This window comes from Streptomyces sp. NPDC029138 (assembly GCF_055564375.1).
The window spans coordinates 1-115343 of the sequence record NZ_JBVHWM010000009.1; the positions used below are offsets into that span (position 1 = coordinate 1).

Below are 115343 nucleotides of genomic sequence, written 5' to 3' on the forward strand. Positions count from 1 at the left end.
ACGGCATGGTTTGTGTGGTGGGAGGGAGGCCCCCCCCCCCCCCCCCCCCCTCCCCTCCCCCCCCCCCCCCCCCCCCCCCCCCCCCCCCCCCCCCCCCCCGCTCCCAGGTGGCGCCCGCGTCCGTCGAGCGGTAGACCGCGTTGTCCTTGTCGGCGACCCCGACGTAGATCGTCTTCGTCGCGCTCCCGGACGTCCCCGTCGACTCGTCGAAGGTGACCCAGACGATGCCCTGGTTGTCGCTCGCGTACCCGCTCGTGTCGCTCGGGTCCTGCTGGTACGTGCCGGGGTTCGGGAAGTTCGTCACCTGCGACCAGGTCGCCCCCGAGTCCGTCGACCGCCACAGGCCCTTGCCGCTGGGCGCGCCCAGGTACAGCACGCTGTTCCTGTGCGGGTCGATCGCCAGCCGCTCGCCCATGCCCCGGCCGGGCATGTTGCCGCCCAGCTTGAACGGCAGGTCGGCCTTCCGCCAGCTCGCGCCCCGGTCGGCGGAGCGCAGCACCGCGCCGTTCGTCGGGTCCCAGCCGTTGGTGTACGTCCCGACGGCCGCGTACACCTTGTCCGGGTCGACCGGGTCGGAGGCCAGGCTCACCACGCCGGTGTGGCCCCATTCGTTCCAGCCGACCGAGTCCAGCAAGGGGGTCCAGGTCTTCGTCGGCTCCTGCCAGCGGTAGGCGCCGCCGATGTCGGTGCGTGCGTAGACCAGGTTCTTCTCGGAGCGGTTGAAGACGATCCCGGGGACGAAGCCGCCGCCGTCGATCCGGGCGTTCTTCCAGGCGTAACTGTCCGTGGCGACGGTCACCTCCGGGGCGGAGGCGGCCAGTGCGGGCGGGGTGCCGGACAGCAGGCCGGCGGCCAGGGCCAGCACGGCGGTGAGGATGCGGGTTCTTCGCATGGGGTCCTCTCATGACAGGGGGCGGCCCCCAGTGCGGGTGGGGGCCGCCGGGGAAGAGGTTCCGGTCTATTCCAGGAGCTCCGCGTACGAGCCCATGGCGAGGGCGATGTCCGCCTGGGCCCAGAAGCGGTGGTACGTGAAGACGGGCGCGGCGCCGCCCTTGAGGTAGGCCTCGATCTTCGACCAGTTCGGGTCGCTCTTGTAGAAGGACCGGAGCGAGGCGAAGGTGGACGAGGAGTTGATCGCGTCGCCGTTCGGCATGGTGCCGGTCCAGCCGCTCGGCACGTACACGCTGTCGTTGAACCGGCTGTAGTCGGTGCGGGTCTCGGGGACGGCGATGCCGAGGCTGTCCTGGTAGTTGTTCCACATGCCGTCCAGCAGGGCCTTCGCCGTGGACTTGGCGGTGGCGTCACCGGACTTGGCGGCGTAGTACGTCAGCGTCTTGGCGTAGGCGGCGGCCACGCCGACGTCGTCCGTGTAGTCGGCGACGGTGACGTGCAGTCCGCTGTTGCCGCCGGGACTCGACGCGTTCCAGGTGTCGGGCTGGCCCGACCACTGGAGGGTGGAGGGGATGCGGTAGGTGCCGTCCGGGTTGACCGTGGTCTTGGACAGCGCCCACTTCACCCACTTGTCGAGGATCGCCTTCGCCGTGGCGTTCCCGGTCTGCTGGTAGTACTCGGCGACCCGCTCCATCGACCACGCCTGGAACCCGAACCACTGGTTGGACGGCGGGTCGTGGTAGACGGGCTGCCAGTCGTAGTACATGCCGTAGAAGGTGGACGCGCCGGCCGGCGGGGTGGCGTACCGGCCCTGCCAGCTGTTGGTCGCGCCGCCCGCGATGGCGCCCTCGGACGACTGGAGCCACTGGTAGAACTCCAGCTGCCGCTGGAGGGACTTGCCCCAGTCCGTCGCGCCCGTCGCCGACTTGGGCTTCAGATCGGCGACAGAGCTGAGCGCGTAGGCGGCGAGGGGGTTCTGGTAGCCGCCGTGGACATGGCTGGAGCCGATCCGCCAGGCCCAGCCGGCGGAGGTGTCGGTGGCACCGCCCCAGGCGTAGTACCAGGAGAGCAGGTAGTGCGAGGCGTCCTTGCCGGTGCCGGCCGGGCAGGACGGGCTCGTGCAGTTGCCGATCTTCTTGAAGTACTTGTCGTACATCGCGTACCGCAGGTAGTCGCCCATCTTGGCGGCCTTGGCGACCGTCGCGGACACGTCGCTTCCCTTGCCCTGCGCCTTCGCCCACACATCCGCCCAGTACGCGGCCTGCACGGCGCGGGAGTCCGCGTCCGGGGCGTTGGTGAACTTCCACTGCTTGGCGTAGGAGGAGTCGCCGGTGAACAGGTCCAGATAGCCGTTCCTGCCGCCGTACTTGAAGGCGTCGCAGGTCGGCTGCGGGACCGTCTCCCACACGGACTCCTGCGAGCCGCGCTGGAAGGTGTTGATGTACGACGGCCCGGTGGCCGTCGGACCGGCCTCGCACTTGCCGGGCTCGTTGCCGTAGCCGTAGACGTTGTCCACGTCCTGGATCCAGTGCATGCCGTAGACGTCGTCCGTGCCGTAGGCCGACTTCAGCTCACCGGCGATCGGGTCCGGGCCCACCGACACCGACGAGTCCAGTTTCGCCGGGTACTCGTTCGGGGTGTCCAGCTCGGGCGCGTACGTGGCCGGCTTGGAGGCGTTGTAGAAGGAGTTCGTCGGCTGGTCGGCGTGGGTGGGGATCATGTACTTCTCCATGATGTCCCACGCGCCGTTGAACTTCGACCAGTCGCCGGTCACCTTGCCGTACATCGCCTGGAGCCAGAGCAGATAGCTGTACGCCTCCGACGTGGTCTCGTGGCCCTGGTCCGGGGCCTCGACGATCAGCGTCTCCACCGAGTGGTACGGGATGCCCTCGGGGGAGAAGTAGCCGTTCGACGGGTTGGTGATCTTCCCGTACAGGTCCAGGAAGCGGGCGTCGTACGCCTTCGACGCGGGCAGCTCCGTGACCGTGACCGTCGCCTTGGTGTGGCCGGTGGCCGACGCGGTGAAGGTCGCGCTGCCGGTGCCGGAGGAGTCCGCCGTGACGGTCACGGTCTGCGCGGTGTTCCAGTTCGACGGGGTGAAGGTCAGCGAGGAGCCACCCGTCACGGACAGGCCGGTGTTGCCGCTCGTGCGGCTCGTGCTCACCGTCACGTTCGCGCTCGGCTGCGTCGACAGCTTCACCGAGAACGTGCCCGACTTTCCTTGCTGCAGGCCCAGTTGGGACGGCGAGGCCACCACGGCGGGCCCGGCGGCGACCGTGATGCCGACCGGGGTGGAGGCGGCGGACGCGCCGAGGCTGTCGTACGCCTTCGCCACCAGGGAATGACTGCCCACGGTCAAACTGGTGGCCGAGAGCGAGTACGGCGCGCTCGTGTCCGTGCCCAGCAGCGTGGTGTCGTCGTAGAACTCCACCTTGCCGATGGTCGCGTTGTCGGCCGCCGCCGCGGTCGCCGCGAGGGGCACCGCCTCGCCCTGCGAGTAGACCGCGCCCGCGCTCGGGCTGGTCAGCACGGTCACCGGCGGCTGGTGGGCGCCGGCGCAGGTGGTGCCGTTGACGGCGAACGAGGTGGGGGCGGCGTTGGCGCCGCTGTAGGTGAACTGCCCGCCGGTGGAGACGGCGGCGCCCGCCGCGATGGTGCCGTTGTACGAGGCGTTCTTCACGGTGACCGTCTGGCCGGACTGGGACCAGGTGCCGTTCCAGCCGCTGGTCAGCTTCTGGTTGCCCGTGTAGGCGTACGTCAGCGTCCAGCCGTCGATGGCGTCCGTACCGCGGTTGGTGAGGGTGAGGTCGGCGGTGAAGCCCGAGCCCCAGTCGTTGGTCTTGTAGTCGACGCTGCACTGCACGGTCGCCGCGTGCGCGGCCGGCACGCCGGTGGCGAGCATCGTCAGGGGCAGGGCGAACGCGGCGGCCACCGCCGTCCACAGCCGACGCACAGCTCTGCTCTTACGTCCAGGATCCATGTGCTGGTTCCTCCTTGCGGGCGTGCGGCTCGGGAGAAGTCAAGGCTTGAACCAGTGGGAGCGCTCCCATAGTGGAGACGAGCCCTGGAGCGGTCAAGGTGCTTGAAGAGTCGAAAAGATTCGACGGATCCGGTGGAGGAAAAGTCAGGCAACTCCTCTGGGCAGACCGCCCACTTGGCGCTACCTTCACTCGCACCAGTGGGAGCGGTTCCGTTCAGTCGACGCGTCCGTCACGGCGCGCCAAGCTGCAAGGAGTCGCTCATGCGACACCCCCCGCGTTCAGCACTTTTAGCCGCCGCCGGCGCGGTCGCGCTCCTCGGGAGCGTGGTCGTGCCGGCGGTCTCGGCCCAGGGAGCCACGCCCGCCTGCACGGTGGAGTACGCCGTCACCGGGCAGTGGGACAGCGGCTTCCAGGGCTCGGTGAAGGTCACCAACAACCAGTCCGCGCTGAGCGGTTGGAAGCTCACCTTCGACTTCGCCGACGGGCAGAAGGTCAGCCAGGGCTGGAACGCCGAGTGGTCCCAGTCCGGCACCACCGTGACCGCGGCCAACGAGGGCTGGAACGGCGCGCTCGGCACCGGTGCGAGCGTCAGCGCCGGCTTCCTCGCCTCCTGGTCGGGGCGCAACACCGCCCCGGTCGTGTTCAAGGTCAACGGCACGACCTGCAACGTCGACTCGGAGCCGACCACCCCGCCGCCCACGACCCCGCCGCCGTCCGGCGGTACCCCGCCCGCGCTGCGGGTCCTGGGCAACAAGCTCGTCGACGCCGACGGCACCACCCGCCGCCTGCTCGGCGTCAACCGGTCCGGCGGCGAGTTCATGTGTGTGCAGGGCTACGGCATCTGGGACGGCCCCGTCGACGACGCGGCCGTCAAGGCGATCGCCGACTGGAAGGCCAACGCTGTCCGCATCCCGCTCAACGAGGAGTGCTGGCTGGGCCTCTCGAACATCAAGCCCGAGTACGGCGGTGCCAACTACATCGCCGCCGTCAAGGAGCTGGTGGCCCGCGTCGAGGCGCACGGCATGACCCCGGTCCTCGAACTGCACTGGTCCTACGGCCAGTACACGGGGAACTCGGCCGGCTGCTCCGACGTGCACGCCACCTGCCAGAAGCCGATGCCCGACATGCGGTACTCCCCGTCGTTCTGGTCGTCGGTCGCGAGCACCTTCAAGGACGACAAGGCGGCCGTGTTCGACCTGTTCAACGAGCCGTATCCGGACCGGGCGGCCTCCAGTGCCACGGACGCCTGGACGTGCTGGCGGGACGGGGGCACCTGCCCCGGGATCTCCTACGAGGTCGCCGGCATGCAGGACCTCGTGGACAGCGTCCGGGCCACCGGCGCCAAGAACGTCATCATGGCCGGCGGCCTGGCGTACTCGAACGACCTCAGTCAGTGGACCGCGTACAAGCCCACCGACCCGGCCGGCAATCTCGCCGCCGCGTACCACGTCTACAACTTCAACTCCTGCGCGAGCGAGAGCTGCTGGAACTCCACCCTCGCCCCGGTCGCCGCCCAAGTTCCCCTGGTGGCCGGTGAGATCGGCGAGAACAGCTGCTCGCACGGCTTCACCGACCAGGTCATGAAGTGGTTCGACGACCACAACCTGTCCTACCTCGGCTGGACCTGGAACACCTGGGACTGCTCCTCCGGGCCGTCCCTCATCTCCGCCTACGACGGCACTCCCACCGCGTACGGCATCGGGCTGCGTGACCATCTGCGCGCCCTCAACCCGTAGATCCCACGGAACACCGAAGGAACCCGCACTCATGAGTCGTACCAAGACAACACTGCTGGTGGCCCTGGGGCTTCTCGCCGGAGCCTCCGGAACGGCGTTCGCGGCCCTGCCGAGCGGCTCGGGCGCCGCCGTCGCGGCCGTGCCCTGCGCCGTCGACTACAAGATCCAGAGCCAGTGGGACACCGGCTTCACCGCCGCCGTGACCATCACCAACAACGGCGCAGCGAAGTCGAGTTGGTCGCTGAAGTGGTCGTACGGCGGCACCCAGAAGGTCACGAGCGGCTGGAGCGCGAAGATCAGCCAGAGCGGCACCGCGGTGACCGCGGCCAACGAGAGCTACAACGGCGCCCTTTCGACGGGCGGCACGGTCAGCTTCGGCTTCAACGGCACCTTCAGCGGCACCAACTCCGTCCCCGCCACCTTCACGCTCGACGGCGTCACCTGCAACGTGGACGACGGCAGCGGCGGCAGCGGCGGCGGCACGGGTGGAGACACCGGCGGCGGCACGGGCGGCGGAGACGGCGGTGGCGGCACCGGCAGCCGCGTCGACAACCCCTACGCCGGGGCCAAGGGTTACGTGAACCCGGAGTGGTCGGCGCACGCCGCCGCCGAACCGGGCGGCAGCCGCATCGCCAACCAGCCCACCGCGGTGTGGCTCGACCGGATCGCCGCCATCAACGGCGTGAACGGCGGGATGGGCCTGCGCGCTCACCTGGACGAGGCACTGAAGCAGAAGGGCTCGGGCGAACTCGTCGTCCAGTTGGTCATCTACGACCTGCCCGGCCGCGACTGCTCCGCCCTCGCCTCCAACGGCGAACTCGGGCCGAACGACATCGACAAGTACAAGACCCAGTACATCGATCCGATCGCGTCGATCCTGGCCGACGCCAAGTACGCGGGCCTGCGCATCGCCACCGTCATCGAACCCGACTCCCTGCCCAACCTGGTCACCAACGCGGGCGGCACCGCCGGCAGCACCGACGCCTGCGCGACCATGAAGGCCAACGGCAACTACGAGAAGGGCGTCAGCTACGCCCTCGACAAGCTGGGCGCCATCCCGAACGTCTACAACTACATCGACGCCGGCCACCACGCCTGGCTCGGCTGGGACTCGAACCTCGACCCCACCGTCCAGGAGTTCCACAAGGTCGCCACCACCAACGGCGCGAGCGTGAACGACGTGACGGGCTTCATCGTCAACACCGCCAACTACGGCGCCACCAAGGAGCCGTACTTCAAGGTCACCGACAGCGTCAACGGGCAGACCGTGCGTCAGTCGAAGTGGGTCGACTGGAACCAGTACGTGGACGAGCAGTCCTTCGCCCAGGCGCTGCGCGACAAGCTCGTCGCGGCCGGGTTCAACAGCAACCTCGGCATGCTGATCGACACCTCCCGCAACGGCTGGGGCGGCTCCGCCCGGCCGACCAAGTCCGGCCCGCTGACCTCCGTCGACGACTACGTCAACGGCAGCCGCATCGACCGGCGCATCCACGCCGGCAACTGGTGCAACCAGAGCGGTGCCGGCCTCGGTGAACGGCCCACCGTCGCCCCGGCGGCCGGGATCGACGCCTACGTGTGGGTCAAGCCCCCGGGGGAGTCGGACGGAGCCAGCTCCGCCATCGACAACGACGAGGGCAAGGGCTTCGACCGGATGTGCGACCCGACCTACGGCGGCAACGCCCGCAACGGCAACAACCCCACGGGAGCGTTGCCGAACTCGCCGCTGGCCGGGCACTGGTTCTCCGCCCAGTTCCAGCAGCTGATGCAGAACGCCTACCCGCCGCTGCCGTAGCGGGGTGAGCATCCGCCGGGGCCGGACCGCGACCGGTTCGGATCCCACCGGTTCGGACCGGGCCGGTTCAGACCGGTCCGGTTCAGACCGGTCCGGTCAGGCCCCGGCGGATCGCGCGCTCGACCGGTGAGTACGCCCCGTCCGGCCGGTCCAGCTCGTACGGCACCGCCGGGTGCAGCGGGGGCTGCGCCAGGAAGCGGGGCCGGGTGCCGTGGTGCGGCTGGGCAGCGTGCACCAGGAACGGGTGACAGAGGTACACGTCACCGGGGCGGCCCGTGGCGTGGGCGAGGGAGCGGTGGGCCGAGGCCTTTGCCACCTGGGGGCCCAGCTCCAGGAAGGACGCCCCCGCCTCGCCGTACGGCCGGAGCACCGCGGGCACGTCCAGATGCGAGCCGACCCGGATCCGGGTCGGGGCGTCGGCCTCTGTGACCTCGCTGAACAGGAAGAGCATCAGCAGCGCGCGGTCCCGGGAGCGCAGGTTGGTGTGGTAGTGCGCCTGCCCTTCGGGGAGGTAGCTGCCTTCGATGTGCCATCCCGCGTCGTCCGGCTCCTCGGCGTGCGGGAAGCGCAGCGGGAAGGTGCCCAGCGAGTAGCGCGGCTCCCAGCGTCCCGGGCCCACCAGCGCGTCGAACGCATCGTGCAGCACCGGGGAGTTGGCCGCCGCCGCGAACGGTCCCTGGGCCATGCCGCCCACCCACACCACCGGGTCCTTCCAGGTGGCCCGGTCCTCCGGGTCGTACCCCGTCTCCCGCCACAGCAGCCGCGCGCAGTCCTCGGCGACCCGTGGCGGGACGGCTCCCTCGATCTTCACGAACCCGTCTTCCACGAAGCGCTCCACCAGATTGCCATCCATGGGCCCATCGTCGCCGGTGACCTTGCCGGAACGCATCCCGTTTTTGCCGCATCCGCAACACCGCTGGCCTCCGTCCGGCGTGCCGTAGCACCCTGGCCGCATATCCGGAAGAGAGGCTGACCACCATGGCGCACCACCACCATGACACCGAGCACCGGCAGGGCCACGGGCACGGACATGGGCACGGGCACGGCACGGACATCGACTGGAACGAGATGGGCCCCCTGCTGGAGTCGCAGGCGGAGCTGTTCACGCCGGTGTACGAGCGGGCCATGGCGTGGCTCGCGCGGGAGGTGACCGAGCCGGGGCTGATCGTGGACGCGGGCAGCGGGCCCGGCGTGGTCTCCTGCCTGTTCGCGGAGGCGTTCCCCGGGGCCCGGGTCGTCGCCGTCGACGCCACCGCGCCCCTGCTGGAGCGCGCCCGCTCCCGGGCCGCCCGCCAGCGCGTCGCCGACCGCTTCGACACCGTCACCGGTGAACTGCCCGAGGTACTCGACGAGTTGGAGTACCCGGCCGACCTGCTGTGGGCCAGCCGCAGCCTGCACCACCTCGGCGACCAGCGGGCGGCGCTCGCCGCGTTCGCCGAGCGGCTCGCCCTCGGTGGCACCCTGGCCCTCCAGGAAGGCGGTCTGCCCTCCCGCTTCCTGCCCCGGGACATCGGCATCGGCCGTCCGGGACTCCAGGCACGGCTGGACGCCCTGGAGGAGGAGTGGTTCACCCGGATGCGCGCCGACCTGCCGGGTTCCGTCGCCGAGACCGAGGACTGGCCCGCCCTGCTCTCCGCCGCCGGCCTCGAGTACGCCCGTACCCGCACCTTCCTGCTCGACCTGCCCGCTCCCGTCACCGACCGGGCCCGCGCCTACGTCGTGGCGCACCTGTCCCGGCTGCGCGAGGGCATCGGCGACGCGCTGGACGCCGACGACCGCGCCACCCTCGACCGGCTGCTCGACCCGTCCGACCCGGCGAGCGTGCACGGACGGCCGGACGTGTTCGTGCTGGGTGCGTACACCGTGCACACGGCGGTCCGTCGAGGCTGAGCCGCCCCGGTCGACGGGGCTTGACTTCGAGTGGTCTCCAAGTGATGGAGTCCGGGCGTCTTCGACACCGCGAGACACACCACACAGGGGGACCTCATGAACGACGCACCGGTCGCGCTCATCACGGGCGGCGGAAGCGGTATCGGCGCCGCTGTGGCGCGGCAGCTGCTGGATGCCGGACACCGGGTCACCGTCACCGGGCGCGGAGAGCGGCGGCTGCGGGATTTCGCCGAGAGCCTGGGACATCCCGAGGGACTGCTGACGGTCGCCGGTGACGCGTCGGCGTTCGACGACGTACAGAACGCGGTCGACCGCACGCTCAAGGCGTACGGCCGACTGGACACCGTCGTCGCCAACGCCGGCTTCGCCACCCATGACAGCGTGGCGGACGGCGACCCGTCCGGCTGGACCGAGATGGTCCTCACCAACGTCCTCGGTCCCGCACTCCTCGTCCGCGCCTCCGTCGACGCGCTGAAGGAGACCCGCGGCCGGATCGTCCTCGTCGGCAGCGTGGCCGGGTTCGTGAACACCCCGGGCAACCTCTACGGCGCCACCAAGTGGGCGGTGACCGGTCTCGCCGAGAACACCCGGCGCCAGGTCACGGAGTTCGGCATCGGCGTCACGCTGGTCGCCCCCGGCCGGGTGGAGACCCCCTTCTGGGACGGCTACGGCAGCCTTCCCCCGGGGCACCTCCTCACCGCCGGCCAGATCGCCGACTCGGTCGTCTGGGCGATCCGGCAGCCGGCCGGGGTCGATGTCAACACCGTCGTCATCCGCCCGCTGGGCCAGCCCAACTGAACTGCGGCCGACCTCAGTTGCTGGCGATGAACTGCTTGGCCAGCTGGTCCCCGAGGGAGACCGCCGCGCTGTGGCTCTCGATGGGGGAGACCTTGGAGTTCTTGAACAGGATGTAGGTCACGCCCGAGTCGGCGCCGCCGGTGGCCGGGTCCGGGTCGATGCCGAGCGCCTTGGCGGTGGCGTACGACGCCTCGCCGATGATCTGCGTGGGACCGGTGTCGCCGACGACGGCGTACTCGACCTTGTTGTTGTAGATGACGGCGACCACACCGCCGCCCTTGATGCCGGCGCCCGAGTAGTTCCAGATGCCGCTGGTGCTGGGCACGACGACGTACGGCAGGGTCTCCGCCTTGAGCGGCTTTCCGTCGGACTGGTGGAAGGCGGTGTCGTCCTGGTACCAGGGGTCGCGGTCCTCGTTGCAGTTGGTGGTGCGCTGGCCGTCGCAGTCGATGTCCATGTCGGCCTTCCAGAACACCGCGCCGTTCTTGCCGCACACCGGGACCGTGGCCGACGTCTCCTCGTCCGTCCGGTACTTGCCGTTGGAGATCTGCGAACAGGACGTCACCTTGGCGAGCAGGTCGGCGGCGCTGACCGTGCCCTCCTGCGCGGACCTGGGCGAGGCGGCGGCGGAGGCGTGCGCGGGCAGGAGGCCGGCGGCGAGCAGGGCGGTGCCGGAGGCCGCGGCGAGGGTGAGGGTTCGGAAACGCATGTGGGGGACCCTTCTGTTAGGAAAGTTTCCTTACCGGGTGCCGTACACCGTGGCCCTGTCGGCATGCCCCCGTCAACCCTGCGGTTGCGAACGGCCGAAACCTGTGCGTATTGCGGTGAGTTCCGTCGGAGGTAAGACTGGACCAGACGGATATGTCATGTTCTGTCCGGTGCTGTCGAAGGTCCCCCTTCCCCCGGAGGTGAGGCTCATGTTCGTCCGTGCGGTGTACGCGACCGGTGATCCCGCACTGCTCGACACGGCCATCCGGTCGGTGAACAGTGAGGGGCGGGACCTGCTGGAGGAACGCCCCGGGTACCGTGGCGCGGGTGTGTTCGCGGACCGGGAACTCGGCAAACTCCTCACGGTGAGCTGGTGGGAGACCGAGGAGGCGCGGCGGAACAGCGACGAGGTGATGCGCGAGCGGCGCGGGGCACTCCTGGAGCCGTTCGCCGGAACCGTGTCGGTCGCCGCCTACGAGGCTGCGGTGCTCCATGAGGTCAGGCACCCGCGGCAGGGCGGCGGACTGCGCGTCACCAGAATGGAGTTCGACCCGCGGGACGCCGATCTGGTGATCGACACCTTCCGGGTCACGGTGGTGCCGAGGTCCGAGTCGCTGCCCGGACTCGCCGAGACGACCCTGCTGATCGACCGGGAGCGGGGACGGGCCATGACCGGCTCCCTGTTCGTCGACCGGGCTTCCCTGGCCGCCTCGCGCGCGGCTGTCGCGGGCCTGCGTCACGCGGCGTCGGCCAAGGCGCACGCGGACGTCGTGGGTCTGGAGGAGTTCGAGGTGCTGCACGCGGACGTGCGCTTCGACTGAGCGGCGCGTTGTCGCGTGGTGCCGGGCGGCACACGGCCGTGCGTCCCGCTGTGGTGCGGGGCGCACGGCCGTGTCGGGTGGTGCGGGGGGTCCGTCGGGTCGGGCTGTCAGCCCATGTCGAAGGTGGCGGGGTCCGGACCCAGGCGTCGGTCCTCGTTGAGCGCGCTGATCGCCGCGAGGTCCTCGTCGTCCAGGCTGAAGTCGAACACCTCGATGTTCTCCTTGATCCGGGACGGCGTCACGGACTTCGGGATCACGACGTTGCCGAGCTGGACGTGCCAGCGCAGCACGACCTGGGCCGGGGTGCGGTTGTGCTTCTGCGCGATGGCGACGACCGCCGGCACCTCCAGCAGGCCCTTGCCCTGGCCGAGCGGCGACCAGGCCTCGGTGGCGATGCCCTGCTCCGCGTGGAACTCGCGCGCCTCGCGCTGCTGAAGGTGCGGGTGCAGCTCGATCTGGTTGACCGCCGGGATGACCGAGGTCTCCTCGATCAGCCGCCGCAGGTGCTCGGGAAGGAAGTTGGAGACGCCGATGGCGCGGACGCGGCCGTCGGAGTGCAGCTTCTCGAACGCCTTGTAGGTGTCGATGTACGTGCCCCGGGACGGCAGCGGCCAGTGGATCAGGTACAGGTCGACGTAGTCGAGCCCCAGCTTCTCCAGCGACGTGTCGAAGGCGCGCAGCGTGGAGTCGTAACCGTGGTCGCTGTTCCAGAGCTTGGTGGTGACGAAGATGTCCTCACGGGGCAGGCCGGAGGCGGCGATGGCCTTGCCGGTGCCCTCTTCGTTGCCGTAGATCGCAGCGGTGTCGATGCTGCGGTACCCGGCCTCCAGCGCCGTGGCGACCGCCTGCTCGGCCTCGTCGTCCGGCACCTGCCAGACGCCGAAGCCCAGCTGGGGCATCTCGACGCCGTTGTTGAGGATGATCGGGGGGACCTTGCTGCTCACGAGCCTCTTGATCCTTCGGTTGTCGACAGGGTGGTACTCCCATCGTCAACGATCACGGCCCGCTTCGCATTCCTGACCGCGGAATCCACCGCAACTGACCGGCGAGTCAGCGTTCTGGGCGGAGAATGGCCGGAAATGCATCCGACGTTCTCGGTCCGGAGCATTGACCGGCGACCGTAGTGCCGCGACTCTGTATCGCGCCACCGGCCGTATCGCTGAACCGTGTGCATGCATGTGAACCGGCCCTGACCAGGTCCGCTGTCCCCCTTCTGGGATCCCCCACCCTCAGGAAAGCGGGTACACCCACATGAACAAGAGCCCCTCCGTGTCGCCCCGACCCGACCACTCCAGCGCGCAGACATCGGATGAAAAGGTCTGGCAAAGCCCTGGTCCTCAGGGCGTGGAGACCGCGCTGGAGGTGACCGCGTGCGCGCTCGCCGACCTCCGTCCGCCCATGCTCGCCGACCACCGCCGGCCCGTGTCCGCCCCGGCCGCATGACCGCGAGGAGCCCCATGAGACGCCGACGCCTGCGGGCGGCGCTGACGGCCGGCGCGCTCGCCACCGCCACCCTGGCCACGCTCCCCGCCGTCGTCCCCCCGGCCACCGCGGCTCCCGCCCCGGCCGCCACGGCCCGGGCCGCCGGGCACCGCCCCGCCGCCGCTCCCGACCGGTCCACGGCCGTGGTCGACTCCACCATGGCGCGCTACACCCCGGACACCATCGGCGGCTGGTCGTACCCGGTGGGCCTGTACCTCTACGGCCAGTACCTCGTGTACCGGCGCACCCACGACCCGAGCTATCTGTCGTACATCAAGGCCTACGTCGACCGGTTCGTGCGCGCCGACGGCACGATCGGTCAGTCGTTCAACAGCCTCGACAGCATGCAGGCGGGCCGGCTGCTGGTGATCCTGCACCACGAGACGGGCCAGGACCGCTACCGAAAGGCCGCGCGAAAGATCCGCGACCGACTGAACAGCTACCCGCGCACCGCCGACGGCGGCTTCTGGCACGCCGACACCAGTAGCCGCGCCCATCAACTCTGGGCGGACGGTGTCTACATGGTGAACCCGTTCCTGGTCGAGTACGGCAAGGAGTTCGGCGACAGCGGCTACGCGAACGACGAGGCGGCCCGGCAGCTCGCGGTGTACGGCGGCCATCTCCAAGCGGCGAACGGCCTGTTGAAGCACGCCTACGACGAGTCGAAGTCGGCGAGCTGGGCCGATCCGGGCACGGGACTCGCCCCCGAGCGCTGGTGCCGGGCCGTCGGCTGGTACGCGATGGCCCTCGTCGACGTCCTGGACGCGATCCCCGCCGACCAGCCGCGCCGACCGCGACTCCTGGGCATTCTGCGGAAGCTGGCCGCGGGCCTGGAGACGTACCAGGACCCGGCGACCGGCCGTTGGTTCCAGGTGATGGACCAGGGCGACCGGTCCGGCAACTGGACCGAGACGTCCTGCTCCAGCATGTTCGCCTACGCCCTCGCCCGTGGTGTCCGGCAGGGCTACCTCGACCCGCGCTACACGGCCGTCGCCCGGCGCGCCTACCAGGGCGTGCTCGCCCGGCTGTCGGTGGGCGCGGACGGCCGTACCGAGCTCGCCGGTATCTCCGTCGGCACGAACGTCGGCGACTACGCGTACTACGTCGGCCGGACCCGGGCCACCAACGACTTCCACGGCCTCGGCGCCTTTCTGATCATGAACGAACAACTGCGAGACGACGGAGTGTCATGAACACGTCTAGAAGAGCGGTGCTCGGTGCGGCGCTCGGCGGCGCCGCGGCCGCGATCGTCCCCGCGACCGGCGCCCGCGCCGCGTCCTGGCAGCTGAAGTGGTCGCCGTCGGCGCGCTCCGACGGGCTCGGCGCCTTCGAGACCATCGAGGACGACCGCGCGGACTCCCACCCGGCCGGACACCCGCACATCCGCGCCACGGGCGACAACTGGCGCTTCGACATGCACAAGGTCGACCGGGACACCTCGGACGACCGCCAGCGGCAGGAGGTCACCGGGCTGCGCACGAGCAGCAGTAGCTATCTGAAGTGGACCGAGGGCCAGAGCTGGCGGATCACCTACTCGATGTACATCCCCAGCAGCCTGAAGGCGACCACCACCTTCACGCACATCATGCAGATGAAACAGCCCGGCGCCGGCTCCTCGCCGATCGTCGTGCAGTCCCTGCGCCGGGTGGACGGCAAGCAGACCATCGAGCTGAAGATCGTCGACGGCGACGTCCTCGTCGGCCGCACGGACCTGGAGCCGCTGCACGACAAGTGGACCGACGTGGACTTCCAGATCAAGATCGGCAACGGCTCGGCCGGTTCCGTCCGCTGGATCCTCAAGAGCGGCTCCACCACGGTCCTCGACAAGTCGAAGACCGGCGACACCTTCCTGGCCGACCGGGTCCGCCCCAAGTGGGGCATCTACCGCTCTCTCGGCGACACCTCCGGCTCGCTCCAGGACACCTACCTGCTCCTCACCAACCTCCGCGGCTACCAACTCGTCTGAGGGGTCGTCATGCATTCGCCGAATCGTCAGGCGCGCCTCGCGAGCGCGCGCAGAAGGCCGGCGGCGGCCGTCGTGCTCTGCGTCCTCGCCGTCGTCCTCGGACTCGCCCACCCGTCGGCCCTCGCGGCCCCGCAGCGGCAGACCGCCGCCGCCTACAACGTGCGCGACTACGGCGCCAAGGGCGACGGTTCCACCAACGACACCCCCGCCGTCGACAAGGCCATCAAGGCGGCCAACGCGGCCGGCGGCGGCACCGTCCGCTTCCCGGCCGGCACCTACAAGTCCAAGAACACCATCCACATGAAGAGCAACGTGACGCTCCAGCTCGACAAGGGCGCCACCCTCCAGGGCTCTTCGGCGGACACCTACGACGCCCCCGAACCCAACGCCAACGACGCCTACCAGGACTACGGCCACAGCCACTTCCACAACGCGATGATCTACGGCGACCGGCTGACGAACATCGGCTTCACCGGCGACGGTGTCATCGACGGCGCCGGCAACCTGATCACCGGCAACCCCAAGTCCGGTGAGGCCGACAAGATCCTGTCCCTGACCCGGTGCGACGGACTGCGGCTCGGCGACGGCCTCACCCTGCGCCGCGGCGGCCACTTCGCCGCCCTGATCAACGGCTGCAAGAACGTCGTCTCCGACCGTCTGACCATCGACACCGCGAGCGACCGCGACGGCTGGAACATCATCTCCACCACCGACGTCACGGTCACCAACGCGCACATCGAGGCCAACGACGACGCCCTGGTCTTCAAGAGCGACTACGCCCTCGGCGCCAAGCTCCCCAACGGCCACGTCCGGGTCAGCGACTCCTACCTGTCCGCGCGCTGCTGCAACGCCCTGATGTTCGGCTCCGAGACCTGCGGCGACTTCTCCGACTACCAGTTCGAGAAGATCCGTATCGAGGGCGCCGACAAGTCCGGGCTCGGCATGGTCTCCATGGACGGCGCGAAGATCTCCGACGTCCACTACCGCGACATCACCATGACGGACGTCCACTCGCCGATCATGCAGAAGATCGGCACCCGGAAACGGTGCGGGAACAGTCCCGGCGTCGGCTCGATCAGCGACATCACCTACGACCACATCACGGCCACCGGCAACAGCCCGTCCTTCAGCCCGACCCTGTGGGGCGAGAGCGGCCACCGGATCAGCGACGTGCGGTTCAACGACGTGGACATCACCGTGCCCGGCGGCAACGGCACCATGTCCACCGGTGTGCCCGACAACAACCCCACCGACTACAACCCGAAGAGCATCGGGACCCGGCCGGCGTACGGCTGGTACCTGCACAACACCGACGACGTCCAGTTCACCGACAGCAGGGTGCGCCTCGCCGCCGACGACGGCCGCCCCGCCGTCATCGCCAACGCGGCGAGCGGTCTGCGCTTCACCCGGTTCACCGCCCAGAAGGGCAGCGGCTCCCCGCACGACATCGGCTTCCAGGACGTCACCGGCTACTGCCTGACCGACAGCCACACCACCTCCGGCGGCACCCTGCGGGTCTCGGCGAGCGGCTCCAGCCAGGACTGCGCCGCGCCGGTGCGCCCGCGGGCGGCGGGCAACCCCCGCGAGGCCTTCCTCCGCGACTCCGTCGGCGGCCTCTTCCTGCACTGGGGCCTGCGCACCGCGCCCGCCCACACCAGCTGCACCGCCTGGGAGAAGGACGTCACCAGCGGCGGCTGGACGCCGGACTACTGGGTGAACGAGGCCAGGAAACTACACACGCAGTACCTCGTCCTGGCGACGTTCCACAGCCGGCTGGGCTACGCCCGCCCCTGGCCGTCCAAGATCCCCGGCTCCTGCTCCACCCAGCGGGACTTCCTCGGCGAGCTGATCACCGCCGCCAAGGCCAAGGGCATGAAGGTCATCCTCTACATGACCGACGACCCCCAGTGGCACGCCGAGGGCGGACATGAATGGCTCGACTCCGCCGCCTACTCCGCCTACAAGGACGAGGACGTCGACCTGACCACCCGCGACGGCTTCGGCCGGTTCTCCTACGACAACTTCTTCGAGGTCATGGACCGTTACCCGGACCTCGGCGGCTTCTGGATCGACAACGACAACGCCTACTGGGAGAGCCACCACCTCTACGAGCAGATCCGCGAGAAGCGCCCCGCCTACACGCTCAGCAACAACAACGAGGACACGCCGATCATGGACATGATCAGCAATGAGCAGAAGACGGGGATGACGCCCGCGTACGACTACCCGCAGGCCGTGTACACCGCCCAGCCGCGCCTGACCGAGGCCGACTTCAAACTGCCGTCGACCGGCGCCTGGTGGTACGACGGATCCGATCCCGCCGTCGACCGCAAGCTCACCCTCGGCCGGCTGATCACCAACGCCGGCTCCTCGGTGAAGGCCCTGATGGCCGAGACCGCCCAAGTCAACGGCAAGTTCCCGGCCAGTCAGGCGGCCTTCAACACCTTCGCGGACAGCTACCTCGACCCCGTCTGGGAGTCCCTGCACGGCACCGAGGGCGGCGGCTACATGTACGGCGGCCTCAAGCCCGGCTTCTGGAACGACGGCGCCCACGGCGTGACCACCATCGCCAAGAACGACCCGGACCGGCAGTACGTCCACGTCCTGACCCCGCCCAGCACCAGCACCCTGCGCATCCGCGACAACGGCTACCGCGTCGCGTCCGTGACCGACCTCCGTACCGGCAAGGCGGTCTCCTGGTCGCAGTCCGGCGGTGTGCTCACGCTCACCGGGCTCGGCGCCTGGGACCCGTACGACACCGTCTTCAAGGTGACCACGGCCGGCCGCCAGGGCATCCTGTCCGGCGTCACCGTGACCGCGAGCGCCTCGGCGAGCGGCCACCCCGGCTCCGCCGCCGGCGACGGCGACCACCTCACCTACTGGGACAACGGCAAGACGCTGCCCGTCACCCTCACCTTCGACCTCGGCAAGGCGAAGAGCGTGCGGTACCTCGGGCTCAACCAGCGCGAGGACTCCGTCGCCTACGCCCGCTCCGACACCGAGCAGTCGGCCCGGATCAAGGCCTACAAGGTGTTCCTCAGCGACGACGGCACGCACTGGGGCAGTGCCGTGAAGACGGGCCAGCTCCCCAGCGCGCGCGGCATCCAGGGCATCGACCTGACCGCCGCCACCGCCCGCTACGTCCGCCTGGAGGTCGACTCCACCTGGGCCGCCGCCACCGACACCAGCCGCTACCAGCGGCTGCGCATCGACGAGGCCTGGGTCGGCACGTCGTACGCCACCCCGGCGACCGCCGTGCGCACCCGCTCCGACAACGGGCAGGCCCTGCGTCCCGCCATGGGCTGGAGCAGCTGGAGCTTCGTGCGACGGCAGCCGACCGAGGCGAAGATCAGGGCACAGGCCGACGCGCTGGTCGCGGGCGGCCTGAAGGACCACGGCTTCGTCCAGGTCAACCTGGACGACTTCTGGCAGAAGTGCGACGACAACGGCTTCACCGTCGACTCCTACGGCCGCTGGGCCGTCGACACGGCGAAGTTCCCGTCCGGCATCAAGGCCCTCGCCGACCACGTCCACGCCAAGGGCCTGAAGTTCGGCTTCTACGTCACCCCGGGCATCGCCAAGAACGCGGTCCTGAAGAACACGCCGATCGAGGGGACGCCGTACCACGCGAAGGACATCGCGGACACCTCGAAGACCGAGAAGAACTACAACTGCAAGAACATGTACTACATCGACTACTCCAAGCCGGGCGCCCAGGAGTTCGTCGACTCCTGGGCGCGGCAGTTCGCCTCCTGGGGAGTCGACTACCTGAAGATCGACGGCGTGGGCAGTCAGGACATCCCCGACGTCCAGGCCTGGGACAAGGCGCTGCGCGCCACCGGCCGGCCGATCACCTTCGCGCTGTCCAACAACCTCCCGATCGACCACGCCACCACCTGGCGGCAGCTCGCCAACAGCTGGCGCACCCAGGGCGACGTGGAGTGCTACTGCGGGCCCGGCGACCATGGCAGCGGCTATCCGCTCACCGACTGGTCGCACGTCTCGGCGCGCTTCACCTCGGCCGCGGCCTGGCAGCCGTACGCCGGACCGGGCGGCTGGAACGACCTGGACTCGCTGGAGATCGGCAACGGCGACCAGGTGGGTCTCACCGCCGACCAGCGCCGCTCGCACTTCACCCTGTGGGCGATGGCGGCGGCACCGCTGCTGCTCGGCACGGACCTCACCCGTCTCGACCCGGTCGACAAGGCGATGCTGACCAACGACCGGCTGATCGGCGTCGACCAGGACGGGGTGGCCGCGAAGCGGGTGGTGAACAGTGGTGTGAAGCAGGTCTGGAGCAAACGCGAGAACAGCGGCGCGTACGTGGTCGCGCTGTTCAACACCGGTACGTCCGGCAACGCGACGGTCTCCGTGAACTGGTCGCAGGTGGGTTTCACCGGCTCCGGTGACGTCACCGACCTCTGGTCCGGCTCCCACAAGGGCGTGATCGCCGATACGTACAGCGCGACGCTGCGGCCGGGCGAAACACGGCTGATCCGTGTGAACCCGGTCAACAGCCAGTCCGGGGGACAATCATGAAACGCGACAGAACTCTCGCCTGCGCCGTCGCGCTGGCCCTGGCCGTGCCGCTCGTCGCGCTGAGCCAGGGCACCGCGAGCGCGGCCACCGACTACCAGGCCGAGGACGCCCGTATCTCCCAGGGCACCGTGGCCACCAACCACACCGGGTACACGGGCAGCGGCTTCGTCGACTACACCAACGTCAAGGGCTCCTTCGTGGAGTTCACGGTCGACGCGGCCTCCGCCGGCACCGCGTCCGTCACCCTCCGGTACGCCAACGGCACCGCCACCGACCGGCCGATGGACCTCTCCGTCAACGGCGCCGTCGCCGCGTCCGCCGTCTCCCTCCCGGCCACCGCCGACTGGAACACCTGGGCCACCAAGGCCGTGAACGTCACCCTCAAGGCGGGCACGAACACCCTCCGCGCCACGGCCACCACGGACAACGGCGGCCCCAACCTCGACCGCGTCAGCCTCGGCCCCCCGACCGACACCCAGGCCCCGACCCGCCCCGGCCGGCCCTCCTGCCCGGACATCGGCGAGGACCACCTGACCCTCGCCTGGGGCGCCGCCACGGACGACACGGGCGTCACGGCGTACGACCTCTACGAGCACGGCAACAAGCTCGGCGAGGCGCCCGGCACCGCCACCGCCACGACGCTGACCGGGCTCACCCCGAACACCACGTACGACCTCACGGTGATCGCCCGGGACGCGGCCGGGAACACCTCACCGGCCAGCCCGGTCGTCGACTGCACCACCAGGCCCAGTTCCGACAGCACACCGCCGACGGCACCCGGCACCCTGCACGCGCAGAACGTCACCTCGAACACCGCCGACCTCAGCTGGGGCGCCTCGACCGACGACCGGGCCGTGGTCGCCTACGACGTGCGCAGTGGCACCAGCGTCTACAAGACGGTCACCACCGGTACGTCGACCACGCTGACCGGCCTCGCCTGCGACAGCCCGTACCGCCTGGACGTCGTCGCCCGGGACGCGGCCGGCAACGTCTCCGCGCCCAGCGACACCGTCACGTTCACCACCAAGGCCTGCGCCACCGACGGCGGGGTCCCGTCCTCCATCAGCACGCTGTCGAGCGGCTGGACCATCCCCTGGGGCACCTCCTGGCTGCCCGACGGCCAGTCCGCGCTGGTCACCGAGCGGGACGACTTCCGGGTGTGGAAGCTGACCAGGAGCGGCACCCGGACCCAGGTGGGCACGGTCCCGAACGCCGTCACCACCAACGGCGAGGGCGGACTGCTCGGGGTGGCCGTCGACCCCGAGTGGGAGACGAACCACCACGTCTACTTCATGCACACCGCCGCCGAGGGCAACCGGGTCGTCCGCATGACCTACGACGGCAGCACGCTCGGCGACTACAAGGTCCTGCTCCAGGGCATCAGGAAGAACCGCTACCACAACGGCGGACGCCTGCTCTTCGGACCCGACGGCCTGCTGTACGTCTCCACCGGCGAGGCCCAGCAGCCCGACCTCGCGCAGGACAGGAACTCCCTCAACGGCAAGATCCTGCGCATGACCACGGACGGCAAGCCGGCCCCCGGCAACCCGTTCGGAAACCACGTCTACAGCCTCGGCCACCGCAATCCGCAGGGCCTCGCCTTCGACCGCTCCGGGCGGCTGTGGGAGGCGGAGTTCGGCAACAGCTCCAAGGACGAACTGAACCTCATCAAGCCGGGAGGCAACTACGGCTGGCCGACCTGCGAGGGCAACTGCTCCGTCGCCGGCATGACCAGTCCCAAGGCCACCTGGAACGTCTCCGAGGCCTCGCCCAGCGGCATCGCCATCGTCCGCAACGTCGTCTACATGGCGTCCCTGCGCGGCGAACGGCTGTGGCGCATCCCGATCGACGGCGACACCGAGAAGGTGGGCACCCCGACCGCGTACTACGTCGGCACCTACGGCCGGCTGCGCACGGTCACCAAGGTCCCGGGCGCCGACCAGCTGTGGCTGTCCACCACCAACTGCGACAACAACGGAGGCGCGGCGGACGGGTCCGACAAGATCTTCCGGGTGACGATCAGCTGAGGAGAGGGGAGTCGACGGTGAGTCAGCTCCGGTAGAGGGCCTCGACCTCGCTCGCGTACGCCTTCTCGATCGCCTTCCGCTTCAGCTTCAGCGACGGTGTCAGCAGACCGTGCTCCTCGGTGAACGGCTGGGCCAGGATGCGGAAGGTGCGGATCGACTCGGCCTGGGAGACGAGGGTGTTGGCGGCGACCACCGCCCGCCGCACCTCCGTCTCCAGGTCCGGGTCGTGCACCAGCTCGGCCGGTCTCATCCTCGGCTTGCCGCGCATCTGGAGCCAGTGTTCGACCGCCTCCTGGTCGAGGGTGACCAGGGCCGCGATGTACGGGCGGTCGTTGCCGACGACGATGCACTGGTTGACCAGCGGGTGCTCGCGGACCCGTTCCTCCAGCACGCCCGGGGAGACGCTCTTGCCGCCGGAGGTCACCAGGATCTCCTTCTTGCGGCCCGTGATGGTCAGATAGCCGTCCTCGTCGAGGGAACCGAGGTCGCCGGTGGCGAGCCAGCCGTCGTGCAGGGTCTGGTCGGTGGCCTTCGGGTTGTTGAGGTACCCCTGGAAGACGTTGCCGCCGTGCAGCCAGATCTCCCCGTCGTCGGCGATGTGCACGGTCACGCCCGGGATGGCCTGGCCCACGGTGCCGTAGCGGGTGCGCTCGGGCGGGTTGGCGGTCGCCGCGGCCGTGGACTCGGTCAGGCCGTAGCCCTCGTAGATCTGCACGCCCGCTCCCGCGAAGAACAGCCCCAGCCGGCGGTCCATCGCCGAGCCGCCGGACATCGCGTTCCGGATCCGGCCGCCCATCGCGGCGCGGACCTTCGCGTACACCAGCTTGTCGAACAGCTGGTGCTGCATGCGCAGCCCCGCCGACGGTCCGGGCCCGGTGCCCCACGCCTTCGCCTCCGCCGCCTCCGCGTACCTGACAGCGATGTCGACGGCTTTCTCGAACGGCCCCGCCTTGCCCTCCTTCTCGGCCTTGCGGCGGGCCGCGTTGAACACCTTCTCGAAGATGTACGGCACCGCGAGGATGAACGTCGGCCTGAAAGCGGCCAGGTCGGGCAGCAGGGCGGCGGCGTTCAGCTGCGGCTGGTGCCCGAAGCGGACCCGGCCGCGGATCGCGGCGATCTCCACCATCCGCCCGAAGACGTGCGCCAGCGGCAGGAACAGCAGCGTCGACGCCTCGTCGCCCTTCTTCGAGTGGAACACCGGCTCCCACCGCTCGATCACGGTGTCCGCCTCGAACATGAAGTTGCCGTGGGAGATCACACAGCCCTTGGGACGGCCGGTGGTGCCGGAGGTGTAGATGACGGTGGCCACCGAGTCCGGCGTGACCGCCTCCCGGTGCCGGTGCACCACCTCGTCGTCCAGGTGCGCCCCGGCGTCGTACAGCTCCTGCACACAGCCCGCGTCCAGCTGCCACAGCTGGCGCAGCCGCGGCAGCCGGTCGATGACGGTGGCGATGGTCATCGCGTGGTCCTCGTGCTCCACGATCGCCGCGGACACCTCGGCGTCGTAGAGCATCCAGAAGCACTGCTCGGCCGAGGAGGTGGGGTAGACGGGCACCACCTGGGCGCCGATGGTCCACAGGGCGAAGTCGAACAGGGTCCACTCGTAGCGGGTGCGGGACATGATCGCGACCCGGTCGCCGAAGCGGATGCCACGGGCCAGCAGCCCCTTGGCGAGGGCCATGATCTCGTCGCGGAACTCGGCGGAGGTGACGTCCCGCCACTGTCCCGAGGCGTCCTTGCGGCCGAGCGCGATGTGCAGCGGGTCGGTCCGGGCATGGTCGAAGACGACGTCTGCCAGACCGCCCACCGGCGGCGGCGACGCCAACGGAGGGTTGGTGAACTCGCGCAACCTCGCTCCCCGTGTCTCGCGCCTCAGTGACGTTGGTCCACGCACCGCACAGCGCCGTGAAAGCTACCCCACCTGGTCGGCATGCGGGAGGGGTGCGGAAACCGAGCAAAACTCACGTTCTGCCTGGACGGTGACCCTGAAATGCCCGCACATGGGGAAGGGCCGGACACAACTACTGACGGGTCAGTAAGTTTCGGTGCCGTAATCTCCACCGAATCTGTACGCCCCGATTACGGCACCACGCGCGCGGGGCGGCCCCGGAGTCCCGCTCCGTGACCGCCCCGCGTACATGGCGTGCCGGTCCGCCGCTCAGCCCCGGGACGCCACCGCCTCCTCCGGCACCGCGCCCGAGGCCTTCGGGGGCGCCGTCCGGCCCGCCCGGACGAGCACCAGCACCAGGGCGCCCGCCACCGTCCCGGCCAGCCCGGCCACCACCAGCGCGCCGTTCAGGCCCGAGGCGAACGCGGCCCGCAGCGTGTGCTCGGGGAAGGCGCCGCGCAGCGCCCCGGCACCGCCGCCGGCCAGCGCGTGGGCCGCGCCGTCCGGGAGCCGCCCGTGCATCCGCGAGGTGAGCACGGTGCCGAAGACGGCCACCCCGAGCGCGTACCCCAGCTGCCGGACCGTGTTCACCGCGCCGCCCGCCATCCCGGACCGCTCCATGGGTACCGCCGCCAGCGCCGCCCCGGCCACCGTCGGCGCGACGAATCCGGTGCCGACCCCGACCAGTACGAACCCGGGCACCAGCGCCGTCCAGTCCGAACCGGCGTCCAGCACCGCCTGGCACAGCGTGCCGGAGGCGATCAGCAGCAGCCCGCCGCCGACCGTCAGCCAGGCCGGCACCCCGTGCAGCAAGCGCCCGACCAGCACCGCCACCACCATCGCCACCGCCGTCATCGGCAGCAGCGTCAGCCCGGCGCGCACCGGCGACATGCCGAGCAGCGTCTGCATCCAGATCGACAGGTAAGCGATCCCGCCGAACGCCACCCCGTTGAACGCGAATGAGCCCAGCATCACCCCGACGAACGCCGGCCGGCGCAGCAGCGACAGATCCAGCAGCGGATGCGCCATCCGCCGCTCCACCAGCACGAACGCCACCAGGGCCAGCGCGGCCACCGCGAACGCGGTCAGTGTGGCGGGCGCCGTCCAGCCGTCCTCACCGGCGCGCACGACGGCGTACGTCGCACCGCCCGCGAACACCGCGAAGGCCGCCGTACCCGCCCAGTCGACGCTCAGCCCGCGCGGGCCCCGGGACTCGGGAACCGCCCGCAGCGTCAGCCACACCGCCACCACGCTCACCGGCACGTTCACGAAGAAGATCCACCGCCAGCCCGGTCCCTGTGTGATCAGCCCGCCCAGCACCGGCCCGACCGCCGCGGCCCCGCCGCTGACCGCGCCCCACACCCCGAGGACGGCGGAGCGCTGCCGGCCCTGGTAGGCAGAGGCCAGCAGGGGCAGCGTCGTCGCGAACATCGCCGCCCCGCCGACGCCCTGGAGCGCCCGCGCCGCCACCAGCGTCCCCGGCCCGGACGCCAGCCCGCACAGCAGACTGGCCGCCGCGAACAGCACCACGCCCGCCACATGCACCCGGCGCCGCCCCAGGACGTCGGCCGCGGCACCCGCCCCGAGCAGCAGCGCGGCCAGCGCCAGCGCGTACCCGTCCACCACCCACTGAAGATCCCCCAGCGACGCGTGCAGCGAGCCCGCCATGTCCGGCAGCGCCACCACCACGATGGTCACATCCAGCAGCAGCATGAACGTGCCCAGGCACACGGCCGTGAGCGTCCCCCAGCTCCGCATGTCCTCAACTCCCCTGTTCGAACGGACTGCGTATCGCTGCGTACGATGACCGCACGACGGCCGATCGGACGTCCCGGAAACCCGAACGCGACGGAATCCGACGGGGGAGAGCATGCTGCGGATGGAATCCGACACCTTCGATCTGCTGGACCTCCAGCTGCTCTCCGCGCTGGAGGTCGACGGCAGGGCCCCCTTCAGCCGGATCGCCGCCGTCCTCGGCGTCTCCGACCGGACCATCGCCCGCCGCTACCACCGGCTGTGCGCCGAGGGCGGCCTGCGCGTCGTCGTCCTGCGCGACGCCGTACGCCTCGGCCAGGACCAGTGGATGCTGCGGCTGCGCTGCGCGCCCGACGGCGCCACCGTCATCGCCGACGCGCTCGCCCGGCGCCCCGACACCTACTGGATAGGGCTGGCCTCCGGCGGCACCGAGATCGCCTGCCTCACCCGGCCGCGCAGCCCCGACGAGCACGACGACCTCCTGCTCGGCAAACTGCCCCGCACCCCGAGCGTCGTGGAGATCCGCGCCCTCCAACTCCTGCACCGCTTCTACGGCGGCCCGGTCGGCTGGCTGCCCAAGTTCCGGGCGCTCAGCGACGAGCAGATCGCCGCCCTGCGCCCCGACCTGCCCGAGCCCGGCCCGGCCCGCCTGGAGCCCGGCGACGCCCCGCTGCTCGCCGTCCTCGAACGCGACGGCCGCGCCACCTACCCCGAACTCCAGCGCGCCACCGGCCGCTCCGAGTCCGCGATCAAACGCCGCCTGTCCGCCCTGATCGCCTCCGGCGCGGTGTACGTCGACATCGAGTACGACTCCGCGATCCTCGGCCATCCCAAGGCGGCCATCCTGTGGATCACCACCGCCCCCGGCGCGCTGGACTCCGTCGGCCGGGCCCTCGCCACCCACGACGAGATCGCGTTCGCGTCCGCCACCGCGGGCCCGTCCCACATCGTCGTCACCGCCGTCGTCCGCGACACCGCCGCCCTGTACGCCTACCTGAGCGGCCCCCTGGGCCACCTGGACGGGGTCCAGCACGTGGAGGCGACGCCCTTCCTGCGCCGGGTGAAGCAGCTGACCTACCGCCCGGCTCGGTGACGGGCCCTCGGCGCGGGGCCGCCCATGTCAGCCGCTTCTGCGCCGCAGCCGCTCGCCACCCGCCAGGACCGCCGCCGCCAGCGCGTTCGCCGCGCCCTCGGCCGGGCCCCGACGGTGGCCGTGGACGAGGACGAAGTCGACCTTGCCCAGCTCGGGCAGGCCGGCGCGGTCGGGCAGCCGCAACAGGCCCGGCGGGATCAGCCGCCGGGAGTGGGCCATCACCCCGAGGCCGGCGCGGGCCGCGGCGATCAGCCCGTTGAGGCTGCCGCTCGTGCACACGATCCGCCAGTCACGGCCCTGCCGCTCCAGCACTTCCAGCGCACGGGCCCGGGTGATGCCCGGCGCCGGGTACACGATCAGCGGAACGGGCCGGTCGGGTTCCAGACGCAGCCGCTCGGCGCCGATCCACACCAGGTCGTCCCGCCAGACCAGCTCGCCGCGCGGATCCTCCGGGAGCCGCTTGGCCAGCACCAGGTCGAGCTTCCCGGCGGCCAGCTGCTCGTGCAGGGTGCCGGACAGCTCCACCGTCAGCTCCAGGTCGACCTCCGGATGGTCGTAGCGGAAGCCCTCCAGGATCTCCGGCAGACGGGTCAGGACGAAGTCCTCCGAGGCGCCGAAGCGCAGCCGGCCACGCACGCGCGTACCCGTGAAGAACGCCGTCGCCTGCTCGTGCACCTCCAGAATCCGGCGGGCGAACCCCAGCATCGCCTCGCCGTCCTCGGTCAGCTCCACCGAATGGGTGTCCCGGGAGAACAGCTGCCGGCCGGCCGCGTCCTCCAGCCTCCGCACATGCTGGCTGACCGTGGACTGGCGCAGCCCCAGCCGCCGGGCGGCCTGCGTGAAGCTCAGCGTCTGGGCGACCGCCAGGAAGGTGCGCAGCTGCGTCGGTTCGTACACGACACCGAGCCTAGCGCGTCCATCGCGGAACATGATGACAGTCAGAGTGGTATGCGGGATTCCCGATCAACGACCGGAGGAGGACAATCGAGAGGGGCCCCACGGGCCCGGGACCGCACGTCACCCACAGCAATCGGAGCACCGTGAAACGCCTGCGCTGGCCGAGTTGGATGCCGATCGACCCGTACATCCTGCTGCTGCTCGGTACGGTCGGTCTCGCCGCGCTCCTCCCGGCCCGGGGCACCGCCGCCGACGTGACCTCCGGCGCCTCCACGGCCGCGATCGCGTTCCTCTTCTTCCTCTACGGCGCCCGGCTGTCCACCCGCGAGGCGCTCGACGGACTCAAGCACTGGCGGCTCCACGTCACCGTGCTGACCTGCACCTTCGTCGTCTTCCCGGTGTTCGGGCTCGCCGCGCGCGGGCTGGTGCCGGTGCTGCTGACCCAGCCCCTCTACCAGGGCCTGCTCTTCCTGACGCTGGTGCCGTCCACCATCCAGTCGTCCATCGCGTTCACCTCGATCGCCCGGGGCAACGTGCCCGCCGCGATCTGCGCCGGGTCCTTCTCCTCCCTCGCCGGCATCGTCCTCACCCCGCTGCTCGCGGCGGGGCTGCTCGGCGGTGAGGCGGTCGGGTTCTCCGCCGACTCGGTGGTGAAGATCGTGCTCCAGCTGTTGGTGCCGTTCCTCGCCGGGCAGCTGCTGCGGCGCTGGATCGGCGGGTTCGTCACCCGGCACAAGAAGGTCCTGGGACTGGTCGACCGGGGTTCGATCCTGCTGGTCGTCTACACCGCGTTCAGCGAGGGCATGAACCAGGGCATCTGGCACCAGGCCAGCCCCGTACGGCTGGCCGGACTGCTCGCCGTCGAAGCCGTCCTGCTGGCCGTGATGCTGGTGCTGACCTGGTACGGCGCCAAGGCGCTCGGCTTCGGCCGGGAGGACCGGATCGCCATCCAGTTCGCCGGGTCGAAGAAGTCCCTCGCCTCCGGGCTGCCGATGGCGAGCGTCCTGTTCGGCAGCCACGCCTCGCTGGCCGTCCTGCCGCTGATGCTCTTCCACCAGATGCAGCTGATGGTGTGCGCGGTCATCGCCAAGCGGCGCGCCCGTGACCCGGAGGCGACCACGGACGCGCCCGGGGCGTCAGCCGCGCACACGGTTCAGGGGCAGCCACAGCACCGTGTCCTGCGGTGACCGCAGCACCTCCGGATCGGCCGGCTCGGCGTCGGTGAGCGCCCGGTCCCACACACGCACCTCGTCCAGCGCGCCGGTGAAGAAGGCACGGCTGTCCATGCGCTGACCGAGGTGCACACCGAAGGGGGAGTTGCGGCTGACGGAGCCCGCTACGTCGGCGACGGAGGACAGCGCACCGTCGACGGACAGCGACAGCCGGCCCCCGCCGCGCCGGAGTACGGCATGGTGCCACTGGCCGTCGTTGTACGCGGTGTCCGTGCGCACGTACGCGGTCTGCGGCGGGGCGGCCCCGTTCCGCACGGTGATCAGCCCCTGCACCCGGTTGTTCGCCGGCTCTCCGCGCAGCCACACCTGCGGCTGGCTGGTGCCGATCCCGCCCATCCACAGCAACGGCTGCTCCCCGGCCGTCGCCGTGTACCGGAACCACAGCGACACCGTGAAGTCCTTCGTGCCCAGGGGGAGCCCGGTGCGGTACGGCAGGCGTACGGCGTCGTCGGTGCCGTTGAACTCCAGGGCGCTCCCGGACACCCCGTCCGTCTCCTCCGGGTGGCCGAGCACGGCCGCCGGGCGGGCGCGCGGGGCGAGGTCGGCGGTGACCGGATCGGGGCCGCGGCGCGGCGCCGGCCAGTCCTCGCTGAAGCGGGCGAAGCGGATCTCGTCGCGGGCGTCCACCGCGCCGCCCTCGTACATCAGGCCGACCGTGCCGGAGCCGGCGCGCACCAGGTCGGAGTAGCCGGACCAGTCCGTGGTGACGACCGTGCCGCGGTCGACGCTGTCCCAGGTCCGGCCGCCGTCGTAGGAGGAGCGGATCATCATCGTGCGGCGCCGGTCGGGGTCGCCGGGGCAGGCGAGCAGGAGGCGGTCGCCCAGGCGCAGCAGCGACCCCTGCACCTGCGGGGTGTACAGATCCGGCAGGTCGCGGAAGGGCGCGGTGAAGCTGCCGCCGCCGTCGCGGCTGACGGCCTGGGTGCGGTGGCCGAGGTCGGTGCCGTCCTGCTCCCGGCCGCTGACCAGGACCGAGCCGTCGCCGCGCTCGGCGAGGGTGAGTTCGGAGGGCTTCTGCCGGAAGGTGCCGTCGGAGGCGATGGGCCAGGTGTCGGTGGCGCCGATCCGCCAGTGCCCGCCGTGGTCGTCGCTGACGATCAGGGCCGCGTGGTTGGCGGTGACCCTGCCGCCGTCCCAGGTCTCGGTGTTGACCCCGAACACCAGGCGCCCGGCGTACCGGCCGCGGGTGAGCTGGATGCCGTGCACGGGCCCGGTGGCGTACCAGGAGTTCCAGTGGGCGGGCAGGATCTCGGGGCTGAGATCGCGCGGTGTGGACCAGGTCCGGCCGTCGTCGTCGCTGTACTGAAGATGCGGGGTGCGGTCGCACGGGACCGGGCAACTGCCGCTGTCCGTACGGCCCGTGTTGTACGTCTCCGCCAGCCAGACCCGGCCGGTGTCGCGGTCCACGACCGGGGCCGGGTTGCCGTGGGTGTCGCCCGCGCCCTCGTTGACCACCTGCAACGGGCCCCAGGTGCGCCCACCGTCGGTGGAGCGCTTGAGCACGATGTCGATGTCGGCCGCGTCCCCGCAGTTGCGGACCCGGCCCTCGGCGAACGCCAGCAGGGTGCCGCCGGCCGTTGCGACGACCGCCGGGATGCGGAAGCACGCGTATCCCGGGTCCTGGGCGGCCTTGAACAGCACCTGCTGCTCGAACGCCGGGGAGCCGCCCGCCGGTTGGGCGTGCGCCGGATGAGCGGGCAGGAACGGCAGGAGCAGGCCGGCCGCGGTGAGGGCGGCGGTGGCGAGTGCGGATGCGAGACGGGCGCGAAGACCTGACGGCACGGTGTGACCTGCCCTTCGTCGGCCGGAGTCTGGACATCCGGACATCCCACGTCCAACGTGCGTCCCATGAACGGTAGTTGGGAGTGGCGCGTGTCACAAGAAGCGTGCGCGGGCGGTTACGGGCGCAGCACGACCTTGCCGAGGTTGGCCCGGCTCGTGATCACCTCGTGCGCCGCCGCCGCGTCCTCCAGGGCGAACTCCCCGTGCACGGCGGGCTTCAGGGCGCCCTCGGCGAAGAGCCGCCACAGTTCCTGCCGCCACCGCTCGTACAGCTCCGGCCGGCCACGGGCGATCAGCGCCATCTGGAAGCCGATCACCGACTTGGCCCCCACCAGCAGGTCGTACGCCTGGACGGTGCCGCCGCCGGAGCTGTAGGCGACCAGGCGGCCGTGCGGGGCGAGCGCGGCGAGGGCCGGGGTGAGCAGGTCGCCGCCGACGGCGTCCAGGACGCAGTCGACCGGATCTCCCCAGCTGTCGTCGTCGTACCGTACGCAGTCGTCCGCACCGAGCGTGCGCACGAAGTCCGCCTTCGCCCGACCGGACACGACCTCGGCCTTCTCGGGGCCGGACAGGGCCTCCGCCCTCCCCGGGCCGGACACGGCCCCCAGTACCCGCCCCGCGCCCCGTGCCCGCGCCAGCTGTACCGCGAGATGCCCGACGCCGCTCGCCGCCGCCGTGACGAGGACCGACTCTCCCGGTGCGAGGCGGGCCGCCTCCAGTGCCCCCGACGCCACCAGGCCGCCGCGCACCAGCGCCACCGCGGTCACGGCGTCGGCGCCGTCCGGCACCGGTGAGGCCATGGCCTCGTGCAGTACGGCGTACTCGGCGTACCCGTGCCCGAAACACAGCCCGGTGACCCGGTCGCCGGCGCGGAAGCGGGTCACGCCCTCGCCGGCCGCCACCACCTCGCCCGCGATCTCACCGCCCAGCGGCACCGGCTCCGCGGCCTCGGTCACCTTGCGGACCACCGGCAGGGTGACGCCGACGGCCGCGCAGCGCACCAGCAGCTCGCCGGGGCCGGGCGCGGGGACGGGCACCTCCTCCACGAACAGGGGGCCGCCGGTGGACTCGTACCGGACGCGACGCATCGCAACCTCCAGGGGCCGGGCGCACCCAGCGGGAGAAGTCGTTGGGGACACCGATGAAATCGTTGGGACCCCCAACGGTAGAGGCAGATCCGTTGGGAAGTCCAATGATTCTTCGGCTAGGCTGCCGTCATGGCCGAAGCACCCCTGCCCGCGATCCGCTCCCTGCCCAGCTGGCTGCTCGGCCGGGCCGCCGCGCGGGGCCGCGCCCTGGTCGCCGCCGCCCTCGCGGCGGAAGGGCTGAAGATGTGGCACCACGTCGTCCTCTCCGCCGTCCGCGACCTCGCCCCGGTCGCCCAGGCGGACCTCGGCCGCAGCGTGCGCCTCGACCCCAAGGACGTGGTCGGCATCCTGAACGACCTCCAGTCCGCCGGCCTGGTCGAGCGCGCCCCCGACCCCCGCGACCGGCGCAAGAACGCCGTCTCCCTCACCGAGGACGGCGCCCGTCTCCTCGTACGCTGCGAGAAGGCCGCCCGTGAGGCCAACGACGAACTGCTCGCCCCGCTGTCGGCCGCCGAACGCGATCAGTTCATGGGCCTGTTGATCCGGATTTCCGGCACGGACGGCTGACGACGGCTAACGTTCCGTCATGACCGCAGCTCCCGTCCTCGATCCGCAGCGCACCGCCCTCATCCTCGTCGACCTGATGGACCGCATCGTCGCGCTGCCCCTTGAACCCCGCAAAGGCACCGAAGTGCTCGCGGCCGCCGAGGAGTTGGCGGCCGTCTTCCGCCGCGCCGGTGCCCTCGTCGTCCTCGTGCGGGTCGAGCGCGCCGCCGTCGCCGAACAGCCGCCCGGCAGCGGGCTGGTGTCCGGCCTGCGCCACGACGGCGACGTGGAGGTGGTCAAGCGGACACTGGGCGCCTTCCAGGGCACCGGCCTGGACGAGCGGCTGCGCGAACGGGGCATCACCACCCTGGTGCTCGGCGGCATCGCCACCAACCTCGGCGTCGAGTCCACCGCCCGCGCCGCCGCCGACCTCGGCTACGACCTCGTCTTCACCGAGGACGCCATGGCCGCGTTCACAGCGGCCGAGCACGAGGCGTCCGTACGCCTCGACTTCCCGAGACTGGGCACGGTGACCAGGTCGACGGAAATCAGCTTCGCCTGAACAGCCCCCGACGAACGGCAAGGGCCCACCAACTCCCGCTGTCCTTACGCGTCGGCCGCGAAGAGAGCCGCAGGGGGCTGGGGCGCCCCCCGGAGGCGAACGAAGCAAGACCAGCGGGACCCCGCGGGCGCAGGGGGCGCTCCCCGCCGGGCGGGGTCCCGCCGCCGTGCCGCGGGGGGCCGGTCAGCCCTGGGCGGCCGCCTCCCGCAGGGCGATCCGGTCCTGGCCCGCGTACACGTTCATCGAGCTGCCCCGGAGGAAGCCCACCAGGGTCAGCCCCGTCTCGGCGGCCAGGTCCACCGCCAGCGACGACGGCGCCGACACGGCCGCGAGCACCGGGATGCCCGCCATCACCGCCTTCTGCGCCAGCTCGAAGGAGGCCCGGCCGGAGACCATGAGGATCGTCCGGGACAGCGGCAGGGCGTCGTTCTGGAGCGCCCGGCCGACCAGCTTGTCGACCGCGTTGTGCCGGCCCACGTCCTCCCGGGTGTCCAGCAGCTCCCCGTCCTCGCTGAACAGGGCCGCGGCGTGCAGGCCCCCGGTCCGGTCGAACACCCGCTGGGCCGCCCGCAGTCGGTCGGGGAGGCTCGCGAGCAGCTCGGGGGTGATCCGGAGCGGGGGAGTGTCGGCGATCGGCCAGCGCGCGGTCGTACGGACGGCGTCCAGGCTGGCCTTGCCGCACAGCCCGCAGGACGAGGAGGTGTAGACGTTCCGCTCCAGGGTGAAGTCCGGGAGCGTGACGCCCGGCGCGGTCTTCACGTCGACGACGTTGTACGTGTTCGAACCGTCCACCGTGGCCCCGGCGCAGTAGACGATGTTCTGGAGGTCGGACGCCGTGGCCAGCACGCCCTCGCTCACCAGGAAGCCCGCCGCCAGCGCGAAGTCGTCGCCGGGGGTGCGCATGGTGATCGCGAGCGGCTTGCCGTTCAGCCGGATCTCCAGAGGTTCCTCGGCGACGAGCGTGTCCGGCCGGGTGGAGACCGCCCCGTCCCGGATCCGGAGGACCTTGCGTCGTTCCGTGACTCGTCCCATGGTCTGATCAGCCCCGGTTCTGTACGTGCTGGTAGCCGAAACGGCCCTTGATGCAGAGGTTGCCGTGGGTCACCGGGTTGTCGTGCGGTGAGGTGACCTTCACGATCTCATTGTCCTGCACGTGGAGGGTGAGCGTGCAGCCCACCCCGCAGTACGCGCACACCGTGGTCGTCTCCGTCTGGCGTGACTCGTCCCAGTCGCCGGCCGCCCGCAGGTCGAACTCCCGCTTGGCGGACAGGGCCCCGGTCGGGCACACCTCGACGCAGTTGCCGCAGAACACGCAGGCCGAGTCGGTCAGCGGCGCGTCGTGCTCGACGGCGATCCGCGCGTCGAAACCGCGCCCGACGACCGAGATCGCGAAGGTGTTCTGCCACTGGTCGCCACAGGCGTCGACGCACTTGTAGCAGAGGATGCACTTGGCGTAGTCGCGCACGTACAGCTCGTTGTCGATCTTCGGCTCGTCGTTCAGGCGGGCCGCGTCGGGGCCGAAACGGTCCGGCTTCGCCTCGTACTCCTTGATCCACTCGGCGGCCCGGGGCGTGGTCGACAGGTCGGCCGAGGAGGCGAGCAGCTCCAGGACGATCTTCCGGCTGTGCCGGACGCGCTCGGTGTCCGTGCGCACCTCCATGCCGGGCTCGGCCCGGCGCGAGCAGGCCGGCACCAGCGTCCGCGACCCCTCGACCTCCACCACGCACACCCGGCAGGCGTTCTTCGGGCGCAGTGTGTCGCCCTGGCACAGCGTCGGCACGTCCTTGCCCGCGGCCCGGCAGGCGTCGAGGACGGTGCCGCCCTCGGGAACCCGGGCCTCCTGCCCGTCGAGCGTGAACTCGACCAGCCGGCGCGGCACCCCGATCGGTATCGCGGTCATGTGTAGGCCCCCAGACGGTCGATGGCGGATTCCACGGCGTTCCACGCGGTCTGTCCCAGACCGCAGATCGAGGCGTCCCGCATCGCCCGGCCGACCTCCCGCAGCAGGGCGATGTCGTCGGCGGCACCGGCTCCGGTGCGGTCCGCGATCCGGTGCAGCGCCTCCTCCTGGCGCACGGTGCCGACCCGGCAGGGCACGCACTGGCCGCAGGACTCCTCCCGGAAGAACCGCGCGATGCGCAGCAGCAGCCGGGGGAGCGGCACGGTGTCGTCGAAGGCCATCACCACCCCCGAGCCCAGCGTGGTGCCCGCCTCCCGGGTGCCTTCGAAGGTGAGCGGCAGATCCAGCTCGTCGGGCCGTACGAACCCGCCGGCCGCCCCGCCGAGGAGGACCGCCCGCAGCCCCGAGCGCACCCCGGCCAGGCTCAGCAGCTCGCCCAGCGTCGCGCCGAACGGCAGCTCGTAGACCCCGGGCCGGTCCACACTGCCGGAGACGCAGAACAGCTTCGGCCCGGTGGAGCGCGCCGTGCCGATCGCCGCGTACGCCGGGGCGCCCATGGTCAGGATCGGCAGGACGTTGACCAGCGTCTCCACGTTGTTCTCGGCGGTGGGCTTACCGAACAGGCCCTTCTCCACGGGGAAGGGCGGTTTGCTGCGGGGCTCGCCGCGGTGGCCCTCGATGGAGTTGAACAGGGCCGTCTCCTCGCCGCAGATGTAGGCGCCGGCGCCGCGCCGGATCTCGATGTCCAGGCGGTAGCCCTGGCCGAGGATGTCGTCGCCGAGCAGACCGCGGGCGCGGGCCTGGTCGATCGCGTTCTGGACCCGGCGGACCGCGCGCGGGTACTCACCGCGGATGTAGACGAAGGCCCGGTGCGCGGAGATCGCGTACGACGCGATGGTGATCGCCTCCACGAGCGCGAACGGATCGCCCTCCATCAGCACCCGGTCCTTGAAGGTCCCGGGCTCCGACTCGTCGGCGTTGCACACCAGATAGTGCGGGTGGTCCGGCTGGGACGCCGTGGCCTGCCACTTGCGGCCGGTGGGGAAGGCGGCGCCGCCGCGTCCGACCAGGCCCGAGTCGGTCACCTCCCGGATCACCCCGGCCGGGCCGAGCGCGAAGGCCCGGCGCAGGGCCGTGTATCCGCCGTGCGCCCGGTAGTCGTCCAGCGAGGACGGGTCGACGACGCCGACCCGGCGCAGCAGCGTCAGCGAGGGGTCTCCCGCCTGCGGCACCGCCGCCACGGCCCGCGGTTCCTCGGGCGCCGCGTCCGGCGCGCTCGCCGCGTCGACGGCCTCCGCGACGGACGCGGGCGCCGACACCGCCGTACGCACCGGGTCGCCCGCCCGGATCGCGAGCGCGGCCGGGGCGCGTTCGCACAGGCCGAGGCAGGGGCCGCGCTCGACGGTCACCCCGCTGCCGGGGCCGAGCCGCGCCTCGATCCCGGCGCACACCTCCTCGGCACCGGCGGCCATGCAGGCCAGGTCGGTGCAGACGTGCAGGACCGTCGCGGGGCGCGGCCGGACGGAGAACATGGCGTAGAAGGTGGCCACCCCGTACGCCTCGGCCGGTGGCACGGTCAGCCTGCGGCACAGATAGCCGAGGCCGCCCTCGCTGATCCAGCCGACGCGGTCGTTGAGGGCGTGCAGCCCCGGCAGCAGCAGATCGCGCCGGTCGCGGGCCGCCCGGCCGCCGCGCGCCCACCGCAGGTCGGCGTCGGTGCGGTCGGCGCCCTCCCAGGCGGATTCCGGGGGGCCCAACAGCGCGTCCACGGCGGCGCGTTCCTCGTCCGTCGGTTTGCTGTCGCCGAAGTGCAGGTCCACGGGTGGGTCACCTCACATAGGTCACTGCGGGCAGCTTCTCGATCCGGATCGCCGACGCCTTGAACTCGGCCGTCCCGGCGATCGGGCAGTTCGCCTCGATGGTCAGCTGGTTGGTGTCGACCTCGTCGGGAAAGTGCATGGTCATGAAGGCGAGGCCGGGGCGCAGGGCCGTGTCGATCCAGACGGGGGCCACGACCGAACCCCGCCGTGAGGACACCCGCACCTCCTCGCCGACGACGACCCCGTACCGCTCGGCGTCCTCCGGGCACAGCTCGACGTACTCGCCGCGCCGCAGCGGGGAGGCGAAACCACCGCTCTGCACACCGGTGTTGTAGGAGTCCAGCCGCCGGCCGGTGGTGAGCCGGATCGGGTACTCCTCGTCGGTGAGGTCCACCGGCGGATCGTGCTGCACCAGCCCGAACGGCGCCGGCCTGCCCCGGTTTCCGGGGTCCGGCTCCCACAGCCTGCCGTGCAGGAAGGGAGGTTCGAGCTGTTCGGTGCTCGGGCAGGGCCACTGGATGCCCTGGTGCTCCTCCAGCCGGCGGTACGTCATCCCGTAGTGGTCCGGGGACACCGACCGCAGCTCGTTCCACACGGCCTCCGCGTCGGCGTACTTCCAGTCGTGGCCCAGCCGGGCGGCGAGTTCGCAGATGATGTCGATGTCCTCGCGGGCCTCACCGGGCGGGGTGACGGCCCGTCGCACCCGCTGCACGCGCCGCTCGCTGTTGGTGGTGGTGCCCTCGGTCTCCGCCCAGCCGGCGGTGGCGGGCAGGACGACGTCCGCCAGCTCGGCGGTCTTCGTGAGGAAGATGTCCTGGACGACGAGGAAGTCCAGTGCCCTCAGGCGGCGTACGGCCTGCTCGCTGTCGGCCTCCGACTGGGCCGGGTTCTCCCCGACGCAGTACACCGCGCGCAGCCTGCCGTCCTCCATCGCCTCGAACATCTCCGTCAGGTTCAGCCCGTAGTGCGGCTGGATGACGGTGTGCCAGGCCGACTCGAACTTCAGCCGGACGTCCGCGTCGAGGATGTCCTGGAAGCCGGGCAGCCGGTTGGGGATGGCACCCATGTCGCCGCCGCCCTGCACGTTGTTCTGCCCGCGCAGCGGCTGGAGCCCGGAGCCGTAGCGGCCGACATGGCCGGTGAGCAGGGAGAGGTTGATCAGCGCGCGGACGTTGTCGGTGCCGTTGTGGTGCTCGGTGATGCCGAGGGTCCAGCACAGCTGGGCGCGCTCGGCGCGGGCGTAGGCGTGCGCCAGTTCCCGGACGGCGCGGGCCGGTACGCCGGTCACCTTCTCGGCGAGGGAGAGCGTCCACGGCTCGACCAGCTTGCGGTACTCCTCGAAGCCGGTGGTCGCCCGCTCGACGAACGCCTCGTTCACCAGCCCGGCGTGGATGATCTCCCGGCCGATCGCGTGCGCCATCGGGATGTCGGTGCCGACGTTCAGCCCGAGCCAGCTCTCCGCCCACTCGGCGGTGGAGGTCCGGCGCGGGTCGACGGCGTACATCCGGGCGCCGTTCCGGATGCCCTTCAGCACGTGCTGGAAGAAGATCGGGTGCGCGAAGCGGGCGTTGGAGCCCCACATCACGATGACGTCGGTGTGCTCGATCTCCTCGTACGACGAGGTGCCGCCGCCCGAGCCGAACGCGGCCGAAAGCCCCGCGACACTGGGCGCGTGACACGTCCGGTTGCAGGAGTCGACGTTGTTGGTGCCCATCACGACCCGCGCGAACTTCTGCGCCACGTAGTTCATCTCGTTCGTGGCCCGGGCGCAGGAGAACATCCCGAACGCGTCCCGGTTGCGCTCCAGGCCCCGGGCGGCGCGGTCCAGCGCCTCCTCCCAACTCGCCTCCCGGAACGGCTCGTCACGACAGTCGCGCACCAGGGGGCGCGTCAGCCGGGTGTAGGTCTTCGGTTGCCGGTTCCTCATGCGGCACTCCTCAGCGCGAGCAGGTCGGAGATGGCGTGCACGGTGCGCAGGGTGGGCACCTCCACGCCGGTGATCTCCGCGAGTTCGACCACGGCGGCGAGCAGCACGTCCAGCTCCAGCGGCTTGCCGCGTTCCAGGTCCTGGAGGGTGGAGGTGCGGTGGTCGCCGACGCGTTCGGCACCGGCGAGCCGGCGCTCGATGGAGACGCCCACCTCGCAGCCGAGGGCCTCGGCGACGGAGAGCGTCTCGCGCATCATCGTCTCGATGACCCGGCGGGTGCCGCCGTGCCGGCACATCTGCCGCATGGTGGCCCGGGCCAGGGCGCTGATCGGGTTGAAGGAGATGTTCCCGAGCAGCTTGAGCCAGATGTCGTTGCGCAGATCCGGCTCCACCGGGCACTTCAGCCCGCCGGCCTGCATCGCCCCGCTCAGTTCCAGGCAGCGCGCCGAGATGCTGCGGTCGGGCTCGCCGAGGGAGAACCTGGTGCCCTCCACGTGGCGCACCAGGCCGGGTGCCTGGAGTTCCGTCGCCGCGTAGACGACGCAGCCGACGGCCCGTTCGGGGGCGAGGACGGCGCTGACGGCGCCGCCCGGGTCGACGCTCTCCAGGCGGTGGCCGTCGTGGGGGCCGCCGTGCCGGTGGAAGTACCACCAGGGGATGCCGTTCTGCGCGGCCACCACCGTGGTGCGTTCGTGCAGCAGGGGTGCGATCAGCGGCCCGCACGCCGCGTACGCGGTGGCCTTCAGGCCCAGGAAGACATGGTCGACCGGGCCGACCTCGGCCGGGTCGTCGGTGGCATGGGGGTGCGCGGTGAAGTCGCCGCGCGGGCTGACCACCCGGACGCCGTGCCGCCTCATGGCCGCGAGATGCGGTCCACGGGCGATGAGGTGCACGTCGGCACCGGCGCGGTGGAGCGCGGCACCGACGTAGGCGCCGATGGCACCGGCGCCGAGAACTGCGACTTTCACAAGGACGCTCCGTTCGGTTTGAGGGATACCGCGGAGGTGAGGACAGAAGCCGGCGGACACGTCGGCTGAATCCTGTCGACGAAATATTGTCTACAGTATGGAGTTGGCGTCAGCAAGGGTTCGCGCGGCGACCGTTGAGCGCAGCCCGCATACCGTTCACCGCATACGGTCGACGGCCGCCTTCTCAACTCCCCTGACCGGCCCTACCGTCCGGCGTCATGAGCAGCCCCCCTGTCGCACCCCCGGGCTGGAGCCGCTGGCTCGTCCCGCCCGCCGCCCTCTCCGTCCACCTCTCCATCGGCCAGGCCTACGCCTGGAGCGTCTTCAAGCCGCCGCTCGAATCCGCGCTGGGCCTCGACGGCACCCAGAGCGCGCTGCCCTTCCAGCTGGCGATCGTGATGCTCGGGCTGTCGGCCGCCTTCGGCGGCACTCTCGTCGAGCGCAACGGGCCGCGCTGGGCGATGACCGTGGCCCTCGTCTGCTTCTCCTCCGGCTTCCTGATCTCCGCGCTCGGCGCGGGGACGAAGCAGTACTGGCTGATCGTCCTCGGCTACGGCTTCGTCGGCGGGATCGGCCTCGGCATCGGCTACATCTCGCCCGTCTCCACCCTGATCAAGTGGTTCCCGGACCGGCCGGGCATGGCCACCGGCATCGCCATCATGGGCTTCGGCGGCGGCGCGCTGATCGCCTCGCCGTGGTCGGCCCAGATGCTCGAATCCTTCGGTTCCGACAACGACGGCATCGCCCTCGCCTTCCTGGTGCACGGGCTGTCGTACGCCGCCTTCATGACCCTCGGTGTCCTCCTGGTCCGGGTGCCGCGCACCGAGAAGCCGGTCGAGGGCGGGCCGAGCGCCGTCGAGGGCGTCCAGGTCTCCGCCCGCAGCGCCGTGCGCACCCCGCAGTTCTGGTGCCTGTGGGTCGTGCTGTGCATGAACGTGACCGCCGGCATCGGCATCCTGGAGAAGGCCGCGCCGATGATCACGGACTTCTTCGCCGACAGCTCCACCCCCGTGTCGGCCTCGGCGGCGGCCGGCTTCGTCGCGCTGCTGTCGGCCGCCAACATGGCCGGCCGCATCGGCTGGTCCTCCACCTCCGACAGAGTCGGCCGCAAGAACATCTACCGCGTCTACCTCGGCGTCGGCGCGCTGATGTACCTGCTGATCGCGCTGTTCGGGGACACGTCGAAACCGCTGTTCGTGCTGTGCGCGCTGGTGATCCTCTCCTTCTACGGCGGCGGCTTCGCGACGATCCCCGCCTATCTGAAGGACCTCTTCGGCACCTACCAGGTCGGTGCCATCCACGGCCGGCTGCTGACCGCCTGGTCCACGGCCGGCGTGCTCGGGCCGCTGATCGTCAACTGGATCGCCGACCGGCAGGAGGCGGCCGGCAAGCACGGCTCCTCGCTGTACGGACTGTCGTTCGGCATCATGATCGGCCTGCTCGTCGTCGGCTTCGTCGCGGGCGAACTGGTCCGTCCCGTCCACCCCCGCCACCACGTCCCCGCCCCGAAGGAGGCCGCAGATGCCCAGCGACAGCAGCCCGCCTAGCCGAAGGGGCCTGATCGCCTTCGCCTGGCTGTGGGTGGGAACACCCCTCGCCTACGGCCTGTACGAGCTGGTGCGGAAGGCGACACAGCTGTTCACCGGGTGAAAGGTCGGGCGTCCGAGGGCCTGAGGGAAGCCGACAACCCGGGCGCCCGATTCCTGTGACTTCACCTGCCGTCGTACTCGCGAGTCACTGATCAGACTGGTGGATCCCGCTACCCACGGCACGAGGGGATACCCCGGCATGAACGGCTCGCGCATCGCCGCCATCGGTCACTACCAGCCCGCCAAGGTGCTCACCAACGACGACCTGGCGGGCATGGTCGACACCAGTGACGCGTGGATCCGCAGCCGGGTGGGCATCCGGACCCGGCACATCGCCGGCCCCGACGAGCCGGTCGACGAGCTGGCCGCGCACGCCGCCGCCAAGGCCCTCGCCGCGGCCGGACTCGCCCCCCACGACATCGACCTGGTGCTGGTGGCCACGTCCACCGCGATCGACCGCTCCCCGAACACCGCCGCCCGGGTGGCCGCCCGCCTCGGCATCCCGCGGCCGGCCGCTATGGACGTCAACGTCGTCTGCGCCGGCTTCACCCACGCCCTCGCCACCGCCGACCACACCGTCCGGGCGGGCGCCGCGGCCCGGGCGCTCGTCATCGGCGCCGACAAGATGTCCGACGTCACCGACTGGACCGACCGCAGCACCTGCGTCCTCGTCGGCGACGGCGCCGGGGCGGCCGTGGTGGAGGCGTGCGGGTCCGGCCGGGAGCCCGGGATCGGGCCGGTGCTGTGGGGATCGGTGCCCGAGATGGGGCACGCCGTGCGGATCGAGGGCACGCCGCCGCGGTTCGCGCAGGAGGGGCAGAGCGTCTACCGCTGGGCCACCACCCAGCTGCCGGCCATCGCCCGCCAGGCCTGCGAGAAGGCCGGGGTGGCCCCCGAGGAGCTGGCCGGGGTGGTGCTGCACCAGGCCAACCTGCGGATCATCGAGCCGCTGGCCGAGAAGCTCGGGGCCGTCAACGCGGTGGTCGCCCGCGACGTCACTGAGTCCGGCAACACCTCGGCCGCCAGCATTCCGCTCGCCTTCTCCAAGCTGGCCGAACGGGGGGCGCTCAGCACGGGCGATCCGGTGCTGCTGTTCGGTTTCGGCGGCAATCTGTCGTACGCCGGGCAGGTCGTGCGGTGCCCATAGGAGCCGTAAGGGGCTCAGTTGCGTACTCGGCCGGATTCCTGCGTGCTTCCGTACGCCTGGTGATGAATACTGTGCACCGTACACTGTAGACGAAAGACAATTGATACTGAGCTGACAGTGAGTGTCCAGCGCCCACGCGTCTGACCTGCCCAGGAGGGGACCGCGATGTTGTCGACCGGACTGCCCCAGGGGGCGGTGCCCAAGCTGGAACGGCCCGGCCCGCTGCGTGAGCGCGTCTACGAGGCGCTGCTGGAACTGATCACCACCCGTGCTCTGCAACCCGGCCAGCACCTGGTGGAGAGCGAACTCGCCGGGCATCTCGGCGTCTCCCGGCAGCCCGTGCGCGAGGCGCTCCAGCGGCTGAACACCGAGGGATGGGTCGATCTGCGGCCCGCCCAGGGCGCGTTCGTGCACGAGCCGACCGAGGAGGAGGCCGACCAGCTGCTCACGGTTCGCACCCTGCTGGAGGCGGAGGCAGCCCGGCTGGCCGCCGCGCACGCGGACAGCGCGGGCATCGCCGTGCTGGAGGAGCTGTGCGCCGAGGGCGAGAAGGCGGTGGCGGCCGAGGACGTGGACCGCGCGGTCGCCCTCAACGCGGCCTTCCACGCCAAGGTGATGGAGCTGGCCGGCAACACCGTCCTCGCCGGACTCGCCGCCCAGGTCGACCGACGGGTCCGCTGGTACTACACGCCGGTGGCCCGGCAGCGCGGCCGGCAGTCGTGGCGCGAGCACCGCGAACTGATCACCGCGATCGCCGCCCGTGACGAGCAGCGCGCCACCCAGCTGATGCGCGAACACACCGAGCACACCCGGCGTTCGTACCACGAGCGGAACGCGACCTGACCGACGCCTCCGCGGAGGGCCGGCCGTGCTCGTGCCCGGGGGGAGGCGCCCTGGTCGACGGCCTCCGGACAGCCGGCCGCACGGGGTGTCCGCGAGCCGCGTCGCAGCCGCCACGCGGTGAGGGTGCGACCGGCCCGGGCCGGACGGGGGCGCGGTGAGCCGGCACCACCCTCACGGGGAACACCCGGGCCGACGCGAAGGACCCCCTCCCCGACCGACGAGCGGGTCGGGGAGGGGGAACACCGGTTGCGCCGTGCGGAGCGGGAGCGGGCGGTCAGGTGGCCGGGTGCGGCTTCGCGGCCGGTACGGCCTCGTCACCGCCGGTGCGGCCCGGCTGGCGCAGCAGCAGCGCGAGCGCCGCCGCCACCATCGAGACGCCGCCGGCCAGCGCGTAGGCGCCGTTGTAGCCCCAGGCGCCGACCACCATGGAGCCGAGGCCGCCGCCGAACAGGCCACTGACCAGCTTGCCGCTGTACACCAGGCCGTAGTTCGTGGCGTTGTAGTTCTCGCCGAAGTAGTCCGGGGTCAGCGCGGCGAACATCGGGTAGAAGGCGCCGCCGCCGAAGCCGGAGAGGAAGGCGAAGAACAGGAACAGCCACTCGCTCCTGACGTCACCGGCCCAGATCACACCGAACTGGGCGAGCCCGAGGACGACGATGACGAAGACGAGGGTCGCCTTGCGCCCCCAGTGGTCCGACAGCCAGCCCACGACACCGCGGCCGATGCCGTTGATGACCGCCATCACGCCCATCGAGGACGCCGCGACCAGCGGGCCGAAGCCCACCTCCTTGGCGAAGTCGACCTGGAAGGAGATCCCGAAGATCGACACGCCGGCGGTCATCACGACGGAGATCCACATCAGGGGCAGCATCCCGGTGCGGATGGCCTCCTTGGGCGTGAACTGCCGTACCGCCGGCGGGTTCTTGGCGAGCGAGCGGGCGTTCTTGCTGTCGCCGGAGAAGGAGAGCGGGTCGATGTCCGCCGGCCACCAGTTCTTCGGCGGGTCCTTGAAGAAGAACGCCGAGGCGAACACGACGATCATCACGTAGACGCCGATGAGGTCCAGGACCCGGTGGTAGTTCTCCGTGTCGAAGGCGTAGTTGAAGATGAAGATGAACGGCAGCGAGCCGTACGCGAAGCCGCCGTTGACGAAGCCCGTGCGGGCGCCGCGCCGTTCGGGGAACCATTTGCCGACCATGTTGATGCACGTCGCGTACACCAGCCCGGCGCCGACGCCGCCGATCACGCCGAAGCCGATGATCGCCAGCCACACGTCGTCCAGATGCGACAGGGCCAGGAATCCGACCAGGCACAGGCCCGATCCGGTGTACATCGCACGGCGGGCGGTCAGGATGCCCTTCTCGCGCAGCCAGCCCGCCGGGAAGGCGATGCCGGCCTGGAAGAACACCCAGACGCTGAGGATCCAGAAGGTGTTGGACTGGGTCCAGCCGTGCGCGTGCGAGAGGGTGTCCTCCGCGGAGCCGTACGCGTACTCGAAGACGCTGATCGCCATCATGGCGAGCCACGGCAGGTAGACCATGAGCTTGCGGGAGTGGCCGAGGATGTCCCGGTCGGTCTCGCCCATGCGGTAGACGCGGCCGTGCGAGTCGGTCACCTCGCGATAGGGACGTGGTGCGGCGTGCAGGTCGGCCGAGAGTGGATCTGCCGTCATGCTTATGCCATCTCCTCACCGAGGGGGTGCGGGTTGGGGACGATGCGCCGGGCCTTCGGCCTGCCCGGAGCCTTCAGGAAGAGCGCCAGCACCGCGGAGGCCAGCCCGACGGAGCCCGCCAGGACGAACGCGCCGTGGTAGTCCCAGGCGTCGACGACGACCGCGCCCAGGCCCGAACCGACGAGCCCGGAGACGAGCTTCGAGCTGTAGACCATCCCGTAGTTGGAGGCGTTGTTGTTCTCGCCGAAGTAGTCCGCCGTCATGGCCGCGAACAGCGGGAAGATCGCCCCGCCGCCGAAACCGGAGACCATGGAGCACAGCAGGAAGAACGGCATGCTGCCCATCTGGCCCGACACCAGCACACCGAACTGCGCGGAGCCGAGCACGAGGCACACGATGATCAGCGTGTTGCGGCGCCCGTAGCGGTCGGATATCCAGCCGATGACACCGCGCCCGGTGCCGTTGACGATGGCCTTCAGGGACATCGCCGTCGCCACGATCCCGCCCGCGAAGCCCATGTCCTTGCCGAACGGCACCTGGAAGGCGATGCCGAAGATATTGATCCCGGCCGTGCACAGCAGACAGAACCACATCATCCACAGAACAGGGGTACGCGCCGCCTCCTTCGGGGTGTACTGCTTCACCGCCGGCGGGTTCTTCTCCAGCGCCCGGCGGATCTTCGGGTCGTGGGTCACCATGAGCGGGTCGACGTGCGCGGGCCACCAGTTCTTCGGCGGGTCCCTGAAGAACCAGCCGGCGGACGCCACCACCAGGCACAGTCCGATGCCGACCGCGACCAGCACGCCGCGGTAGTTGCTCAGGTCCATGTACGACGTGAACAGGAACACGAACGGCACCGAGCCGTAGGCGAACCCGCCGTTGACGAAGCCGGTCTTGCCGCCCTTGCGTTCCGGATACCACTTGCCGACCATGTTCACGCAGGTCGCGTAGACCAGACCGGCGCCGATACCGCTGCACATGCCGAAGCCGAGGTAGGCGACGGCGACATGCGGCGCGTACGCCAGTGACAGATAGCCCAGCAGCGTGCCGACCGCGCCGAGCAGCATCGCCGTACGGGCGGGCAGCCGGCCGCTCTCCCGCAGCTGCCCCGCCGGGAAGGCCACGGCCGCCTGGAAGAACACCCAGACGCCCATCAGCCAGAAGATGTGCCCGCTGCTCCACAGATGCGCCTCGTGGAGCGTGTCCTCCGCGGACGTGAACGCGTACTCGGCGGAGCTGATGCCCATCATGCCCACCCAGGGCAGGATGACCATCCAGGTGCGCCTGCGGCCCATGATGTCGATGTCGGACTCGCCGACCCGGTACACGCGTCCGTTCCGGTCCGTCACTTCCCGGTACGGCACGGACGTCGAGTAATCGGTCGTTCTCATCGCTCACCCCTTGCGTCGAAAGTTCTGGCCAGCGCCCCCTGTCCCATGCCTTTCGTGCGCAGACGGGTCCGGGGGCCGGCCGGCGCGCACCGCCGGCCGGCTCCGTTCCGCTCAGCTCATGAACCGCCCCCCAACACACCGGCGGCCCGCGCCCACCGGTACTTCGCGCCGAGCACCGCCACCGGCTTCTCGGTCGTGTACGGATACGCCACGACCCCCCGCTCGAACAGGTACTGGCAGGCCTCCTCCACCTCGACGTCACCGGCCAGCGACGCCACGACCGGCTTCTCGACGCCCCGCTCGCGGAACTCGGCGACCACGCGCGCGGTGAGTTCCGCGAACACCATCGGCGGGGTGACGATCGTGTGCCAGTAGCCGAGCACGAGCGCGTGGATGCGCGGGTCCTGAAGGCCCAGCCGGATCGTCGCCTCGTACGTCGACGGCGGCTCGCCCCCGGTGATGTCGACCGGGTTGCCGGCCGCGCCGAACGGCGGGATGAACCGGCGGAACGCCTCGTCCAGGTCGGGCGGGATCTCCATCAGGGTCAGCCCGTTGTCCGTCACCGCGTCCGACAGCAGCACACCGCTGCCGCCCGCGCCGGTGATGATCACGACGTTGTCCCCCTGCGGGGTGGGCAGCACCGGCAACGCGCGCGCGTACTCCAGCATGTCGTTCAGGCCCGGCGCCCGGATGACCCCGGCCTGCCGGAGGATGTCGTCGTACACCGCGTCGTCGCCCGCGAGCGCGCCGGTGTGCGAACCGGCCGCCTTGGCGCCCGCCGCCGTACGGCCCGCCTTCAGCACCACGACCGGCTTCTTCGGCACGGTCGCGCGGGCCGCCTCCACGAACGCCCGCCCGTCCTTGAGGTCTTCGAGGTGCATCGCGATGCACTCGGTGTGCGGGTCCTCGCCGAACCAGGTCAGCAGGTCGTCCTCGTCCAGGTCCGACTTGTTGCCGAGGCCGACGATCGCCGACACGCCCGTCTTCGTGGTGCGGGCGAAGCCCAGGATGGCCATGCCGATGCCACCGGACTGCGAGGTCAGCGCCACCCCGCCCTTGACGTCGTACGGCGTGCAGAACGTGGCGCACAGGTCCTGCCAGGTGGAGTAGTAGCCGTAGATGTTCGGGCCGAGCAGGCGGATGCCGTGCCGCTCGGCGATCGCCACGATCTCCGCCTGGAGCGCGTGCTCGCCGGTCTCCGCGAACCCGGACGGGATCAGGACGGCGTTCGGGATGCCCTTGCGGCCCACCTCCTCCAGGGCCGCGGCCACGAACCGGGCGGGGATGGCGAAGACGGCCACGTCCACCTCGCCGGGCACGTCCGTGACGCTCTTGTACGCCTTGCGGCCGAGGATGTCGTCGGCCTTGGGGTTCACCGGGTGGATGTCGCCGGCGAAGCCGCCGTCGACCAGGTTGCGCATCACCGAGTTGCCGATCTTGCCGGGCTCGTTGGAGGCGCCGATCACGGCGACGGAGGCGGGCTGCATCAGCCGCCGCATGGACGCGAGGATCTCCTCGCGCGTGTACGTCCTCCTCGGTACCGGCTGCCGCTCGGCGAGGATGATCCGGATGTCGGCGGCGACCGCGCCCCGCGCCGTCGCGATCACCGGATTGAGGTCCACCTCCGCGATCTGGGGGAAGTCCGCGACGAGTTGGGACACGCGACGGATCTGCTCGGCCACCGCCCACCGGTCCACACCGGCCTGCCCGCGGACCCCGCGCAGGATCTCCGCCGACCGGACGGAGTCGAGCATCGACAGGGCCTCGTCGGCGGAGACCGGCGCGAGGCGGAACGTCACGTCCTTCAGCACCTCGACCAGCACCCCGCCGAGCCCGAACGCCACCACCTTCCCGAACGTCGGGTCGGTGACCGCGCCGACGATGACCTCCTGGCCCGCCGGCAGCAACTCCTGCACCAGCACGCCCTCGATACGGGCCTGCGCGTCGTAGGCGCGCGCGTTCTTCACGATCCGGTGGAACGCGGCCCGTACGTCGGCCGCGCCCTCCACCCCCACGACGACCCCGCCGGCCTCGGTCTTGTGCAGGATGTCCGGCGAGACGATCTTCAGCACCACCGGCCCGCCGAGACGTGCCGCCGCGGCCACCGCCTCGTCCACGTCCGCCGCCAGCTCCTCGCCCGGTACGGCGATCCCGTACGCCTCGGCGACCACCCTGCCCTCGGGCGCGGTCAGCGCCGTACGGCCCTGGGCCCGCACCGACTCCAGCAGGGACCGCACCCGCAGTACCCGGTCCTCGGCCATCACGTCAGATCACTCCGTTCGACTTCAGCAGGCGCAGCTCCTCGTCACCGAGGCCCAGTTCGCCGACGTAGACCTCTTCGTTGTGCTCGCCGAGGAGGGGCGAGCTGGTGACCTCCACGGGGGAGTCGGAGAGCTTGAGCGGGCTGCCGACGGTCACGAACTCGCCGCGCTCGGGGTGCGGGACGCGGACCACCATCTCGTTGGCGGCGAGCGAGGCGTCCTCGATGATCTCCTTCGTGGACAGGATCGGGCCGCACGGGATGTTGTGCGCGTTCAGCCGCTCCAGCACCTCCCACTTGGGGAGGGTCACCGACCACTCCTCGATCAGCTGGAACATCTTGTTCAGCTTCGGCAGCCGGGCTTCCGGGGTCGCCCACTCGGGGTCCTCGGCCAGCTCCGGCCGGCCGATGAGTTCGGTGATCGGCTTCCAGCCGACGGGCTGGACGATGACGTACACGTAGTCGTTCGGGCCGCCCGGCGCGCACCGCACCGCCCAGCCCGGCTGGCCGCCGCCGGACGCGTTTCCGGAGCGGGGAACCTCCTCGCCGAAGTCCTCGTTGGGATATTCGGCGAGCGGCCCGTGGGCCAGGCGCTGCTGGTCCCGCAGCTTCACCCGGCACAGGTTGAGCACGGCGTGCTGCATGGCCACGTTGACCCGCTGCCCACGCCCGGTCCGCTCGCGCTGGAGGAGCGCCGCGAGAATCCCCGCCACGGCGTGCACACCCGTCCCCGAGTCCCCGATCTGGGCGCCCGTCGCCAGCGGCGGCCCGTCCTCGAAACCGGTGGTCGACATCGACCCGCCCATGGCCTGCGCGACGACCTCGTACGCCTTGAAGCCGGTGTACGGGCCGTCCCCGAACCCCTTGATGGAGGCATAGACGATCCGCGGGTTGATCTCCTTGATGCGGTCCCAGGTGAACCCCATCCGGTCGACCGCGCCCGGCCCGAAGTTCTCGACCATGACGTCCGAGCGCCGGATCAGCTCGGTGAGGATCTCCTTGCCGCGCTCGGTCTTGGTGTTCAGCGTGATGCTCCGCTTGTTGCAGTTGAGCATCGTGAAGTACAGGGAGTCGACGTCCGGCAGGTCCCGCAGCTGCTTGCGGGTGATGTCCCCGGTCGGCGCCTCCAGTTTGACGACGTCGGCGCCGAGCCAGGCGAGCAACTGGGTGGCGGACGGCCCGGACTGGACGTGGGTCATGTCCAGGACGCGGATGCCGGCCAGGGCCTTGGTGGGCGTTCCAGTCATGCGGGCCACCTCACTTGTACATGGTCTGGTTCATGGTTCCGGGGGCGTACGCGTCCGGGTCGACCCAGACGTTGATCAGCGACGGCTTGCCGGACTCGCGGGCCCGGCGCAGGGCGGGGCCGATGTCGGCGGGGTCGCGGACCTCCTCGCCGTAGCCGCCGAGGATCTGCGCGAACTTGTCGTACGGGACGTCGCCGAGGGTGTTGCCGACCCGTTCGCGGTCCTTGCCGTACTTGGCGGCCTGGCCGTAACGGATCTGGTTCATGGAGGAGTTGTTGCCGACGATGCCGACGAACGGGAGGCCGTAGCGGACCAGGGTCTCGAAGTCCCAGCCGGTGAGGGAGAAGGCGCCGTCCCCGAAGAGGGCGACCACCTCCTTGTCGGGGCGGGCCTGCTTGGCGGCGAGCACGAAGGGGATGCCGACGCCGAGGGTGCCGAGGGGGCCCGGGTCCATCCAGTGGCCGGGCGACTTGGGCTGGACGACCTGCCCGGAGAAGGTGACGATGTCGCCGCCGTCGCCGATGTAGATCGAGTCCTCGGTCAGGAAGTCGTTGATCTCGCTGACCAGCCGATACGGGTGGATCGGGGAGGCGTCGGAGCGCAGCTGCGGCAGCCGCTTCTCGATCGCCGTCTGCTCGGCCGCGCGCAGTTCGTCCAGCCACTCCTTGCGCTTGGCCGCACCGCCGTTGAGGCGCCCGGCGGCGGCCTCCGTCACCGACTTCAGCACCAGGCCGGCGTCGCCGACGATGCCGAGGCCGATGTCGCGGTTCTTGCCGACGGTGCGGTAGTCCAGGTCGATCTGCACCACCGTGGCGTCGGGGGAGAGGCGCTTGCCGTAGCCCATGCGGAAGTCGAACGGGGTGCCGACGATGACGATGACGTCGGCGTTCGAGAAGGCGTACCGGCGGGAGAGCTGGAAGTGGTGCGGGTCGCCCGGCGGGAGCGTGCCGCGTCCGGCGCCGTTCATGTACGCCGGGATGTTCAGGGCGCGTACCAGCTCGATCGCGGCCTCGGTGCCCCGGGTCGTCCACACCTGGCTGCCCAGCAGGATCGCCGGCTTCTCGGCGTGGACGAGCAGGTCGGCGAGCTTCTCGATCGCCTCCGGATCGCCGGCCGAGCGGGTCGAGGCCCGGTAGGCACCGGGCCGCGGGACACGGGCCCTGGCGACGGGCACCTTGGCGTCGAGGACGTCCCGGGGGATCTCCAGGAAGGAGGGGCCCGGTGCGCCGTGGTAGCACTCGCGGAAGGCCATCGACACCATGTCCGCCGCGCGGGCCGTGTCCGGCACCGCCGCCGCGAACTTGGTGATCGGCGTCATCATGTCGACGTGCGGCAGGTCCTGGAGGGACCCCATCTTGTGCTGGGTGAGCGCGCCCTGACCACCGATCAGCAGCATCGGGGACTCCGCGCGGAAGGCGTTGGCGACCCCGGTGACGGCGTCGGTCGTCCCGGGCCCCGCGGTGACCACCGCACAGCCCGGCTTGCCGGTGATACGGGCGTAGCCGTCGGCGGCGTGCGCGGCGACCTGCTCGTGACGGACGTCGACGACTTCTATTCCCTCGTCCACGCAGCCGTCGTAGATGTCGATGATGTGGCCGCCGCACAGGGTGTAGATGCGGTCGACGCCTTCGGCCTTCAGCGCCTTGGCAACGAGATGGCCACCGGAGATCACGTCCTGGGTGTCGTCGGGCATGGCGAAGTCCCGTCCCTTTCGTAGGAGTTTGGGCGGCTCGCGGGGCAGGGGGTGCGTACAGCGGTGCGTACAGCGGTGCGTACAGCGGTGCGTACAGCGGTGCGTACAGCGCCAGGCTGTATGCAGTAGATTGCATACAGTCGACGAATACTGTATGAAGCTTGTTATCCCGCATCCAGTGGGCGGTGTCCAGGGGGCGTACACAGTTTTCGGTCATCGGTCTCCGGTCGATTCCGGTCACCGGAGCGCGCGATGATCCCCGCAGACAGGAGCCGGCATGGACCTGTACGAACACCAGGCACGACAGCTCTTCCAGGACCACGGCGTACCGGTGCCGCGGGCCGAGGTCACGCAGTCACCCAAGGAGGCCCGGGAGATCGCCCGGCGGCTCGGCGGCCGGGCCGTCGTCAAGGCTCAGGTGAAGACGGGCGGGCGCGGCAAGGCGGGCGGAGTCCGGCTCGTCGCCGACCCGGCCGCCGCCGAACTGACGGCCCGGCAGATCCTCGGCATGGACATCAACGGCCATCGGGTCCGGGCGCTGATGTTGGCCGAACCGGTCGACATCGCCGAGGAGTTCTACGTCTCCTACGTCCTGGACCGCGCGGCCGGCGGCTTCCTCGCCATCGCCTCCGCGCAGGGCGGGGTGGACATCGAGGAGGTGGCGGCGAACCACCCGGAGGCCGTGGCGCGCATCCCGGTCGACCGGGCCGAGGGCGTCACCTCCGCCAAGGCCGGGGAGATCGCGAGCGCGGCCGGGCTGCCGCCGCAGACCGCCGACGTCCTCATCCGGCTGTGGCAGGTGCTGGTCGGCGAGGACGCCCTGCTGGTCGAGGTCAACCCACTGGTGCGCACCGCCCAGGGGCACGTCCTCGCCCTCGACGGCAAGGTCACCCTCGACGACAACGCCCGCTTCCGGCAGACCCGTTGGGGCGCCGAGGGCGAGGAGCACCGGGACCCGCTGGAGACCGCGGCGGCCGCCCGCGGGATCAACTACGTCAAGCTCGACGGCGAGGTCGGGATCATCGGCAACGGCGCCGGACTCGTGATGTCGACCCTGGACGTGGTCGCGGGCTGCGGCGCCCGCCCCGCCGACTTCCTCGACATCGGCGGCGGGGCCTCGGCGGAGGTCATGGCCGACGCGCTCTCGGTGGTGCTCGCCGACCCGGCCGTGCGGAGCGTCCTCATCAACGTCTTCGGCGGGATCACCGCGTGCGACGCCGTCGCCGACGGGATTCTCGCGGCGGTCGAGCGTATCCAGCCCACCAAGCCGCTCGTGGTGCGCCTCGACGGCAACAACGCCGCCCGTGGCCGGGCGATCCTCGACGCACGCGCGCATCCGCTGGTCGAACAGGTCGCCACCATGGACGGCGCCGCCCGCCGGGCCGCCGAACTCGCCCACACCGCCTGAGGAGCCGGGACATGGCCATCCACCTCACCACGGAGAGCAAGATCCTCGTCCAGGGCATGACCGGCGCCGAGGGCATGAAGCACACCCGGCGCATGCTCGCGGCCGGCACGAACGTCGTCGGCGGGGTCAACCCGCGCAAGGCCGGCCGTACCGTCGGCGTCGACGGACACCCGCTGCCCGTCTTCGGCTCGGTCGCCGACGGCATACGGGCGACCGGCGCCGATGTCAGCGTCGTCTTCGTCCCGCCCGCCTTCGCCAAGGCGGCCGTCACCGAGGCCGCCGACGCCCGTATCCCGCTGGCCGTCGTCATCACCGAGGGCATCCCGGTCCACGACACAGTCGCCTTCACCGCGTACGCGCGGCAGCGGGGCACACGGATCATCGGGCCCAACTGCCCCGGCCTGATCTCCCCGGGCCAGTCGAACGCGGGCATCATCCCCGCCGACATCGCCAAGCCCGGCCGTATCGGCCTGGTCTCCAAATCGGGCACCCTCACCTACCAGCTCATGTACGAGTTGCGCGACACCGGCTTCTCCACCTGCGTCGGCATCGGCGGTGACCCCGTCGTCGGCACCAGCCACATCGACTGCCTGGCCGCGTTCCAGGACGATCCCGACACCGAACTGATCGTCCTGATCGGGGAGATCGGCGGCGACGCGGAGGAACGGGCCGCCGCCTATGTCCGCGACCACGTCACCAAGCCCGTCGTCGGCTACATCGCCGGGTTCACCGCGCCCGAGGGCCGGACCATGGGCCACGCCGGCGCCATCGTCTCCGGCTCCACCGGCACCGCCCGCGCCAAGCAGGAGGCCCTGGAGGCGGCCGGGGTGCGAGTGGGCCGTACCCCTACGGAGACGGCCCGCGCGGTGCTGGAGACGTTGCGGCAGGGCTGAGCCGAGGGCGCGTGCCTCCCCCACCGCCGACTCCCGCCGCGGCGGGGCTGAGCCGAGGCGCGTCCCGCCCGCACCACCGACTCCCCAGAAAAGGCAGGTACCTCCCCGCACCCTCCATCCCCGCCCAGCGAGAGCGGAGACCCCGTATGTCACCCACCCTCACCCCGCAGCCCCCGACACCTCCTCCCGTCGCCCTCCTCAAACCCGGCACCTCCTACGCCGACGCCTGGCGGCGCTGTCTCACGGTCGCCCCCGAGGCCTTCCGGGAGCAGGCGGCCGGCAATCTGTGGGCCGGTGTCTGGCGGCCCGACGGCCGGACCCTGCCCGCGACCACCCCGGTCGACGGCACCCCGATCGCCGGCGCGCCCCGCCTGAACGGCGACACTGCCCAGCAGGCCGTACGCGCCGCCCTGGACCAGCACCGCGCCTGGCGGCACATCCCGCTGCCCGAACGGCGCGCCCGCGTCGCCGCCACCCTGGACGCGCTCGCCGAGCACCGCGACCTGCTCGCCCTGCTGCTCGTCTGGGAGATCGGCAAGCCCTGGCGGCTCGCGCTCGCGGACGTGGACCGGGCGATCGACGGCGTGCGCTGGTACGTCGACGGGATCGAACCGATGCTCGCGGGCCGGTCCCCGCTGGACGGGCCCGTGTCGAACATCGCCAGCTGGAACTACCCGATGAGCGTGCTCGTGCACGCCGCCCTCGTGCAGGCGCTGGCCGGCAACGCGGTCATCGCCAAGACACCGACCGACGGCGGTGTGGCGTGCCTCACCCTCGCCGCGGCGCTGGCCGCACGCGAGGGGGTGCCCCTGACCCTGGTCGGCGGCAGCGGGCGCGAGCTGAACCAGGCGCTGGTGCGGGCGCCGGAGATCGGCTGCGTGTCCTTCGTCGGAGGCCGCGACACCGGCGCCGCCGTCGCCACCGCCGTCGCCGACCTGGGCAAACGGCACGTCCTGGAACAGGAGGGGCTGAACACCTGGGGGATCTGGGACTTCTCCGACTGGGCGGCGCTCACCGCCGTCGTCCCCCGGCTCTTCGACTACGGCAAACAGCGCTGCACCGCCTACCCGCGCTTCGTCGTCCAGCGGTCCCTGTTCGACGCGTTCCTCGCCGCCTACCTGCCGGCGGTCCGGGCCGTCCGCGTGGGTCACCCCCTCGCCGTGACGGACCCGGCCGACCCGCTCCCCGAGCTGGACTTCGGACCGCTGATCAACGCGGCCAAGGCCAAGGAGCTGACCGACCAGGTGGCCGAGGCCGTCGACCGGGGTGCCGTACCGCTGTACCGGGGCCGGCCGGACGAGGCGCGCTTCCTGCCCGGCCAGGACACCTCCGCCTACGTCCATCCGGTCACCCTGCTGGGTCCGCCGCCGTCCTCCCCGCTGCACCACGCCGAGCCCTTCGGCCCGGTCGACACGATCGTCCTCGTCGACACCGAGGCCGAGCTGCTGGCCGCGATGAACGCGTCCAACGGCGCGCTGGTGGCCACGCTCGCCACGGACGACCGCGCCACCTACGACCGGCTCGCCCCGCAGATCCGCGCCTTCAAGACCGGGCACGGCGTCCCCCGCTCCCGTGGTGACCGGGACGAGCTGTTCGGCGGGTTCGGCGCGTCCTGGCGCGGCGCGTTCGTCGGCGGTGAGCTTCTGGTGCGGGCCGTGACCCGGGGCCCGGCGGGGGAGCGGCTGCCCGGTAACTTCCCGGAGTACCAGTCCATGCCCTGACTCTCACGTTCGGCACACAGGACCTCGCGCACTGTATACCGTCGGCATCCGCCGTCCCGCCTCCCCTGGCGGACGGATACGCAGGTGAAACGCACTCCGAAACCTTGGTATTGTTGTCCATGTCGCCGCGCGGAACACACCCCGCAAGGCGGCAGACACCTGGTCCGGGTGGCGGAATGGCAGACGCGCTAGCTTGAGGTGCTAGTGCCCTTTATCGGGCGTGGGGGTTCAAGTCCCCCCTCGGACACCGACGGGAAACCCCATGGCTGCGGCCATGGGGTTTCTTCGTTGCCCGGTTGCCCGCAACCCGGCTGAGGCCACCCGGCCGGAAAATCAGTACGCCTCGGCTGATCGTCTTCCTAGACTCGCGTCACACCGCGCGCCGCCCCGACACCACGGCGGCGCGTTCCGTGAGCCGTGTCGACCGAGGGGAGCAGGGCCGTGCGTGACCGTACCGCCGCCGTCGTTCCCCCCGCGCGGACCGAGGTGATCCTGGTGTCCCCGGCCGTCCGGTGCCCGCTGCGCGGCCGGCACCGGATGCCCGTGACGCCCCGCTGACACCCCGGCGGCCCGCCCGGCACACGCCCCGTCCGCCGCCGTACCGTCCGCTCCGTCCGGCACACGGGAAATCGCGCCGCCCTCTTCCAGGACCACTTCCCGAAAGGCACCGGGCCGTGCGCACGCACATCGACACCCTCGCCACCGTCCGCAACCTCGGCATCCTCGCCCACGTCGACGCCGGCAAGACCACCGTCACCGAGCGCATCCTGTATGCGACCGGCACCACCCACAAGCGGGGCGAGGTGCACGACGGCACCACCGTCACCGACTTCGACCCGCAGGAACGCGACCGTGGCATCACGATCTTCGCCGCCGCGGTGAGCTGCGCCTGGGACGGCCACCGCGTCAACCTCATCGACACACCCGGCCACGTCGACTTCGCCGACGAGGTCGAGCGGTCGCTGCGCGTCCTCGACGGGGCGGTCGCCGTGTTCGACGCCGTCGCCGGGGTCGAACCGCAGAGCGAGTCGGTATGGCGGCAGGCCGACCGGCACGGCGTCCCCAGGATCGCGTTCGTCAACAAGATGGACCGCGCGGGCGCCGACCTCGACCGCGCCGTCGGCTCCATCCGGGACCGGCTGCACCCCGCACCCCTGGTCGTCCAGCTGCCGATCGGCGCCGAGGACGGCTTCATTGGGGTCGTGGACCTGGTGCGGATGCGGTCCCTGGTGTGGGGCGACGGCACGGGCACGGCCGTGGAGGGAGCGGTGCCCGAGGAGTTGCGGGAGGAGGCGGGACGGCGGCGCCGCGCGCTGGAGGAAGCGGTCGCGGAACGGCATCCGGCCGCCCTGGAGGAGTTCTGCGACCGGGAGACGCTCTCCGCCGCGACCCTCACCGCGGCCCTGCGCGACCTCACCCGCACCGGTGACGGTGTGGTCGTGCTGTGCGGTTCCGCCTACCGCGACCGTGGCATCGAACCGCTGCTGGACGCGATGGTGGCCTACCTGCCGTCACCGCTGGACGTACCCGCCGTACGCGGTGTCCACGAGGGCGCCGAGCAGCGGCGGGCCGCCGACCCGGAAGCGCCGTTCGCCGGGCTCGTGTTCAAGGTGAACGCGTCCGCCACCGGCCGCCTGGCCCATGTGCGCGTCTACTCCGGCACGATCGAGAAGGGATCAACCGTGTTGGACCCCGGCAGCGGACGCACCGAGCGGGTGGCGCGCATCCTACGGGTCATGGCGGACCGGCACGTCCAGCTGGACCGGGCGGTCGCCGGTGACATCGTCGCGCTCGCGGGCGTGAAGTCGGCCCGGACCGGCGCCACGCTGTGCGACCCGGGCGCCCCGCTGCTGCTGGAGCCGCCCGTGGCCGCCGAACCCGTGGTGTCCGTGGCCGTCGAGGCACGGCGGAGCACCGACACCGGGCGGCTCGCGACGGCGCTCGCCCGGCTCGCCGAGGAGGACCCCTCGCTGGTGGTGCGCACCGACGCCGAGACCGGGCAGACCGTGCTGTCCGGGATGGGCGAACTCCACCTGGAGGTCGCGGTGGAGAAGATCCGGCGCGACGGCGGACCGGAGGCCGGCGTGGGCCGGCCCAGGGTCGCGTACCGGGAGACGGTCGTCGGCGGAGTGCGCGGGTTCGTGTTCCGGCACGTCAAGCAGGACGGCGGGGCAGGACAGTTCGCGCAGGTCGTCCTGGACGTGGAGCCGCTCGGGCCCGAACCGGGCGGCACCGGCTTCGAGTTCCGTTCCGCCGTGGTCGGCGTGCGGGTGCCGCAGGAGTACGTGCGCGCGGTGGAGGCCGGCTGCCGGGACGCCCTCACCGAGGGGCCGCTCGGCGGCCACCCGGTGACCGGGCTGCGCGTCACGCTCACCGACGGCTCCACCCATGTGAAGGACTCCTCCGACACGGCCTTCCGCACGGCCGGCCGGCTCGGCCTCCGCGAGGCCCTGCGGGCGTGCACGGCGGCGCTGCTCGAACCGGTCGCCGAGGTCACGGTGACCGTGCCGGAGGACGCGGTGGGCGGGGTCCTCGGGGACCTGGCCGCCCGGCGCGGCCGGGTCGGCGGCTCGGAGACCCGGGGCGGGGTGGCCGTGGTGACCGCGACCGTGCCGCTCGCCGAACTGTTCGGCTACGCCACCCGGTTGCGCAGCCGCACCCAGGGCCGGGGCACCTTCACCAGCCGACCCGCCGGCTACGCACCGGCACCGGCCTCCGCGTCGGCGGCGGCCCGGTAGGGGTCCGGCAGGGGCCGGGTAGGCGTCCGGCAGGGATACGACCCCTCCGCCGGCCCGCGGCACAGGCCCACCGTGGCTCGTGGTGCGGGCCGGCGGGCCGATGGGCCTGCGGGCCTGAGGGCCTGAGGGCCTGCGGGCCGCTTCCGGGGTCGTCCCTCGTACGGGAATGGCCGTTCCTGAGCCGCACGGCGGCCAACCTTGCGGGCAGGCTTGTCGAATCCCTTGACGATCGCCCCTCCGGGGGATTAACTCACGTCCTAAATTAAGCCATGAGTGCAATCCCTGAAGGGACCCGGGAGCCATGCGCAGCATCCGAGCCGCGGCCGTAGGCGCCGTCACCCTGTCTCTCGCCCTTGCGGCCACGGCCTGCGGAGGCGGATCGTCCACCGGCGGCGGGTCGAACGACTCGCCCAAGACGCTGACGTACTGGGCCTCCAACCAGGGCGCCAGCGTCGGTGTGGACAAGCAGGTTCTCCAGCCCGAGCTGGACAAGTTCGAGAAGCAGACCGGCATCAAGGTCAAGCTGGAGGTCGTGCCCTGGTCGGATCTGCTCAACCGGATCCTGACCGCGACCACCTCGGGCCAGGGCCCGGACGTGCTGAACATCGGCAACACCTGGAGCGCCTCCCTCCAGGCGACCGGCGGGCTGCTGCCGTGGGACGAGAAGAACTTCGCCAAGATAGGCGGCAAGGAGCGGTTCTCCGACACCGCGCTCGGCTCGACCGGCGCCCAGGGCAAGGACCCGGCCGCCGTCCCGCTGTACTCGATGGCGTACGCCCTCTACTACAACAAGAAGATCTTCGCCGACGCCGGGATCAGCAAGCCCCCGGCCACCTGGGACGAGCTGATCGCCGACGGCAAGAAGATCAAGGCCAAGGGCAAGTCCGTGCTCGGCGCCGAGGGTGCGAACCTGTCGGAGAACATCCACCACGTCTTCGTCTTCGCCAAGCAGCACGGCGCCGACTTCTTCACCGCCGACGGCAAGCCGGACTTCACCAACCCCAAGGTGGTCGAGGCGGTGAAGAGTTACGTCGATCTGATGGCCAAGGACAAGGTCATCCCGGCCGGCGACGCCGAGTACGCGCAGAACCAGTCCGTCAGCGACTTCGCCAAGGGCAAGCAGGCGATGCTGCTGTGGCAGTCCGCCACCGCCAACCTCAAGTCCCAGGGCATGAGCGAGGACGCCTACGGTGTCGCGCCGGTGCCGGTGATCTCCGGGACGCCCGGCGCCGGCACCCAGGTCAACTCGGCGGTCATGGGCATCAACATCGCCGTCTTCAAGAACACGCACAACCTCGACGGCGCCACGAAGTTCGTGAAGTTCATGACCTCCGACGCCGAGCAGAAGATCCTCAACACGGCGTACAGCTCCATCCCGCCGGTCAAGGCCGCCCAGGGCGACCCGGCGTTCAACGCGCCGGGCACCGCGGTGCTGAAGGACACCCTCGCCAAGAGCGCCGCCGCGCTGCCGCAGGTGCCGTCCGAGTCGCAGTTCGAGACGGCGGTCGGTACGGCCGTCAAGGAGCTGTTCGCCGACGCCGCCGCCGGACGCGCCGTGACCACCGACTCGGTCAAGGCGAAGCTGGAGAAGGCCCAGCAGCAGATGCCGGCGGCCTGACCACGATGACGACCACCGCACTGAAGGAACCGGTGCGCGACACGTCCCCCGGTGCGGCGCGCGAACCCCGCCGCCGCACCGGGCGGATCAGACGCGTCTCCCTGCCGTACCTGCTCCTGCTGCCCGCCCTGCTCCTCGAACTCCTCGTCCACCTGGTGCCGATGGCGATCGGCATCGTGATGAGCTTCAAGCAGCTCACCCAGTTCTACATCCGCGACTGGGGCACCGCCCCCTGGAGCGGCCTCGACAACTACAAGGTGTCGGTGGACTTCGACGCCCCCGTCGGCAAGGCGCTGCTCCAGTCCTTCGGCATCACCGTCGGCTTCACCCTGCTGTCGGTCGGCCTGTGCTGGCTGATCGGCACGGCCGCCGCCGTCTTCATGCAGGACACCTTCCGGGGGCGCGGCCTGCTGCGCGCCCTGTTCCTGGTGCCGTACGCGCTGCCCGTCTACGCGGCCGTCATCACCTGGGTGTTCATGTTCCAGCACGACAACGGCCTGGTGAACCACGTCCTGCACGACCAGCTGCACCTCACCGACAAGCCGTCCTTCTGGCTCATCGGCGACAACAGCTTCTACGCCCTGCTCACCGTGTCCGTGTGGAAGGGCTGGCCGTTCGCGTTCCTCATCATCACGGCCGGCCTCCAGAACATCCCCCGCGAGCTGTACGAGGCCGCCGCGCTGGACGGCGCCGGGATGTGGCAGCAGATCCGCCGCATCACCCTGCCGTCGCTGCGCCCGGTCAACCAGGTGCTGATCCTGGTGCTGTTCCTGTGGACGTTCAACGACTTCAACACGCCGTACGTGCTGTTCGGCAAGGCCGCTCCCGAGGCCGCCGACCTCATCTCGGTGCACATCTACCAGTCCTCCTTCGTCGCCTGGAACTTCGGCACCGGCTCGGCCATGTCCGTCCTGCTGCTGCTGTTCCTGCTCGTCGTGACGGGCGGATACCTGCTGCTGACCTCGCGCGGACGGAGGGCCTCCGATGCGTGACCTGTCGTCGGCGCCGACGCACAACTCGCCCATGGCGCCCCCGCGTTCCTTCCTGTGGTCGCGCCGGGTGTTCCTCACCCTGCTCGCCGGGTTCGTGCTGGTCCCGGTGTACGTGATGGTGTCCAGCTCGCTGAAGCCGCTCGCCGACGTCACCGGCAAGTTCCGCTGGCTGCCCAGCGAGCTGACCCTCCGGCCGTACATCGACATCTGGTCGACCGTGCCGCTCGCGAAGTACTTCATGAACTCGCTGATCGTGGCGGGCGCGGCGACCGTCTGCTCGGTGGTCATCGCCGTGTTCGCGGCCTACGCCGTCAGCCGGTACGACTTCCGAGGCAAGCGCGTCTTCACGGTCACCGTGCTGTCCACGCAGATGCTCCCGGGCATCCTCTTCCTGCTGCCGCTCTTCCTGATCTACGTCAACATCGGCAACGCCACCGGCATCGCCCTGTTCGGCTCCCGTGGCGGGCTGATCCTGACGTACCTCACCTTCTCGCTGCCGTTCTCCATCTGGATGCTGATCGGCTACTTCGACTCGGTGCCGCGCGACCTGGACGAGGCGGCGCTCGTGGACGGCTGCGGCCCGTTCGGCGCGCTGTTCCGGATCGTCGTACCGGCCGCGATCCCGGGCATCGTCGCGGTCGCCGTCTACGCCTTCATGACCGCCTGGGGAGAGGTGCTCTTCGCCTCGGTCATGACCAACGACAACACCCGTACCCTCGCCATCGGTCTCCAGGGCTACTCCACCCTGTACGACGTCTACTGGAACCAGATCATGGCCGCCTCACTGGTCGTCAGCGTGCCCGTGGTGGCCGGCTTCCTGCTGTTGCAGCGCTATCTCGTCGCGGGTCTGACGGCGGGCGCCGTCAAGTGACCCACACCCCTGATCCCGAAGGGACTTCCGTGTCCGAACCCATCGACCTCGCCGCCCTCCCGCACGACTTTCTGTGGGGCACGGCCACAGCGGCGTACCAGATCGAGGGGGCCGTCACCGAGGACGGCCGTTCGCCCTCGATCTGGGACACCTTCTCCCACACCCCGGGGAAGATCGCGAACGACGACAACGGCGACGTCGCCTGCGACCACTACCACCGCTGGCGCGAGGACATCGGCCTGATGCGGCAACTCGGCGTCAACGCCTACCGGTTGTCCGTGGCCTGGCCACGGGTGATCCCCGGCGGCACCGGCCCGGTGAACCCCAAGGGACTCGCCTTCTACGACGAGTTGGTGGACGCGCTGCTGGAGGCGGGCATCACCCCGTCCGTCACGCTCTACCACTGGGACCTGCCGCAGGTGCTCCAGGACCGTGGCGGCTGGCCGGAGCGGGACACCGCCCTCGCGTTCGCCGAGTACGCCTCCGTCGTCGCCGAACGCCTCGGCGACCGGGTCGCCCTCTGGGCCACCCTCAACGAGCCGTCCTGCTCGGCCTGGATCGGTCATCTCGAAGGCACGATGGCGCCGGGCTGGACCGATCTCACCGCCGCCGTCCGCGCCTCCTGCCATCTGCTCCTCGGCCATGGCCTCGCCGCCCAGGCGATCCGTGCCGCCGCCCCCGGCGCGCAGGTCGGCATCGTCAACAACCTCTCCACCGTGCACCCGGCCACCGACCGCCCCGAGGACCTGGCGGCGGCCCGCCGGCACGACGGCCATGTCAACCGCTGGTGGCTCGACCCGGTGCACGGCCGCGGCTTCCCGGCCGACATGGTGGAGACCTACGGCGTCGAACTGCCGGTCGACGACGCCGACCTGGCCACCATCGCCGCCCCGCTCGACTGGCTCGGCCTGAACTACTACTTCCCGGCGTACGTCGCCGACGACCCCGAGGGGCCCGCGCCGTACGTCCGTTCCGTCCGTCGCGAGGGCGTCCCGCGCACCGGCATGGACTGGGAGATCGACGCGTCCGGCATCGAGACGCTGCTGCTCCGGGTCACCGAGGAGTACGGCGCCCGGAAGATCTACGTCACCGAGAACGGCTCCGCCTTCCCGGACGTGGTCCGCCCCGACGGCAGCGTCGAAGACCCCGAGCGCCAGGACTACCTGGAGCGCCACCTCGCCGCCTGCGCCTCCGCCGCCCGCAAGGGCGCCCCGCTGGCCGGCTACTTCGCCTGGTCGCTGCTGGACAACTTCGAGTGGGCGTACGGCTACGACAAGCGGTTCGGCCTGGTCCACGTCGACTACCGCACCCAGGTCCGCACGATCAAGGGCAGCGGCCGCCGGTACGCGGACATCGTCCGCGTCCACCGCGGCCAGACGCGCCGGGCCGCCTGAGCCCGGCCCGGACGGCCGGTGGACACGACTGGGGAGTGCGTGTCCACCGGCCCGCCTCGCACACCTCCCCAGGGCTGTCATGCACGTGACATAAATCAGGAAGCGCGTGAGCGACATGGATCAGGACGCGCGTGAGCGTCATGGATCAGGACGCGCGTGAGCGTCATGGATCAGGACGCGCGTGCGTGACAGAGAACAGGAAGCGCACCTCCACCCCACAAGGAGAGCCGCATGCCCACCCGCATCCCCCGCACCCTGCTCACCGCCCTGGCCACCACGGCCCTGCTCTGCTCCGGTCCGCTCCTGGCCGGGCCCGCCACCGCGGCCCCCACCGCCGTCAGCTGGGACACCGACCGCGCGGCCGCCGCCTACGCGGTGGACCCGGCCGCCGTCACCGCCTCCGGCAGCGAGAACGCCGGCACCGCGCCCGGCCTCGCCTTCGACGGCAACGGCGCCACCCGCTGGTCCAGCGACTTCGCCGACAACGCCTGGATCCGCGTCGACCTCGGCTCGGTGATCCGCGTCGACCGCGTCGTCCTCGACTGGGAAGCCGCCTACGGCAAACGCTATGTGCTGGAGGCGTCCCGGAACGGCACCGACTGGACGCCCTTCTACACCGAGACCGAGGGCACCGGCGGCTCGGTCACCGCGCACACCTACCCGCAGGAGGTCACCGGCCGCTACGTCCGCCTGCGCGGCCTCGAACGCGCCACGCCGTACGGCTACTCCCTGTGGAACTTCAAGGTCTACGGCGGCGAACCCGCACCCGCGTCGACCACCCGCACCAACCTCGCCCTGAACCACCCGGCGTACTCGAACTACTACCAGCACGCCGGAAACTCACCGGCGTTCGTCACGGACGGCGGCTGGCCCGCCAACCTCAAGGACGACACCACCCGCTGGTCCAGCGACTGGAACGCGGACCGCTGGGTCTCGGTCGACCTGGGCGCCCCCTCGGCCATCTCCTCCGTCGACCTCTACTGGGAGGCGGCCTACGCCGTCGACTACCAGCTCCAGGTCTCCGACGACAACCGCACCTGGCGCACCGTGTACCAGCCCTCGGCCGCCGACGTGGCCGCCCGCCGCGCGAACGTGAAGTCCCCGTCCGAGGCGGTGGGCCTGCACGACACCGTCACCCTCCCCGCGCCGGTCACCGGCCGCTACGTCCGCATGCTCGGCAAGGAGCGCCGCTCCTTCTACAACCCGGCCCCCGCCACGGCCCAGTTCGGGTACTCGCTGTACGAGTTCCAGGTCTGGGGCACCGGCGGCAGCGCCTCCGCCGCCTACCCGGCCCTGCCCGCCGACCAGCCGGGCACGTACCGCACCACCTTCTTCGACGACTTCACGGGCGCCTCGCTCGACCGCTCCAAGTGGCGCGTGGTGCGCACCGGCACCGAGATGGGCCCGGTCAACGGCGAGTCCCAGGCGTACGTCGACTCCCCGGACAACATCCGCACGGAGAACGGCGAGTTGATTCTCCGGGCGAAGTACTGCAAGGGCTGCACCCGGGCGGGCGGCGGAACCTACGACTTCACCTCCGGCCGCGTCGACACCAACACCCACTTCGACTTCACCTACGGCAAGGTCAGCGCCCGGATGAAGCTGCCGGTCGGCGACGGGTTCTGGCCGGCCTTCTGGCTGCTCGGCAGCAACGTGGACGACCCGACCGTCTCCTGGCCGGCCTCCGGGGAGACCGACATCATGGAGAACATCGGCTACCCCGACTGGACCAGCACGGCCCTGCACGGCCCCGGCTACTCGGCCGACGGCAACATCGGCGCCCGCCAGACGTACCCGGGCGGCGGCACGGCCGACCAGTGGCACACCTACGCGGTCGAGTGGACCCCGACGGCGATGCGGTTCCTCGTCGACGACCGCCTGGTCCAGGAGACGACCCGCAACAAGCTGGAATCCACCCGAGGCCAGTGGGTCTACGACCACAACCAGTACGTCATCCTCAACCTCGCCCTCGGCGGCGCCTACCCGGCCGGCTGGAACAAGGTCACCACCCCCTACTGGGGCCTGCCGCAGTCCAGCGTCGACAGGATCGCGTCCGGGGGAGTGCAGGCGGAGATCGACTGGGTGCGGGTGGAGCAGAAGGGCTGACCCGGTCACCCCGTGCCGCCGTCTCCGACCGGAGGCGGCGGCACGACGACATCCCCGCACCCGTGGTTCGAGGAGCCGGCCGCCACGGTCCCGGCCCGGACCGGGCGATACGGTGGCCCGGAGCACGGGAGGGGAGAGAGTGGTCGCGCACAAGGACCCGGTCAAGGAGCATCTGCGGAGGGTCGCGCGGATGCAGTCGCGGGTGCGGGGACTGATGCTCGGACTCGCCCTCGGTGACACGGTCGGCGCGGCCCGGGGCGGGCTGCCCGCCACCGGACCGCTGCGGGCCGGCGTCAGCACCCAGCTGGCCTGCTTCACCACCGAGGGCGTCATCCGCGCGATGGTGCGCGGCGAGCACAAGGGCCTCTGCCACCCGCCGGGGGTCGTCCTCCACGCCTACTGCCGCTGGGCGGCCCTCCAGGGCATCGAAGTGGACCGGATGCGACGCCGCTGGGTCTCCCACCCGTCCGGCCACGCCTGGCCGGACGGCTGGCTCGCGGGCGTGCCCGCGCTGGCCGAGCGGCGCGGCAGCGCCCCGGCGACGGTGACCGCCCTGTCCCGCATCGAGGACCCGCACTCGCGGATCGCCACACCGAGCCGGGGCTGCCACGCGCTGACCCGGACCCTTCCGGTGGCGGTCGCCGGACCCCACTGGACCGAGCAGGCCGGGGAGTTCGCCGCGCGCACGCACGGGGACCCGGCCGCGCACACGGCCGCCGTGCAGGCGGCCGTGCTGCTCCAGCACTGTCTGACCGCGGACGGGCCGGACGGTCCCGGCGACCCCGCGGACCGCCTCGCGCGCCAGGCCCTGGAGGCAGGACTCACCGCACTGCCGTCCGCGGCCCGCCGGGTCTCCGCAGACGAGCACGAGCGGCTGCTGGTGGCCTTCCGGACTGCCGTCGACCAGCCCGCGCAGCCGGCCCTGCTGGCCCGCCTCGCCCCGGACGCGACCGCGCCCTCGGCACTGCTGGGCGGCCTCTACACGGCGGCCTCGTTCCCCGGCCGCGCCGAGTTCCGCACCGCACTGGGATTCGCGGCCGGCGCGCCGGACGGTGACTCCGTGGCCTGTGTAACCGGGGCGCTGCTCGGCGCGGTCCACGGCGCCGGGGCACTCCCCGTCGACCTGGTCAGCCGCCACGAACTGGCCTGGGTCCTCGACACCCTGGCCCACGACCTGCTGGCCCAGATCGAGGACTCACCCAGCGGCAGCGAGTACGTCCGGGGCTGGGACCCGCACTGGTGGGAACGCTATCCCGGCTGGTGAGCCGCGTTCCCGGGCGCGCACAGCCACCGGCCTCGACATCCGCTTCGTGGCCGACGGCACCGACCGCAGGAACGTGCCGCGCGGTGAAACCGACACCATCGAAGCCGTCCCCGCAGCGGAGGCTGCCATGCTCCCGCGGGGCACCAGCCGAGAGACCGCCACCACCCGCACGACAGCCTGGTGCTCGACTTCCGCGTCGAACCCGTCCGTGAAGCCCGCCTGGGCGCCGCCCCCGCCTCGCGATCGACACCCCCGGCCTCGCCGAGGACGTCCACGACGGCCATGCGGAACGCTGTTTCGGGATCTACGGTCCCACCGTCGCCTGGGCGAGCGCCGGTACCGCGAACCGGCGCCCAGGGCCGCGCCGACGCGGCCGGAAGCAGCACGAATTGCCCTGCCCGCCTGTGACGACCGGCATGAATGCCCGATTCACGGAAGGCACGACCGGGTCCTGGGGTCTGCCCCCGGGCCCTGTCCACCGGCGCGCTGCTCCGCCAAGTCCGGACGAGCAGCGAACGACGCAGGGCTACCGCCGTCGTGCCGGCATTGCGGCGGCACGAGCCCACCAGTGAGAGCCGGTGACTGAGAGAGGCGGGACAGCGTCGGCTCCTGTGCCGCCCTGGTAGCCACCCGCATCAGTGTCAGCTCCGCCGGGTAATCTCTGTTTCATCGTCATCGCGGCCCGACGGGCTTCCGCTCCACCTCGGTGGAGTCTCGAAGGACATGCCCCCACCCGCACGAGTCTCTTCGTGCTGCCTGGGGGAAGTCCTTGCTGTTCCGCGCGTCCGCGAAAACGGTCGCCGTCATGGCGCTCGACGGTTCGCTGTTCCTGCACCTCACCGACCAGTTCATTCACATGCACGGCTACCGCCCCGGCACCTCGGAGGTGCGCTCCTGGGAGCGCAGCGTCCCGGTCCTGGCCGCCGCGCTCAACGACGCGGGCCTGGGCGACGTGGAGATCATGCTGGAGTACGCGCTTCCCCTGAACAGCAAGCGCGCCGACGCGGTGCTAGCCGGCGTGCACCCCGTCACCGGGGAGCCGTCGTACCTAGTCGTGGAGCTGAAGCAGTGGAGCCAGGCACTGCCGCACGAGGACGACCCCTCCCTGTGCCACGTCGACGCCTACGCCCACCCGGTCCTCAACCCCATCGAACAGGTACGCCGCTACTGCGATTACCTGGTCAACTTCAACGGGGCAGTGGCCGAACACGGGCACCGGATCAACGGTGTGGCGTTCCTGCACAACGCCACGGAGTTCGGTGTGTCGGGCCTGCGCGAAATCGAACGTGACGGTCACGGACTGCTCTTCACGGGGGACCGCCGAGGCGCCTTCCTCGACCATCTCCGTTCCAGGCTGAGCGAAAAGCACCTCGGAGCCCCGGCAGCGGACGAACTGCTCGCGGGCGCCACGGTGCCGTCGAAGCAGTTGATGTCCGTCGCCGCCGAAGAAGTCCGGGAACGCCAGCAGTTCGTGTTGCTCGACGAGCAACAGGTCGCCTACCGCTTGGTGCTCAACGCGGTGGAGAAGGCGAAGCACGCCGACCGCAAGGAAGTCGTGATCGTCACCGGAGGTCCCGGCACCGGCAAGAGCGTGATCGCTCTGCAGTTGCTCGGCGAACTGTACCGACGTGGAGTCCCGGCTCTGCACGCCACCGGCTCTCAGTCGTTCACCAAGACGATGAGGAAGGTCGCGGGGTCCCGCAAGCGGGAGGTCCAGGATCTGTTCAAGTACTTCAACAGCTTCATGACCGCCGAGAAGAACAGCCTGGGCGCCCTCATCTGCGACGAGGCCCACCGCATCAGGGAGACCTCGGCCAACCGCTACACGCGTGCCGAGCACCGCACCGGCAGGGCTCAGATCGATGAACTCATCGACGTCGCCCACGTGCCCGTCTTCTTCCTCGACGAGCATCAGGTGGTGCGACCCGGCGAGATGGGCACCGTGGCCGACATCAAGGCAGCGGCGGCGAAACGCGGGATCCCCTGCCACGTCATACCGTTGGACAGCCAGTTCCGCTGCGGCGGCAGCGACGCCTACCTGCGCTGGGTCGTCCGGCTCCTCGGCCTCGAACCCGGCGGGCCGGTCGTCTGGGAACCCGACGACCGCATGCAACTACTGGTCGTCGACAGCCCGCAGGAGATGGAGGCGTTCCTCGAAGCCCGCCGCGCGCAGGGCTACGGCGCACGCATGTCCGCCGGCTATTGCTGGCGCTGGTCCCCCGAGCCCAAGCCAGGCGAGCCGCTACCGCCCGACGTCGTCATCGGTGACTGGGCCCGCCCCTGGAACCTGCGCGGCGACCGCTCTGTCTCAGGCGCGCCCCCGGCCGCCCTGTGGGCCACCGACCCGGCCGGCTTCGGTCAGGTCGGTTGCGTCTACACCGCCCAGGGCTTCGAGTACGACTGGTCCGGCGTCATCATCGGCCCCGACCTGGTCTGGCGCGGCGACCGCTGGATCACGGACCGCGCCGCGTCAAAGGACCCGGTGTTCAAGAAGTCCACACCGGACACCGATGTGGACCGCCTGATCCGCAACACGTACAAGGTGCTGCTGACCCGGGGGATGGTCGGAACGATCGTGTACTCGACGGATCCGGAGACGCGGGAGAAGCTGAGGCAGCTGGCAGGCGGAATGGTGCGGGAGACCGTATCGGCCTGACGGACATGCCGCCGCTCGCGCAGTCCCCCGTCGCCGGGTCGCAGTGCCGAGCGGTGACTGTCATGCTTGGGCCGCTACTTCTTCGTGAGGCTGTTCAGTTCACACAAAGTTCGGTGGTAGTGCAGGTGTGCCTCGTCGATCTGGTGGTCGGCATGTCGGCGAAGACGTCCCAGGGAATCGCCCCCGTGTGTCCGCCTCACGTAGCCGTCGATGTCGATGTATATCTCGAGGCCGTCGAAGAGCACATGGTGGTTGGGGCACAGGCAGAGCAGGTTCGGCAGTTCGTCCGGACCTTCGTGCGGGGACCCGAGGCCACGGATGTGGGCAGCCTCGCTGTAGGGCCTGCGCCTGTACTGCAGGCGGGTCTCACACACCTGGCAGGCGTGGCCGTGGAGTTCCTTGACCTGAGCGGCGATCGCGGCATTGCGAACCAGTCGTGAAGACGTGGATTCCCGGCGCGCGGTTGGAACGGTCACCTGCTCCTCACCGGCGGCCCCGTGGTCGTGATCGGCCTCGTCCCCCTCAAGCACGCCATCGGCCGTCGCGTACCCATCGAGGCCCGCTCGACTGAGGAGGGAGCGCTGATCGACGCCGTCGAGGTAGGTGCGGCACAGCTTGACCACGACTTCGAGGCGAGTCAGGGGGTTCTGGAGCAGTTCAGCGCTGGCACAGGTGAGACCCGCGACAGGCTGGGCCGTGTCGAGGACCTCCCCTTGCGGCATGGGGCCGGCGTCGCTTGGTGTTCCGTGCACTTCCCACAAGCCACTGTCCTGCAATTGCCAGAAGGGGAACTCCGGGGTGATGTGCGAGTCGGGCAGGCCGAGCGCGGCCAGGAGTGACCCAACCTCCGCGCGGAAGGAGGACCACGACGCCAAGCGCGGCTTGCCCGCTGCGATGCGGGAGACCGCCCACAACAACGCCAGCGGTTGGTGGTAACCCTGAGCTCTGTTCTCCGTGGGGCGACGAGTGCCGAGGGAGCCGATCCGATCCATCAAGTCCGTCGGGGACAGCCGGGGAGGCACGGCTGGAAGCGGTGCCGAAGATGACGGAAGAACCGATTGGCTCCTCACCGGAAGGAGCGGGGAAACGCGGCGATAGTCATCGGCTGACCGCAGGGTGAGGCTTCGCAGAGGTGCTGGAACGTTCAGGCGCCGCAAGATGGGCGCGGCCGGCACACGGGTGGGGAACTCCTCCACGTCACCGAGCGCCATGATGTGTTCCCACGTCGCGCTGTCCTCGTCGGTCCCCCAGACTTCCCGGGCCACGGACGAGCTGTTGAAGAGATGCAGTATGCGGGCGCGAGCGATGAAGTGGTTCTCTGCGTAGAAGAACACGTGATCGCCTACGCGACGCCTCCGCAGGGCCCTCACCTTCTCGTTGTTGAGCTGCGTGGTGGGGGTGGAGCCCCACAGCCGAGCGATCCCGTCCGGGTACAAGGCTGACAGCACGTCCGCCTGATCACCGAGGCTGCTCTTGATGTCCGCGATGCGGATGCCGCGCCGTACCGACTTGACGAAGTTCTGTGGGCCGCGATCACGAGCTCCTCCGCGAGGCTGGAGGACCATCTGCGGTGCCACCGGCTCCGGTCCGTCCGTGACAGTGGCCCCGTCCCTCACGATGAAGCCGAGCGCACGCAGACGATGCGCCACTGTTCGTGCACCGCCACTGAAGTCCTCAGCCGACAGCAGTCTGCCAACGGAGTACAGGTGCGCGACGCCGGCGATGGCCTTCGAGTCATAGGAGTTTCCGTCCCAGACCAGCTCATACGTCTTCGCTCGGCCGAAACCGTACCGATGGCGAAACGCTTCACGTCCCAGATGCCGGCATTCCTCGACCGCAGCCAGCACTCCGGCACGCGTTATGTCCCCAAGTCCCATGCACAGGAGGGTAGTAGGACAGTATGACAATCATTGACTCCTGGCCTCCCGGAGCTGGTCACTGGAGGCGCGGAGCTGTGGAGCTCCAGTTGTCGGCCATGCCTCATCGCACCCGATGGAGCGCAGCGACAGCGAGTCCGAAGACGACGGCTGCCCGTAGGTCGGCGCAGGGTCAAGCTCGTCGGGGTGGGGGGCGAGCAGGAAGAAGGAAGAGGTGAGGATCGCGATCCCCCCGTCCCTGCGGAGTGGTCTCCTCGGATATGTAGTGGATTGAGTGATTCTCGAGGGGGCGGGCCGCGTGACGCGACTCATGTGATTTTCGCCTCTCGGGCTGAATATCCTATTATCCCGTCTTTCACAGGCTCTTCCCATGTAGCAGGCAACCACTAGGATCTTCGACGGGTCCGACTTCGGGGAACAGTGGGCCTGAGAGGAACGAGCGAGTGGGGACAGGCATGCGGGAAGGCCGGTGGGTCACGGTCACCGAGTCCGAGTTCGATCATGAACGCCGCGGCCTGGAGGCGATCCGGGCGAAGCTCCCGGACTCCGACCCCTGGCGTGCCTGGTCGAACTTCACCTTCACCGCGAACACCGGCCACGTCCGCGAGGTCGATCTGCTCGTCGTCGCTCCCGGCGGGCTCTGCATGATCGAGCTCAAGGACTGGCACGGATCGGTCACCTCCGAGAACGGGACATGGGTGCAGACCACGCCGAGTGGCCACCGCCGCACGCACGGCAACCCTCTGCACCTGGTCAACCGCAAGGCCAAGGAACTGGCCGGCCTGCTCGCCCAGACCGGTGCCAAGCGGGTCTGGGTCGCCGAGGCCGTCTGCTTCACCGACAACAGCCTCCGCGTACGGCTGCCCGCCCACGACCAGAACGGCGTGTACACCGTCGACGAGCTGGTCGACATGCTCAAGCAGCCCCCGTCCGACGAGCGGCGCCGCATCACCGCGATCGGCTCGCGCGAGATCGCGGCGGCCCTGAAGAGCATCGGCATCCGCAAGAGCGACGCCCAGTACAAGGTCGGCCCCTACGAGCTGGAGCAGAAGTCCTTCGACTCCGGGCCCACCTGGGCGGACTACCTCGCCCGCCACAGCGACCTGCCCGAGGCCGCACGCGTGCGCATCTACCTCAGCGAGCGCGGCTCCGACGCTTCCCTGCGCCAGTCCGTCGAGAACGCCGCCCGGCGCGAGGCCGCGGTGCTGGGCCGGTTCAAGCACCCCGGCGTCGTCCAGCTCAAGCAGTACTTCCCCTCCGGGCACGCCGCCGGCCCCGCGCTGATCTTCGACTACCACCCGGACACCCTGAAGCTGGACGAGTACCTGGTCCAGTACGGCGAGAAGCTGGACATCCTCGGCCGGATGGCACTGGTGCGCCAGCTCGCCGAGACGATGCGCTCCGCGCACGCCAGCCGCATCCACCACCGCGCGCTCGCCGCCCGCTCCGTCCACGTCGTCCCCCGGCCGCGCGGCCGGAAGGGACAGGCCGTCGGGGAGGAGGCCGCCTGGCTCAGCCCGCAGCTGCAGATCTCCGACTGGCAGATCGCCACCCAGCGCAGCGGCGACTCCTCGCAGGGCCAGGGCATGACCCGGTTCGCGCCGACCGCCCTGTCCGCCATGCACCTGTCCGACGACGCCGACGCCTACCTCGCGCCGGAACTCACCGCCCTCCACCCCGACCCGGTCTACCTCGACGTCTACGGACTCGGCGTCCTCACCTACCTGCTGGTCACCGGCAAGGCCCCGGCCGCCAGCCAGTCCGAACTGCTGGCCCGCCTCGAAGCGGGCGAGGGCCTGCGGCCCAGCTCCCTGGTGGACGGCCTGTCCGAGGACGTGGACGAGCTGGTGCAGGCCGCCACCGCCTACCGCCCAGGGCAGCGCCTCTCCAGCGTCGACGAGTTCCTGGAGCTGCTGGAGGTCGTCGAGGACTCCCTCACCGCCCCCGCCACGGCCCTCGACGCGCACGCCGAGGACGAGGCCGGGGCGACCGCCGACAAGGACCCGCTGGAGGCCGTCGCCGGCGACGTGCTCGCCGGCCGGTGGGAGGTCCGCCGCCGTCTCGGCACCGGCTCCACCAGCCGCGCCTTCCTCGTCCGCGACCTGGAGGCGGAGACCCGCAGGACGCGCCCGCTGGCTGTGCTGAAGGTCGCCCTCTCGGACAGCCGCGGCGAGATCCTCGTCCGCGAGGCCGAGGCCATGCGCCGCCTGCGCCCCCACTCCGGCATCATCCGCCTTGTCGAGCCCGAGCCCCTGCACATCGGCGGCCGCACCGTTCTGGCGCTGGAATACGTCGGTGACGAACGCGACGATGCCGGCCAGGGCGCCGAAGGCGCGGCCCGCCCGCGCCGCCGCGAGGAGACCGTCGCCCGCCAGCTCCGCGAGCACGGCCGCCTCCAGGTCGACCAGCTCGAGGCGTACGGCGACTACCTCTTCGGCGCCGTCGACTTCCTCGAGGGCGAGGGCGTCTGGCACCGCGACATCAAGCCCGACAACATCGCCGTCCGCATCCGTCCCAACCGCACCCGCGAGCTGGTCCTCATCGACTTCTCGCTGGCCGGCTACCCGGCGAAGAACACCGACGCGGGCACCGACGGCTATCTCGACCCCTTCGTCGACGTGATCACGCGCGGTTCGTACGACTCGCACGCCGAGCGGTACGCCGTAGCCGTCACCCTGCACCAGATGGCCTCCGGTGAGCTGCCCAAGTGGGGCGACGGCAGTGTCCTGCCGCGCATGACCGACCCGAAGGAGTGGCCGTACCCGACCATCGCGGCCGAGGCGTTCGACCCGGCCGTGCGGGACGGGCTCGTCGCCTTCTTCCAAAAGGCACTGCACCGCGACGTGAGCAAGCGGTTCCCCGAGCTCAAGCCGATGCGGGACGCCTGGCGCAAGGTCTTCCTCGACGCCTCGCAGACCGTCCCCTCCAGCCACCGCACCCGCCAAGCGGCCCCCGCCGACGGGACCGCTCCCGCAGAAGGTGCCGCCGCGGCCATCGCGGACGCCGAGCCGGAGACCGCCGAGCAGCAGCGCGACCGGCTCGCCGCCGAGGTCACCCGCGACACCCCGCTGACCGTCTCCGGCCTCACGCCCGCCGCCCAGTCCTTCCTCTACGGCCTGGGCATCACGACGGTCGGTGAACTCCTCGACTACAGCCGCCGCAAGCTCGTCAACGCCCCCGGCCTCGGCGCCAAGACGCGCAACGAGGTCCAGCAGCGGCAGAGGGAATGGGGCGAGCGGCTGCGCGAGATCCCCGTCTCGCCGCTCACGCCGAAGGGCCGGGCGGAGGCGAAGGAGGAGCTGGAGCAGCTCACCGCCGCCGAGTCGGCCCTCGTCGGAAAGCTCGCAACGGGCGAGTCGGCGGGCGCCCTGTCCCCACGCACCCTGCGCTCCGTCAGCCTCGACACCCTCGCCACCGTCTTCGTGCCAGCCGTCAACAACAACGGCTCCAACCGCAACAAGGCGGAGATGGTGCGGCTGCTGCTGCGCCTGCCCGACGAGCACGGCGTCCTACCTGACATCGGCGTCTGGCCGAAGCAGAAGGACGTCGCCGACGCCCTCGGCCTCAGCCACGGCCGCATCCCGCAGATCCTCAAGGAGGAGCGCAAACGCTGGAAGGCGGAGCCCGCCGTCCAGGCACTGCGGGACGAGATCATCGACCTGCTTTTGAGCATGGGGCGCGTCGCCTCCGCCGTGGAGATCGCCGACGCCCTCGCCGTCCGCCGCGGCACGCACCTCGCCGGGCGGGAGCAGCGGCGTGCGATGGCCCTGGCGGCGGTACGGGCCGTCGTCGAGATCGAGCAACTGGTGCCGCAGGAAACCGAGTTCCAGCACCAGCCGAACCGCAAGGCGACCGACGAGTCGCTGGGCGCCGGCCTCCTCGCCCTCGACGTGCGCGAGAACGACGCCCCGGACACCCCGACCGCACCCGGCCTGCTCGACTACGCGACCCGCCTCGGCAAGACGGCCGACCGGCTCGCCAGGCTGGACACCCTTCCGACGGCGGCGACCGTCCTGGCGGAACTGGGCGCGCTGACAGTCCCGCCCGGCGCTGTCGACTGGGACGAGCGGCGCATGGTGGAGCTGGCCGCCGCCGCGTCGCTGAACGCCGCCGCCACCCCGCGCCTGGAGATCTACCCGCGCGACCTGCCGCTCGTCCGGGCGCTGCGCCTCACCCAGGCCGGTCTCGTCCGCTGGATCCCCGGAGTGCCAGAGGGTCGACAGCCCGGCCTGACCGGCGAGGACGTACACGAGCGGGTCCGCGCTCGCTTCCCCGAGCTGGTCGTCCTGGATGGGCGCGGCGGCACGACGCACGAACTGCCGACCGGCGGCCCGCTCACCAAGGCGCTGCGCGACGCGGGCTTCGAACTGTCGCTGAGCATGCGCGAGGACACGGGCACGCTGCGCTACCTGCCGACGCGGGTGGAGGACGCGTCCAGCTATCTCACGACGGGCGCGTGGCGGCAGCCGACGCGTACGGGCGCGGTGACGCGCTACGCGGACGACCCGCAGCTCGCGGACGCGGTGCGCGCGGAGGAACGACTGCTCGCCTCGGCCCACCGGGACGGGTACCGGGTACTGACCGTAGGGCAGCAGCTCGTGCGCGACGCGGTGCGGGAACTGGGCGCCGAACGGCTGGGCGCACAGGCCCTGTCGGTGACCGAGCTTTTCCTGGAGGCCCTGCACGGGCAGGTCACTCCGGGCACCAAGCCGACCTGGGAGACCCTGCTCAAGGCGGACGCCGCCGAGCCGGGCTCGAAGGGTGCGGTGCGGTTCGCGGAGTATGCGCGGACGGCATGGGGCTCGGTCGAGCCCCGGATCGCCGAGCTGCTGGGCAACGGTGGCGGCGGTGCGGGTCCGGTCCTGCTGACGGAGGCCGGGGTGTTCGCTCGGTACGACGCGATGGGCGTCCTGGACCGACTGGCGTCGGTGGCCCGGCGGGGCGGGCGGGGGCTGTGGCTCCTGGTCCCGCAGAGCGACCCCTCGCGCGAGCCGAGGCTCGGACAGGTGGCCGTGCCGTACCAGGCCGGCCTGGGGGAGTGGATCCAGCTTCCGGTCACGTGGGTGGGCAACGCCCACCGCGGGTCCGGTCACGTTGTGGCAAGTGGTGTCGAGGGAGACGCGAAGTGATCGACCGCAAGGCTCTGTTGAACGACCTGAAGCAGCAGGTCAAGGCGGTCGAGGCCGACCTGGGCAAGCAGGTGAAGGCGCTCGGTGAGGTCGGCGCACGGCTGCGGGCCGAGTACGACCAGGCGCGCAAGCTCGGGCGTACGGCGGCGACGTGGAACTCGTGGCTGGACGAGCGGGTCACGCAGGTCGCGGTGGCGTGGGTGCTGGGAACTGTCTTCGTCCGGTTCTGCGAGGACAATCGGCTGATCCCCGAGCCGTATCTGACCGGGCTGGATGGTGACCGGCGTGAGCTGGCGGAGTCGCGTTACGACGCGTACGTGGAGTCGGACGACAACCCGACCTACCGCGGCTGGCTGGAGAAGGCGTTCGACGAGCTGGGCCAGGGCCAGGCCGGCCGCCTGCTCTTCGACAAGCGGCACAACCCGCTGTACCAGATCCCGCTCTCGCACGACGGTGCGCGCGAGCTGGTCGACTTCTGGCGAGGGCGGGATGAGGCAGGCGTCCTCGTCCACGACTTCACCGACCCGCTGAACGAGGACGGCACGGAGGGCTGGGACACGCGGTTCCTGGGCGACCTGTACCAGGACCTGAGCGAGGCTGCGCGGAAGACGTATGCGCTCCTTCAGACGCCGGAGTTCGTGGAGGAGTTCATCCTCGACCGGACGATGAACCCGGCGGTGCGGGAGTTCGGGTACGAGGAACTCAAGATGATCGACCCTACGTGTGGGTCGGGGCACTTTGTGTTGGGGGCGTTTCGGCGGTTGGTGCGACTGTGGGCGGAAGGACAGCCGGGCAAGGATGTACACGAGCGAGTGCGGGCTGCGCTGGACTCGGTGCACGGGGTGGACATCAACGCGTTCGCGGTGGCCATCGCTAGGTTCCGGCTGTTGATTGCGGCTATGGCAGCGAGTGGTGTGCGGGCACTAGCGGAAGCTGCGAAGTACGAGTGGCCCCTTCACCTCGCAGTGGGGGACTCACTTATCAAGGCGCGGCAACTAGGGCTGTTCGAGGGACTTACTGACGAGGACGATCTTGCGAGCTTTGCGTATGCGACGGAGGATGTGCTAGAGCACTCTGACATTTTGCAGCAGGGTCGATATCATGTGGTGGTTGGGAACCCGCCTTACATCACGGTGAAGGATAAGAATCTCAACGCGTTGTACAGGGATCTATACGACTCCTGTGCAGGCAAATACGCGCTGTCCGTGCCATTCGCCGAGCGATTCTTTCAACTTGCCAAGCGCGGTGACGCCGGTGGTAATGGGTACGGCATGGTCGGTCAGATCACGGCGAACTCCTTCATGAAGCGTGAGTTCGGCACCAAGCTGATCGAAAACTACTTCGCTCACCAGGTAGAGCTGACAGAAGTCATCGACACCTCTGGCGCGTACATTCCGGGGCATGGCACGCCGACGGTCATCTTGGTTGGCAAGCCTCACGCCAGAAAAGGGCGATCAACGAAAATTCGCACGGTCCGAAGCGTGCAGGGGGAGCCGTCGGCGCCGGAGAAAGGTGAGGAGGGTTTGGTCTGGCAGGCGATTGTCGAGCAGATCGACAAGCCTAATTCAGTGAGCCAGTGGGTGTCTGTAGACGACCTAGACCGTGAGAAGTATTTCGCTAAGCAGCCGTGGGTCCTCGCCGATGGCGGCCAGGAAATGCTAGAGCAGATCAATCAGTCCCGTCAGGCGGTCTTGAAGCGTGATCTGCACCGGATCGGATTCTACGGGATCATGGGGTCGGATGACGCCATGAGCGCGGTTCCGCGGACCTTCAAGAGGGTCAACGCTGAGCCGGAGTACGTCAGGCGTCTCGTGGTAGGAGATGAGGTGCGTGACTTCCAATTCGCCGACGGTGACGACGCCTTCCACCCGTATGACAGTCGACGTGAGCTGGCTCGCCCAGAGTCTTTCCCAAACTTGGCCAATTGGTTGTGGCCGTATCGGACGGAATTGGGTAGTCGTGCCACTTTCTCAGGCGGAACGTACTTCAGGGATGGGCGGGCGTGGTGGGAATGGCATCAGCTTCCCAAAGACCAGGGGGCGCACGAGTGGGCCATCTCTTTCGCGTTTGTAGCCACGCACAACCACTTCCTGCTTGATCGGGACGGGAAGGTGTTCAGCCGTTCCGCGCCAGTGATCAAGTTGCGGGAGGGTGCGAGCGAGGAGCAGCATCTGCGGCTGCTTGGGCTGCTCAACAGCTCCACGGCTGGTTTTTGGATCAAGCAAGTCAGCCACAAAAAGGGCGGCAGCCCTGAGTCTGGGGGCGGGCAGTCCGACCAGCCTTGGTCCTGGAGTTACGAGTTCACGGGTACAAAGTTGGAGGAATTCCCTCTCCCTGCTTCCTATCCTGTAGCTCTGGCCACCGTTCTTGATGCTCTGGCACAGCGGATAATCGCTTCGAACCCCGTGGCAGTTGCCGCCGAGAGCACCCCTGTCGCCACCGTCCTTCACGAGGCCAAGGTCCGCTGGGATTCCACTCGTGCTCGCATGATTTCCCTCCAGGAAGAGCTGGACTGGCAGGTCTACTCTCTCTACAACCTCCACCCCGAAGACCTCCGAGTCTCCGAGGACCCCGACGACCCCAACATTCCCGAACTCGCCCTTGGCGAGCGTGCCTTCGAGATCGTCCTCGCGCGCCGCGTAGCCGCAGGCGAAGCCAGTGATGAGTGGTTCAAGCGGCACAACTCCACCCCCATCACGGAGATCCCCGCCCACTGGCCCGCCCCCTACCGTGAGATCGTCCAGAAGCGGATCGACGCCATCGAGTCGAACCGCGCCATCGGTATGGTCGAGCGGCCCGAGTACAAGCGCCGCTGGGCCACTGAGGGCTGGGACGCACTCCAGGAGAAGGCCCTGCGCTCCTGGCTCCTCGACCGCATGGAGACCCGCGACCTCTGGTTCGATGAGAACGGCCAGCCGACCATACTTACCCTGGCACGCCTCACCGACGCCCTCTCGCGCGACGGGGACTTCGTCTCCGTGGCCAAGCTCTACGCGCCCCGTAAGGACCTCCCCAAGGTCGTCGCCGAGCTGATCACCGACGAGCACGTGCCGTTCCTCGCCGCCCTGCGCTACAAGCCCTCCGGGCTGAAGAAGCGTGCCGACTGGGAGGAGGTGTGGGACCTCCAGCGCAAGGAGGACGCCGCGCCCGACGAGCAGGCCAAGCGGAAAATCCGGGACTCCATCCCCGTGCCGCCGAAGTACACTTCCGCCGACTTCCTCCGCCCCTCCTACTGGAAGGTGCGCGGCAAGCTGGACGTGCCCAAGGAGCGGTTCATCTCCTACGGGCAGACCAACGCCGCCACCCCCGAGCTGTACGGCTGGGCCGGCTGGGACCACAAGGAGCAGGCGCAGGCGCTGGCGACGTACTTCACCAACACCGCGCTGTCCACCGAGGAGATCACGCCGTTCCTCGCCGGCCTGCTGGAGCTCCAGCCCTGGCTGTCCCAGTGGCACAATGAGTTCGACATGCTCTACAGCGGCTCTCCGGCGGACTTCTTCGCCGGTTACCGCCAGCAGATGCAGGGCGAGCACGGACTCACCGACGACGACCTCCGTGGCTGGCGTCCTCCGGCCGCGACTCGTGGTCGTCGTGCAGCAGTGAAGCAGTAGCCAGAAGTAGATCGACATCCGTCGGTTCAGGGGCCACCCGGTGTGTGAGCGGGTGGCCCTTTGCCTGCGCATGCAGCTCCGCCCACACGGTCTTGCCTGGGACGGCCTTTCGAGGGCTGACGCCCCAGTCGTCCGCGAGGGCGGTGACCAGAAGCATGCCCCGGCCGGACTCCGAAAGCGAGTCGGTCGCCGGGGGACTGACCAGAGGCCGTTTCTCAGCGCGGGTGTCCGTCACCTCGATACGGAAGGTGCCCTCGGCCAGGGTGAGTCGGACGTGGAAGTCCCTGCCGGGGACGTGGCCGTGGCGTACGGCGTTGGCGGTGAGTTCCGCCGTGATGAGCGTGAGCGTCTCGTTGACCGGGGTCGAGTAGGGATGGCCCCAGTCGGTCAGGCGGCGCGAGACGAGTCGGCGGGCGAGGCGGGCGCCGCGCGGTGTTGACGTGAAGCGCATGGTGAATTCGCGTTCGGGTGCGAGGTGCTGCGGCATATGCCCGTTCGGGGGAGTTGCTGACTTCATAGGGTCAACGGTGTCGGACCCAGCGTAGCGTTGACCAGGAGCGATGTGCTGACGAGTACGGGCTGTACACGCGGTCGGTGTGCTTGTACGTGGTCTTGGGCGTGACCGGTTCCCGGGCCCCATGTTGGCTGACTGGGCGGTTGCACGAGAGGAGCTACGGCGTGAACGACGAGGTTCAGCAGCCGGAGTACGAGGTGGGGGCGGGCATTCTGTGCCTGTTCGGACGGCAGTTGAAGCTGTTTCGGGAGCGGGTGGGAATGGACCGTGCGGGGTTCGGGTCGCTGACCGGATACTCGGCTTCGACGATCGCGTCATTCGAGCAGGGCAGACGTATTCCGCCACCGAGGTTCATCAACCAGGCGGACGAAGCGCTCGGGGCAGGTGGGGTATTGAGCGCGAGCAAGGAGGAGGTGGCTCGGGCTCAGTATCCGGCGTTCTTCCGGGACGCGGCCAAGCTGGAAGCCGAAGCGGTTGAGCTTCACGTGTACGACACCCACGTGGTCAACGGCCTGTTGCAGACAGAGGAGTACACGCGGGCACTGCTGGGGATGCGGCGCCCGCTCCTGGACGAGGCGACCATCGAGCAGCGCGTTGAAGCGCGGCTCGCACGACAGGAGATTTTCGACAGGTGGCCCGCCCCGTTGCTGAGCTTTGTCATGGAGGAGCCGGTTGCACGGCGGCCGCTCGGTGGTGAGCAGGTATGGCGCGGACAGCTTGAGCAACTGCTGTTGCTCGGTCAGAGGCGAAACGTCGAGCTTCAGGTGATGCCGCTCGACCGCGAGGACAATGCTGGTGTCGATGGCGCGTTCACTTTGCTGATGCCGAGGCAGGGGCAACGGGTCGGTTATATGGAGGCTCAAGGCCGGAGCACTCTGGTCACGGAGCGAGATGCGGTCGATGCGTTGTCCGCCCGCTATGGGATCATCCGAGCCCAGGCCCTCACCCCCAGTGAGTCCCTGGCCTCCATCGAGAAGCTGTTGGGAGAGAGATGAACGCTGAAGCAAAGCACGGCCCCCTGCCTGCGCTTGTTTGGGTCAGGAGCAGCTACAGCGGCGCTGAGGGCGGTCAGTGTGTCGAAGTGGCCGCCACCCCCACCAGGATCCACGTCCGCGACTCGAAGGACACAACTCGCGCCCCATTGGCTGTGGACCCCACGACCTGGACCGAGTTCGTCGCCTTCGCGGCACTCTGAACAGACGCGGGGCCCTCGGCAATTGCACCGCTTGCCGAGGGCCCCACGCACGTCCGCTCGCGCAACACCTTCAGTAGCCCAAGCGCCCTGCTCGCCGGATGCCCACGCCGGGGCAGGCCGGTGAGGCCGTCAACGTCGGCCTCGGGCCCGGTGCCGTGCTCGGCTGAGACTGAGGTCAGAACGCCTTCAGATAGACCCTGGCCCGATCGTCCTTGAGCGCCTGGACGTAGATGTCGATCCACTGCACCTTCTTGCGGCGATCGTCTTTCACGCACTGGGGGCAGACACCGGCCGAGCGGGCTCCCTTCAGCGTTTGCGGCTCGGCCAGCCCAAGGTGCCGGAACAGCTCGCCATCCGGGGCGAAGTCGACCTTCTTCACTTTCAGTGATTCTTCGGGACGAAGGTCCGCCGCGATGTCTTCGGCGTTCTTCTCACTGGTGACGAACGAGAGGAGGTAGATGTCTTCCCGGGGGTTGATCTGCACGGCTCCCTTGACCTCGGTCGCACCCTTGGGCGCCGTCACGTGCATGAACGCCGACGCCTCGGGCGCGCCGGCGTTCTCGTCCCACCGCGAGGTGCGCCCGTCGGTCACACGGCGATCGTCCGTGTCCGGGCCGGAGCAGGCGGAAAGCAGGAAAGTGGCTGCCACTGCCGCGACGAGGAGGGCACCTCGTTTGGTCGTCACCGGTTCTCCTCGTCACCGCGTGAGACGTCGCCGCGGGTTCCTTCTCGTCCTTGGTCCGGCGGGTTCACTGTCGGTTTCGCATCGCTGTCCAGGTCGTACGTGTACGTGGAGCTACTGCCTCGCATGTCGAACTCCTGAGCAAGTCCCGTCTTGTGCAACCGTCCCATCTCGGAGTCCGGGATCACCACGCCGCCGGGGAAGGTGGTCGACTTGCCGGCGTCCCAGTTGTACCGGTCCCACACGTTGGCCTGGTATTCGAGCGAAACCTTGGGCTTCCCGTCCGCCCCGGGGGTGACGGTGACCATCCCCGACACGTTCTGCTGGTGGGAGCCGACCGCGTGGAACCACTCGTCGCTTCGGAAGGTGCGACCGACCGCCTTGCTCTCCACCGGCACGACGACCGTCTTGTCACCACCGGCCTTCTCGAAGGCGTCGAGCCCCTGCTGTCGCCACGCGTCCTGGTTCTGGGCGATGTGGACCGAGACATCATCGCGAAATCCGGGATCATCCTTGAGGATGCGGTCGATGTCCAGGTCCAGCGGCTCACCCGTTGCACTCAGGTAATGCTCCATGTTGCGCGACGCGGCGTTCTCCCCGCTGAAGTCGCCGCCGGCCGCGATGCCCTGCGCGCGGGCCAGGTACCACAGATCCTCGGCCGTGGGCTTTTCGGTGTCGAAGGCTCCGGACCCCGCGTCAGCAGCATGCCAGTGGTACAGCGGGCTCATGATCCCCGCCTTCCGCAACTCGTCGCCCTTCTCCTGAAGCAGGATGCCGCGCGTGACCGGATCGAGGCCGCGCCACCACTCGGCGACCGACTTCTTGCCCTTGGGGACGTGCTGCGCCTTCGCCCTCTCCGCAAGCGACGGGTACGGGTCGGGCCCCGCTTCCCGGTTGAAACCGCCGATCGTGCCGTCCAAGGGGTCTCTGTCCTGCATCACGGAGGCGAGAGCGAGTTTGAACCCCTCGTCCGCGTCGTTCAGGGCCGCCACCGCCGAGTCCAATTGCGCGGCCCATCCGGCAGCGGCCTTGCGGGTGCTCTCCTGGTAGTCGGGATCGTGCACGTAGGCCATGTACTCGCTGTGATCCAGCTTGGACGTGTCGAAGGCGACGGCGCCTTGCTCGGACACCTTCATGCCGGCCTTCACCGCGTCCTCTCGGACGTACTCGATCTTCTTGCGAAGACGGCTGAATTCAGCGTGTGCGTCCCGGAGCAGTCCGGCGACGGCCTTCGCCTCGCTCTGCGCTCCCTGGTACTCCTTCCACGTCACGTCGAAGCGCGCGGAGCCGGCGCTGGCACTCAGGCCCATCCACGTGTCACCGAGGGAGATGCCATGCACTTGCTGCTCATAGGTCCGAGCGAGCTTGTCGAAGTCCTTGGCCATGGCGGCCCAGTCGTCGGCAGCCGTGGTGAGCTTCGACAGGTCGGTGCCCATGATCTCGTAGTACGTCACCATGACTGAACTCCTGTTTCAGGACCGCGGTTCGGTCGGACCTGTGCGATCAGAACGAGTCGAGCGCGGAGGACTTGCGGATGCCCAGCCCCACGCCGGTGTCCGTGTTCTGCAGCAGCGTGTTGGTGGCGCGCAACGCGGCCTTCTCCGAGCCGAGGCGGTTCATCAGCGTCGTGAGCTGTTCGCTCCACGTCTTACGCGCGGTCTTCAGAGCAGTTCCGGTGAGCCACCCCTCAAACTCCCGTGCGGCTGCCCCCGTGCTCTCACGCGCCTGGGTGCCGTCCCTGTGGGTGTCAGGCTCCAGGTGCCTCTCGATCGCCTCGGCTGCCTTCTTCTTCTCCGCGGGACTTGAAGCGAGATCCTTGCCGCCGGACGGCGAGCCTCCACCGCCATCCAGCGGGACCACATGGTTCAGACGCATCCGGGCCGGCGCCGCACCGACTGGTGAGTCTTCGGTCATGATCTCTCCCCCGAGTGTGATCAGATGCCCGCAACTTTACGTGAGGCACAGTTAGGGCTGCAAAGTGCTGGTGAGCCGAAAACCGGCCTCGCTGACGCGGTACGGACCGCGTCGGCGAAGGCGTACCTGACCCTGGACGGCACGGGAATCCTGAGGGTTCCTCCGTGATCTGCGGCGCCCAGCCACCCGGATCGCCAGCCTTGTCCAGGCCGTCTCCATCCTTCATGACGGGAAACGGTCAGCGCATGCTGGCCCTTGGAGCGCGGAGCTACTGTAAATTCCTGCCATGAAGCAGGGTAAAGAGGTTGAGAACCCCGAGTCGCGTTTCTTCGCGGTGCTGCTGGCGGCAGCGAAGCTTCCGGGTGTGCGTATCCACAGGGAGGCGTACCTCCGAACTGCGCTGGCTCGCCACTGCTCCGAGGAGGAGATCCGACGAGCGACAGAAGAGACTCCCGCCGCGGCGGGCATCACCGTCGAATTTCTCGACAAGGTCGCCAACGATTCCATCCGCTACGAAACCGCCAAGGTCAGCGCCCTCTCTGCCGCGGCCGGGATACCCGGCATCCTCGCCCTTCCCGCCACGGTGCCCGCCGACGTGGCCCAGTACGTCGGCCACATGCTGCGCATCGCGCAGAAGCTCGCCTATCTCTACAGCTGGCCCGAGCTGTTCTCCGACGAGGGCGATGACGTCGATGACGCGACCGTGGGGGTGCTCACGCTGTTCTTCGGCGTGATGTTCGGCACCCAGTCGGCGAACGCCGCTGTGGGGAGGGTCGCGGGGATGATGTCGGAACAGGTCGCCAAGAAGCTGCCTCAGAAGGCGCTCACCAAGGGCGTCGTCTATCCCATAGTGAAGAAGGTCGCGGCCTACATCGGCGTCAAGATGACGAAGGAGTCGTTCGCGAAGGCCGTCTCGAAGGCCATCCCTCTCGTAGGGGCTGCTGTGTCCGGCGGGCTCACCTTCGCGACCTAACTTCCGATGGCCAAGAGGCTAAAGAAGCACCTCGCCGGCCTGCCGCTGGCGGACCCGTCGCACCGAGTGATGGAGGGGGAAGTCGTGGACGGCGAAGTCGTAGAAGAACACGAATCCTTCGTCCCGGCACAGGCTGAACCGCACGGCGCGGACTCCGCTGCCGTCAAGCTGGAGGAACCCAGGTCCTGACGGCGCGAGGGCCCTCCCAACTGCGCAGTGTTCCGGCCTTCCGTCTTCGACGCAGGCGCGGGCCCGAGTTCTCAGCTGTGGGACACCTTCGCCGCTTCCGCGCTCAAGGAAGACGCGGAGCCGGGCTTCTGCTGGATCCAGTACACCGGTCACGGGCCCGGCCCAGAGTTGCCGGGTGAACCCGCGCTCCGTGCTGAAGATCGGCTGCGGCACCGGCCCGTGCTCTCGTCCACCTTGCTCGGCGAGGTATCACTGCCCTCACCCTTTGCCCACCTTGATCGGAACTTTGCTGCCCCTTGACTCGGATCGCGAGAGCAAACCGGCTCGGTGATCTACCGTCTTCGGGCCGGTCAGCCGACTCAGGGGGAGCAGAAGACGCCATGGGCGACCACAGCGACGGCAAGGTACTCAACATCAAGATCGCCGATCTGAAGGCGACGGCCCCGGATTTCCATAGGCACAGCTCCGACCTAGCCAAGGCGCTGACCAAGCTCAAGACGGCTCTGGCGGCGGCCGGTTCGCCATGGGGTGACGACGAACAGGGGCAGAAGTTCCACGAGTGCTACGGCCCGCACGTCGAGAGGATGGAGACCGCCGCCGGTATTCTCGCGCTCGGCCTGGCCAGCATCGAAGCGGCCATGACCGACATGGCCGACGGTCACATCGACAACGAACTGCTGGTCCGCTCTATGTTCAGCAAGATCCAGCCCGCCCCGCACGACGGCCACGGGAGCGCGCGGTGAGCGCGGCCGACAAGGCCAAAGAGATCGTCCAGGACCTGACCGGCATGTGGTGGCCGGATGCCGACGAAGGCGGGCTGCGGGACGCGGCCAAAGCCTGGAGGGACTTCGCCGACGACCTGGAAGACGTGACGACCGCCGCGAACAAGTCGGCGCGCGGCATCATCGAGCACAACAAAGGCGAGGCGATATCCGCCTTCGACGACCCCTTCTGGCGCCGTTACTACTACGACGGCCACGGCTGGCTCCAGGACATGATCGATGGCGCCCGCGACATGGCCAAGGCCCTCGACCAGTACGCCGACGTCGTCCACAAGGCCGTCAAGCATCTGGAGCACGAGCTGGAGATCGTCGGCGCCACCATTGTGGCCGGCACAGCCCTCGCGGTCTTCACGCTGGGCATCTCCGAAGGCGCCGCGGCAGCCGCCACCGCCTCGATCCTGGAGCTGTCCGCCACGCTCGGCGTCACCGTGTCCACCGAGATCGCCACCATCGCCGGCACCACCCTGGCCACGGCCGCCATCGGTGGACTTGAGTCGATCACCGTCGACCTCGCTGTCACTCAGCCCGTCGCCATCGCCACCGGCGAGAGCAAGGGCCTCAGCCTCGACGAGGTGAGCGACTCCGCCCTCTATGGCATGGAGTTCGGCGGCGCCTTCGGGGCAGGTGGGAGTACAGCCCGAATCGTCGCCGAGAACGGCGGAATGGAGGGCCTGTTCAACGGCTTCCGGCTGAACAGCGCGGCCCTCGACGAGATGGGCAAGTCCCGTACGTGGAAGCTGATCCAGTCCCCCGACTCGAAGATCCCCGCCGCACCGGCGCGGGCCGGCGATTACGAGTTGGTTTCGGGCGACCCGGTCTACTTCGGCAAGAACACCACCACGGTGGGTTACGACGAACGCACCCTGAACAACCTGCAACGGGTCGCCCGGGTCCCCGGCGTACACGACGTGGTAGTCCACGGCACGGACGAGGGGGTGTTCGTGCCCGGCCGCGTCAACGCCGCGGGAAAGACCCTCACGGACTTCGAAGTGCACCCCAATCACATCGCTGACGCCATCCGCAGCAATCCCAACTACCACGGCGAGCCAGTGCGCCTCATCTCCTGCTACTCGGGCGCGGACGCGAGACCGCCCGAGCTGCCTCTCGCGCAGTCCGTCGCCAACGAGCTCGGTGTGCCCGTGACGGCGCCGACGAGCAAGGTGGGAACGTCCCCCCAGCTCGGCCTCAACCAGACCCCCACCATCGGCAACAATGGCTACTGGCGCACCTACCTGCCCATGGCCCACTAGCGGCAGGCTCACAGGAGTGGAAATGATCAAGCGAGCGGGCTTCTACCGGGAGATCGGCGGTCAGGCCACCACGGCGGACGATGCGCCGTCGCTGCGCGATGCCGTACAGGACAGTGGGCCCTGGGACGAGGACCGTATCCTCGCCTACCTGGAATCGGCCCTGGAGATCTACACCACGATGGGCGCCGAGCGCGACGTCCTCACCGGCGAAGAGTGGATCGTCGGCTCCGGATCTTTGATGACGGATGGCACCTGGCTCTGGCCCGTCGATCTCACGCACTACGTACGTCGTCACCACGCTGCTCTGCCGCAGGAGCTCCTGGACCACATCCGGGCCAACAACTACACGGTCCCTGTGGTGTCCGACGAACGTGCCAGGCACATTTTCCATGAGGAGTTCCCGGACCACGCTCCTGCTGCGGCCCCGTCCAAGGCTGCGGGCTTCTTCACCTGGTACGTGCCGAAACTGGACAGCGCGCGTGCCCAGCAGCTCCTCACGCATATGGAGGACGCCGGGCTCTCCGCCGTGCACCCGCTGACCAATGCTCTCTTCGGGTTCCGTGAGACGCCGGTCGGAAACCGTGAGCCGCTGATGGGGGATGGCGCAGCCCTGGCCGCCGCCTTGGCCGACGATCGATACGCGAAGGCTGAGTTCACCTGCTGGAAGGGCTACGACCAGTCCCTGACCGGCATTGTGCGACGCACGGACGAGACAACGCAGAGCATCACGCTGCGCCTCACCGACGTCCCCGCGTCCGACCGCGAGGAGGCGGTCGCGGCACTGGTGCGCACGCTCGATCAGGATGCGGCCGACTGCCGCGGGTTCGTCATCGACCGAGCCGGCGTTTCGGCTTCCCAGGACTGGGACCGCATCCTCGTCGGCAACGGAGGGCACTTCACCGTGTGGCCCGACACCGTCGGCATCCTCCGGGACCGCGTGGGCAACCACCGTGAGCTGGCCAACAGCAAGCCGACTGCTTACGGCCCTCTCGACGTCTTCCACCGCGTTTGAACCTTCGACTGCCCTACAGGTCCCAGGACTGGTCCGACGGTCCTGATCGGGGTTCCGTCCGTTCAAAGTGCGGACGCTGTCGGTTGATCGATCTTGATCGAGGGGGTATACAGCGCAAGGGACAGCGGACGCCCGTCCGGTTGCCGGACCTCCCGGGCACGGAAGGCGGCCTGCCGTCGCCGCCCAGAGGCGGTGACCAGGGCAGACAGTGAGAGGGGGGCCGTGTTCGGCTCAAAGCTTTACGTCGGCCACGCGGTCGACGCACAGCTTGCGCATGCCGTCCTCGTCCGACGTGAACACGGCGATCGGGCCGGGCTGTCGCAGGGCAACGGCGGCGAGGGGCGCGTCGATCGCGTACTTGTGGCCGTGCAGACCCGTCTCCCTGAGAAGGCTGGTCGCCTCCTCGGCGATCTCCCCGGTCACCGGCTCGGCACGGAGCTAGGAGGGCGCTCAGTGCGCCAGACCGGCGGGCAGCGCGTCGGATCGTATGCCGCGATGTGGGGCATCGGCGTGGTCAGGACCCGGGTTCGGAATGCTTTGGCCACCTTGAGGCGCCTCTTCATGTCGGCCTCCCCTCGGGCCGTCCGGGAGAGGCCCTCGCTGTCGAGCGGGTATACCCCCTCACCCGTCAAACTGCCTCGCGAGGCCGCTCAGGCGCGTTCTCGGCGGCGGCCCGGCGGGTCCGGGAGAGCTCACGTGCTTGCGCTCAATCTACTGGCGCTCGGCTTCGGCCTGAGCCGGCTCCTCCTCGGTGACGGGGCCGTATCCGGCCTCCAGCCAGTCGACGAGCTCCCCAAGACGATCGTGCGCTCCCGCCGGCGCTCTATGGCGTGCGTGACGTAACGGCTGAAGCCGCCGGGGCCGGACCTCGACCCGGACGGCCTCGGCGGGCTCGTCGGGAAGCGTCACGGTGTACTTCTTGGGTGCCATACCGTTGACCACCGAGGGTCCGGTCGGGCAGCCAACCGACAACCAGGCACCCAAACGATCAAGTACAAGCGGTGGCGGAGGCCACCAGATGGAGAGCGTGACCGGTAATGGCCCAGCAGCCGCCCCTTCTCCGCGATGTCATCGACATCAAGGAGTCCATCTCCACCTCGGACTTCGTGCTGTCCCTAGCCGAGGCGACGACAGACGAGGGCGCCCAGCACGCGCTCAAGGACTACGTCGTCACAGAGCGGCTGCTGGAGAACTTCGACGAGGCGCTGGATCTCATCAAGTCTGCGCTGGACGGGCACCGCTCCAAGGCGGCGTACCTGCACGGCTCCTTCGGTTCCGGTAAGTCACACTTCATGGCGGTGCTGTACGCACTGCTCAGCGGCAACCCGGCCGCCCGCGCCCGCACCGAGTTCGACCCGGTGCTGACCAAGCACGAGTGGCTGACCACGGACGGCAAGAAGTTCCTGCTCGTGCCCTACCACATGCTCGGCGCGAAGGCACTGGAACAGCGCGTGCTCGGCGGGTACGTGCACCACGTCAAGAAGCTCCACCCGGAGGCACCCACCCCGCAGGTGTACCGGACCGACGGACTCTTCGACGACATCCGCGCTCAGCGAGCCACCTATGGCGATGAGGCGGTCATCCGCGGCCTGGGCGGCAGCGACGCGGACGACGGGGAGGAGGACGAGTGGGGCGAGGGCTTCGCCTGGACCCCGCAGCTCCTGGACATCGCCCTCGCCGCCGAGGAGAACCACGAGGCGGGCGTCCCGCTCAACCTCACCAACCCCTCCACCCCGGCCGAACTGCGGGCCAAGCTGGTCAACGACGCCGGCACCAACCTCCTCCCCGGCTTCATGAAGAACGCCGCCGAGGACGAGCACGGCTTCATCTCCCTGGACGCCGGTCTGTCCGTCATCGCGGAGCACGCCAAAGCGCTCGGTTACGACGGCCTGATCCTGTTCATGGACGAGCTGATCCTCTGGCTGGCCACCCTCATCCACGACCAGAAGTTCGTGGCGCGCGAGGCCAGCAAGATCACGAACTTCGTGGAGGGCGGCGACGCCCGCCGTGCCATCCCCGTCGTGTCCTTCATCGCCCGCCAGCGCGACCTGCGCGAACTGGTCGGCGAGGAGGTGTCCGGCGCGGCCGAGTCGTCCATCCAGGACACCCTGAACCTGGCCTCCGGCCGCTTCGACAAGATCACCCTGGAGGACCGCAACCTCCCGCAGATCGCCCACGCCCGCCTCCTCAAGCCCAAGGACGCCGAGGCGGCGAAGCTGGTCGACGTGGCTTTCGAGCAGACCAAGCGGGTCGGCCCGCAGGTGTGGGACACCTTGCTCGGCTCGGAGAAGGGAACGACCGGCGCGGACGCGGAGTCGTTCCGGCTGACCTACCCCTTCTCGCCGGCGTTCATGGACACCCTCGTCCACATCTCGTCCGCGCTGCAGCGCTCCCGCACCGGTCTGAAGCTGATGGGCCAGCTCCTCGCCGACCACCGCAACGAGATCCGCCTCGGGCAGCTCATCCCCGTCGGCGACCTCTACCCGGTGATCACTGCGGGCGGCGACAAGCCGTTCACCGACAGCCTGAAGGTCGTCTTCGAGGCTGCCGACAAGCTTTACAAGACCAAGCTGCGGCCCTACCTGCTCAGCTCCTACGACATCACCGAGGACGACGTCGAGCAGTACCGCAACCGGCCCGAAACCATCGCCGACCCGCAGCGTGCCAACCGCTGCCGTATGTTCGTCGGCGACAACCGGCTCGTGTGCACCCTGCTGCTCTCCGCGCTCGCGCCCAGCGTGCCCGCGCTGTCCGAGCTGACCATCCGGCGGCTCGGCGCGCTCAACCACGGATCGGTTCTCGCCCCCATCCCTGGCGCCGAGGTCGGCATCATCAAGAACAAGGTCGCCGAGTGGGCGGCCCGGTTCCCCGAGATCAAGGAGACCGGCACCGACGCCAACCCCGGCGTGCGGCTGGAGCTGTCCGGCGTCGACGTGGACTCCGTCATCGCCAACGCCCAGGTCAACGACAACCCGGGCAACCGCGTCGCGCTCGCCCGCCGTCTGCTGTCCGAGGAACTGGGTGTCGAACACGGGCAGTTGAGCGATCAGCTCAGCTTCACCTGGCGCGGCACCGCCCGTACCGCCGAGATCGTCTTCGGGAACGTCGCAGACGAGGACGAACTGCCCGACCACGACCTGATGCCGCAGGAGGAGGGCCGCTGGCGCATCGCCATAGACCTTCCCTTCGACGAGGGCGAGTGGGGTCCGGTCGAGGACGTCAACCGCATCCAGCGGCTGCGTGAACGCCAGCAGGGCGAACGGTCCCGCACTGTCGCCTGGCTGCCCGCACACCTGTCCGCGCAGCGCTTCGCCGACTTCCGGCGCCTCGTCGTCATCGACAAGGCCCTCGCCGACGAGCACCGTTTCGACACCCAGTACGCCGGCCACCTCAACGCCGACAACCGCAGCCGCGCCAAGGGCCTGCTCGAAACCCAGCGCGAGGCCCTGCTCAAGCAGGTCAAGGGCGCCTTCAAGCAGGCGTACGGGCTCGCGCAGAAGCAGGCCGTCGACGTCGTGCCCGACTTCGACGACCACCTCGTCGCCCTGCCCGACGTCGACGGACTCACCCTGTCCTTCGGGCAGAGCCTGCACGACGGCATCCGGCACGTCGCAGGCAAGCTGCTCGCCCACCAGTACCCGGCCCACCCCGACCTCGACCCCGACGCCACCGGCACCGCCGTCAAGCCCGCCGACACCAAGAAGGTGTTCACCCACGTCCGGGCCGCCGCCGAGGCGCGCGACGGGCGGGTGGAGGTCCCGGCCGCCGACCGCAAGGTTATGCAGCGGATCGCTGGACCGCTGCGTCTCGGGCAGCAGAAGGAGGCGTACTTCGAGCTGTCCCGCTACTGGGCCGACCACTTCCGGCAGCTCGCCAGCTCGCAGGGGGTAACCGGGGACCTGTCCCTGATCACGCTCACCGACTGGACCGACAAGCCCGACCCTCGCGGCTTGCCCGACTTTCTCGCCCGGCTCGTCGTCGCCGCCTTCGCCGAGATGGACGACCGGGTGTGGGTGCGCGGTGGCACCGTCCTCGATCCCGCGCCCGAACTGACCGCGATCAAGGACCACGACGCGCTGCGCAGCCAGCCGCTGCCCGCCGAGTCCGACTGGGACACCGCGCGGCAGCGCTTCGAGTCGATCTTCGGGGCGAAGCCGCCCGCCCTGCTGCGCGGTCGAATGGTCAACCAGTTCGCCCGGCAGATCATCGAGGCCGCTCGCGGCCACCGGGACCACGCGGCAGACCTCGTGCACCAGTTGGAGGCCCACGCCTTCTTCCTCGGCCTCGACCAGACCGCCGACAGCGGGCGGTTGGCCCTCGCCCGACGTTCCCTGGAACTGCTGGACGCGCTCACGGCGGAGGCCGGCAAGGGTGCGGCCGGGGCGAAGAAGACCGTGGAGGCCCTCGCCTCCTTCGACCTGGGCGACACCAGCGCCGACCGGTACGGCACCTCCATCAAGAAGGCCCGCGCTGTTGCGGAGGCCGTCGCCTCCGCCCCCTGGAGCACGCTGGAACTCGCCGCCGGGCTCGGCCCCGAGGGTGAGGTGCTGCTCGACTCGCTGCGCAACGTCGCCCGCGACGACCAGCGCACCGCCGACCTGCGCGACGCGCTCGCCCGCACCCAGCGCGAGGTCGTCTCCCTGATCAGGCGCACCCAGGCCGCCCCGCCGCCCGTGCCCATCACACCCCAGCCTTCCACGGCCGACGACCAGTCCCTGGACACGCCGACCAGTGACCCGCGCATCCCCTACACCCCGCAGGAGGTGCCCTCCTCGGGGAGCGGTGGCACGGCGCGGAAGTCCGGACGCCGCAGCACGACCGTGTCCCGGGCCGCCGCCGACCTCCAGGCGGAGCTGGCCGAACTGGCGGCCCGCCACCCGAACGCGACCATCGAGATCACCTGGCAGGTCATCGAATGACGGACACCGCCACCGCCGCACCGGGCGCGGTACGGCTGAACACCGCGACCGTCGCCCAGTACCTGTCCTCCCAGACGCACCTCGCCGCCTCTTTGACGGGGGAGGAGCAGGGGCGGCGCCGGGCCGTGCTGCTGCGGTCCGCGCCGCAGTGGGACGGCCCCGCCGAACCCGTCTGGGGTGAGGGACTCACGGCCGGTGTCGCGGTGGCGTCGTCCCCGCTCGCCGTCCACGAACTCGTCCTCGAACACCTGGCGGGCCGTCGCCCCGGCCCCGCCGTGCTGGTCGTCCTCACCGACCGGGAGCAGAACGAACTGGACCCGGCGATCCTCGCCCGCGTCCACAAGCTGCGCATCGACACGGTTGACAGCTGGGACGTCGTCCGCGAGGCGTTCGGCGCCCGGCAGATAGACCCCCGGCTCAAGGACGTCAACTGGGCCGCCGAGGCTCTGCTCGACGCCACCCCGCCCGGCGGCTGGCCGGCCGTGCCCGGCGGTTGGCTGTCCCGCCAGTACGCACTCACCGCGCTCGCCCAGCGCCGTCTGCGCGTGGGCCGCTACGACACCGAGGGCGGCACGCGCCGCCCCGGCGACGACCGGCTCGACGCCCAAGCCCTGTTGCACTGGTCGACCCGGCCCGGAGCCCCCGAACGGTTCCTGGCCCTGCGCGGCCCCGAACGCTCCGGACTGGCCGACTTCCTCGGCGAGGGCGATCAGGCGGGCCTTGCGGGCCGTGCCCTGCTCGCCCTCGTCGACGCCGAACGCGGCGCGGACGCTGCCGCCTTCGGCCTCGTCTGCGCGGCGTTGTGGCAACACGCCCAACCCGCCCCCGAGACGTACCGGGCCAGGGGCCGCGCCGAACGCTACTTCGGTGACCAGCCTCCGGCGACCGGCGAGCAGCTCGACGCCCTGGTGACCGTCTTCGGCCGGGCCGCCGACGAGTACGTGACCACGCTGCTGGCAACCGGACACCGCACCAGCGGCACTGATGCCGAGCGGGCACGCGAGGCGCGCCGCACCACAGGCATCGTGCTCGACCGGGCGTCCGCGTTGGCCCGCCAGTTCGGCGCGGAGGAGGCCGTGGCGGCGAGCCCGGTCCTGCGCGGTGGACTCGAGGCCCGGTTCACCGCCGTCGGCCGAGCCCTCGCGGCGGGTGACATGACCTCGGTGACGGACGCCGTCCGTGCCCTGGAGGATCACCGGCTGGCCGCCGAGCCCGAGGAATCCGCCCGCATCGAACGCGCCCGCATGGGCCAGCGCCTTGCCCGCTGGCTGGTCACCGATCCGCCCGCCGACGCTCCCACCGTGGCCGACGCCATACAGCGGCACGTCGCCGAGACCGGCTGGGCGGACCTCGCCCTGGAGCACATCGAGGCCGGCGGCGACTCTGACCCCGTCCTCAAGGCCGCCTACGACACCCTCGGCACCCGCGTCAGGGACCGGCGCCGGCAGATCGACGCGTCCTTCGCCCGCTCCCTGGCCTCCTGGACGGAGGCCGGAACCCAGCCCGGCAGCATGCTCACCGTCGAGACCTTCCTCGACCGCGTGGTCGGCCCGGTCGTGCGGCGCGGGGAGGAGCGGCGAGTGCTGCTGCTCGTGCTCGACGGTATGAGCGCTGCCATTGCCAACGAACTCGGTGAGGAACTGCGCCGCTCCTGGGCCGAGTTCGACCCGCTGCCCGAGGGTGAGACTCCGCACCGGCGGGCGATGGCCGCTGCGCTGCCCACCGTGACGGCCGTGTCCCGCACCTCTCTCTTCGCGGGCACCCTGATGAAGGGCACCCAGGCAGACGAGAAGCGGCTCTTCCCCGCACTGAAGCTGTGGGGCGGGACCCCGGCCGCCGTGTTCCACAAGGACGACCTGCGTACCGAGGCCGCGGGTGGCATCTTCGGTCCGGCGCTCACCGAGGCGCTGGCCGACGGCAGGACCCATGTCGCCGTCGTCCTCAACGCCATCGACGACCGGCTCGCCAAGGAGCAGAAGCTCGGCGACGGCGCCTGGCGGATCGACGACGTGCCCGGCCTGCGCGACCTGCTGCGGGTGGCGGCCAACCAGGGCATGGCGGTCGTCCTCACCAGTGACCACGGCCACGTCGTCGACCGGCACGGCACGAAGGTCGACACCTCCGTCGATCCCGCGTCCGCCCGCCACCGCCTGCCGGGCGACGGCCCGCTCGCCGAACGTGAGATCGCCCTGTCCGGATCTCGGGTGGTCTGGCCGGAACCCGGCGCGTCCGTCGTTGCCCTCTGGGACGCCGATTCCCGCTATACCGCCCTCAAGGCCGGCTACCACGGCGGGGCCTCCCTCGCCGAGGTCACCATCCCGGTGCTCGCCTTCCTGCCGTTCGGTGCGGAGCCTCCCAAAGGGTGGCGGGAGCTGGGCGACCAGCGGCCGGACTGGTGGGCCCCGGAGGAGACCGGAAGGACGTCACTGGCGAGCGAGCCCACCACCCAGCCTGCGGCCGGAACGGTCTCTGCTTCCAAGAAGCCGACCGGGAAGGTCAAGAAGGATCAGGCGGAAGTCGCCCGCACCCACGACACACTGTTCGACGTCGCGCTGACCACCGGGGGAGACGACGCCCTGCTCACCCCGGTCGTCGTCTCCCGGCCCGAGAGACTGGTGATGGCGCTGCTCGACTCGGAGACATACCAGGCCCAGCTCGGTGGCCTGGCCCGTAAGCCGCAGCAGGAGCAGGTGCACAAGGCGCTCACCGCCCTGCTGGACGCGGGCGGCACCCTGCCGGTGACCGCGCTCGCCCAGCGCGCCGGCATGCCCGTCACCCGGGGCGACGGCTTCGCCGCCGTCCTGCGGCAACTCCTCAACTACGACGGCGTCCAGGTCCTGGAGACCCTGCCGGACGGCCGCACCCTGCGCCTCCACGAGGCGCTGCTGCGCGAGCAGTTCGCCCTTAAATCGGACTGAAGAGACAGCTCGAGGTGCCTCCAGAGCGCGGGCCTTGGAGGCACCCCGAGTGATCCGTTGTCAGGTGGGGGTCACTCGCGTAGGCGGTGAAGGCAGCCCAGTCCGCGTTGAGCGAGGAGCGGGCCCGTCCCGCCACCTCACGACGCGAATGCCCGTAGCACCTTCGCGAAGGTCGTCAGCTCGTCGATCATCTCCGATGGAAGCGGCTTCTCGTCGAAGTGGGCGATCCGGTTGCGGATGTCCTTCACCCGCTTCAGCAGGCCGATGAACTGCTCGCGGGGCATGTTGGGCCACTTCAACGCCTCCCAGTTGCGGTCGGCCTGCTCGGCGAGTGACTGCTTCGTCTGGTCTCCGTCCAGGAGCCTCAGGTAGTCGGGCAGACGGCATCCATGGAGGTGGAGGCGGCCAGCCGGATCATCGGCACCTGGAAGGCGCGGACCTGCTGGAGTACCGCCTCGTCGAACTGGCCCCACAGGTCCCAGTTCCGGTCCTCGTCGGCCTTGATGTACGCCTTCTTCCACTCGTTGACGCGCTGGGCGTCGAAGACGAAGTGGAGGGGGAAGAGACCGGCCGCGCACTCGGCCTCGGTGGTGCGAAGATCCAGCACCACGGTGCGGTTGAAGTCCGTCCGCAGCATCTTGTCGGCCGGGACGGACACGATGGCCTCATCCCGGTCCGCGGATGGCCCGACGGCCTTCGCGATGTCGACGTAGTACCACCGCTGGATGGGTTTGCCCCGGGAGTCCGCCGTCTCCACCGGGGCGTCCAGCCACAGGGACTGGAAGAGTGAGGTGAGGCGCTGCTGCCCGTCCAGCAGCAGGAGGTCGGCAGCCGGATCCCCGTCCGGCCGCGCGCCGGTGAGGGTCCGGGACCGGAACCGGGTGGCGCCGCCGGTCTGCAGCGTCATCACGACACCGAGAGGATAGTCGAGCGTGACCGTCGCGATGATCGCCCGGATCCGGTCGTCGTCCCACTTCCAGTTCCGCTGGAAGTCGGGCAGTTGTAAGGACCCGGAGGCGACATCCGCCAGTACGTCCTTGAGTTTCACGTTGTCGAGGGCCGCCATGTGACTCCACTTCCCGCCCTGTTGCCTGTACGGAGAGTGATTCCAGCAGTGCTCCTCGGTGACGGTCAAGCCGGTTCGCAGAGGAAGGTGCCGGGATCCCTATTCACGTCCCTGTCCGGCGCTCCATGGGCCAGTCCGGCCAGGCCTGCGGGTGCGATTGCCCCTCCAGGTCACCGGGTTTCCGTCGAGATCGGGTCGAGGAAGAAGAGGCACTGGTCGGCGTTGAACTCTCCCACCTTGGCGACGAAGCGAAACTTGTCGCCTGTGCCCACGGTGGCGGGGATCTTCTTGCCGGTCAGCTTCAGATCGGAGATGTTGACGTCCTCGTACTTGAAGGCCGGGCCGGCCGTCGTGTTCGGTCCCTTGTCGCCGGGGCCCAGGAGGAAGTCGTAGCGGGTGTCGTAGTCACCGTAGGGTGCCATGTTCACGATGGAGCCGTTGAACGCGATGGTCCGGCCCTTGTGCCTGGTCGCAAAGTCCAGATTCCCGTCATCGCAAGAGTCCGCTTTCAGTAGGGCTGCGAACTTCGGATCGTTCTGGGGCGTAGTCACCTCGTCGGCAGCTGACTTGGTCACGGCCGGAGCCGGCTCAGCGGAAGGCCCTGCACCCGCAGCAGCCGTCGTCTTGTCTGCCTCGTCCTTTTTCTCGTCTCCGTCGCTGAGGGCTGAGGCAACGCCGATGACGATGGCCAGGATCGCGAGGACGGCGGCTGCCGTGCCGATCAGGAGCCATGGCTGCGGCTTCTTCGGCCGACGGAAGCTGAGGGTGGAGCGGAGCTTGCCCTGCGCCTGCTCCACGAGCTCCCAGCCGTCCTTCTGCATCTTCGAGATCACCAAGCTGTCTGTGCCACGGACTGTCTGCACGGTCTTGTACTCGTACTTGATCTCATCGGCCATGCGGCTCCGCCCCCTGAATCCATCTCATACGAATTGCCTCGCGAGCATAGGGGACCCCGCGACTACCGCGCGGAGTGCCGATGCGCCGCCGGTGTCACGTCGACAGGAGGGACGGGGCGCGCCACGACGGAGAGCGAATGTCGAGCGTTGCCACCTGGGTGACCAACGTGGAGCCCCCGAGGTCGCGAACGGCCTCGGGGTGAGACCTGCCTCTTGCCTACGAACCGGACATCGTGATTCATCGCCGAAGCCTGGCGCACGGGAAGATGAAACACTGGTCCCCGTGAGCACCACCGGATCCAAGCGCCCCGCCCAGGTCAGCGCCGCCCGCCGCCGTTCCGTCATCGACGCCCTGCGCCGCGGGGCCGTACCTGAGAGCGGGCTCGATCTGCTCGCCACCGGCCTTGACCGGTACGAGGCGGCCCTCGACGCGGAACTCGACGCCGTCGCCTCCGGCGGGTCCGTGTTCAAGGCCGTGCGCGGTGAGTACGGGTCCGGTAAGACCTTCTTCACCCGCTGGCTGGGGGAGCGAGCCAAACGGCGCAACTTCGCCGTGGCCGAGATCCAGATCTCCGAGAACGAGACACCGCTGCACAAGCTGGAGACCGTCTACCGGAGGCTCACGGAACGGCTCACCACGTCGAGCTTCCCGCCCAGTGCTCTGCGCCCGGTGGTCGACGCCTGGTTCTACGCCCTGGAGGAGGACGCCCTCGCGGCCGGCGCGACCGAGGAGGAGCTGCCAGGCGAGGTGGAGAAGCTGCTCGTCGCACGGCTCGTCGAAGTGTCCCGGCACGCGCCGTCCTTCGCCACCGCCCTGCGCGGCTACCGGGCGGCCCTCGCCGACGGCGACGAGGCGACCGCCGCTGCCGTGCTGGCGTGGCTCGGCGGCCAGCCGCATGTGGCCGCTGCCGCGCGTCGGTCGGCCGGGGTGCGTGGGGACCTGGACCACTTCGGCGCCCTCGGCTTCCTGCAAGGCATGCTCACCGTGCTGCGCGACTCCGGGCATACCGGGCTCTTCGTCGTCCTCGATGAAGTGGAGACGCTCCAGCGGGTCCGCTCCGACGCCCGCGACAAGGCGCTCAACGCGCTGCGGCAGCTCATCGACGAGGTGCACTCCGGCCGCTTCCCCAGCCTGTACCTCGTCATCACCGGCACGCCGGCCTTCTATGACGGCCAGCAGGGCGTCCAACGCCTGGCTCCGCTCGCCCAGCGCCTTGCCACCGACTTCACCACCGATCCCCGCTTCGACAACCCCCGCGCGGTGCAGATACGACTGCCCGGCTTCACCCAGGAGTCCCTCGTAGACCTCGGCGTCACCATCCGGGACCTCTACGCGGACGCCGCCACCTCGCCCGAGCGCGTACGGACGGTTGTCGACGACGCCTACGTCGCGGACCTGGCACGGGCCGTCGGCGGGGCGCTGGGCGGAAAGGTGGGTGTAGCACCCCGGCTGTTCCTGAAGAAGCTCGTCGGGGACGTGCTCGACCGCGTGGACCAGTTCGACGACTTCGACCCTCGACAGCACTACAAGCTGACCGTCGCGAGCAGCGAGCTCACCGACGTGGAGCGGAACCTGGCCGCCACGGCCACCGGCGGTTCGGCGTCTGCCGACGACATCGACCTGGAGCTGTGATGGCGGACATGGACAGCCCGGATGCGGCGGGGCCTACCAGGGAAGGGGCCGACGTACTCGATCAGCTCGATCCCGTCGTCCTGCACCACATCGTCAACACTCTCGGCTGGCCCGACCTGCGCCCCCTTCAGCGTGCGGCGATCACCCCGCTCATGCAGGGGGAGGACGCCGTACTGCTGGCGCCGACGGCCGGCGGCAAGACCGAGGCGGCCTGCTTCCCCCTGCTCTCGGCGATGGCCGAACAGCAGTGGACCGGCACCTCGGTGCTGTACCTGTGCCCTCTCAAGGCGCTCCTCAACAACCTGGTCGGCCGCGTCGACACCTATGCCCAGTGGCTGGGGCGGCGCGCCGCCCTGTGGCACGGCGACACCAAGGAGTCCCAACGGCAGCGCATCCGCAGCGAGGCGCCGGACATCCTGCTGACCACCCCTGAGTCACTCGAAGCGATGCTGATCGGCGTCAAGACCGACCACGCGCGTCTGTTGGGAAGCGTGCGCGCTGTCGTCGTCGACGAAGTGCACGCCTTCGCGGGTGACGACCGGGGCTGGCACCTGCTCGCCGTACTTGAACGGCTGGAGCGGGTCACCGGCCACGCCATCCAGCGTGTCGGCCTGTCGGCGACTGTCGGCAACCCGGAGCATCTGCTGCATTGGCTGCAAGGAGCCAGAGCCGGGAGTCGCACCGGGCAGGTCGTCGCACCGGGCGCCCACCTGCCCGCCGTCGGTGCTGCCAGACATGGGGAACAGGCCGCCGAGGGCCCGTCTCACAGGCCGGCAGGCGAGGTGGAACTTGACTACGTGGGCTCGCTCGACAACGCCGCCAAGCTCATCGCCGCCCTGCACCGGGGGGAGAAACGTCTCGTCTTCTGCGACTCGCGCCGCCAGGTGGAGGAGCTGGGGGCCGCGCTCCGGGCCCGCGAGGTGACCGTCTTCCTGTCCCATGCCTCCCTTTCCGTCGACGAACGGATCCGCTCGGAGCAGGCCTTCGCCGAAGCCCGCGACTGCGTCATCGTGTCCACCTCAACCCTGGAACTCGGCATCGACGTCGGTGATCTGGACCGAGTCATCCAGATCGACTCACCGTCCTCCGTTGCCTCGTTCCTCCAGCGCATCGGCCGCACCGGCCGGCGCCTCGGCACCGTACGCAACTGTCTGTTCCTGACCACCCGCAAGGACACGTTGCTGCAGGCGTCCGGTCTGCTGCTGCTGTGGGCACGCGGCTGGGTGGAGCCGGTCCTGCCGCCACCCGAGCCGCGCCACCTGGTCGCTCAACAACTCCTTGCCGTCACGCTGCAACAGCACAAGCTCGGCGACCAGTTGTGGGACGGGCAGTGGAACGGCCTCTCGCCCTTCGACCGATCCGCCGCACCCATCCTGCGCTTCCTCACAGAGGAAGGCTTCCTGGACAACGACGGCGGGATGCTGTTCGTGGGACCAGAGGCGGAACGCCGCTTCGGCAAGCGGCACTTCATTGAGCTCACCGCCTCCTTCACGGCGCCGCCGCAGTTCACCGTCCTGTCCGGCCGTACGGAGATCGGCCGCACCGACCCGAGCGTGCTCACCGAGGAACGCCCCGGCCCGCGACGGCTGCTGCTCGGCGGACGCAGCTGGCAGGTCACCTACATCGACTGGCTGCGCAAACGTGTCTTCGTCGAACCTGCCGACGGCGGCGGCATCGCCAAGTGGATGAACGGCGGAGTCGTCGGGCTGTCCTATGCCCTCACGCGTGCCATGCGCGAGGTGCTGCTCGGCGAGGACCCGCCCGTGTCGCTCACTCGCCGCGCCGAGGCATGCCTGGCCGAGCAGCGCGAGAGCGACGGGCCCGGCACCGTGCATCCGGGCGGCACACTGATCACACACGCGGGCGCCGACATCCGCTGGTGGACCTGGGCCGGCTACCGTGCCAACGCCACCCTCGCCGCCACGCTTCAGTCGGTCACGGACCCCCTGCAACGTCCCACCGACTGCTGGCTCCGTCTGCGCGAAGACATCACCCCAACCGAGTGGCACGCGGCTCGTGCGAACGTCGGGGGGAGCCTCGTCCTGCCCGACGTGGACCGTCGAGCCGTGCGCGGTCTGAAGTTCTCCACCGCTCTTCCAGAACGCCTTGCGGTTGCCACGGTCGCGGCGCGACTGGCGGACTTCGACGGTGCGCGCGCCGTGCTCGATGAGCCTGTGCGACTGCAGCACAGCCGTTGACCGGTTGCACCACCCGCCATCGACGTGATCCGCAAGGGGATGCGACAATTCCCTACGAGTGACCTCAAGACGGCACCGGCACAGTGCCGGCGGTACAGGATGTCCGCGGCCCCCATGCGGTGACGGGCCGCACGTTGCTCGATCATTGTTCGGTCGCACTCGACTTCGAGGCTTCACACGCGCAGCAAGGAGGTGGCCTCGATGACTCCGGCCATCTTTGGGTTCGATGAAGAGGACACCCGTAACGTACAGACTGCCGTACGAGACGGTCCTGATGGTGACATCCCTCAGCTTCTCCCCTTCGAGAAACAGGCCGCGAACCAACTTCGTGAGAAGTACGGTTCCAATGCCTTCATCTGTGGTGTTCTCCTCGGAGGATGGGGCAAACTGCTCACTCTGCGCGCTTGCGACGACAAGAAGTCGCACTTCGCCCACAGGCCGCCGGTCCGATGCAATCGCACCGCACGCGGCGAAAGCAGCGCCCACCATCTCTACATCCTTGAGGCACTCAGTACATGGCTGCGCAGACAGGGCCAGCCCAGCATCACCGTGCAGTACGTGAAGCAGAAGAACGCTCGCAGCGACGCCATCGAGATTCGCTTTGGATCGAAGAAAAAGCGCCGCATGATCCACGTGCAGATGGCCTGGCGCTCGTTCAGGCAGTGGCAGGCCGACGGGGAACACCTCGCCACCCCGGCGGGTAAATCGCCCACCGTGCGCATGTACGGGCCGGACAGTCAGCTCGCCCCATACGAACTTGAGGCCAGCGGATACGCCTTGCGCTCTCGATGCGAGACCGCGAACGGCACCCGCGTTGTCCAAATCGGAACGCACCTCCCCGGCCATCAGGTTGAGTGGACCACGCTCGTTCAGTGCCGCCTCGTCCATGCCGGAATCGTGGACGCGCGGCCCATCGGGTCAGTACTGTTCCGCGCCCGGCTGTCCCTGCCGACCTCGGCCGTGGCCCCGAACCCCCACCACGTGTACGCGCTGACCGAACGAGCCGCAGTACTCAGGGCCCGCAGGGCAGTGACCCGACGTCATCGTGGGCCCTGCGGGCCGAGGGGTTCGTCCGTATCCCTGCCAAGAAGGCGGCGGAATGGGAGCTGCTCGAGCAAACGGCGGTTTCCGTTGCTGCTCGGGTGCAGGTGGGCCTCCCTGTGTCTTTCGCCGACCGGGTACGGACTGTCCTCCAGGACACGGCACGTACCGGAACCGTGATCACCTGGAGTGATCTGCGGCAACGGACAGGCGGTGAGCTGCCTGATCTCATTCGGACAACCTGAGGGAACTCCTCGTGATGGTCGACCACGACACACCCGCGGACGAGTCACCGCTGTCCACGCTGGTCGCCGGTGCCGACTTGTCACCGCAGGTCCTCTACTCCCGTATCAGCGACAGTCGCGGCTGGAAGCGTGTACCGGATGCGTCCCTCGCTATGCACTGGCGGATGGATGTCTTCCGGCTCCACCAGCTCTGGCGTCACCGCTGATCCCGTTCATGTCTCAGGCTTTCCCGCTCCAAGGAGTTCATCGTGCCGCCCCGCTTTCAGACCGCGCGCTTTCACGTCCAGACAGGCCCCAACTCACTCTTCACGCGAGTCCGCCACATCCTGAGCGAACCGGTACAGCTGAGGGCGCACGGCACACACGTGACCAAACGGCTCCGAGAGCGAGATGCGCCCCTGCAGACCTTGACACGCTTCGATCCAGGAAGCTGGGAGTTGGTCTCGGCAGAGGTGCGCACGGACACCGGGAAATGGGTGAAGTCGACCTGGCGGGTGCGGGCGGATGAGCGGCACTGGTGGGTGGTGATCGGACTGGGCAATGCGCTCGTCACCGTGATTGACGTCGATCCGTATCGTCGGGGTATGGGTGAGGGCGTCATCACCGGAGGCCCCCTGTACGCACGTGTCGACGCCGTCAACGCGGAGCTGATGCGTGGCAAGTAGAAGCGGCCCGGCAGTCGCCGTTCCTAGCGAGTACCGGCTGGGCCTCCAGCGGCACCGCGCGGTAGCACGGCCATACCCGGTCGGGCGCCGGCGGACGCGCCACCGCACGGCACCGGCCCCGAAAGGTCCGGTTCGCCGAACTCCGCGCGCAGGGCCTGGAACGCGGTGACCTTGGCCTCGCCGAAGCGGCGGACGTGGGTGGCGTACTCGTCGGCGGTGAGGAACGCTGTCGGGCGGGACTTGGTGTGGAACTTGTCCGCGTACATCACCAGCCGCTCCTCCTGAGTCACCGCCAGGTAGTCGGCGGGGGGCAGGGGGAGGTCCTGGCTCAGGACGTCGTGCCGGGTGAGGCCGACTCCGGTGTGGTGGGAGCAGAACCGGCGCAGCGCCTCGGGGAAGCCCTCTTGCTCCAGGATCTCGTGGCCGAGCAGTCCGTGCCGGATGTACTGCGTGTGGTCCAGCCGGTCGTCGGCGTCGTAGAGGCGGTAGACGCCGATGTCGTGCAGGAGGCAGCCGGCGCGGACCAGCTCCGCGTCGAGGTGGCGCAGGCGCGGCGCGGACAGGAGCTGCTCGGCGATGCTCCAGACGATCTCGCAGTGCGTGTGGACGAGGGCGAACGCCTCGGCGGTGGGCGCGTACTTCTCGTGCAGCGCACGGATCTCGTCGGGTGCCGGAATGCTCATCCGGCGAGCGTAACAATCCCTGTGAAGCCGTCCGCCCGGTCCTCCCAGATCCGCCCGGGTCCTCCCCGGTCCAGCCCGCTCCGGCCCGGCCCGGCCCGGTCCAGCTCGGCTCGGCCCGGCTCGGCTCGGCCCGGTCCAGCCCGGCCCGGTCCAGCTCGGCTCGGCTCGGCTCGGCCCGGCCCTGCTCGGTCCGCCCCGTCCTCTCGGCTCCTCCCCGGACCGGTCCGGCCCGGTCCGGTTCCGGTCATTCGATCGAGCACTCCTTCACACTGAGCGGTTCGGTGCTGCCGGCCGGTCTGCTGCACAGCACCTTCGTCTCCGAGACGCCCTGAGGGGTCCTGCGGACCTGCTTGATCACGATGCTGTGGCCGCGCCGTTCGCCGTACAGCGGCGCGTGGGTGAAGTCGATCGTCCCGGTGGCCATCCCGTCGAGCTTCACACCCCTGAGGTTCACCCAGGTCGCCGCGCGGCTCTGGCGCACGTCACCGAGGCTGGCCGCCCAGTACAGCGCGCGCGTGGCGTCGTGGGCGAGGGCCGTCTGGCCGCTGGCGAAGTCGTCGGCGTCGTACGTGGCCTCCTTGCCCGCCAGCCAGGGGAAGTACTTGGCGGCGTCCTCGTAGAAGGCGGTCGTGGACGCGGCTTCCCTCAGTTCGGCCAGGGCGGCGTGGTAGAGCGTTATCCGCGGGGCCACGCCGTCACGGCCGCCCGCGCCGGAGAACCTGGCCTTGCTCAGGTCGTCGCCGGTGAGGATGGAGATCTCCCGGTTCGCGCAGCCCGGTTCGGTGCCCAGCTGGGTCATCAGCGGACCGATGTCCTCGACCCGTCCGGCGAAGTAGATCACCGAGGGCACGTTCCCCGCCCGGCAGATGCTCTCAGCGCGCTGCCTCAGTTCGGGCTTGCCGTTCGCCACCCGGTAGCGCTGCTCGGGCAGCATCCGGAACCGTTCCTTGAGCAGCATCTTCCCGCCGTAGGACGCCTGTTCGCTGGTGTAGCGGTCCTGCGAATCCTTGGTGTCGCGGGCCAGCACCAGCGCGTACGGGTCCTTCTCCCGGGCGCGTAGCTGCCGGGCGACGAAGCCGAGGGCTTCCGCCTGGTGCTCGTCGGGAGCCGCGAGGCTGAACCAGTTGGAGAACTGCTTCGGCAGATAGGACGCCGAGTTGGTGCCGGAGACGATGGGCAGTCCCACCGCGTGGAGGCGGCGCGTGACGTAGGGGCTGCTCTGGAGGTCACGTCCGAAGCCGACCACGCCGACGACGGTCGGGTCGCGGTCGGCGTACTCGGCGATCGCGTCCGCCACCAGGCGCTGCTGCCCCATGTCCACACCCGCGTTGGCGAGCAGCACCCGGAGTTTCACCGTGTAGTTCTCGTTGACCACGCGCTGGGCGAGGTAGACGCCGGCCAGCTCCTCGGCGCCCTTGACCAGGGAGGAGTCCGTCGGCGAGGAGCTGAGCGGTCCCGCGTACACCACGGTGACGTACGTGCCGGGGTGGTGGTGCACCACGTCGGCGTTCTCGGCGCGCACCAGGTCCTCCAGCTCGCGCAGCCTCTTGCCCTCCCCGTCTGCTCCGCCCGGGAGGTACGCGCCGAACCTGACGTCTCCTGTGGATATGCCGACGCACTCCGTTCCGCCGCCGGGCGCGGGACGCCGCACGGTGTCGCGGTCGGCGCTCAGCAGGCCCGCCGAGCAGTACGCACGGTGCAGTTCGAGGGAGTGGACGACACCCGCGGTGACGATGAGGACGAGGACGAGCAGCAGGCTGTACGCCGACCACACCACGCGGGCGACGGGCGGCCGGTGCCTGGCCCGCACGCACCGCCAGTCCGCCTGCCGCAGCTGCACCAGCTCGTCGCGGGGCAGCGGCACCCTGAGCACCCAGGGCAGGGCGTTCGTCCGGCTCGGCGACTGGTCGGCCCGGAGGTTCCCGGCCCACTCGTCGTACCAGTGCCGCAAGCGCTGCTGGAGGCGCCAGGGCGGGGGCTGCGGCAGGCCGGCCGGTGGTTCCGTGTCCGTGCCGCGGTCGAGCAGCGCCGCGTCGCCCGCCGCCACGCCCGCCACGATGAGCAGCGGGTCCAGCTCACTGCGCCGGCTGCGGACGTCGCTTACCGCCCTGATCAGTTCGACGCCGCCGTTCTCCCGGCTGATCCGGCGCAGGAACAGCACCGGCGGACGCGTCCGCTTGAACCCCCGCAGGTCCCAGCTGCCGCGCCGGTGGTTGTCCCGCAGATCCTCGAACAGCGCCAGGACGTACAGCTGGAGCGGGAACGGGCCGCCCTCCCGCATCGCCTCGGTCACGTCGTAGGTGCGGGCCGCTATGGCCCTCCAGGAGCGGACGGGCCGCAGCAGCCGCACGCTGGTCGACCGGCGGCGGGCGGCGGACTGGAGGAACGTCGTGGTCAGGAACCACCGGCTCTCCCTGCGCAGCCACAGGAAGAGGGGAGCGCGTCCCGGGACGTGGTTGAGGCCGGCGAGCAGGATCATCAGTCCGATGCCCGCCAGGACGGCGACGTACCACTCGGGGCGGGTGAGCAGCGCGGTGAACGCGCCCAGGACGCCCATGGGCAGGAACTGCTGCACGTCGTTGAGGAGCAGCTGCCGGTGCCGGCGCGCGGGTCTGCGGGGCCGCCAGCGCTGCCGGGCCAGGATGCGCAGCAGGTGCGTCTGGGCCTGCTCCCGCTGCGCGTTGCCGTCCGGTGTGCCGGCGGGGGCGGTCGGCCAGTGCTCGCGCATCTCCGGGTCCTCGGTGGCTTCCTGGAGGGCGCGGACGAGGTTGAGGCGGGGAAAGGCGTAGGGCCGGTAGGCGGCGGACCGGCCGCCCCACTTCCTGGAGTCGCCGAGGTCCCACAGGAGCCGCGTGGCCCTGGCCAGGGGGTCGACGTCCCCCGGCTGCGGCTCGGTCGGGGCGACGGCCAGGCGCGTCCCGTGGCGCTGCTGGCCTTCGCGCAACTCGTCGACGAGTTCGGTGACGCGGTCGTCGTCCGCCGGGTCCTCGGCGTGCAGCACGATGACCGGCATCGGGCGATCGCTGGTCCGGAAGTCCTGGATCAGGGACTCCAGCTGCCGCTGGACGTCGATTCCGGCCTCGGTCGACATGCCCGGGTGATCACCCGGGCAGTCCTGAGGGAAGCCGTGATCACGGCCGTGCATGGACACCCCCCGTGGTCTGAAGACACATGTGTCACAAGCGATTCCGAGGATATCGCCCGGCAGTGACAACCGCTCCCGACCGAACACCACTCCGACGGCGGCACGGTGGGGCCGTCGCCCGGGACGGGTGCGTTCACTCCGGCAGGCGGCGCAGCCTGCCGCTCCAGCGCGCCTCGTCGCCCGGCGCCGTCAAGCCGATGCCGAAGGCGGTCTCCAGCAGTGCCAGGACCCCGTGGGCTGGGGCGACTCGGCCGCGGACGAGTCCCAGCGGCCTCATGAGCTCGTTGAGCCTCGTCGGGTCCTGCCCGGTCGGCTCGATCGCCTGAAGGGTGTGGAAGTCGACGACGACGCTGCCCCCGACCGCGTACTTGAACCAGTGCATCGGCTTCTCGTTGTGGTGGAGCACGACGGCCTCGGTGCCTGCGGATACGGCGCTCAGGGTCCGCGCGTCGAGTCCGTGCACTCCGCCTTGCTCCCATGCCCACGCCCACGGGCCGTCGACACCGGCGACGACGACCGGTTCGTCCTCGTCGAAGAGGTCGTCACCCAGGTCGTCCGTCAGGTCGGTCGCGGGGCGGAACCCGAGGGTCTCCGTGTCCACCCCCATGCGGATCAGCAGCTCGGCAGGGGACAGGTCCCGTGCGAAGGTCAGGGTGTACAAGGGGAAGTCGCCGTCCCGGAACATGTCCAGGCCGCGGCCCCTACCTGTGCTCGTCATGCTGCGGATGCTGCCACGCCCCACCGACATCCCGCCGGGGCCGGCGCACCCGGTCACCTCTCGTGGACTCCGGCGAGCGGAGCCGAACGACGGTGCCGGAGGGTTCTGCCGGGCGCCGTCAGCGGCCCGACGGCACCAGTTCCCGCACCTGCCGCGCCGGCGCCGGGCGCACGACCCGCGACGTGCGCCACAGCCACACCACATCCCGCCCGAACGACCACACCAGCGACCCCAGCGCCAGCAGCACGATCGCCAGGTTCGCCGGGTGGGGCAGCAGGTTCGCGCCTGCGACGAGGAGGCAGATGCCCTGGGTCGCCGCCACGGTCTTGCGGGCGAAGGACGGCGGCAGCGGGGCGGTGAGCCAGGGCGCGAGACGGGCCGCGGCGACGAACGCGTAGCGCATGCCCCCGATCAGGAGGACCCACGGTCCGAGCTGCGCCGACACGTACACGCTCAGGACCAGGATCAGGAACGCGTCGACCTCCATGTCGAACCGCGCGCCGAGCGCGGAGGAGGTACCGGTACGGCGGGCGACCTTGCCGTCCACGCCGTCCAGGAGCAGGGCCACGGCGGTCAGCGCGACCAGCAGCGTCACCGGCGGCGCGCTCTCGAAGGAGTCCGCGACCAGCGCGGTCACCCCGCCGACCAGCGTGGACCGGCCGAGCGTGACCCGGTTCGCGGGGCCGAAGGAGCGCAGCCGGGAGCGGTGCAGGGCACGGGAGAGGACCGCCCAGGTGGCGAACGCGAAGGCGAGCCCCGTCAGCCAGCCGGCCGGCCCCATGCCGATCGCCGAGCCGAGCAGAGCCAGCAGCAGGATCTGCACACCCGCTCCCACAGCGGTCTCCTGCTGGAGCCTCGCGTCATACGTGTTGTTCAGGGCCACCGCACACCCTCCGGCCGAGTGACAGAGTCGATCAACGCCGCGTACTGTGCGCGGCCTGTGCACAACTCGGTACGTGAACAACTTCCCGATCGTTCAGGAGGATGCCGATGAACCGCTCGGCCCGCGCGTTCTGGCTCCGCTCGCCCGGCCACGGAGAGCTGCGTGACGTCACCCTGGCGGAGCCCGCCGAGGACGAGGTCCTGGTGCGTGCCCTGTACTCCGGAGTCAGCCGGGGCACGGAGACGCTCGTCTTCCGGGGCGGGGTGCCGGAGAGCCAACACGCCGTGATGCGGGCACCGTTCCAGGAGGGCGACTTCCCGGGCCCGGTGAAGTACGGCTACCTGAGCGTCGGCGTGGTGGAGGCGGGCCCGGCTGCGCTGATCGGCCGTACGGTCTTCTGTCTGTATCCGCACCAGAGCCGTTACGTCGTTCCGGTGAGCGCCGTCACCGTGGTGCCCGAGCGGGTGCCCGCCGGGCGGGCCGTGCTCGCCGGGACCGTCGAGACCGCCGTGAACGCCCTGTGGGACGCGACGCCGCTGCTCGGCGACCGGATCGCGGTGGTCGGCGGCGGCATGGTCGGCTGCGCGGTCGCCGCGCTGCTCGCCCGCTTCCCCGGCGTCCGCCTCCAGTTGGTCGACGCCGACCCGGCCCGCGCCAAGACCGCCGAGGCGCTCGGCGTCGACTTCGCCGCACCGGCCGACGCCCTCGGCGACTGCGACCTCGTCGTCCACGCCAGCGCCACCGAGGCCGGCCTCACCCGGGCCCTGCAACTCCTCGCCCCGGAGGGCACGGTCGTGGAACTGAGCTGGTACGGCGACCGGCGCGTGGCCCTGCCGCTCGGCGAGGCCTTCCACTCCCGACGGCTCACCGTGCGCAGCAGCCAGGTCGGCACCGTCTCCCCGGCCGCCCGGTCCGGCCGTACCTACGCCGACCGGATGGCGCTCGCCCTCGACCTGCTCGCCGACCCGGCGCTGGACGCGCTCATCACCGGGGAGAGCGCTTTCGAGGAACTCCCGCAGGTGATGCCCCGGCTGGCGTCCGGCGAGATCCCCGCCCTGTGCCACCGGGTCCGGTACGCGGAGACCGGCCTGACCTGAGAAAAGAGTGAGGAACGGCTGAACACGGGGAAGCGAAGAGCCGTACTACACGGCATCCCCCGACGGGCAAGGCGGGGGACCAGACGCGCCGCACCTGGAGGGTCGTCCGTTGTTCAGCATCACCGTCCGCGATCACATCATGATCGCCCACAGCTTCCGCGGCGAGGTCTTCGGACCCGCGCAGCGCCTGCACGGCGCCACGTTCCTCGTGGACGCGACGTTCCGCCGCGAGCAGCTGGACGAGGACAACATCGTGGTCGACATCGGCCTGGCCACGCAGGAACTGCGCACCATCACGGCCGAGCTGAACTACCGAAACCTGGACGACGAGCCCGACTTCGCCGGCATCAACACCTCCACCGAGTTCCTGGCGAAGGTCGTCGCCGACCGGCTCGCCGAGCGGATCGCGAAGGGCGCGCTGGGCGAGGGCGCCAAGGGTCTCACCGGGATCGCCGTCACGCTCCACGAGTCGCACATCGCCTGGGCGAGTTACGAGCGTGGCCTGTGACCGACCTGACCGTGGAGCGGGCCCGCCTCGCGTACGTGCCCGCGCAGCCCACCGCCGCCCCGAACGCCGGAATCATCCCCATGTCCCTGCGCAGTGTGCACTTCGTGATGCCGGGCGGCGTCGACGACCCGGCCGCGCCCAGCGGCGGCAACGCCTACGACCGCCGGGTCTGCCTGGACCTGCCCGGCTTCGGCTGGCAGGTCACCCGGCACGCCGTACCCGGCACCTGGCCGCGCCCGGACGCCGCCGCCCGCGAAGCGCTCGCCCGCACGCTCCGGAACCTCCCGGACGACTCCGTCGTCCTCCTCGACGGCATCGTGGCCTGCGGAGTCCCGGAGACCGTCGTCCCCGAGGCCGAGCGGTTGCGGCTCGCGGTCCTCGTCCATCTGCCGCTCGGCGACGAGACCGGCCTGGACCCGGACGTCGCCACCGACCTGGACGCGCGCGAGCGGGCGGTGCTGCGGGCGGCGCCCGCGGTGATCGCCACCAGCGACTGGGCGGTCCGCCGGCTCGTCTCCCACCACGGACTCGCCCCCGAGCGGGTGCACGTGGCCGCGCCCGGCGCGGACATCGCGCCCCTCGCGCCCGGCACCGACGGCGTCTCCCGGCTGCTGTGCGTGGCCGCCGTGACCCCGCGCAAGGGGCAGCACCGGCTGGTGGAGGCGCTCGCGGCGGTCCGGGACCTGCCGTGGACCTGCGAGTGCGTCGGCGGCCTCGGCCACGACCCCCAGTACGTGGCCCACCTGCGGGAGCTGATCGCCCGGTACGGCCTCACCGACCGCCTGCACCTCACAGGCCCCCGCTCCGGCGCCGACCTCGACGCCTCCTACGCCGCCGCCGACCTGATGGTCCTCACCTCCTACGCCGAGACCTACGGCATGGCGGTCACCGAGGCCCTCGCCCGGGGCATCCCGGTCCTCGCCACCGACGTCGGCGGCCTGCCCGAGGCGGTCGGCCGCGCCCCGGACGGCGGGGTGCCCGGCATCCTCGTCCCGCCGGAGGACCCCGCCGCGCTCGCCGCCGAACTGCGCGGCTGGTTCGGCGAACCCGACGTACGCCGCCGCCTCAAGGCCGCGGCCCGCAGCCGCCGCGCCGCCCTGGACGGCTGGGCGACCACCGCCCGCAGTTTGGCGGCGGTCCTCGGCCGGCTCCCGGAAACACCGAGGAGGACGGCGTGAGCGGATACGGGGACGTGGGCGGTGAGGTAGTGCCGGTGCGGTGGGAGGCCGGTGAGGCGGTGCCGATCCGGTCGGGTCCGGACGGGCTGATTCCGGCTCAGCCCGGGCCCAAGGCGGGCGAGTCCGTGCGGAGTGTCGCGCGTGCGCGGAGCGAGGAGGTACCGGTCGTGGAGATCGGGGGCATAGGAGCGGACGCGGAGGCGGTCGGCGCGGAGGCCGGTGCCGGGGGTTCCTCCGGGGCGCGGGACCGGAGCGCCGACGGCTCCGCCGGTGACGGGGCTGTCGGTCCGGTCATCGCCGGTGCCGGTCCCGTGGCCCGGCCCGGTGAGCGGGCCACCGTACGGCTGCGGGACGACGACCCGGAGGAACCCCCTCGCTACGCGCCCGAGTGGCTGCAACTGAGGGAAAGCGCCGACGCCGCGGCCCGCGCGCAGGAACTGCTCGACCCGTTGCGTATCCGGCTGGCCAACCTGCCGGGCCGGCCGGGCGGACTGGTCGTGCACGACCTGGGCTGCGGCACCGGCTCGATGGGCCGCTGGCTCGCGCCCCGCCTCGACGGCGCCCAGCACTGGATCCTGCACGACCGCGATCCCTACCTGCTGCACTTCGCCGCCGTGGCCTCCCCGCGCTCCGCCGCCGACGGCAGCCGCGTCACGGTCGAGACCCGGCGCGGTGACGTGGCCCGGCTCACCGCGGACGCGCTGACCGGGGCCTCGCTGGTGACCGCGTCCGCGTTGCTCGACGTGCTCACCCGGGAGGAGATCGAGGCCCTGGCGGACGCCTGCGCGGGCGCCGGCTGCCCCGCCCTGCTCACCCTCTCCGTCGCGGGCCGCGTCGAACTCACCCCGGAGGACCCGCTGGACGCCGAGATCGCCGAGGCGTTCAACGCCCACCAGCGGCGCGGTGGGCTGCTCGGCCCGGACGCGGTCACCGTGGCCTGCGAGGCGTTCGCCGAGCGCGGGGCGACGGTCCGGGTGCACGCCAGCCCGTGGCGGCTCGGTGCCGGGGAGGCCGCGCTGACCGAGCAGTGGCTGCGCGGCTGGGTGGGCGCGGCCGTCGAGCAACGGCCGGAGCTGGGCGACCGAGCGGAGAAGTACCTGAGCGCCCGGCTCGCCGCCTGCGCGGCCGGCGCCCTACGGGTCACCGTTCACCACACCGACCTCCTGGCGCTGCCTGGGCCGAGGGGCGGGACGGCATGAGCGGGAGGGCGACGGCAGCGGGCACGAGGGTGCCGACGGGGGCGGACACGAGCGGGTACGCGCGTACGACACCGGTGCGTACGGCACCGGCGGAACCGGCAGGTGCGGCACCTGAGTCGGCTCACGCACGCACGCGCGTGACGCAGGCGCAGGCGCAGGCGCTGCACGCAGGCGCGACGCCCCCGAACCCGGCAGCCATGCAGCCGGACCCCGCACCGGCGCCCCCGCAGGCATCCTCCACCCCGCAGCGCCGTGACTCCCGATCCCTGCGCACCCACGTCGGCACCCTCGTCGGGGTCGTCATCCTCGCCGCCCTCCTGTGGCGGCTCGGCACCGGTGCCCTGCTCGACGGGCTGCGGCGGATCGACACCGTGACGGTGCTGGCCGCGCTGGGCATCGGCGTGGTCACCACCGTGTGCAGCGCGTGGCGTTGGCAGGTGGTGGCCCGGGGGCTGCGGCTGAGGTTGCCGCTGGGGCCGGCCGTGGCCGACTACTACCGGGCGCTGTTCCTGAACGCGGCGCTGCCCGGCGGGATTCTGGGCGATGTGCACCGGGCGGTCCGGCACGGGCAGAGCGCGGGTGACGTCCGGCGCGGGGTGAAGGCGGTCGTCCTGGAGAGGGTCGCGGGGCAGATCGCGCTGGCCGTGGCGGGCGCGGCCGTACTGCTGACCCTGCCGTCGCCGGTGCGCGCAGAGGCCCGTGGCTTCGCCCCGCTGGTGGTGCTGGCCGTGGTCGGCGCGCTGGCCGTCGTCCTCGCCGTCCGGATGAACCGTCCGCCGGCCCGTCGGCACGGCGCGCTGCGCAAGATGCTCGGCGAGGCCCGCGAGGGACTGGCGTCCCGGCAGAGCGGGCCGGGTGTCGCACTGTCCTCCGCGGTCGTCCTGGCCGGGCACCTGGTCATGTTCGTCGTGGCGGCCCGGGTGGCCGACTCGGCCGCGCCGGTCGCGGTGCTGCTGCCGCTCGCCGTACTCGCGCTGCTGGCCATGGGGCTGCCGCTGAACGTCGGCGGCTTCGGTCCCCGCGAGGGCGTCACCGCGTGGGCGTTCGGCGCGGCGGGGCTCGGCGCGGACACCGGAGTCGCGGTCGCCGTGGTCTACGGCGTACTCAGCTTCGTGGCGAGCCTGCCCGGTGCCGTGGTCCTGCTCCGGCGCTGGTACGAGACCCTGCGCACCAAGGCCACCACATCACCCCCCACGCCCGGCACGGACCCGGCGCCGGGTTCCGGCCCCACGCCGGACCCCCGGCCCGCGGGCACCTCCACCCCGGCCTCCGACCCGCTCCCCGACGACCGCCCGCCGACCGGGGCCGCCCCCACGGGTCCCGGTCGGCAGGGGGCCGTCGGTCAGGGTCACTCCCGGCCGGGCGTCGAGGTGAGCAGGGTGAAATACGGGTCGAAGGATTCCGTCAGGCTCGCCAGCAGTTCCTTTCCCTTTTCCGCCGAACCCAGGGAAGGACGGCCGATGACGCCCGATTCGGTGTAGGCGGACATTCCCACGGTGAGCAGATGACGACGGTCGTCGGCGATGAAATCGGCGGACTCGTGACCAGGGCGGACGAATTCGGGGTGAGCGTGCAGAAGAATCGAGGTCTCGATTTCTCCCGCGTGCATGTCGGTGAGCAGCGAGGTGACCACCCCGGCCCGCTCCCGCGCCGTCTCCCAGTCCTCGGCGGCCGGGAACAGCGCCATCCGCTCGCCGCGCGCGGAGGCCTCCTGGACGACGTTGCCCAGCACGTAGTTGCCGCCGTGCCCGTTGACGACGACCAGCGCGTCGACGCCCGAGCGGCGCAGCGAGGCCGCGATGTCCGAGACCACCGCGTGCAGGGTCACGGCGGAGATGCTGACGGTCCCCGGCCAGGCCGCGTGCTCGTGCGAGCAGGAGACCGTCACCGGAGGAAGGAGGTGCACCGGGTACGCGGCGGCGATCTCCCGCGCCACGGCGCAGGCGACCAGCGTGTCGGTCGCCAGCGGAAGGAACGGACCGTGCTGTTCGAAGCTCCCGACGGGAAGGACGGCGACCTGTGTTGAAACGCCCGCCCCCCGGGTCCGTACGTCCTGCGTGGTGTCCGTCGGCACCACGCCGCTCACCACCCCGTACGCCGCCGTCCGCGCGCCCGAACCACTCATCTTTTCACGGCCTTTCGTCTCTGCTTAGGAATCAGATCATGACAGAAAACACCGGCGTCAACATCGGAGTACTCGGCAAGAAGTCCCCGCGGCGTTCGGGCGCGGAACGCGTCGTGAATGCACCGCTGCCCACCGTGTACGGGAAATTCCAGGCGATCGGCTACCTGGACCACGACCGCGGTGACGAGCAAGTGGCCCTGGTGTACGGCGAGATCGGTACCGAGAACGTGCTGACCCGGCTGCACTCGGAGTGCCTGACCGGGGACGCGTTCGGCTCCCGGCACTGCGAGTGCGGGGACCAGCTGGAGGCCGCCATGCGCGCGGTGGTCGCCGAAGGCAGCGGCATCGTCGTCTACTTGAGAGGACACGAGGGCCGCGGCATAGGGCTGCTCGCCAAGCTGCGCGCGATGGCGCTCCAGGCGGAGGGCCTGGACACGGTGGAGGCGAACCTGGCGCTGGGCCTGCCGGTCGACGCCCGCGACTACGGCGTGGCCGCCGAGATCCTG

At 70.4% G+C, this 115343-nt stretch carries 81 protein-coding genes, 1 tRNA gene and 4 pseudogenes (1 of these 86 running past the window's edge); 51 read left to right on the forward strand and 35 right to left on the reverse strand.

Annotated elements, in window-relative coordinates:
• Together ACZ4WH_RS11160 and ACZ4WH_RS11165 are read right to left on the reverse strand one after the other, a co-directional pair.
• Positions 1–892: WD40/YVTN/BNR-like repeat-containing protein (locus tag ACZ4WH_RS11160; RefSeq protein WP_468178984.1), on the reverse strand; the 892-nt coding region annotated here is incomplete at its 3' end.
• A gap of 66 nt (positions 893–958) precedes the next feature.
• Entirely contained in the window at positions 959–3871 is a 2913-nt protein-coding gene (locus ACZ4WH_RS11165; protein ID WP_468178985.1) for a glycoside hydrolase family 48 protein, read from the reverse strand.
• A 261-nt stretch (positions 3872–4132) separates the two neighbouring features.
• On the opposite strand from ACZ4WH_RS11165, the gene ACZ4WH_RS11170 reads away from it, so the two are divergent.
• The gene (locus ACZ4WH_RS11170) at positions 4133–5608 is read left to right on the forward strand and encodes a cellulase family glycosylhydrolase (protein WP_468178986.1); all 1476 of its coding nucleotides are present in this window, start codon (positions 4133–4135) and stop codon (positions 5606–5608) included.
• 31 nt (positions 5609–5639) lie between these two features.
• Entirely contained in the window at positions 5640–7400 is a 1761-nt protein-coding gene (locus ACZ4WH_RS11175; protein WP_468178987.1) for a glycoside hydrolase family 6 protein, read from the forward strand.
• Positions 7401–7482: 82 nt separating this feature from the next.
• On the opposite strand, the gene ACZ4WH_RS11180 is transcribed toward ACZ4WH_RS11175, so the two are convergent.
• The gene (locus tag ACZ4WH_RS11180; protein ID WP_468178988.1) at positions 7483–8253 is read right to left on the reverse strand and encodes a phytanoyl-CoA dioxygenase family protein; all 771 of its coding nucleotides are present in this window, start codon (positions 8251–8253) and stop codon (positions 7483–7485) included.
• Between the two features lie 125 nt (positions 8254–8378).
• Between ACZ4WH_RS11180 and ACZ4WH_RS11185 the strand changes: the two genes are divergently transcribed.
• Together ACZ4WH_RS11185 and ACZ4WH_RS11190 are read left to right on the forward strand one after the other, a co-directional pair.
• Positions 8379–9290 (forward strand): class I SAM-dependent methyltransferase, encoded by a 912-nt coding sequence (locus ACZ4WH_RS11185; RefSeq protein ID WP_468178990.1) that lies wholly within the window; start codon positions 8379–8381, stop codon positions 9288–9290.
• Between the two features lie 96 nt (positions 9291–9386).
• A complete protein-coding gene (locus tag ACZ4WH_RS11190) occupies positions 9387–10088 on the forward strand; it encodes an SDR family oxidoreductase (protein WP_468178992.1) in 702 nt (233 codons plus the stop codon).
• A gap of 13 nt (positions 10089–10101) precedes the next feature.
• Here the strand turns inward: ACZ4WH_RS11190 and ACZ4WH_RS11195 are convergent, their stop codons facing one another.
• Complete coding sequence (locus ACZ4WH_RS11195) at positions 10102–10797, reverse strand: glycoside hydrolase family 75 protein (protein ID WP_468178994.1); 696 nt, start codon at positions 10795–10797, stop codon at positions 10102–10104.
• Between the two features lie 208 nt (positions 10798–11005).
• Here ACZ4WH_RS11195 and ACZ4WH_RS11200 point away from each other — a divergent pair, with 208 nt between their 5' ends.
• Entirely contained in the window at positions 11006–11617 is a 612-nt protein-coding gene (locus ACZ4WH_RS11200) for a hypothetical protein (RefSeq protein ID WP_468178997.1), read from the forward strand.
• A gap of 107 nt (positions 11618–11724) precedes the next feature.
• On the opposite strand, the gene ACZ4WH_RS11205 is transcribed toward ACZ4WH_RS11200, so the two are convergent.
• A complete protein-coding gene (locus ACZ4WH_RS11205; protein WP_468178998.1) occupies positions 11725–12561 on the reverse strand; it encodes an aldo/keto reductase in 837 nt (278 codons plus the stop codon).
• 307 nt (positions 12562–12868) lie between these two features.
• Here ACZ4WH_RS11205 and ACZ4WH_RS11210 point away from each other — a divergent pair, with 307 nt between their 5' ends.
• From ACZ4WH_RS11210 to ACZ4WH_RS11230, 5 genes are read left to right on the forward strand one after another with little or no spacing between them, the layout of a single operon-like run.
• On the forward strand, positions 12869–13060 hold the full coding sequence (locus ACZ4WH_RS11210) for a hypothetical protein (RefSeq protein ID WP_468179000.1): 192 nt from the start codon (positions 12869–12871) through the stop codon (positions 13058–13060).
• 14 nt (positions 13061–13074) lie between these two features.
• Positions 13075–14292, forward strand: a complete 1218-nt coding sequence (locus ACZ4WH_RS11215) for a glycoside hydrolase family 88/105 protein (RefSeq protein ID WP_468179002.1) — start codon at positions 13075–13077, stop codon at positions 14290–14292.
• A complete protein-coding gene (locus ACZ4WH_RS11220) occupies positions 14289–15065 on the forward strand; it encodes a heparin lyase I family protein (protein ID WP_468179004.1) in 777 nt (258 codons plus the stop codon). The genes ACZ4WH_RS11215 and ACZ4WH_RS11220 overlap by 4 nt, the downstream gene beginning before the upstream one ends.
• A 9-nt stretch (positions 15066–15074) precedes the next feature.
• Entirely contained in the window at positions 15075–19604 is a 4530-nt protein-coding gene (locus ACZ4WH_RS11225) for a glycosyl hydrolase family 28 protein (protein ID WP_468179006.1), read from the forward strand.
• Positions 19601–21631 (forward strand): PQQ-dependent sugar dehydrogenase, encoded by a 2031-nt coding sequence (locus tag ACZ4WH_RS11230; protein ID WP_468179008.1) that lies wholly within the window; start codon positions 19601–19603, stop codon positions 21629–21631. The genes ACZ4WH_RS11225 and ACZ4WH_RS11230 overlap by 4 nt, the downstream gene beginning before the upstream one ends.
• Before the next feature lie 22 nt (positions 21632–21653).
• Here ACZ4WH_RS11230 and ACZ4WH_RS11235 read toward each other — a convergent pair whose 3' ends face one another.
• Both ACZ4WH_RS11235 and ACZ4WH_RS11240 read right to left on the reverse strand, forming a co-directional pair.
• On the reverse strand, positions 21654–23480 hold the full coding sequence (locus ACZ4WH_RS11235) for an AMP-dependent synthetase/ligase (RefSeq protein ID WP_468179010.1): 1827 nt from the start codon (positions 23478–23480) through the stop codon (positions 21654–21656).
• A 309-nt stretch (positions 23481–23789) separates the two neighbouring features.
• Entirely contained in the window at positions 23790–25277 is a 1488-nt protein-coding gene (locus ACZ4WH_RS11240) for an MFS transporter (protein ID WP_468179012.1), read from the reverse strand.
• Between the two features lie 112 nt (positions 25278–25389).
• Here ACZ4WH_RS11240 and ACZ4WH_RS11245 point away from each other — a divergent pair, with 112 nt between their 5' ends.
• Positions 25390–26367 carry an Lrp/AsnC family transcriptional regulator gene (locus tag ACZ4WH_RS11245; protein ID WP_468179014.1) on the forward strand — a complete coding sequence of 326 codons (978 nt, stop codon included), beginning with the start codon at positions 25390–25392 and terminating at the stop codon, positions 26365–26367.
• A gap of 27 nt (positions 26368–26394) precedes the next feature.
• Here ACZ4WH_RS11245 and ACZ4WH_RS11250 read toward each other — a convergent pair whose 3' ends face one another.
• Complete coding sequence (locus tag ACZ4WH_RS11250; protein ID WP_468179016.1) at positions 26395–27264, reverse strand: LysR substrate-binding domain-containing protein; 870 nt, start codon at positions 27262–27264, stop codon at positions 26395–26397.
• A 170-nt stretch (positions 27265–27434) separates the two neighbouring features.
• Between ACZ4WH_RS11250 and ACZ4WH_RS11255 the strand changes: the two genes are divergently transcribed.
• Positions 27435–28451 carry a bile acid:sodium symporter family protein gene (locus ACZ4WH_RS11255; RefSeq protein ID WP_468179018.1) on the forward strand — a complete coding sequence of 339 codons (1017 nt, stop codon included), beginning with the start codon at positions 27435–27437 and terminating at the stop codon, positions 28449–28451.
• On the opposite strand, the gene ACZ4WH_RS11260 is transcribed toward ACZ4WH_RS11255, so the two are convergent.
• Together ACZ4WH_RS11260 and ACZ4WH_RS11265 are read right to left on the reverse strand one after the other, a co-directional pair.
• Complete coding sequence (locus ACZ4WH_RS11260; protein WP_468179020.1) at positions 28401–30278, reverse strand: exo-alpha-sialidase; 1878 nt, start codon at positions 30276–30278, stop codon at positions 28401–28403. The two genes, ACZ4WH_RS11255 and ACZ4WH_RS11260, sit on opposite strands and share 51 nt — an antisense overlap.
• Before the next feature lie 116 nt (positions 30279–30394).
• Complete coding sequence (locus ACZ4WH_RS11265; protein ID WP_468179023.1) at positions 30395–31366, reverse strand: quinone oxidoreductase family protein; 972 nt, start codon at positions 31364–31366, stop codon at positions 30395–30397.
• A gap of 129 nt (positions 31367–31495) precedes the next feature.
• On the opposite strand from ACZ4WH_RS11265, the gene ACZ4WH_RS11270 reads away from it, so the two are divergent.
• A complete protein-coding gene (locus ACZ4WH_RS11270; protein ID WP_468179025.1) occupies positions 31496–31933 on the forward strand; it encodes a MarR family winged helix-turn-helix transcriptional regulator in 438 nt (145 codons plus the stop codon).
• Between the two features lie 19 nt (positions 31934–31952).
• On the forward strand, positions 31953–32474 hold the full coding sequence (locus ACZ4WH_RS11275; protein WP_468179027.1) for an isochorismatase family protein: 522 nt from the start codon (positions 31953–31955) through the stop codon (positions 32472–32474).
• Positions 32475–32657: 183 nt separating this feature from the next.
• On the opposite strand, the gene fdhD is transcribed toward ACZ4WH_RS11275, so the two are convergent.
• The 5 genes from fdhD to ACZ4WH_RS11300 are packed head-to-tail and all read right to left on the reverse strand — an operon-like array spanning position 32658 to position 39089.
• Positions 32658–33506, reverse strand: coding sequence for a formate dehydrogenase accessory sulfurtransferase FdhD (gene fdhD, locus ACZ4WH_RS11280; RefSeq protein ID WP_468179029.1), 849 nt, complete (start codon positions 33504–33506; stop codon positions 32658–32660).
• Between the two features lie 7 nt (positions 33507–33513).
• Positions 33514–34374 carry a 2Fe-2S iron-sulfur cluster-binding protein gene (locus tag ACZ4WH_RS11285; RefSeq protein WP_468179031.1) on the reverse strand — a complete coding sequence of 287 codons (861 nt, stop codon included), beginning with the start codon at positions 34372–34374 and terminating at the stop codon, positions 33514–33516.
• Positions 34371–36194 carry an NADH-ubiquinone oxidoreductase-F iron-sulfur binding region domain-containing protein gene (locus tag ACZ4WH_RS11290; protein WP_468179033.1) on the reverse strand — a complete coding sequence of 608 codons (1824 nt, stop codon included), beginning with the start codon at positions 36192–36194 and terminating at the stop codon, positions 34371–34373. The genes ACZ4WH_RS11285 and ACZ4WH_RS11290 overlap by 4 nt, the downstream gene beginning before the upstream one ends.
• Positions 36195–36201: 7 nt before the next feature.
• Complete coding sequence (locus ACZ4WH_RS11295; protein WP_468179035.1) at positions 36202–38121, reverse strand: molybdopterin oxidoreductase family protein; 1920 nt, start codon at positions 38119–38121, stop codon at positions 36202–36204.
• A complete protein-coding gene (locus tag ACZ4WH_RS11300; protein ID WP_468179037.1) occupies positions 38118–39089 on the reverse strand; it encodes a 2-dehydropantoate 2-reductase in 972 nt (323 codons plus the stop codon). Before ACZ4WH_RS11300 ends, ACZ4WH_RS11295 begins: the two co-directional genes overlap by 4 nt.
• A gap of 218 nt (positions 39090–39307) precedes the next feature.
• On the opposite strand from ACZ4WH_RS11300, the gene ACZ4WH_RS11305 reads away from it, so the two are divergent.
• The 4 genes from ACZ4WH_RS11305 to ACZ4WH_RS11320 all read left to right on the forward strand — a co-directional run bounded on the left by ACZ4WH_RS11305 (position 39308) and on the right by ACZ4WH_RS11320 (position 42668).
• Entirely contained in the window at positions 39308–40636 is a 1329-nt protein-coding gene (locus ACZ4WH_RS11305; protein ID WP_468179039.1) for an OFA family MFS transporter, read from the forward strand.
• Entirely contained in the window at positions 40611–40739 is a 129-nt protein-coding gene (locus ACZ4WH_RS11310) for an MFS transporter small subunit (RefSeq protein ID WP_258055802.1), read from the forward strand. Before ACZ4WH_RS11305 ends, ACZ4WH_RS11310 begins: the two co-directional genes overlap by 26 nt.
• Positions 40740–40877: 138 nt before the next feature.
• Positions 40878–41825, forward strand: a complete 948-nt coding sequence (locus ACZ4WH_RS11315; RefSeq protein ID WP_468179041.1) for a beta-ketoacyl-ACP synthase III — start codon at positions 40878–40880, stop codon at positions 41823–41825.
• Positions 41826–41990: 165 nt separating this feature from the next.
• The gene (locus ACZ4WH_RS11320) at positions 41991–42668 is read left to right on the forward strand and encodes a GntR family transcriptional regulator (protein WP_468179043.1); all 678 of its coding nucleotides are present in this window, start codon (positions 41991–41993) and stop codon (positions 42666–42668) included.
• 274 nt (positions 42669–42942) lie between these two features.
• Here the strand turns inward: ACZ4WH_RS11320 and ACZ4WH_RS11325 are convergent, their stop codons facing one another.
• The 5 genes from ACZ4WH_RS11325 to ACZ4WH_RS11345 form a co-directional block, all read right to left on the reverse strand.
• Complete coding sequence (locus ACZ4WH_RS11325) at positions 42943–44340, reverse strand: OFA family MFS transporter (protein ID WP_468179045.1); 1398 nt, start codon at positions 44338–44340, stop codon at positions 42943–42945.
• A gap of 2 nt (positions 44341–44342) precedes the next feature.
• On the reverse strand, positions 44343–45731 hold the full coding sequence (locus ACZ4WH_RS11330) for an OFA family MFS transporter (protein ID WP_468179047.1): 1389 nt from the start codon (positions 45729–45731) through the stop codon (positions 44343–44345).
• 116 nt (positions 45732–45847) lie between these two features.
• Positions 45848–47992, reverse strand: coding sequence for an acetate--CoA ligase family protein (locus ACZ4WH_RS11335; RefSeq protein ID WP_468179049.1), 2145 nt, complete (start codon positions 47990–47992; stop codon positions 45848–45850).
• Between the two features lie 4 nt (positions 47993–47996).
• On the reverse strand, positions 47997–49238 hold the full coding sequence (frc, locus tag ACZ4WH_RS11340) for a formyl-CoA transferase (RefSeq protein WP_468179050.1): 1242 nt from the start codon (positions 49236–49238) through the stop codon (positions 47997–47999).
• 10 nt (positions 49239–49248) lie between these two features.
• Positions 49249–50931 carry a thiamine pyrophosphate-binding protein gene (locus tag ACZ4WH_RS11345; protein WP_468179052.1) on the reverse strand — a complete coding sequence of 561 codons (1683 nt, stop codon included), beginning with the start codon at positions 50929–50931 and terminating at the stop codon, positions 49249–49251.
• 277 nt (positions 50932–51208) lie between these two features.
• Between ACZ4WH_RS11345 and sucC the strand changes: the two genes are divergently transcribed.
• The 12 genes from sucC (at position 51209) to ACZ4WH_RS11405 (ending at position 68592) form a co-directional block, all read left to right on the forward strand.
• Entirely contained in the window at positions 51209–52339 is a 1131-nt protein-coding gene (gene sucC, locus ACZ4WH_RS11350; protein WP_468179054.1) for an ADP-forming succinate--CoA ligase subunit beta, read from the forward strand.
• 11 nt (positions 52340–52350) lie between these two features.
• Positions 52351–53232: a succinate--CoA ligase subunit alpha gene (gene sucD / locus ACZ4WH_RS11355; protein WP_468179056.1), complete on the forward strand. Its 882-nt coding sequence runs from the start codon at positions 52351–52353 to the stop codon at positions 53230–53232.
• Positions 53233–53378: 146 nt separating this feature from the next.
• Positions 53379–54953 carry an aldehyde dehydrogenase family protein gene (locus ACZ4WH_RS11360; protein WP_468179058.1) on the forward strand — a complete coding sequence of 525 codons (1575 nt, stop codon included), beginning with the start codon at positions 53379–53381 and terminating at the stop codon, positions 54951–54953.
• 162 nt (positions 54954–55115) lie between these two features.
• Positions 55116–55200: transfer RNA gene (locus ACZ4WH_RS11365), tRNA-Leu, on the forward strand.
• A 427-nt stretch (positions 55201–55627) separates the two neighbouring features.
• Positions 55628–57691, forward strand: a complete 2064-nt coding sequence (fusA, locus tag ACZ4WH_RS11370) for an elongation factor G (protein ID WP_468179060.1) — start codon at positions 55628–55630, stop codon at positions 57689–57691.
• Positions 57692–57992: 301 nt separating this feature from the next.
• Positions 57993–59309 (forward strand): ABC transporter substrate-binding protein, encoded by a 1317-nt coding sequence (locus tag ACZ4WH_RS11375; RefSeq protein WP_468179062.1) that lies wholly within the window; start codon positions 57993–57995, stop codon positions 59307–59309.
• A 5-nt stretch (positions 59310–59314) separates the two neighbouring features.
• Complete coding sequence (locus ACZ4WH_RS11380; RefSeq protein WP_468179064.1) at positions 59315–60301, forward strand: carbohydrate ABC transporter permease; 987 nt, start codon at positions 59315–59317, stop codon at positions 60299–60301.
• A gap of 31 nt (positions 60302–60332) precedes the next feature.
• Positions 60333–61172, forward strand: coding sequence for a carbohydrate ABC transporter permease (locus ACZ4WH_RS11385; RefSeq protein ID WP_468179214.1), 840 nt, complete (start codon positions 60333–60335; stop codon positions 61170–61172).
• A gap of 29 nt (positions 61173–61201) precedes the next feature.
• Positions 61202–62566, forward strand: coding sequence for a GH1 family beta-glucosidase (locus tag ACZ4WH_RS11390; protein ID WP_468179066.1), 1365 nt, complete (start codon positions 61202–61204; stop codon positions 62564–62566).
• A 231-nt stretch (positions 62567–62797) separates the two neighbouring features.
• Positions 62798–64672: a discoidin domain-containing protein gene (locus ACZ4WH_RS11395; RefSeq protein ID WP_468179068.1), complete on the forward strand. Its 1875-nt coding sequence runs from the start codon at positions 62798–62800 to the stop codon at positions 64670–64672.
• Between the two features lie 139 nt (positions 64673–64811).
• A complete protein-coding gene (locus tag ACZ4WH_RS11400; RefSeq protein WP_468179070.1) occupies positions 64812–65936 on the forward strand; it encodes an ADP-ribosylglycohydrolase family protein in 1125 nt (374 codons plus the stop codon).
• Positions 65937–66705: 769 nt separating this feature from the next.
• Positions 66706–68592, forward strand: a complete 1887-nt coding sequence (locus tag ACZ4WH_RS11405; protein WP_468179072.1) for a DNA/RNA helicase domain-containing protein — start codon at positions 66706–66708, stop codon at positions 68590–68592.
• A gap of 74 nt (positions 68593–68666) precedes the next feature.
• Here the strand turns inward: ACZ4WH_RS11405 and ACZ4WH_RS11410 are convergent, their stop codons facing one another.
• A complete protein-coding gene (locus tag ACZ4WH_RS11410; RefSeq protein WP_468179074.1) occupies positions 68667–70469 on the reverse strand; it encodes an HNH endonuclease in 1803 nt (600 codons plus the stop codon).
• A 455-nt stretch (positions 70470–70924) separates the two neighbouring features.
• Here ACZ4WH_RS11410 and pglW point away from each other — a divergent pair, with 455 nt between their 5' ends.
• On the forward strand, positions 70925–75598 hold the full coding sequence (gene pglW / locus ACZ4WH_RS11415) for a BREX system serine/threonine kinase PglW (protein ID WP_468179076.1): 4674 nt from the start codon (positions 70925–70927) through the stop codon (positions 75596–75598).
• Positions 75595–79209, forward strand: a complete 3615-nt coding sequence (gene pglX, locus ACZ4WH_RS11420; RefSeq protein ID WP_468179078.1) for a BREX-2 system adenine-specific DNA-methyltransferase PglX — start codon at positions 75595–75597, stop codon at positions 79207–79209. The genes pglW and pglX overlap by 4 nt, the downstream gene beginning before the upstream one ends.
• Here the strand turns inward: pglX and ACZ4WH_RS11425 are convergent.
• Positions 79136–79726, reverse strand: a complete 591-nt coding sequence (locus ACZ4WH_RS11425; RefSeq protein WP_468179080.1) for an ATP-binding protein — start codon at positions 79724–79726, stop codon at positions 79136–79138. The two genes, pglX and ACZ4WH_RS11425, sit on opposite strands and share 74 nt — an antisense overlap.
• 161 nt (positions 79727–79887) lie before the next feature.
• Between ACZ4WH_RS11425 and ACZ4WH_RS11430 the strand changes: the two genes are divergently transcribed.
• A complete protein-coding gene (locus ACZ4WH_RS11430) occupies positions 79888–80718 on the forward strand; it encodes a helix-turn-helix domain-containing protein (protein WP_468179082.1) in 831 nt (276 codons plus the stop codon).
• Entirely contained in the window at positions 80715–80918 is a 204-nt protein-coding gene (locus ACZ4WH_RS11435) for a DUF397 domain-containing protein (RefSeq protein ID WP_468179084.1), read from the forward strand. Before ACZ4WH_RS11430 ends, ACZ4WH_RS11435 begins: the two co-directional genes overlap by 4 nt.
• 175 nt (positions 80919–81093) lie before the next feature.
• Here the strand turns inward: ACZ4WH_RS11435 and ACZ4WH_RS11440 are convergent, their stop codons facing one another.
• The 3 genes from ACZ4WH_RS11440 to ACZ4WH_RS11450 form a co-directional block, all read right to left on the reverse strand.
• The gene (locus tag ACZ4WH_RS11440) at positions 81094–81603 is read right to left on the reverse strand and encodes a hypothetical protein (protein ID WP_468179086.1); all 510 of its coding nucleotides are present in this window, start codon (positions 81601–81603) and stop codon (positions 81094–81096) included.
• Positions 81600–83036: a hypothetical protein gene (locus ACZ4WH_RS11445; protein WP_468179088.1), complete on the reverse strand. Its 1437-nt coding sequence runs from the start codon at positions 83034–83036 to the stop codon at positions 81600–81602. Before ACZ4WH_RS11445 ends, ACZ4WH_RS11440 begins: the two co-directional genes overlap by 4 nt.
• Positions 83037–83103: 67 nt before the next feature.
• A complete protein-coding gene (locus ACZ4WH_RS11450; RefSeq protein ID WP_355067394.1) occupies positions 83104–83514 on the reverse strand; it encodes a hypothetical protein in 411 nt (136 codons plus the stop codon).
• A 286-nt stretch (positions 83515–83800) separates the two neighbouring features.
• Between ACZ4WH_RS11450 and ACZ4WH_RS11455 the strand changes: the two are divergent.
• The 4 genes and pseudogenes from ACZ4WH_RS11455 (at position 83801) to ACZ4WH_RS11470 (ending at position 87720) form a co-directional block, all read left to right on the forward strand.
• Positions 83801–84676: pseudogene (locus ACZ4WH_RS11455) on the forward strand (hypothetical protein).
• Between the two features lie 380 nt (positions 84677–85056).
• Positions 85057–85419, forward strand: coding sequence for a hypothetical protein (locus ACZ4WH_RS11460; protein WP_468179090.1), 363 nt, complete (start codon positions 85057–85059; stop codon positions 85417–85419).
• A complete protein-coding gene (locus ACZ4WH_RS11465; RefSeq protein ID WP_468179092.1) occupies positions 85416–86708 on the forward strand; it encodes a WXG100-like domain-containing protein in 1293 nt (430 codons plus the stop codon). The genes ACZ4WH_RS11460 and ACZ4WH_RS11465 overlap by 4 nt, the downstream gene beginning before the upstream one ends.
• Before the next feature lie 22 nt (positions 86709–86730).
• Entirely contained in the window at positions 86731–87720 is a 990-nt protein-coding gene (locus tag ACZ4WH_RS11470; RefSeq protein ID WP_468179094.1) for a hypothetical protein, read from the forward strand.
• A gap of 231 nt (positions 87721–87951) precedes the next feature.
• On the opposite strand, the gene ACZ4WH_RS11475 is transcribed toward ACZ4WH_RS11470, so the two are convergent.
• A complete protein-coding gene (locus tag ACZ4WH_RS11475; protein WP_468179096.1) occupies positions 87952–88143 on the reverse strand; it encodes a hypothetical protein in 192 nt (63 codons plus the stop codon).
• 288 nt (positions 88144–88431) lie between these two features.
• Positions 88432–88650 carry a hypothetical protein gene (locus ACZ4WH_RS11480; protein WP_468179098.1) on the reverse strand — a complete coding sequence of 73 codons (219 nt, stop codon included), beginning with the start codon at positions 88648–88650 and terminating at the stop codon, positions 88432–88434.
• Between the two features lie 107 nt (positions 88651–88757).
• Here ACZ4WH_RS11480 and pglY point away from each other — a divergent pair, with 107 nt between their 5' ends.
• Together pglY and pglZ are read left to right on the forward strand one after the other, a co-directional pair.
• Complete coding sequence (gene pglY, locus ACZ4WH_RS11485; RefSeq protein ID WP_468179100.1) at positions 88758–92639, forward strand: BREX-2 system ATPase PglY; 3882 nt, start codon at positions 88758–88760, stop codon at positions 92637–92639.
• Positions 92636–95557: a BREX-2 system phosphatase PglZ gene (gene pglZ, locus ACZ4WH_RS11490; protein WP_468179102.1), complete on the forward strand. Its 2922-nt coding sequence runs from the start codon at positions 92636–92638 to the stop codon at positions 95555–95557. The genes pglY and pglZ overlap by 4 nt, the downstream gene beginning before the upstream one ends.
• A gap of 137 nt (positions 95558–95694) precedes the next feature.
• Here the strand turns inward: pglZ and ACZ4WH_RS11495 are convergent.
• The 3 genes and pseudogenes from ACZ4WH_RS11495 to ACZ4WH_RS11505 form a co-directional block, all read right to left on the reverse strand.
• Positions 95695–95931 (reverse strand): annotated as a pseudogene (locus ACZ4WH_RS11495) (CBS domain-containing protein); the annotation flags it as partial.
• A gap of 2 nt (positions 95932–95933) precedes the next feature.
• Positions 95934–96623: pseudogene (locus tag ACZ4WH_RS11500) on the reverse strand (DUF262 domain-containing protein); the annotation flags it as partial.
• Positions 96624–96793: 170 nt separating this feature from the next.
• Positions 96794–97519, reverse strand: a complete 726-nt coding sequence (locus tag ACZ4WH_RS11505) for a DUF4839 domain-containing protein (protein ID WP_468179104.1) — start codon at positions 97517–97519, stop codon at positions 96794–96796.
• Between the two features lie 283 nt (positions 97520–97802).
• Here ACZ4WH_RS11505 and brxD point away from each other — a divergent pair, with 283 nt between their 5' ends.
• The 5 genes from brxD (at position 97803) to ACZ4WH_RS11530 (ending at position 103301) form a co-directional block, all read left to right on the forward strand.
• Positions 97803–99152 carry a BREX system ATP-binding protein BrxD gene (gene brxD / locus ACZ4WH_RS11510; RefSeq protein WP_468179106.1) on the forward strand — a complete coding sequence of 450 codons (1350 nt, stop codon included), beginning with the start codon at positions 97803–97805 and terminating at the stop codon, positions 99150–99152.
• Complete coding sequence (locus ACZ4WH_RS11515) at positions 99152–101350, forward strand: DEAD/DEAH box helicase (protein ID WP_468179108.1); 2199 nt, start codon at positions 99152–99154, stop codon at positions 101348–101350. Before brxD ends, ACZ4WH_RS11515 begins: the two co-directional genes overlap by 1 nt.
• A 201-nt stretch (positions 101351–101551) precedes the next feature.
• Positions 101552–102571, forward strand: a complete 1020-nt coding sequence (locus ACZ4WH_RS11520; protein WP_468179110.1) for a competence protein CoiA family protein — start codon at positions 101552–101554, stop codon at positions 102569–102571.
• Between the two features lie 79 nt (positions 102572–102650).
• A complete protein-coding gene (locus ACZ4WH_RS11525; protein ID WP_468179112.1) occupies positions 102651–102842 on the forward strand; it encodes a hypothetical protein in 192 nt (63 codons plus the stop codon).
• A gap of 159 nt (positions 102843–103001) precedes the next feature.
• A complete protein-coding gene (locus tag ACZ4WH_RS11530; protein ID WP_468179114.1) occupies positions 103002–103301 on the forward strand; it encodes a hypothetical protein in 300 nt (99 codons plus the stop codon).
• A gap of 23 nt (positions 103302–103324) precedes the next feature.
• Here the strand turns inward: ACZ4WH_RS11530 and ACZ4WH_RS11535 are convergent, their stop codons facing one another.
• From ACZ4WH_RS11535 to ACZ4WH_RS11550, 4 genes are all read right to left on the reverse strand, one after another.
• Positions 103325–103984, reverse strand: coding sequence for an HD domain-containing protein (locus tag ACZ4WH_RS11535; protein ID WP_468179116.1), 660 nt, complete (start codon positions 103982–103984; stop codon positions 103325–103327).
• Between the two features lie 244 nt (positions 103985–104228).
• Positions 104229–107075 carry an ABC transporter substrate-binding protein gene (locus ACZ4WH_RS11540; RefSeq protein WP_468179118.1) on the reverse strand — a complete coding sequence of 949 codons (2847 nt, stop codon included), beginning with the start codon at positions 107073–107075 and terminating at the stop codon, positions 104229–104231.
• 187 nt (positions 107076–107262) lie between these two features.
• Positions 107263–107847: a DUF6461 domain-containing protein gene (locus tag ACZ4WH_RS11545; protein ID WP_468179120.1), complete on the reverse strand. Its 585-nt coding sequence runs from the start codon at positions 107845–107847 to the stop codon at positions 107263–107265.
• Between the two features lie 118 nt (positions 107848–107965).
• Positions 107966–108730, reverse strand: coding sequence for a CDP-alcohol phosphatidyltransferase family protein (locus ACZ4WH_RS11550; protein WP_468179122.1), 765 nt, complete (start codon positions 108728–108730; stop codon positions 107966–107968).
• Positions 108731–108837: 107 nt separating this feature from the next.
• Between ACZ4WH_RS11550 and ACZ4WH_RS11555 the strand changes: the two genes are divergently transcribed.
• The 5 genes and pseudogenes from ACZ4WH_RS11555 to ACZ4WH_RS11575 form a co-directional block, all read left to right on the forward strand.
• Entirely contained in the window at positions 108838–109827 is a 990-nt protein-coding gene (locus ACZ4WH_RS11555; protein ID WP_468179124.1) for a zinc-dependent alcohol dehydrogenase, read from the forward strand.
• A 109-nt stretch (positions 109828–109936) separates the two neighbouring features.
• A complete protein-coding gene (locus tag ACZ4WH_RS11560; RefSeq protein WP_468179126.1) occupies positions 109937–110335 on the forward strand; it encodes a 6-pyruvoyl trahydropterin synthase family protein in 399 nt (132 codons plus the stop codon).
• Positions 110332–111513 (forward strand): glycosyltransferase family 4 protein, encoded by a 1182-nt coding sequence (locus ACZ4WH_RS11565; RefSeq protein WP_468179128.1) that lies wholly within the window; start codon positions 110332–110334, stop codon positions 111511–111513. Before ACZ4WH_RS11560 ends, ACZ4WH_RS11565 begins: the two co-directional genes overlap by 4 nt.
• Before the next feature lie 293 nt (positions 111514–111806).
• Complete coding sequence (locus ACZ4WH_RS11570) at positions 111807–112712, forward strand: class I SAM-dependent methyltransferase (RefSeq protein ID WP_468179216.1); 906 nt, start codon at positions 111807–111809, stop codon at positions 112710–112712.
• A gap of 197 nt (positions 112713–112909) precedes the next feature.
• Positions 112910–113782 (forward strand): annotated as a pseudogene (locus ACZ4WH_RS11575) (lysylphosphatidylglycerol synthase transmembrane domain-containing protein); the annotation flags it as partial.
• A gap of 278 nt (positions 113783–114060) precedes the next feature.
• On the opposite strand, the gene ACZ4WH_RS11580 reads toward ACZ4WH_RS11575, so the two are convergent.
• Entirely contained in the window at positions 114061–114837 is a 777-nt protein-coding gene (locus tag ACZ4WH_RS11580; RefSeq protein ID WP_468179130.1) for a creatininase family protein, read from the reverse strand.
• 38 nt (positions 114838–114875) lie between these two features.
• Between ACZ4WH_RS11580 and ribA the strand changes: the two genes are divergently transcribed.
• A protein-coding gene (gene ribA / locus ACZ4WH_RS11585; protein WP_468179132.1) for a GTP cyclohydrolase II crosses the window boundary here: on the forward strand, positions 114876–115343 show its 5' portion. 204 nt of this gene lie beyond the right edge of the window; 468 of the gene's 672 nt are visible here — the first part of the coding sequence; its start codon is at positions 114876–114878; the stop codon falls past the right edge of the window.

What these genes read in the sequence shown, in the direction of transcription:
- ACZ4WH_RS11425 (WP_468179080.1), bottom strand. Translation starts at nt 79,726, where the DNA reads ATGAAGTCAGCAACTCCCCCGAACGGGCATATGCCGCAGCACCTCGCA.
- ACZ4WH_RS11410 (WP_468179074.1), bottom strand. Translation starts at nt 70,469, where the DNA reads ATGGGACTTGGGGACATAACGCGTGCCGGAGTGCTGGCTGCGGTCGAG.
- ACZ4WH_RS11345 (WP_468179052.1), bottom strand. Translation starts at nt 50,931, where the DNA reads ATGCCCGACGACACCCAGGACGTGATCTCCGGTGGCCATCTCGTTGCC.
- ACZ4WH_RS11395 (WP_468179068.1), top strand. Translation starts at nt 62,798, where the DNA reads ATGCCCACCCGCATCCCCCGCACCCTGCTCACCGCCCTGGCCACCACG.
- ACZ4WH_RS11555 (WP_468179124.1), top strand. Translation starts at nt 108,838, where the DNA reads ATGAACCGCTCGGCCCGCGCGTTCTGGCTCCGCTCGCCCGGCCACGGA.
- ACZ4WH_RS11360 (WP_468179058.1), top strand. Translation starts at nt 53,379, where the DNA reads ATGTCACCCACCCTCACCCCGCAGCCCCCGACACCTCCTCCCGTCGCC.
- ACZ4WH_RS11325 (WP_468179045.1), bottom strand. Translation starts at nt 44,340, where the DNA reads ATGACGGCAGATCCACTCTCGGCCGACCTGCACGCCGCACCACGTCCC.
- ACZ4WH_RS11375 (WP_468179062.1), top strand. Translation starts at nt 57,993, where the DNA reads ATGCGCAGCATCCGAGCCGCGGCCGTAGGCGCCGTCACCCTGTCTCTC.
- ACZ4WH_RS11275 (WP_468179027.1), top strand. Translation starts at nt 31,953, where the DNA reads ATGACCGCAGCTCCCGTCCTCGATCCGCAGCGCACCGCCCTCATCCTC.
- ACZ4WH_RS11200 (WP_468178997.1), top strand. Translation starts at nt 11,006, where the DNA reads ATGTTCGTCCGTGCGGTGTACGCGACCGGTGATCCCGCACTGCTCGAC.
- ACZ4WH_RS11515 (WP_468179108.1), top strand. Translation starts at nt 99,152, where the DNA reads ATGGCGGACATGGACAGCCCGGATGCGGCGGGGCCTACCAGGGAAGGG.
- ACZ4WH_RS11505 (WP_468179104.1), bottom strand. Translation starts at nt 97,519, where the DNA reads ATGGCCGATGAGATCAAGTACGAGTACAAGACCGTGCAGACAGTCCGT.
- ACZ4WH_RS11545 (WP_468179120.1), bottom strand. Translation starts at nt 107,847, where the DNA reads ATGACGAGCACAGGTAGGGGCCGCGGCCTGGACATGTTCCGGGACGGC.
- ACZ4WH_RS11380 (WP_468179064.1), top strand. Translation starts at nt 59,315, where the DNA reads ATGACGACCACCGCACTGAAGGAACCGGTGCGCGACACGTCCCCCGGT.
- ACZ4WH_RS11295 (WP_468179035.1), bottom strand. Translation starts at nt 38,121, where the DNA reads ATGAGGAACCGGCAACCGAAGACCTACACCCGGCTGACGCGCCCCCTG.
- ACZ4WH_RS11255 (WP_468179018.1), top strand. Translation starts at nt 27,435, where the DNA reads ATGCCGATCGACCCGTACATCCTGCTGCTGCTCGGTACGGTCGGTCTC.
- ACZ4WH_RS11210 (WP_468179000.1), top strand. Translation starts at nt 12,869, where the DNA reads ATGAACAAGAGCCCCTCCGTGTCGCCCCGACCCGACCACTCCAGCGCG.
- ACZ4WH_RS11470 (WP_468179094.1), top strand. Translation starts at nt 86,731, where the DNA reads ATGATCAAGCGAGCGGGCTTCTACCGGGAGATCGGCGGTCAGGCCACC.
- ACZ4WH_RS11310 (WP_258055802.1), top strand. Translation starts at nt 40,611, where the DNA reads ATGCCCAGCGACAGCAGCCCGCCTAGCCGAAGGGGCCTGATCGCCTTC.
- ACZ4WH_RS11445 (WP_468179088.1), bottom strand. Translation starts at nt 83,036, where the DNA reads ATGGGCACCGACCTGTCGAAGCTCACCACGGCTGCCGACGACTGGGCC.
- ACZ4WH_RS11450 (WP_355067394.1), bottom strand. Translation starts at nt 83,514, where the DNA reads ATGACCGAAGACTCACCAGTCGGTGCGGCGCCGGCCCGGATGCGTCTG.
- ACZ4WH_RS11245 (WP_468179014.1), top strand. Translation starts at nt 25,390, where the DNA reads ATGCTGCGGATGGAATCCGACACCTTCGATCTGCTGGACCTCCAGCTG.
- ACZ4WH_RS11240 (WP_468179012.1), bottom strand. Translation starts at nt 25,277, where the DNA reads ATGCGGAGCTGGGGGACGCTCACGGCCGTGTGCCTGGGCACGTTCATG.
- ACZ4WH_RS11195 (WP_468178994.1), bottom strand. Translation starts at nt 10,797, where the DNA reads ATGCGTTTCCGAACCCTCACCCTCGCCGCGGCCTCCGGCACCGCCCTG.
- pglY (WP_468179100.1), top strand. Translation starts at nt 88,758, where the DNA reads ATGGCCCAGCAGCCGCCCCTTCTCCGCGATGTCATCGACATCAAGGAG.
- ACZ4WH_RS11165 (WP_468178985.1), bottom strand. Translation starts at nt 3,871, where the DNA reads ATGGATCCTGGACGTAAGAGCAGAGCTGTGCGTCGGCTGTGGACGGCG.
- ACZ4WH_RS11435 (WP_468179084.1), top strand. Translation starts at nt 80,715, where the DNA reads ATGAACGCTGAAGCAAAGCACGGCCCCCTGCCTGCGCTTGTTTGGGTC.
- ACZ4WH_RS11330 (WP_468179047.1), bottom strand. Translation starts at nt 45,731, where the DNA reads ATGAGAACGACCGATTACTCGACGTCCGTGCCGTACCGGGAAGTGACG.
- ACZ4WH_RS11315 (WP_468179041.1), top strand. Translation starts at nt 40,878, where the DNA reads ATGAACGGCTCGCGCATCGCCGCCATCGGTCACTACCAGCCCGCCAAG.
- ACZ4WH_RS11320 (WP_468179043.1), top strand. Translation starts at nt 41,991, where the DNA reads ATGTTGTCGACCGGACTGCCCCAGGGGGCGGTGCCCAAGCTGGAACGG.
- ACZ4WH_RS11520 (WP_468179110.1), top strand. Translation starts at nt 101,552, where the DNA reads ATGACTCCGGCCATCTTTGGGTTCGATGAAGAGGACACCCGTAACGTA.
- ACZ4WH_RS11540 (WP_468179118.1), bottom strand. Translation starts at nt 107,075, where the DNA reads ATGTCGACCGAGGCCGGAATCGACGTCCAGCGGCAGCTGGAGTCCCTG.
- ACZ4WH_RS11460 (WP_468179090.1), top strand. Translation starts at nt 85,057, where the DNA reads ATGGGCGACCACAGCGACGGCAAGGTACTCAACATCAAGATCGCCGAT.
- ACZ4WH_RS11185 (WP_468178990.1), top strand. Translation starts at nt 8,379, where the DNA reads ATGGCGCACCACCACCATGACACCGAGCACCGGCAGGGCCACGGGCAC.
- frc (WP_468179050.1), bottom strand. Translation starts at nt 49,238, where the DNA reads ATGACTGGAACGCCCACCAAGGCCCTGGCCGGCATCCGCGTCCTGGAC.
- ACZ4WH_RS11180 (WP_468178988.1), bottom strand. Translation starts at nt 8,253, where the DNA reads ATGGATGGCAATCTGGTGGAGCGCTTCGTGGAAGACGGGTTCGTGAAG.
- ACZ4WH_RS11225 (WP_468179006.1), top strand. Translation starts at nt 15,075, where the DNA reads ATGCATTCGCCGAATCGTCAGGCGCGCCTCGCGAGCGCGCGCAGAAGG.
- ACZ4WH_RS11230 (WP_468179008.1), top strand. Translation starts at nt 19,601, where the DNA reads ATGAAACGCGACAGAACTCTCGCCTGCGCCGTCGCGCTGGCCCTGGCC.
- ACZ4WH_RS11215 (WP_468179002.1), top strand. Translation starts at nt 13,075, where the DNA reads ATGAGACGCCGACGCCTGCGGGCGGCGCTGACGGCCGGCGCGCTCGCC.
- ACZ4WH_RS11170 (WP_468178986.1), top strand. Translation starts at nt 4,133, where the DNA reads ATGCGACACCCCCCGCGTTCAGCACTTTTAGCCGCCGCCGGCGCGGTC.
- ACZ4WH_RS11190 (WP_468178992.1), top strand. Translation starts at nt 9,387, where the DNA reads ATGAACGACGCACCGGTCGCGCTCATCACGGGCGGCGGAAGCGGTATC.
- ACZ4WH_RS11580 (WP_468179130.1), bottom strand. Translation starts at nt 114,837, where the DNA reads ATGAGTGGTTCGGGCGCGCGGACGGCGGCGTACGGGGTGGTGAGCGGC.
- ACZ4WH_RS11525 (WP_468179112.1), top strand. Translation starts at nt 102,651, where the DNA reads ATGGTCGACCACGACACACCCGCGGACGAGTCACCGCTGTCCACGCTG.
- pglZ (WP_468179102.1), top strand. Translation starts at nt 92,636, where the DNA reads ATGACGGACACCGCCACCGCCGCACCGGGCGCGGTACGGCTGAACACC.
- ACZ4WH_RS11265 (WP_468179023.1), bottom strand. Translation starts at nt 31,366, where the DNA reads ATGCGTCGCGTCCGGTACGAGTCCACCGGCGGCCCCCTGTTCGTGGAG.
- ACZ4WH_RS11335 (WP_468179049.1), bottom strand. Translation starts at nt 47,992, where the DNA reads ATGGCCGAGGACCGGGTACTGCGGGTGCGGTCCCTGCTGGAGTCGGTG.
- ACZ4WH_RS11270 (WP_468179025.1), top strand. Translation starts at nt 31,496, where the DNA reads ATGGCCGAAGCACCCCTGCCCGCGATCCGCTCCCTGCCCAGCTGGCTG.
- fdhD (WP_468179029.1), bottom strand. Translation starts at nt 33,506, where the DNA reads ATGGGACGAGTCACGGAACGACGCAAGGTCCTCCGGATCCGGGACGGG.
- ACZ4WH_RS11220 (WP_468179004.1), top strand. Translation starts at nt 14,289, where the DNA reads ATGAACACGTCTAGAAGAGCGGTGCTCGGTGCGGCGCTCGGCGGCGCC.
- sucC (WP_468179054.1), top strand. Translation starts at nt 51,209, where the DNA reads ATGGACCTGTACGAACACCAGGCACGACAGCTCTTCCAGGACCACGGC.
- ACZ4WH_RS11175 (WP_468178987.1), top strand. Translation starts at nt 5,640, where the DNA reads ATGAGTCGTACCAAGACAACACTGCTGGTGGCCCTGGGGCTTCTCGCC.
- ACZ4WH_RS11285 (WP_468179031.1), bottom strand. Translation starts at nt 34,374, where the DNA reads ATGACCGCGATACCGATCGGGGTGCCGCGCCGGCTGGTCGAGTTCACG.
- ACZ4WH_RS11385 (WP_468179214.1), top strand. Translation starts at nt 60,333, where the DNA reads ATGGCGCCCCCGCGTTCCTTCCTGTGGTCGCGCCGGGTGTTCCTCACC.
- sucD (WP_468179056.1), top strand. Translation starts at nt 52,351, where the DNA reads ATGGCCATCCACCTCACCACGGAGAGCAAGATCCTCGTCCAGGGCATG.
- ACZ4WH_RS11535 (WP_468179116.1), bottom strand. Translation starts at nt 103,984, where the DNA reads ATGAGCATTCCGGCACCCGACGAGATCCGTGCGCTGCACGAGAAGTAC.
- ACZ4WH_RS11480 (WP_468179098.1), bottom strand. Translation starts at nt 88,650, where the DNA reads ATGGCACCCAAGAAGTACACCGTGACGCTTCCCGACGAGCCCGCCGAG.
- pglW (WP_468179076.1), top strand. Translation starts at nt 70,925, where the DNA reads ATGCGGGAAGGCCGGTGGGTCACGGTCACCGAGTCCGAGTTCGATCAT.
- ACZ4WH_RS11305 (WP_468179039.1), top strand. Translation starts at nt 39,308, where the DNA reads ATGAGCAGCCCCCCTGTCGCACCCCCGGGCTGGAGCCGCTGGCTCGTC.